This is a genomic window from Curtobacterium sp. SORGH_AS_0776 (assembly GCF_031453355.1).
GTDB lineage: Bacteria > Actinomycetota > Actinomycetes > Actinomycetales > Microbacteriaceae > Curtobacterium.
This window is the reverse complement of the sequence record NZ_JAVIYU010000001.1, coordinates 398,627-512,620: the sequence shown is the minus strand read 5'-3', so window position 1 is coordinate 512,620 and position 113,994 is coordinate 398,627. Positions and strand designations below refer to the sequence as shown.

Below are 113,994 nucleotides of genomic sequence, written 5' to 3'. Positions count from 1 at the left end.
TCCTTCGCGCAGTCGACCGTCCCGTTGCAGGGGTCACGAGCAGCGACGATGCAGCTGACGATCCAGAGCCCGAGCATCCCCTCGGTCCCGGACTGGACCGCACGCCTCTCGCAGCTCCGTGGCTACGTCGACTCGACGATCACGTCGGTCGCGCTCGAGGAGGACACGGGGCAGTACTCGGCGACCATCCAGGCGCACCTCGGCGCGAAGGCGTTCGACGGCAAGTACACGAAGGACGGATCGAAGTGAACAAGAACCGTCTCTCCCTCATCATCGCGTTGGCCGCGACGCTGGCCGTCCTCGCGGGCGGGTGGTTCCTCGGCGCACAGCCGCAGCTCGCACAGGCGTCCGACAACAGCGCCCAGCAGGCCGACATCGATGCGACGAACGCCCGGAACCGCGCCGAACTCCACCGCCTCGAGGAGGCGTACACGTCGCTCGACGCGACGAAGGCCGAGCTGGCTGCCCTGCGGGCCTCGGTCCCGTCCTCGACCGACACCGCCTCGCTGCTGAACCAGCTGAACGGCGCCGGCGCTGCCAGTGGCGTCACGGTCACGTCGATCACCATCGGCGACCCCAAGGCGTACGCCCCAGTGGCCGCGGCGGAACCGGCCCCGTCCGCGAGTGCGTCACCGTCGTCGACGGCGTCCGCGTCGGCAGCGCCGACAGCCGCAGCGACGCCCGAGGCGCCGGCCCCGCACAGTGACGCCCAGATCACGAGCGCGAACTTCGTGGTCGTGCCCGTGACGGCGGCCGTCAAGGGGTCGTACGACCAGGCACTCGCCTTCACGAAGAACGTGCAGAACGGTCAGCGGCTGTTCCTCGTGAACGGGGTCGCGGCGACGAGTTCCGACTCGGGAGGCGACCCGATGGCCGACCAGTCGTGGTCGCTCTCCGGGTACGTCTACGTGCTCGCGGACCCCGCCACGAACGGCTGACCCGACCCCCACCAACTGGGGTCCGACGCGCCACGCCGCACCCTCTTCCGCACGGCCTCCCGCTGTGCTTACGATGCTCCTGAGCCCGCGCTCGCGGCTGCTCGTCCCTCTCTCGAACGGTCGCTCGAAACGGCCGTTCCTCGTCGTGCCCGGAGTCGCGCGTGTTGGCTGGAATCGTGGAGTTCCTCGGTTGGTTCGGAGCAGTAACCGTCCTTGCTGGTTACCTGCTCTTCTCGATGGGCAAGCTCCCGAACGGCCCGGTGTACCAGCTGTTCAACCTCGTGGGCGGGCTCGCCGTGGCGATCAACGTCGCGGCGCACCACGCCGTCCCGTCGACGATCGTGAACGGCATCTGGGCGATCGTCGCGGTCGTCGTGCTCGTCAAGATGGCGAGGGCCCGTCGTGCGGCGAAGCGGGGTGCCCCGTCGACCGAGACGCCGGTCCTCCGCGCCGAGCCGCCGGCGACCACGGCGGTCCTGCCGATCGTCGGACCGGCGCTGCGCGACCACGAGGCGGAGGCGACGCCCACCGCGGCACCCGCGCCGCGCCTCCAGGGCCCGGACGCCGACGGCGACGCGACCGACGCAACGCACACGACCGACGCGACGCACACGCCCGACGCGACGCACACGCCCGACGCGACGCACGCGACCGACGCGACGCACGCGACCGACGCGACCGACGCCCCGACCGCAGCCGCGCCGATGACCGAGTCCATCCCGGTGATCACGGCCACGATCGCCCTCGCGCTCGTCGCCGCAGCGCAGGAGCACGCCGACCAGGCGACGCACACCGACGAGCCGCAGCGCGCAGACGCCACCCCCGCCTGAGCCCCGCCAGCGATACGATCACCGCATGTCCCGGTGGTTGATCGCGACGATGACGTCGATCCTGTTCATCGCGCTCGTCATCGCGGTGACCGGCTTCGAGGCCCTCCTCGCCGACGTCGAGGTCATCTCCCAGCCCGACGCCACCCCGTACCTCGGCCCCGCGATGGTGCTCGGCGGTGCCGTGGTGGTGTTCCTCGCGACCGCGGTCGGCTCCCGCGAGGGCAACCCCGGCGTCACCGGCCTCGTCGCCGCGGCGACCTGCTACCTGGTGATGCTCGGCGTCGGGGCGGTCGGCTACAGCCTGGTCCGCAGCGACCTCACCGAGCTGCTCGTGTTCCCGGCCGGCTACGCACTCGGCCCGTTCGTCGTCGGTTCGGTGGTCGTGGCACTCCTGTGCGTCGTCGGCGGGATCGCCGCGGCACGGCACCAGTCGCGCGCGTCGGGGGTGCGCCCGGAGCCCGGCGATGACGGTGCCCGCCGGTAGTCTTCCTGCAGCACCACAGGACGACGGGGGACCGATGACCGACCAGCACCAGGCCGACGGATGGGGATCCGTCCCGGCCGTGGACTCGATCCGCGGCACGCGGGACGCACCACCGGCGGGGGCGTCCGGACCGCAGCCCCGGCCCCGTCGTCGACTCGGTCGCGGTCGGCTCGTCAGCATCGTCGCGGGTGGCGCGGCCGTCGTGCTGCTCCTGGTCGCGGGCGTGGTCGGCTACTCGGTCGGCACCTCGACGCACGCTGCCGATCGTCCGGTCCGTGCCTTCCTCGACGACCTCACGGCGGGTCGGGTGGGCGCCGCGCTCGACGTGGCGGGCATCGAGCACGACGAACGCGACCTGCTCCTCACCAAGGCCGCCTACGCGAAGGCGAAGGACCGCGTCACGGGGTACCGGATCGCCGCCACGCGTACGGACGGCGACACCGCCACGGTCACGGCGTACCTGCGGCAGGCGGGGCGCGACGTCTCGTCCACCTTCACCCTCGACAAGACGGGCACCGACTGGGGCGTGTTCCCGGTCTGGCAGCTCGAGGCACCGCGGCTCGGTGCGGTGGACGTCAGCCTGCGCGGCCCCACGGGCACGAAGGTGTCGGTGGCCGGGCAGTCCGTGGTCACGTCGAAGGACGGCACGGCGACGCTCACGGCCCTCCCCGGCACGTACGACGTCGCGGTGGACGGTGGCGAGTGGTACTCCGCCAAGGCCGCGACGGCGACGGTCACCGGCTTCGGGGGCACCGCCTCGAGTCCCGTCTCGATGGCGACGGAGCTCACCGCAGCGGGCAAGCGGTCCGCCCAGGCGGCGGTGGACGCGTGGGTCGACGGCTGCATCGCCTCGACCGAGGCGGCACCGGCCGGGTGCAGCTTCTATGCCTACGGTCAGGACGCCGCCTACACGTACACGAACCAGAAGTGGACGCTGGACACCCGCCCAACCGTGTCGATCGGCGGGTGGGTGTCGAACGGCTGGCTCGTCACGACGACGTCCTTCGGGCGTGCCACGTTCACGGCGGACATCTCCGGCCCGGGCGGGGTGGGCACGGCGTCCGCCGGGCCGATGAACGTCAACGCCAGCGGGTACGTCACGGAGTTCACGGACGCGGGGGCGACGTTCCGCTCGGCGGTGGGCAACGGCTCGTCCGACACGGGCTCCTGACGCCGCGCACGACGGCGCCCCGGTGCGTCCAGGAGGCACGGTGCCGGCCCGCCACGTCCCTCCGGCGGCCGTGGGTCCGGTCCACCGCGCCAGGCCGGCGGCCGTGGGTCCGGTCCACCGCGCCCGGCCGGGCGGAGCGCCCCGCGCCCCGCGTGACCACCCACGCGACGCCTGTTCGCCCAGGGCACTCGTCACGCGCCTCCAGGGCGACGCGCCCGGATTGATTTCGCCGGGTTACGCGGGTAATCTCTTCCGGGTGTGCGCCTTCGGGCGTGCCCGAAAAGTCCGGTCCGACCAACGGTCGGCAGGAACACTCCGTCCCCCACTCGTCATCCGCCGTCAGGCGGTGATCAGCGTGGGACGAGGAAGTCGGCGGACCGCGCCGGCCGGAGAACACGAGCGAAGAACCAGGAGAACAGTTGCCTACTATTCAGCAGCTGGTTCGCAAGGGTCGTACGCCGAAGGTCACCAAGACCAAGGCGCCCGCCCTGAAGGCGAACCCCCAGCAGCGTGGTGTGTGCACCCGCGTCTACACCACCACCCCGAAGAAGCCGAACTCGGCACTGCGCAAGGTCGCTCGTGTCAAGCTCTCGAACGGCACCGAGGTCACGGCCTACATCCCCGGTGAGGGCCACAACCTCCAGGAGCACTCGATGGTGCTCGTGCGCGGCGGTCGTGTGAAGGACCTCCCCGGTGTCCGCTACAAGATCATCCGCGGTGCGCTCGACACGCAGGCCGTGAAGAACCGTAAGCAGGCACGTAGCCGCTACGGCGCGAAGAAGGGTTGAGCCAATGCCTCGTAAGGGTCCCGCCCCCAAGCGTCCCGTCGTCGCAGACCCGGTCTACGGCGCACCGATCGTCTCGCAGCTCGTGAACAAGATCCTGCTCGACGGCAAGAAGGGCCTCGCAGAGCGCATCGTCTACGGTGCCCTCGAAGGCGTTTCCGCCAAGAACCAGCAGGACGCCGTCGCGACGCTCAAGAAGGCGCTCGACAACGTCCGTCCCACCCTCGAGGTCCGTAGCCGCCGCGTCGGTGGCTCGACCTACCAGGTCCCGGTCGAGGTCAAGCCGCACCGCGCGAACACCCTCGCGCTCCGCTGGCTGACCTCGTACGCCAAGGCCCGTCGCGAGAAGACGATGACCGAGCGTCTCATGAACGAGATCCTCGACGCGTCGAACGGTCTCGGTGCCGCGGTCAAGCGCCGTGAGGACACGCACAAGATGGCCGAGTCGAACAAGGCCTTCGCCCACTACCGCTGGTAGTCCCGGCACCGTCCGGGCGCCGGTGGTCATGAACCCCGGCGCCCGTACGGACGCCAACCTCTCCTACAACTCTTCCGGAGGAACCCTGTGGCACAGGACGTGCTCACCGACCTGAACAAGGTCCGCAACATCGGCATCATGGCGCACATCGATGCCGGCAAGACCACGACGACCGAGCGCATCCTGTTCTACACGGGCATCACGCACAAGATCGGTGAGGTCCACGACGGCGCTGCCACGATGGACTGGATGGCGCAGGAGCAGGAGCGCGGCATCACGATCACGTCGGCCGCGACGACCTGCTTCTGGGACAACAACCAGATCAATATCATCGACACCCCCGGTCACGTGGACTTCACGGTCGAGGTGGAGCGTTCGCTCCGCGTGCTCGACGGTGCGGTCGCCGTCTTCGACGGCAAGGAGGGCGTCGAGCCCCAGTCCGAGACCGTCTGGCGTCAGGCCGACAAGTACGACGTCCCGCGCATCTGCTTCGTCAACAAGATGGACAAGCTGGGCGCCGACTTCTACTTCACGGTCGACACCATCATCAACCGCCTCGGCGCGGAGCCCCTCGTGCTCCAGCTTCCGATCGGCGCCGAGAACGACTTCGTCGGGATCGTCGACCTCATCGAGATGCACGCCAAGGTCTGGCCGGGCGACGCCAAGGGTGATGTCACCATGGGCGCCCAGTACGAGGTCCAGGAGATTCCCGCGGACCTCAAGGACCGTGCGGACGAGTACCGCGCCAAGCTGATCGAGCGCGTCGCCGAGACCGACGACGCCCTGCTCGAGAAGTACTTCGGCGGCGAGGAGCTCACCAAGGACGAGATCAAGGCTGCGATCCGCAAGCTCACGATCGCGTCCGAGGTCTACCCCGTCCTGTGCGGCTCGGCCTTCAAGAACCGCGGTGTCCAGCCGATGCTCGACGCCGTCATCGACTACCTCCCGTCCCCGCTCGACGTGCCGCCGATGATCGGCCACGACGTCAAGGACGAGGAGAAGGAGATCATCCGCAAGCCCGACGCGTCGGAGCCGTTCTCGGCCCTCGCGTTCAAGGTCGCGGTGCACCCCTTCTTCGGTCGTCTCACCTACGTCCGCGTCTACTCGGGCTCGATCGAGTCGGGTGCCCAGGTCATCAACTCGACCAAGGGCAAGAAGGAGCGCATCGGGAAGATCTTCCAGATGCACTCCAACAAGGAGAACCCGGTCGACAACGTGACCGCCGGCCACATCTACGCGGTCATCGGTCTCAAGGACACCACCACCGGTGACACCCTGTGCGACCCGACCAACCAGGTCGTCCTCGAGTCGATGACGTTCCCGGAGCCGGTCATCGAGGTCGCCATCGAGCCGAACACGAAGGCCGACCAGGAGAAGCTCTCCACGGCCATCCAGAAGCTCGCCGAAGAGGACCCGACGTTCCGCGTCGAGCTCAACGCCGAGACCGGTCAGACGACGATCAAGGGCATGGGCGAGCTCCATCTCGACATCCTCGTCGACCGCATGAAGCGCGAGTTCAAGGTCGAGGCGTCGGTCGGCAAGCCCCAGGTGGCCTACCGCGAGACCCTGACCAAGGTCGTCGAGCGCTACGACTACACGCACAAGAAGCAGACCGGTGGTTCCGGCCAGTTCGCGAAGGTGCAGATCGCCCTCGAGCCGATGGAAGTCACGGCCGAGAAGGTCTACGAGTTCGAGAACGCCGTCACCGGTGGTCGCGTCCCGCGTGAGTACATCCCGTCGGTCGACGCCGGTATCCAGGACGCCATGCAGGTCGGCATCCTGGCCGGGTACCCGACCGTCGGCGTGAAGGCCATCCTCAAGGACGGCGCGGCGCACGACGTCGACTCGTCCGAGATGGCGTTCAAGATCGCCGGTTCGATCGCCTACAAGGAAGCGGCCCGCAAGGCCGGTCCGGCGATCCTCGAGCCGATCATGGCCGTCGAGGTCCGTACTCCGGAGGAGTACATGGGCGACGTCATCGGTGACCTGAACTCCCGTCGTGGCCAGATCGCCTCGATGGAGGACGCCTCGGGCGTCAAGGTGGTCCGCGCGAGCGTGCCGCTGTCCGAGATGTTCGGCTACGTCGGCGACCTGCGGTCGAAGACCTCTGGTCGTGCGGTCTACTCGATGACCTTCGAGACCTACAGCCAGGTCCCGGCCAAGGTCGCCGAGGAGATCATCGCGAAGAACGCGGGGGAGTGACGCTCCAGCGTCTCTCCACAGGCGGGGGTGCCCGGCGACGGGCCCCTCGCCACCAAGTACAGTAAAGACACACACTGCACGCCAACGGTTCACGAACCGGGGGCATGCTCTCCGAGTCCTGAGGAGGACCCACAGTGGCCAAGGCCAAGTTCGAGCGGACCAAGCCGCACGTCAACATCGGAACCATCGGTCACGTCGACCACGGCAAGACCACGCTCACGGCGGCGATCACCAAGGTTCTGCACGACCAGTACCCGGACCTCAACGAGGCCCGTGACTTCGCTCAGATCGACAACGCTCCCGAGGAGCGCGAGCGCGGCATCACGATCAACATCTCGCACGTCGAGTACCAGACCGAGAAGCGCCACTACGCGCACGTCGACGCTCCTGGTCACGCTGACTACGTGAAGAACATGATCACGGGTGCGGCGCAGATGGACGGCGCGATCCTCGTGGTCGCCGCCACCGACGGTCCGATGCCCCAGACGCGTGAGCACGTGCTGCTCGCCCGCCAGGTCGGCGTCCCCTACATCGTCGTCGCGCTGAACAAGTCCGACATGGTGGACGACGAGGAGATCCTGGAGCTCGTCGAGCTCGAGGTCCGTGAACTCCTCGGCTCGCAGGAGTTCGACGAGGACGCCCCCGTCGTGCAGGTCTCGGCGCTCAAGGCGCTCGAGGGCGATGAGAAGTGGGTCAAGTCCGTCCAGGACCTCATGGCCCAGGTCGACGAGCACGTGCCGGACCCGGTGCGCGCCACCGACCAGCCGTTCCTGATGCCGATCGAGGACGTCTTCACGATCACCGGTCGTGGCACGGTCGTCACCGGTCGTGTCGAGCGTGGCACGCTCGACCTCAACTCCGAGGTCGAGATCGTCGGCATCCGCCCGACGCAGAAGACCACGGTCACGGGCATCGAGATGTTCCGCAAGCTGCTCGACAAGGCCGAGGCTGGTGACAACACCGGTCTGCTCATCCGTGGCCTCAAGCGCGAGGACGTGGAGCGCGGCCAGGTCGTCGTGAAGCCGGGTTCGGTCACGCCGCACACCGAGTTCAAGGCGAACGCCTACATCCTGACCAAGGAAGAGGGCGGGCGTCACAACCCGTTCTACGCGAACTACCGTCCGCAGTTCTACTTCCGCACCACGGACGTCACCGGCGTCATCACGCTGCCCGAGGGCACCGAGATGGTCATGCCCGGCGACACCGTGTCGATGGCCGTCGAGCTGATCCAGCCGATCGCCATGGAGCCGGGTCTCCGTTTCGCCATCCGTGAGGGTGGTCGTACGGTCGGCGCCGGTACGGTCGAGGAGATCGTCAAGTAACTCCGGTTACCACGCGTCAGCGGGGTCGGACCTTCGGGTCCGGCCCCGCTTTCCGTTTCTCGGGAGTTCGCTCGCGTTCGGCGGACAGATCGCGGGGATCGGAGCACGATGTGGGCCAAGCGGCCGGATCGACCGGCCATCGAGCGGCCGGGTCACCTCCGGCCGGCAGGGAGGCAGCATGGCCGGCTTCGACGACATCCAGAAGAACGTCTCCGCCAAGGCGGAGGAGGTCACCGACCGCGCGAAGGCGTTCGTGGACGAGAACAAGGACAAGATCGAGGACGCGCTGCGGAGCGACAAGGCGGAGGACGTCTCCGACAAGATCATCCACGGCCTGGCCGACGGCATCAAGAAGGTCACGGGCGGGAAGTTCGACGAGCAGATCGACAAGACCGCGCAGGACCTGGACGACAAGATCGGCAACAACGGCGAGTAGGTCCGACGCCGACGGCGAACTGGAGGCGCTGCGCACGACGTGCGCAGCGCCTCCAGTGCCGTCTCGGGCCCGGTTCGATCGTCAGGCCGGTTCGACCGTCGTGGTGACGACCCAGCGGTGCTTGCCGATCGCGCGCTGGCGCGCGAACCCGAACCGCTCGAACGTCGAGAGCGCGCCGTGGAAGAGGAAGCCGGCCGGCACCGTCCCGGCGGGTTCCGGGTAGCCCTCGACGGTCCCGCCGCCGGCGGCGGCGATGAGGGCGAGCGCACCGCCGAGCGCCTCGGTGGCGACCCCCTGTCGGCGGTACCCGGCGCGGACGTAGGTGCAACCGATGCGCCAGGCGGGATCCGGACCGACCTGCGACCGGTCGTACACGCGACGGTTCTTGATGCGGACGACCTCGGAGACCGGCCCGTACTGGCACCAGCCGACGCACCGCTCCCCGTCGAGGACGAGCGCGGCGTGGGTGGTGCCGGCGAGGACGCGCTCGTACTTGCGCTCCCGGTTGCAAGCGGCGTCCCGTGTCGGCCCCTCGTCGTGGAAGCCGATGCAGAAGCAGCCGCTCGGGAAGCCGTCGCTCGTGCGGCAGAGCTCGTCGAAGGCGTCCCACGTGGACGCGTCGAGAGGACGTACGGTGTACGACGCCATGGCGGCAGCGTAGACGCGCCGTCGGCGTTCCGGAAGCCGGCGCAGTTGTCCCCACAAGATGGGACGCGATGTACCCCGCTCGGGGTGTTGTTGCGGTTTCCCGCGACTCGATACCGTGGAGTCGCGGGACCGCACCGGTCACGCGTGGTGACCCGAACACCCGCCGTCTCCCGACGCAGGGCCCTGCCTGCGCGGACACTGTCGCGCGCGCTCTGCGGGTCGCCGATCCTCGACCCGAAGGACAAGCGTGTCTGCACTGCACCGTGCCCCCGTGCGCCGCCGCCCCGCCCGACTGCTCGCAGGAGCTGCCGTCACCGCGCTGGTCGCGGGGAGCGCAGTCCTCCTGACGCCGCAGCTGGCATCGGCCGCGTCCCCGTTCCCGACGACGCAGCTCTACGCGACCGTCTCGGGCTCGTCCACGGTGTACGCCGTGGACCGGGCGAGCGGCGCTGCGACCCCCGCCGTGACGGCGCCGAACAACGCGACCGGTCTCAACCAGATCGGCATCTCGGGCGACGGTGACAAGCTGTTCATGACGAACAGCACGACCGTGTTCGAGTACACCGCGTCGACGGAGACGTGGGAGACCGCCACCCGTCCGAACTCGCCGTCGGTCGCGAACCAGATGGGCGGCGTCGACCCAAAGAGCGGCAAGTTCTTCTTCGGTGGTCTCTCGAGCGGCTCGACGTTCACCTTCACGTCGTACGACCCGGACACGAACACCGTCTCGTCGAACGTCACCTCGGTGACGGCGCCGAACCCGCCCGGCACCAACGGCGACCTCGCCTTCGACCGGCAGGGCAACCTGTACTTCATCTCGAGCAGTGCGAGCACGGCGCAGCTGTACCGCGTCAACGCCGAGGACCTCGGTGGGGGCGCCACCACCGCGACCGCGGTCGGCCCGGCCATCACGCCGGCGGCCGCGCTGACGTCGCTGGCGTTCGGCGACGACGGCTACATCTACATCGCCGGCTCGTCGGCCAACACGTTCCTGCAGGTGAACCCGGTCACCGGTGGCACCGTCGCCAAGCGCAGCGTCAACCAGGGTGGCACCGCGCTGAACGTCACGGACCTCGGCTCGCGCGCGGTGCCGTCGACCGGTTCCGCGTCGGGCGGCTTCACCGACGGGAAGGCCAAGCCCGGCGACCAGCTGACGATCGGTGTCGGCGGCGGCGACGTGCCGAAGCCGGCGACCGCCACCACGTCCGACGGCAACGACACCGTCACCGCGGGCCCGATCATCCTGCTGCCGGGCCAGTCCTACACCGTCACGCAGTCGCCCGGGAACCAGGCGACGAACCCCGGTGACTACGACACGTCGTACGTCTGCACCGACCTCACGAGCAACGCCGTCGTGTCCTCCGGCAAGGGGACCTCGGCACCGTTCACGGTCCCGACGGCCGGCGGAGACGTGAGCTGCGCGTTCTCGAACCCGCTGAAGCCGAAGGTCGAGAACAGCTCCTCCACCGCGAACACCCCCGGCCAGCCCGCGACCGTCGACGTGCTGCAGGGCGCGACGGGTGACATCGACGCCACCACCGTGCAGCTGACGGCTCCCGACGTCGCCGGCGCCACGGTGACCGACGGCGGCAAGACCCTCACCGTCCCCGGTCAGGGCGTCTGGACCGTCGACCGGAGCAGCGGTGCCGTGACCTTCACCCCCGAGTCCGGCTTCACCCGGAACCCGACCCCGGTCACCTACACCGTCGAGGACACCCGCGGGAACCAGACCCAGGGGCAGGTGTCCGTCAGCTACCGGGGCACGGCGCAGGACGACGCGGCGACCACGGACCAGGGCGAGGCGGTCACCATCGACGTCCTCCGCAACGACGAGGGCGGGACGGTCGCTGCGTCGGTCGTATTCCCGTCCGCGGGGCAGCCGTCCGGCGCGGCCGTCTCCGACGATGGTCGGACGCTGACGGTGCCCGGAACGGGCGTCTACACCGTGGACGCGACGACGGGTGCGGTCACGTTCACCCCTGAGCCGACGTTCCGCGGAGACGCGTCGCCGGTGACCTACCGTGTGGCGGACGCCGACGGCAGCACGTCCACGGCGCAGATCGTGGTCACCGCGAAGCCCATGGGCCCGAAGGCGGGCGACGACACCGCGACCACGCAGCAGAACACCCCGGTCACGGTCGACGTCGCCGGTGGCACCGCTGCCGGCGTCGACCGCGGCACGCCGATCGACCCGACGTCCGTGGTGTTCCCGCGGTCCGGCCAGCCCGACGGCGCGATCGTGTCGGACGACGGCAAGCAGATCACCGTGCCCGGACAGGGCGTCTCCACGATCGACCCGGACAGCGGGAAGGTGACCTTCACGCCCGCGCAGGGGTACACCGGCACCACCACGCCGGTGACCTACCAGGTCGGCGACACCGGCGGCGAATCGGGCACCGGCACCATCGTGGTGACCGTCACCCCGGTCTCCCCGAAGGCGAACCCGGACACCGCGAAGGTGGCGCAGGGCGAACCGACCACCATCGACGTCCTCGGTGACGACACCGCGGGCAACGCGGGCACGCCCTTCGACCCCGCCACCGTGGTGTTCCCGACCGCCGGCCAGCCGAACGGCTCGACGGTCTCGGAGGACGGCCGGAAGGTCACCGTCCCCGGTGAGGGTGCCTACGTCGTCGACCCGGACAGCGGGAAGGTGACGTTCACCCCGGAGCCGACGTTCCGCGGAGTCGGCTCGGCGGTGACCTACCAGGTCGCCGACGTCGACGGGACAACGACCTCGTCCACGATCACGATCACCGTCGCACCGGTCGGCCCGGTCGCGGAGGACGACGTCACCACCACCGGGCAGAACACCCCCGTGTCGATCGCCGTCCCGGCGAACGACCGGCCCGGGATCCGAGGCGGGACCCCGATCGACCCGACGACGGTCGTGTTCCCGACCACCGGCCAGCCCACGGGCGCGGTCGTGTCCGAGGACGGTCGCACCCTAACCGTCGCCGGCCAGGGCGTCTACACCGCCGACCCGACGACCGGTTCGGTGCTCTTCGCCCCGGCGCAGGGCTGGTCCGGTACCGCGTCGACCGTCACGTACCAGATCGGTGACACGGGTGAGGTGGCGGCGACCGCGACCATCACCGTCACCGTCATCCCGGTGGCGCCCACCGCTGCTCCGGACACCGCCCGGACCGCTCAGGACACCCCCGTGACGACCCCGGTGCTCGGCAACGACACGGCCGGCAACGCCCGCACGTCGATCGCGCCCGGGTCGGTCCGGCTCCTGGGCGCTGACGGCGAACCGGTCACGACGCGCACGGTGCCCGGGAAGGGCGTCTTCACGGTCGACACCACGACCGGTGCGGTCACCTTCACCCCGGCGAAGGGCTTCACGGGAACGCTCGAGGTGCCGTACGCGATCGCCGACGTCGACGGCGGGACGGCCTCCTCCACGGTCACCGTGACCGTCGGTGCAGCGCCGACGGCAGCGAACGACACCCGGACCGGTACCCCCGGCGAGCCGCTGACCGTCGACGTGCTCGGCAACGACGCGGCCGGCTCGACCCCGATCGACCCCGAGTCCGTGCGCCTGGTCGACCCGGAGACCGGCGAGCTCGTCACCACCGTGACGATCCCGGAGCAGGGCACGTTCACGGTGGGCCCCGACGGGACGATCACGTTCACGCCGGTTCCCGGCTTAAGCGGCACGGTGACGGTCCCGTACTCGGTCGCGGGTGACGACGGGAGCCGCACCACCGCGACCCTGACGATCACGTACCCGGCCGCGCCGGCGGTCGCAGCCGACCCCGCAGCGGGGGCCGGTGTGGTCGCGACGGGCCCGGGTACCGGCCAGCTCGCGTTCACCGGCACCGACATCGCGTGGAAGGGGTCCATCGCGGCGCTCCTGCTCCTCGCGGCCGGCGGCACGATCCTGTTCCTGCGTCGCCGGAAGCAGGCGAACGGGTAGTCCGGTCGGATCCGACCCATCGGCGGACGGGAGGCGCGGTGTCGGCTGGCACCGTCCCTCCCGTCTCGGCCGTCACCCCGCTGGCGCGGTGCGCCGGAACCGGCGGGTGGGGCCCACCTCCAGTCCGTCGCCGGGCCGGGTCACAGGCGGTGGCGAGTTGCATCGAGAGCGTGACCCGTCTCCGCCGCTCCGCGACCAACGGTCGCGGCTACCACCGCGTCCGCAGCGGACGTGGCTTCTCCTACCGCGACCCGGACGGCACCACCGTCACCGACGCCGCGGTCCGGCAGCGTCTCGAGGACCTCGTCATCCCGCCCGCGTGGGACGACGTCTGGATCTCCCCGTACGAGAACGGCCACATCCTGGCGACCGGCATCGACGGCGCCGGCCGTCGGCAGTACATGTACCACCCGTCCTGGCGCGAGCGGATGGACCGCATCAAGTACGACCGTGCGCTGGCGCTCGCTGAATCCCTGCCGGTCGCACGACGCGGGGTCACCATGGACCTCCGGCGGCCGGAGCCCGACCGGCAGCGTGCCCTCGCGGCGGCCTTCCGGATGCTCGACCAGGGGTCCCTGCGGGTCGGGTCGGAGCGGTACGCCACCGAGCACGGCAGCCGCGGCCTGTCCACCCTGCTGTGCGCGCACGCCCACGTCTCCGGCGACGACATCGAGCTCGACTTCCCGGGCAAGAGCGGCCAGGAGTGGTCGTCCTCGATCCACGACCCGGACCTCGCGATCGTCATCGCGGGCATGAAGCGGCGTGGACCGAACGCCCGGCTGCTCTCGTTCCGTGCACGCCGCGGCGCCGAGTGGGAGCCCCTCTCAGCCGAGGACATCAACGAGTACGTGAAGGAACGTGCCGGTGACGAGTTCACCGCGAAGGACTTCCGCACCCTGCACGGCACCGTCGCCGCCGCGGTCGACCTCGCGGCGACCGGACCGCAGTCGTCCGTGACGAAACGGAAGAAGGCGGTGTCGCACGCGGTGAAGGTCGCGAGCGAGGAACTCGGCAACACCCCGACGGTGTGCCGGCAGAGCTACATCGACCCGCGCCTGCTCGACGCCTACGACCACGGCGAGACCATCGACCCCGACCGCATGCACGCGGCCGAGTCGGAGGTCCGCGCACTGCTCTACCGACAGTGACCGGGAAGGGGCCGGGATGACGTACCGTTGGACCTCGTGCCCGAACACCCCCACCCGGGCACGGAAGGACCCCACCAGTCGTGACTGACGAGTGCATCCACGGATTCCCCACCGAACTCTGCGACATCTGCGCGCCACGGCAGCGCGAGGCCGCAGAACTCCCCACCACCCCGACCCCGCGCCGCACCCGGATCACCACCTCGCTCCGGACCGTCCCCGGCCAGGCGGCGACCCCGGCGTCCTCGCTGCGGTCCCCGGTGCCCGACCTGCCCGAGGCGCGTGACTTCGCCTCGCTCCGCGCGCACCACGTGACGCACGTGGACAACCTCGACGACATCGTGGGGTCCGGTGCGATCCTTGCGTCGGACGCCGTGACGCCGGTCGTCGACGTCGCCTCCGCCGCTGCCCGGGCCGCCCGCGCCGAGGCACACGCCCCCGACGGCTCCCCGGTCGCCGCGCACGTGCCGTTCACGCTGTCGCCCGACGCGACCCGCTGGGACGAGCTGCGCACCGGCGCCGAGGGCGAGCGGTGGTCCGACGCGGCCCGCCGGACCCGGGCGACGGAGTACATCATGCTCGTCGTGCCGGTGTCGGCCTTCGGGGCGTCGGTCATCGTCGCCGACCAGGACGCCGACGCCGAGGACGTCCGGTTCGCGGTCGGGCCCGAGGCCGCGACGAACCTCATCCGTCGCACCGACTTCACCGACCCGGAGATGCTCGGCCTCGAGCTGCTCGCCGGGCCGAGCGTGCCGTTCTCGGCCGTCGCGGTCATCGGCGTCCCCAACGACCGCGTCCGCCAGACGGTCAAGGCCGTGCTCAAGGACCACGGCGGACACGCTCCCCGGGTCGCGGTCTTCCCCCCGTGGTTCGTCCCCCCGGTCGTCGCGGAGTAGTCCCGACCGACCCCTGCGACGTGCCCTCCGGACCGGCTCCGGAGGGCACGTCGCGCGTCGGGGGCGACCCGCGCCTCCTGGCCCTCGATCCGCGTGTATCCGGGGAAGCGGGCCGATCCCGACACGCCCGTGATTCGCGACACGCCCGGGTTGCACGGATGCCGTGCCTATGCGAGACTTGTCCGGTTCCGAAATTCCGCGCGCGTTCGCGTGCGCAGGATCACTGCTCTGGCAGTGCACAACCCCCCTGTCCAGCAGGGCTGGGTTGGGCCGCAGGCAGCAGAACACGATCGACTCCCCACCAAGCGTGACGGGCACTGCTGTGCCCAGAGCGTGCGGGAGACGACATGCCCACGCTGAACGGCCCAGGTCGCTCCGCGCGGTTGACACGAGAACAGCGGTCATCCCCAGCGGATGCGGCCGGTTGGTTCACAGAAAACAGCCAAGCCCTGCAGGAATGCACGGTGGCGGCGGCGTCAGGCGGCCCGAGGGTGCGCGGCGCAGAGAGGACAAAGAGACACATGGCGGGACAGAAGATCCGCATCCGGCTCAAGTCGTACGACCACGAGGTCATCGACACGTCGGCCCGGAAGATCGTCGACACGGTGACCCGTGCCGGTGCGACCGTGGTCGGCCCGGTGCCGCTCCCCACCGAGAAGAACGTGGTCACCGTGATCCGTTCTCCTCACAAGTACAAGGACTCGCGCGAGCACTTCGAGAAGCGCACGCACAAGCGGGTCATCGACATCGTCGACCCGACGCCGAAGGCCGTCGACTCGCTCATGCGACTCGACCTCCCGGCCGACGTCAACATCGAGATCAAGCTGTAAGGGGGCTGGACTGATGGCGAACTCAACCAAGACCGTCAAGGGCCTCCTCGGCAAGAAGCTCGGGATGACCCAGGTGTGGGACGAGAACAACAAGTTCATCCCCGTCACCGTGATCGAGGTCGGCCCGAACGTGGTCACCCAGATCCGCAACGTCGAGCGCGACGGCTACGAGGCGATCCAGATCGCCGCCGGCGCCATCGACCCGCGCAAGGTCAACAAGCCGGCCGCCGGCCACTTCGAGGCAGCCGGGGTCACCCCGCGCCGCACCCTCACGGAGATCCGCACCAACGACTCCGCTGAGTACACGCTCGGCCAGGAGCTCACCGTCGACACGTTCGAGGCGGGCCAGAAGGTCGACGTCGTCGGCACCTCCAAGGGCAAGGGCTTCGCCGGTGTCATGAAGCGCCACGGCTTCGCCGGTGTGTCCGCTTCGCACGGTGCCCACCGCAACCACCGCAAGCCCGGTTCGATCGGTGCTTCGTCGACCCCGTCGCGTGTCTTCAAGGGCATGCGCATGGCGGGTCGCATGGGTGGCGAGCGTGTGACCGTCCTCAACCTCACGGTGCACGCCGTCGACGCCGAGAAGGGTCTGCTGCTCGTCAAGGGCGCGATCCCCGGTGCTCGCGGTCGCTCCGTCTTCGTCCGCACCGCCGTGAAGGGTAAGTGATCATGGCCACCACGACCGCAACCACGATCGACGTCCTCGACGCATCGGGCGTCAAGTCCGGCACCGTCGAGCTCCCCGCCGAGCTCTTCGACGTCGAGACCAACGTCCCGCTGATCCACCAGGTCGTCACCGCGCAGCTCGCAGCCGCGCGTCAGGGCACCCACAAGACCAAGAACCGCGGCGAGGTCCGCGGTGCTGGTCGCAAGCCGTTCAAGCAGAAGGGCACCGGCCGCTCCCGTCAGGGTTCGGTCCGCGCTCCGGAGCACACCGGCGGTGGCGTCGTCCACGGACCGACCCCGCGCGACTACTCGCAGCGCACCCCGAAGAAGATGATCGCCGCTGCTCTGCTCGGCTCGCTCTCGGACCGCGCCCGCGGTGGCCGCATCTCCGCTGTGGAGGGCTTCGTCGCGGCCGAGGTGCCGTCGACCAAGACCGCCCGCACGCTCATCGAGAAGGTCGCGCCCGTCAAGCACGTGCTCGTCGTGCTCGAGCAGGACGACGAGCTCACGCTCAAGTCGATCCGCAACCTGCCGAACGTCCACGCGCTCTCGTACGGCCAGCTCAACGCCTACGACGTGCTCAAGGCCGACGCGCTCGTCTTCAGCAAGAGCGCACTCGACGCCTTCATCGCGTCGAAGACCGCGAAGGAGATCTCCGCATGAGCGGCTTCAACAAGGACCCGCGCGACATCATCATCTCGCCGGTCGTCTCGGAGAAGAGCTACGGCCTGATCGACCAGGGCAAGTACACGTTCATCGTGGACCCCCGTTCGAACAAGACCGAGATCAAGCTCGCCATCGAGAAGATCTTCGACGTCAAGGTCGCGAGCATCAACACGCTGAACCGTCCGGGCAAGACCCGTCGCACGCGCTTCGGCATGGGCAAGCGCAAGGACACCAAGCGTGCCATCGTGACGCTCAAGTCCGGTTCGATCGACATCTTCACGGCTGTCGGCTGAGGACCAGAGGGATAAATCATGGCTATTCGTAACTACAAGCCGACGACCCCCGGTCGTCGCGGCTCGTCGGTCGCCGACTTCGCTGAGATCACCCGTTCGACGCCGGAGAAGTCGCTGCTTCGTCCGCTGCCGAAGACCGGTGGCCGCAACAGCTCCGGCCGCATCACCACCCGTCACATCGGTGGTGGCCACAAGCGTCAGTACCGCGTGATCGACTTCCGTCGTCACGACAAGGACGGCATCGACGCCAAGGTCGCGCACATCGAGTACGACCCGAACCGCACGGCGCGCATCGCGCTCCTGCACTACGTGGACGGCACGAAGCGCTACATCATCGCGCCGAACAAGCTCAAGCAGGGCGACGTCATCGAGCAGGGCGCCGGCGCGGACATCAAGCCGGGCAACAACCTGCCGCTGCGCAACATCCCCGTGGGTACCGTCGTGCACGCGATCGAGCTCCGCCCCGGTGGCGGCGCCAAGCTCGCGCGTTCGGCCGGCGCCTCGGTGCGTCTCGTCGCCAAGGACGGCCCCTACGCGCAGCTCCGTCTGCCGTCGGGCGAGGTCCGCAACGTCGACGCACGCTGCCGCGCCACGATCGGCGAGGTCGGCAACGCCGAGCAGTCGAACATCAACTGGGGCAAGGCCGGCCGCATGCGCTGGAAGGGCGTCCGCCCGACCGTGCGTGGTGTCGCGATGAACCCGGTCGACCACCCGCACGGTGGTGGCGAGGGCAAGACCTCCGGTGGCCGTCACCCGGTCAGCCCGTGGGGTCAGGCCGAGGGCCGCACGCGCAAGCCGAACAAGCCGAGCGACAAGCTCATCGTCCGTCGCCGTAACGCCGGCAAGAAGCGCAAGTAGGAGTTCAGAAGATGCCACGCAGTCTGAAGAAGGGCCCCTTCGTCGACGAGCACCTGCTCCGCAAGGTCGTCACGCAGAACGAGGCCAACACCAAGAACGTGATCCGCACCTGGTCGCGTCGCTCGATGATCATCCCGAACATGCTCGGGCACACGATCGCCGTGCACGACGGCCGCAAGCACATCCCGGTGTTCGTCACCGAGTCGATGGTCGGTCACAAGCTCGGCGAGTTCGCGCCGACCCGCACCTTCCGTGGTCACGTGAAGGACGACAAGAAGGGCCGTCGCCGCTAAGGCGGCGACGCAGAGGAGGAACGAAATGGTGGAGTCGATCGCACGCGTGCGACACATCCGCGTCACGCCTCAGAAGGCCCGTCGCGTCATCGAGCTGATCCGCGGCAAGCAGGCCCACGAGGCCCTCGCCATCCTGAAGTTCGCCCCCCAGGGCGCTTCGGAGCCCGTGTACAAGCTGGTCGCCTCGGCGATCGCGAACGCACGGGTCAAGGCGGACTCGACGAACAGCTTCCTCGACGAGCGCGACCTCTACGTGAGCCGCGTCTTCGTCGACGAAGGTACGACCCTGAAGCGGTTCCAGCCGCGCGCCCAGGGCCGCGCCTTCCGCATCAACAAGCGCACCAGCCACATCACGGTCGTCCTCGCGACGCCGGATGAGGTCGAGGCTGCCGCGACGAGCAAGAAGGCGAGCAAGTAATGGGCCAGAAGGTCAACCCGTACGGCTTCCGTCTCGGGATCACGACGGACCACGTCTCGCACTGGTTCACCGACAGCACGAAGCCGGGTCAGCGCTACGCCGACTACGTGGCCGAGGACATCAAGGTGCGCGAGTACCTGAAGAAGACCCTCGACCGCGCCGGCGTCGCCCGCATCGAGCTCGAGCGCACCCGTGACCGCGTCCGCGTGGACATCCACACCGCGCGTCCGGGCATCGTCATCGGGCGCCGTGGCGCCGAGGCGGAGCGCGTCCGTGGCGAGCTCGAGAAGCTCACCAAGAAGCAGATCCAGCTCAACATCCTCGAGGTCAAGAACCCCGAGACCGAGGCCCAGCTCGTCGCGCAGGGCATCGCCGAGCAGCTCTCCGCTCGTGTCGCGTTCCGTCGCGCCATGCGCAAGGGCCTGCAGGGTGCACAGCGCGCCGGCGCCAAGGGTGTCCGCATCCAGGTGTCGGGTCGTCTCGGCGGCGCCGAGATGTCGCGCTCGGAGTTCTACCGCGAGGGCCGCGTGCCCCTGCACACGCTCCGCGCGAACATCGACTACGGCTTCTACGAGGCCCGGACCACGTTCGGCCGCATCGGCGTGAAGGTCTGGATCTACAAGGGCGACATCACGAACAAGGAGCTCGCTCGCGAGCAGGCGAACCAGCGTTCGTCGCGCCCGGAGCGTCGTGGCGGCCCCCGTGGCGAGCGCGGCGACCGCCGTGGCGGCGACCGTGGCGGCCGTCAGCAGCAGGCCCCGCAGGACGCGCCGGCCGGCGCAGGAGTTGAGGCGTAACCATGCTTATTCCCCGTCGAGTCAAGCACCGCAAGCAGCACCACCCGAAGCGTTCGGGCCAGGCCACCGGCGGCACCAAGGTGTCGTTCGGTGACTACGGCATCCAGGCGCTGACGCCCGCTTACGTGACCAACCGTCAGATCGAGTCCGCTCGTATCGCCATGACGCGTCACATCAAGCGTGGCGGCAAGGTGTGGATCAACATCTACCCGGACCGTCCGCTCACGAAGAAGCCCGCCGAGACCCGCATGGGTTCCGGTAAGGGTTCCCCCGAGTGGTGGGTCGCCAACGTCAAGCCGGGCCGTGTGCTCTTCGAGCTCTCCGGCGTCAACGAGGACATCGCCCGTGAGGCGCTGACCCGTGCAATCCACAAGCTGCCCCTCAAGGCACGCATCATCAAGCGCGAGGAGGGCGACGCATAATGGCGATCGGTTCCAAGGAGCTCCGTCCGACGGAGCTCGACACGTTCGAGAACGAGCGTCTTGCTGACGAACTGAAGAAGGCCAAGGAGGAGCTCTTCAACCTCCGCTTCCAGTCGGCCACCGGCCAGCTGGAGAGCCACGGTCGTCTCCGTGCCGTCAAGCGCGACATCGCTCGCATCTACACCGTCCTCCGCGAGCGCGAGCTCGGCATCCGTGCCACTCCCGCGCCCGTCGAGACCGCCCCCAAGGCCAAGAAGACGACCAAGAAGGCTGAGAAGCCGGCTGAGTCGGCCGAGGCCGAGACCGCCGAGGAGAAGTAATGGCGAACGAAGAGAAGACCTCCGCCGCCTCCGCTCGCGGCTACCGCAAGACGCGTCGTGGCTACGTCACGAGCGACAAGATGGACAAGACCATCGTGGTCGAGGTCGAGGACCGCGTGAAGCACGCGCTCTACGGCAAGATCATCCGTCGCACGTCCAAGGTGAAGGCCCACGACGAGCTCGGCACCGCTGGTGTCGGCGACCTCGTCGTGATCAGCGAGACCCGTCCCCTCAGCGCTTCCAAGCGCTGGCGCCTGGTCGAGATCCTCGAGAAGGCCAAGTAGGCCCCGGCCTGCTTCGGAATAGGAGACAGCAGTGATTCAGCAGGAATCCCGCCTCAAGGTCGCCGACAACACGGGTGCCAAGGAGATCTTGACCATCCGCGTGCTCGGTGGCTCGGGTCGTCGCTACGCCGGTCTCGGTGACGTCATCGTCGCCACGGTGAAGGACGCCATCCCCGGCGGCAACGTGAAGAAGGGTGACGTCGTCAAGGCGGTCATCGTTCGCACCAAGAAGGAGACCCGTCGTCAGGACGGCTCCTACATCAAGTTCGACGAGAACGCGGCAGTGATCCTCAAGGCTGACGGCGACCCGCGCGGCACGCGCATCTTCGGTCCGGTCGGTCGCGAGCTCCGTGACAAGAAGTTCATGAAGATCATCTCGCTCGCGCCGGAGGTGCTGTAAGCCATGGCGAACATCAAGAAGGGTGACCTGGTCCAGGTCATCACGGGTGCCAAGCAGGAGCGCGGCGGTGACCGTGGCAAGCAGGGCAAGGTCATCGAGGTCCTCAAGGACAAGAACCGCGTCGTCGTCGAGGGCGTGAACTTCGTCACGAAGCACGTCCGCGTCGGCCAGACGCAGCGCGGCTCGAAGACCGGTGGCATCGAGCAGCACGAGGCTCCGATCCACGTGTCGAACGTCGCCATCGTCGACCCGAAGACCAAGAAGCCGACCCGCGTCGGTTTCCGCAACGAAGAGGTGGAGAAGGACGGCGTCAAGAAGACCGTCCGAGTCCGCTACGCCAAGAAGTCGGGTGAGAAGCTCTGATGACCGACACGACTGCCGCGCCGGCGACCAAGGTCGAGCCGCGCCTCAAGCAGAAGTACAAGAACGAGATCAAGGCTGCCCTCACCGAGCAGTTCGGGTACGCGAACGTCAACCAGGTCCCCGGCCTGGTCAAGGTCGTCGTGAACACCGGTGTCGGTGAGGCCGCTCGCGACTCGAAGATCATCGAGGGGGCCATCAAGGACCTCACGGCGATCACGGGTCAGAAGCCCCAGGTCACGAAGGCCCGCAAGTCCATCGCGCAGTTCAAGCTGCGTGAGGGCCAGGCCATCGGCGCGCACGTCACCCTCCGTGGTGACCGCGCGTGGGAGTTCATCGACCGTCTCGTGACCCTCGCACTGCCCCGCATCCGCGACTTCCGCGGTCTCAGCGACAAGCAGTTCGACGGCAACGGCAACTACACGTTCGGTCTCACGGAGCAGTCCGTGTTCCACGAGATCGACCAGGACCGCATCGACCGCGTGCGTGGCTTCGACATCACCGTCGTGACCACCGCGAAGTCGGACGACGAGGGCCGCGCGCTGCTCCGCCAGCTCGGGTTCCCGTTCCGTTCTGCCGAGCAGACGGTCTAAGATACTTCGGGCGGTGCGGGCCGGAGGATTCACGTCCTCCGGCCCGCACGCACGAACACACCGATCCAGGGGAATCGCCCCGGGATCACCCGATCGCTCAGGTCGGCATTCGTGGAACGGGTGTCGAAACCAGGCGAAGAATGGACGACCATCATGACGATGACCGATCCGGTCGCAGACATGCTGACCAGATTGCGGAACGCGAACTCGGCGCACCACGACGCCGTCTCGCTTCCCAGCTCCAAGCTGAAGAAGAACATCGCTGAGATCCTCAAGCGCGAGGGTTACATCAGCGAGTGGAAGATCGAGGACGCCCGCGTGGGCGAGACCCTCACGATCGACCTGAAGTACGGCCCCGAGCGCGAGCGTTCGATCGCCGGCATCAAGCGCGTCTCGAAGCCCGGTCTCCGGGTCTACGCGAAGTCGACGGAGATCCCCCAGGTCCTCGGTGGCCTCGGCGTGGCGATCCTCTCGACCTCGTCGGGACTGCTCACCGACCGTGAAGCCGAGCAGAAGGGCGTGGGTGGGGAAGTCCTCGCCTACGTGTGGTGATCGACAATGTCTCGTATCGGACGTCTTCCCATTGACATCCCCGCTGGCGTGACCGTCTCCATCGATGGTCAGAACGTCGCGGTCAAGGGCCCGAAGGGCGAGCTCGCGCTCGTCGTCGCGGAGCCCATCCAGGCCAAGGTCGAGGAGAACCAGGTCCTCGTCACCCGTCCGGACGACGAGCGCAGCTCGCGTGCGCTGCACGGCCTGACCCGCACCCTCATCGCGAACAACATCGTCGGCGTGACCCAGGGCTACTCCAAGGGCCTCGAGGTCGTCGGCACCGGTTACCGCGTACAGGCAAAGGGCAACAACGTCGAGTTCGCGCTCGGCTACTCCCACCCGATCACGGTCGAGCCGCCCGCGGGCATCAGCTTCGCCGTCGAGGGCAACAACAAGCTGACCGTCAACGGCATCGACAAGCAGTCCGTCGGCGAGGTCGCTGCAAACATCCGCAAGCTGCGCAAGCCCGAGCCCTACAAGGGCAAGGGTGTCCGCTACGCCGGCGAGATCGTGCGCCGCAAGGCCGGAAAGTCAGGTAAGTGATCATGGGTCTCCTCAAGACACGAGGCAAGAGCAAGTCGGCCGCCAAGGCGCGCCGTCACAACCGCCTCCGCAAGAAGATCACCGGCACCGAGGCCCGTCCGCGTCTCGCTGTCACCCGTTCGGCGCGTCACGTGTTCGTCCAGGTCATCGACGACGCCAAGGGCCACACGCTGGCCAGCGCGTCGACGATGGAGGCCGACCTCCGTACGTTCGACGGCGACAAGACCGCCAAGGCCCGTCGTGTCGGCGAACTCCTCGCCGAGCGCGCGAAGGCCGCTGGCGTCGAGGCCGTGGTCTTCGACCGCGGTGGTAGCAAGTACGCCGGTCGCGTCGCCGCGATCGCCGATGGTGCCCGTGAAGGAGGGCTGAACCTGTGAGCGACATCGCGAACACGAACGAAGACGCCAACGTCGAAACGACCGAGGCCGCTGAGGCGACCGAGGCCGAGGCCACGAGCACCACGGCCCCCGCGGCCAAGGAGCCCGAGGTCCCCGTCGTCGAGCGCCCCGTCGAGACCGCAGCCGGTTCGGCATCGAACAACCGCGACTCCGCCGACAACCGTGGCCGCCGTGGTGGCGGTCGCGACCGTCAGCAGGGTGGCGGCCGTGGCAACGACCGCAACGGTCGGGGTGGCGACAGCCAGTTCCTCGAGCGCGTCGTGACCATCAACCGCGTCTCCAAGGTCGTCAAGGGTGGTCGTCGCTTCAGCTTCACCGCGCTCGTCGTCGTCGGTGACGGCAACGGTCTCGTGGGTGTCGGCTACGGCAAGGCCCGCGAGGTCCCGACCGCCATCTCGAAGGGTGTCGAGGAAGCGAAGAAGAACTTCTTCCGCGTCCCGCGCGTCGGCAACACGATCCCGCACCCGGTGCAGGGCGAGGCCGCTGCTGGCGTCGTGCTCCTCCGTCCGGCCGCTGCCGGTACCGGTGTCATCGCCGGTGGTCCGGTCCGTGCCGTCCTCGAGTGCGCCGGTATCCACGACGTCCTGAGCAAGTCGCTCGGTTCGTCGAACACCATCAACATCGTGCACGCGACCGTCACGGCGCTGCAGCAGCTCGAGGAGCCCCGTGCGGTCGCAAGCCGTCGCGGTCTCCCCGTCGACCGGGTCGTCCCGGACCGTCTGCTCCAGGCCGAGGCCGCTGCTCTGCGTGCCGCGTCCGAGAAGGCAGGTGCGTGATGGCGATGCTGAAGATCACGCAGACGAAGTCCGTTATCAGCGAGAAGCAGTACCAGCGCGACACGCTCCGCAGCCTGGGTCTCAAGCGCATCGGCCGTACGGTCCTGCGTGAGGACAACGCCCAGAACCGCGGGTACGTCGCAACGGTCGCGCACCTCGTGAAGGTCGAGGAGGTCGACGCATGAGCGACGAGAAGAACGAGCGCGTGCAGGTCCTGAAGCTGCACCACCTCCGTCCGGCAGAGGGCGCCAAGAAGGCTCGCACCCGCGTCGGTCGTGGTGAGGGCTCCAAGGGCAAGACCGCCGGCCGTGGTACCAAGGGCCAGAAGGCTCGTTACCAGGTCAAGGTCGGCTTCGAGGGTGGGCAGATGCCGCTGCACATGCGCACCCCGAAGCTCCGCGGGTTCAAGAACCCGTTCCGCGTCGAGTACCAGGTCGTGAACCTGGACAAGATCGCGGAGCTCTACCCCAACGGTGGCGACGTCACCGTCGCGGACCTGGTCGCCAAGGGCGCCGTCCGCAAGAACGAGAAGGTCAAGGTTCTCGGTCAGGGTGACATCAGCGTGAAGCTCACGGTCTCGGTCGACAAGGTCTCGGCGTCCGCCGCCGAGAAGATCGCGGCTGCTGGCGGCACCGTCTCCCAGTAACCCCGTCGGCGGCCCGTGCGTTTGCGCACGGGCCGCCGTTACGGTTTCCTTGACAGTGGTCGGCGTCCGCCGGCCAGGTCGGTCCTGCCGACCACACCGGTGACGGCCCCTCGACGGGCCGCCGGTCCCAGAAGTTCGGAGTCCTCGTGTTCAGAGCGGTCGCGCGCATCATGCGCACCCCAGATCTTCGCAAGAAGATCGGCTTCACCCTCGCGATCATCGCGCTGTTCCGCCTGGGGTCGTACATCCCCGCGCCGTTCGTCGACTACGCATCCGTGCAGACCTGTCTCGCCAGCGCTTCGTCGCAGCAGGGTCTGTACGACCTGATCAACCTCTTCTCCGGCGGCGCGCTGCTGAAGCTCTCGGTCTTCGCGCTCGGCATCATGCCGTACATCACGTCGTCGATCATCGTGCAGCTGCTCCGCGTGGTCATCCCGCACTTCGACGCCCTCTACAAGGAGGGGCAGTCCGGTCAGGCGAAGCTGACGCAGTACACGCGCTACCTCACCATCGCGCTCGGCGTGCTGCAGTCCACCACCCTGATCACGGTCGCCCGCTCCGGCGCCCTGTTCGGTACCAACGCCTCGGCCTCCTGCTCGTCGATCATCTCGAACGACAGCTGGTACGCGATCATGCTCATGGTCGTCACCCTGACCGCCGGTACCGGCCTCATCATGTGGATGGGCGAGCTCGTCACCGAGCGCGGCATCGGCAACGGCATGTCGCTCCTCATCTTCACGTCCATCGCGGCGCAGTTCCCGTCGGCGCTCTGGGCGATCGAGCAGTCGAACGGCTTCGAGCTGTTCCTGTTCGTCATCCTCGTCGGACTGGTCATCATGATGGCCGTCGTGTTCGTCGAGCAATCGCAGCGGCGGATCCCCGTGCAGTACGCCAAGCGCATGGTCGGTCGCCGCACGTACGGCGGCAACAACACGTACATCCCGATCAAGGTGAACATGGCCGGCGTCGTGCCCGTCATCTTCGCCTCGTCGTTGCTGTACCTGCCGGCCCTGGTCGCGCAGTTCAACCAGCCCTCCGACGGCAGCGAGCCGGCGGCGTGGGTGACCTGGATCCAGAACAACCTGACCTCGGGTGACAACTGGTTCTACATGGTCCTGTACTTCCTGCTCATCGTCGGCTTCACGTACTTCTACGTCGCGATCACCTTCAACCCAGAAGAGGTCGCCGACAACATGAAGAAGTACGGCGGCTTCATCCCGGGCATCCGGGCCGGTCGTCCGACGGCCGAGTACCTCGACTACGTTCTCACCCGGGTGACGTTGCCCGGCTCCCTGTACCTCGGTCTCATCGCCCTGATCCCGCTGGCGGCGCTGGCGTTCTTCGGTGCGAACCAGAACTTCCCGTTCGGCGGCGCGAGCATCCTCATCATCGTGGGTGTCGGCCTCGAGACCGTGAAGCAGATCGACTCGCAGCTGCAGCAGCGTCACTACGAAGGGCTTCTCCGTTGAGCGCACGTCTCATCATCGTCGGACCTCCCGGAGCCGGGAAGGGCACCCAGGCCGGTCGCATCGCCGACGCGTTCGGGATCCCCGCCGTCTCGACGGGTGACATCTTCCGCAAGAACGTCGCAGAGGGCACCCCGCTCGGCGTCCAGGCGAAGGCGATCATGGACGCGGGCGACTACGTTCCCGACTCGCTCACGAACGAGCTCGTGAAGTCCCGCCTGCACGAGGCCGACGCCGAGAACGGCTTCCTGCTCGACGGCTACCCCCGCACGGTCGGGCAGGTCGAGTACCTCGACGCGCTCCTCGCCGAGCAGGGCACCGGCATCGACGCGGTCGTGCAGCTCGTCGCCGACCAGGACGAGCTCGTCGGCCGCCTCCTGAAGCGCGCCGAGGAACAGGGCCGCAGCGACGACAACGAGGAGACCATCCGTCGTCGGCAGCAGGTCTACACCGAGCAGACCGCTCCGATCGTCGCGGCGTACGGCGAGCGTGGGCTCGTCGTCGATGTCGACGGCCTCGGTGGCATCGACGAGGTCGGCGACCGGATCCAGGCCGCGCTGTCCTCGCGTGGGCTGACCGCGGGCGTCTGACGCCAGCGTGGTGCGGTTCCGCAAGCCCTCGATCTACAAGACGCCGGACGAACTCCGCGCCATGGTGCGTCCGGGTCTGCTGACCCACGACGCCCTGACGGCGGTCCGCGACGCGATCCGTCCGGGCATCACCACGGGCGAGCTCGACGCCATCGCCGAGCGGGTCATCCGTGACGGCGGCGGCATCCCGAACTTCCAGCTCGTCCCGGGCTACCGGCACACGCTCTGCGTGTCGGTGAACGACGAGATCGTGCACGGGATCCCAGGGGAGCGTGTGCTCCAGCCCGGTGACGTCGTGTCGGTCGACGCCGGTGCCGAGGTCGACGGCTGGAACGGTGACAGTGCCTTCACGGTCGTCGTCCCGGGTGGTGACGCCGGTGTCAGTGCGGCCCGGCAGATGCTCTCGGACACCACCGAGCGCGCGCTCTGGCACGGCATCGCCGCGCTCGCGCACGCGAAGCACCTGCACGAGGTCGGCGCCGTCATCGAGGACGCCATCGACGAGACCGGCGCGTGGGGCATCGTCGAGGACTACACCGGCCACGGCATCGGCCGCTCGATGCACGAGGACCCGCCCGTCTTCAACTACCGCGTCCGCGGCGCCGGTCCGGCGGTCAAGCCCGGACTCGTGGTCGCGATCGAGCCGATGGTCACGGCCGGCACGATCGACAGCTCGACGGACGACGACGAGTGGACCGTCCGCACGCTCGACGGTTCCGACGCGGCGCACTGGGAGCACAGCATCGCGGTGCACGCCGACGGCATCTGGGTGCTGACGGCGGCCGACGGCGGCGCCGCGGGCCTGGCCCCGCTGGGTGTGACGCCGGTCCCGATCCCGTAGGGCGCGCCTCCCGTCGGTCGCATCTCCCGCAGGCGGCACTGCCTGGCCGGGCGCGTGCGCGCCGTCGCGTCCGGACCCGTCGGACGGCCAGGAGGCGCGGTGCGGCCCCGCCACGCGCCTCCGGTCCGAACCTGCGCACGTCCACGACGTCTGCACCGTGTGGACCACGTGCACTCGTCGTCAGGGTGCGCACCCGCGCGCGACGCACAACGGGCACCGCGCGACGGGCGCCGCGCGCCGGCCTCAGTCGTTGCCGACTGAGCAGGTCTCCTCGGACGCGCTCTGTCCGGTGATCGACGAGGGCAGCGGCGTCGCCGAACCGGTCGCGGCGCTCGTGGCGGTGCCGGACGCCGATCCGGACGCCGTGCCGGTGCCGCTGCCGGCCGCGGTACCCGAGGACGTCCCGGCCGAGGACCCACCGGCCGACGACGTCCCGGTCGAGGTCCCCGTGGACGGGGTAGCGGTCGCCGTCCCGCTCGAGCCGGAGGACTCCTCCGACGCGCGCCCCGTGCTCGAGTCGCTCAGCGAGGTCTTCTGGTCGTTCTGCAGCGCGACGTTGAGGGTGTGGGCGGCGTCCTGGTCGACGATCACGCGCGCGCTGTCCTCGGGGTCGTCCGCGACCGGGTACTGCACGAACAGCATGTTCGCCGTGCTCATCCCGCGCAGGGCCCCGGCCAGTCCGACGAGCGTGCGCGCCTGGGCGAGGCCGTCGGACAGCGTCATGTTCGACAGCGCGGCGCCGGCGAGCTTGTAGAGCGTGATCGGGTTCGAGAGCGTCCCGTCCGAGGTGACCTTGCGCAGCAGGGCCGACAGGAACACCTGCTGCGAGCTGATGCGCGCGAGGTCGCTCCCGTCGCCGACACCGTGCCGGGTGCGGAGGAACGCGAGCGCGTCCGTGCCCTCGAGCTTGTGCGAGCCGGCCGTCAGGTGCAGGTTCGTGTAGGAGTCGTTGATCGGGTCCGCGACGCACACGTCCACGCCGCCGAGGGCGTTCGACATCTCGATGACGCCGTCGAACGTGATGAGCCCGGCGTACGGGATGCTCAGGCCGGTGAGGTTCTCGACGGTGTCGACGACGCACGAGACCCCGCCGTTCCCGAGTGCCGTGTTGAACTGTGCGGACGTGGCCGCCGGGTACGTGGTCCCGCTCTCGGGGTTCGTGCACGCCGGGATCGGCACCATGAGGTCGCGCGGGAAGCTCACCGCGGTCAGCTGGGTGTGGTCCTGCGAGATGTGGATGAGCATCGTGACGTCGTTGCGGGCCCCCTCGACGTCCTCGTCCGAGTCGAACTGCCCGATGCGGGTGTCGCTGCCGATGAGCAGGATGTTCGCGCCGCCCTTGATGGCGGTGATGTCGGCCGTCTGCGCGGTGCTCTGGTCGTCCGTGCTGAGCTTGACGGTCCTCGGCGCCGTGGCGAGCTGCGCACCCGCGATGGCGGCGACGCTCGTCCCGCTCACGAGGACGACGGCGAGGGTGGACGCCACGATCGACGCGAGCGTACCCCATCCGCGGCGGCGCGGGAGGCGGCCGTGGCGGGCGAACGGGCGTCGGGTGGCGTCGGGCACGTGGTCTCCGTTCGGTGGTCCGTGCGGCGCGGTCTGCACGGGCGGGGGCGACGGCCACGCTAGGGGTCGGTGGCCAACGGGACCCCGGAGCGCGCCGTCAAACCACTGTGGAACGCTCAGACAGCGCTGTGAAGCCCCAGACGTGGGGACTTCGCCGTCTCCACTTGGCAATCCTGGGTTTACCACATAGGATCGATCTTTGGTGTGTCATGCCTACTGGGCGTGGCGCCCGACCCGCAGACCGGCTCGGGGATCACACCGGTAATCCAACCAAGCGACAGTGAGGCTATGGCCAAGAAAGACGGCGTCATCGAGATCGAGGGCTCGGTGCTCGAAGCTCTGCCCAACGCGATGTTCCGCGTTGAGCTGACCAACGGACACAAGGTCCTTGCGCACATCTCCGGGAAGATGCGCCAGCACTACATCCGCATCCTCCCCGAGGACCGCGTGATCGTGGAGCTGAGCCCGTACGACCTGACCCGCGGCCGGATCGTCTACCGCTACAAGTGATCCGCGAGCTGGAAAGGAACGGCCCGGCAACCCTGCCGAGCACGAAGCCAGCGAGCACGAGGAAAGAACAATGAAGGTCAACCCCAGCGTCAAGCCCATCTGCGAGCACTGCCGTGTCATTCGCCGCAAGGGCCGCGTCATGGTGATCTGCAAGAGCAACCCGCGTCACAAGCAGCGCCAGGGCTAGTCCCGGCTGCCTGACGCGATCGCCCTCGGGCGGCTGCGAGCAGGATCCACAACTCAACATCGAACGCAGTACCAAGATCCGCGCGAGCGGGGACACCTCGGGTCGGAGGCCCGAGCACCGGTACTGCTCCACACCTCCATCGACAACAGGAGCAGCCATCACATGGCACGTCTAGCAGGCGTCGACATCCCGCGCGAGAAGCGCGTGGAGATCGCACTCACGTACATCTACGGCGTCGGCCGTACCCGCGCGGTCCAGGCACTCGCCGAGACCGGTATCTCCGGTGACATCCGCGTCAAGGACCTGACCGACGACCAGCTCGTCGCCCTCCGTGACTTCATCGAGGGCAACTTCAAGGTGGAGGGTGACCTCCGCCGTGAGGTCGCAGCCGACATCCGCCGCAAGGTCGAGATCGGTAGCTACGAGGGTCTTCGCCACCGTCGTGGTCTCCCGGTGCGCGGTCAGCGCACCAAGACCAACGCGCGTACCCGCAAGGGACCGAAGCGCACCGTGGCAGGCAAGAAGAAGGCTCGATAGGAGACCCCGATGGCTACCCCCAAGACTGCCGCGCGCAAGCCGCGCCGCAAGGAGAAGAAGAACGTCGCCGTGGGCCAGGCCCACATCAAGAGCACGTTCAACAACACGATCGTCAGCATCACCGACCCGTCGGGTGCCGTCCTCAGCTGGGCGTCCTCGGGTGCCGTGGGCTTCAAGGGTTCGCGCAAGTCGACGCCGTTCGCGGCGCAGCTCGCCGCCGAGTCCGCTGCGCGTCAGGCGCAGGAGCACGGCGTCAAGAAGGTCGACGTCTTCGTGAAGGGTCCGGGTTCGGGCCGCGAGACCGCGATCCGCTCGCTCCAGGCCGCTGGCCTCGAGGTGGGTTCGATCAACGACGTCACGCCGCAGGCGCACAACGGGTGCCGCCCGCCCAAGCGCCGTCGCGTCTGACGCGAGGAGCAACCGGCCGCGCCCTGCTCGTCCCCTGACGGGAGCGAGCAGGGCCCGCGGCCATTCCTGGTCGTTCGATCGCGCAGGCCGTGCCGTCCTGGCAAGCGCGTGCGCGTGATCACAACTCAACAGACCCGTCGGGGCCCGGTCGGCCCCGTCGTACCGCCGAGTGTCATATAGCGGACACTCCGCCGAAAGGAATCCCACAGTGCTCATTGCACAGCGCCCCACCCTGACCGAGGAGACGATCTCCGAGTTCCGCTCGCGCTTCGTCATCGAGCCGCTCGAGCCGGGCTTCGGTTACACCCTCGGCAACTCGCTGCGCCGCACGCTCCTCTCCTCGATCCCCGGCGCGGCTGTCACCAGCATCCGCATCGACGGCGTCCTCCACGAGTTCAGCACCGTTCCCGGTGTCAAGGAAGACGTCACCGAGATCATCCTCAACATCAAGAGCCTGGTCGTCTCCAGCGAGCACGACGAGCCGATCACGGCGTACCTGCGCAAGCAGGGTGCCGGTCAGGTCACCGCAGCGGACATCTCCGCTCCGGCCGGCGTCGAGATCCACAACCCGGACCTCGTCATCGCGACCCTGAACGACACCGCGCGCTTCGAGCTCGAGCTGACGATCGAGCGTGGCCGTGGCTACGTCTCGGCGACGCAGAACCGTTCGGAGTTCAGCGAGGCCGGTCAGATCCCGATCGACTCGATCTACTCGCCGGTCCTCAAGGTCACCTACCGCGTCGAGGCGACGCGTGCCGGTGAGCGCACGGACTTCGACCGCCTGGTCGTCGACGTCGAGTCGAAGCCGGCCATCACGCCGCGCGACGCCATCGCGTCGGCCGGTCGGACGCTCGTCGAGCTGTTCGGGCTCGCCCGCGAGCTCAACACCGCGGCCGAGGGCATCGAGATCGGCCCCGCGCCGGTCGACGCCGTGCTCTCGAACGAGCTGCAGACCCCGATCGAGGACCTGGACCTGTCGGTCCGCAGCTACAACTGCCTCAAGCGGGAGGGCATCAACACGGTGTCCGAGCTCGTCGCCCTGTCGGAGACGCAGCTCATGAACATCCGCAACTTCGGTCAGAAGTCGGTGGACGAGGTCAAGGACAAGCTCACCGAGCTCGGCCTGTCCCTCAAGGACACCGTCCCCGGATTCGACGGCGCCCACTTCTACAGCGGGTACGACGAGGACGAGTCCAACAACTGACCTCGCGCTGACGCGCACGCGCGCCGCTGACGCAGCGCGCAACACTTTCACCACTGGAGAACTGACATGCCGAAGCCCACCAAGGGCCCCCGCCTCGGTGGCGGCCCCGCCCACGAGCGCCTGCTCCTGAGCAACCTCGCCAACGCCCTCTTCACGCACGGTCGCATCACGACCACCGAGACGAAGGCCAAGCGCCTCCGTCCCGTCGCCGAGCGTCTCATCACGTTCGCGAAGCGTGGCGACCTGCACGCGCGTCGTCGCGTGATCAGCATCCTGCGCGACAAGTCCGTCGTGCACACGCTGTTCACCGAGATCGCCCCGCAGGTCGAGGACCGTCAGGGCGGCTACACCCGCATCACGAAGCTCGGTTTCCGCAAGGGCGACAACGCTCCCCTCGCGTCGATCGAGCTCGTCCTCGAGCCGGTGTCGAGCACGCCGGCCCCGGTCAAGCGCGACGCGGCCCCGGCCGCGGCTGCTCCGGTCGAGGAGCCCGCCGCCGAGGACACCACCGACGAGGCCCCGGTCGAGGAGACCGAGACCACCGAGGAGTCCGCTCCCGTCGCCGAGGAGACCGAGACCGAGGCAGCTGCCGAGGTCGAGGCCGACGCCGCCGAGAAGTCGGACGACAAGTAGTCACAGCCCCACCACGACGAAGCCCCCGCAACACGCGTTGCGGGGGCTTCGTCGCGTCCTGGGGGTGACCGGACGGCGGCCTGGAGGCGCGGTGCGGGCCCGCCCCGTTCCTCCTGGCCCACAGGCGGCAGAGCCGCAGAACGCGGACCCGCTCCGTCTCACAGGCGCGGCACCGTATCGTGACCGGCCGACACGACGAGAGGGACCGATGCAGTTCGAGCACATCGCGGGTGTGGGGAGCCGGGTCTGGCGGTGGAGCCGTACCTCCGGGACGCAACCGCGCCTGCTCCACGCCGCGAAGGCCGCCGTCGCGGCGGTCCTCGCGTGGTTCATCGCGCGACACATGCCCGGGGTCGCGGCGGAGTACCCGTACTACGCACCGCTCGGCGCCGTCGTGGCGATGCAGACGACGGTGTTCGCGGGCATCCGGAGCGGGGTCCAGACGCTCGTCGGCATCGCGCTCGGCATCGTCATCGCCGGGTTCACGATGTGGGTCGGCGACCCGGGCTTCTTGGCGATCGCGCTGGCGGTCGGCATCGGGGTGCTCGTGGGCGGGTTCCGCGTCCTCGGCGAGGGCAGCTCCTGGGTGTCCACCGCCGCGCTGTTCGTCCTGCTCGTCGGTGGCGCCCACGCCGAGGGGTACTCGCTCGGGTACCTCGTGCAGATGGCCGTCGGGGTCGTGGTTGGCCTCCTGGTGAACTTCCTCGTCTTCCCGCCCCTGCGCTTCTGGGACGCCGAGCACCGGATCGACGCCGTGAACGGGGTCCTCGCGGACCACCTGGACGGGCTCGCGGCGGTCCTCGAGGAGGGCGAGCGGGACGAGAAGGCGTGGGATCGGCAGCAGGACCGGCTCGACCGTGCCATCGCCGACGTCCGCTCCCGGGTGTCGATCGCGCACGAGAGCCGTCGGCTGAACCCGCGCGGAGCACTCCGTGGGTCCCGGGCACGGCTCGAGCAGGACGGTGCCCGCTTCCGTGCCCTCGAGCGGGTCGCCTGGTACACGACGGACCTCACCGAGCTCGTCGCCCGGTCGGGTCCGGTGTCGGAGGGGCTCGGGCGACCGGACCCCGAGTTCGCCGAGCCGCTCGCGAAGGCCCTCCGCGAGCTCGCGTGCATGGTCCGCGGCGAGTGCCCCGAAGAGGCGGGCGACGACGCGATCGCCGAGGTCGAGCGCGCGCTGGACGCGTCGCGCGAGAACCCGTCGCACGTCGCGGTCACGTCCGCCGCACTCGTGGCGATGCGCGGCATCGTGGAGTCCGAGCGCCGGGCGACGAACGACCTGGACACCCGCACGGGGCCGTCCGCCTTCCGGAGCGCCCGCGGCTGACGCCCGACGCTCGACCTAGACTCGGCACGTGCCCGTCCACTCTCGCGTCGCCGTCCTCGGGCCGGTCGAGGTCGAGGACCAGCAGGGGCGCCCGACCGCCGTCCCCGGGGCTCTGGCACGCGGGTTCCTCGTCGCGCTGGTGCTCGCGCGCGGACACGCCGTGACGACCGAGGCGCTCATCGACGAGCTCTGGGGCGACGACCAGCCGCGGGGTGCCCGGGCAGCGCTGCAGACCCTCGTCTCCCGGCTCCGGCGCAGCACGGCCGACGGCGTCGTCGTGTCGACCAGCACCGGGTACGCACTCGGGGTCGACCCCGGCTCGGTCGACCTGACGGCCGCCGAGCGCGCGGCTGCCAGCGAGGACGTCGCGGTGGTCCGGGCAGCACTCGACGGCTGGCGGGGCGACCCCGGCGCGGACGTCGACGGGGACCTCGGCGCCGCGCTCGCCGACCGCGCGGCCACTGCCCGCCGTGCGCTCCGACGCCGGCTGGGCGAACTCCTCCTCGACCGCGGGGACGCGGCCGAAGCGGCCGCGCTGTGGCTCGCCGAGTCCGAGGCGAACCCGTTCGACGAGGTCGCCGTCGCCGGGTGCATGCGCGCGCTGGTCGCCGCCGGCCGGAACGCCGAGGCGCTCGCCGCGTTCGCGACGCACCGCGACCGCCTCGCCGACGAGCTCGGCGCGGACCCCTCGGCCGACCTGGTGCGGCTGAACGCCGACCTGCTCCGCCGGTCCGCCGCCGACTCCGGTCGTGCTCGTCGGGTCGGGCTGCGGGCCGCGCCGAACACGCTCGTCGGGCGGCACGAGGACCTCGCCGCCGTCACGGACCTCCTGTCCCGCAACCGGCTGGTCACGATCCTCGGTGCGGGTGGGCTCGGCAAGACCCGCCTCGCGCAGGCGGTCGCCGCCGGTGTGCCGCCGACCACCGGCGTGGTGGTGTTCGAGCTCGCACCGATCGCCACCGCCGAGGACGTCGTCCCCGCGCTCGGTGCCCTGCTCGGGGTGGCCGAGCTCCGCTCCGCCCGGGCGCTGCGGGAGGTCGTCGTCGCCGACCTGCGAGCGCGTGTGGGGCGGGCGCTCGGAGAAGCCCCGACGGTCCTCGTCCTGGACAACTGCGAGCACCTCGTCGGCGACGTCGCCGGGTTCGCCGCCGACCTGCTCGCGAGCATCCCCGACCTCCGGATCCTCACGACCTCGCGCGCACCGCTCGCGATCGCCGGCGAGGTAGTGGCGCCCCTCGCGCCCCTCCCGGTCGAGGCCGACGGCGCCGCGGTCCGGCTGTTCACCGAGCGCGCCCGGGCGGCCCGACCCGGGGCCGTGCTGCCCGTGGACACCGTCCGCCGCATCTGCACGCGGCTCGACGGGTCGCCGCTCGCGATCGAGCTCGCCGCGGCGCGGATCCGGGGGATGAGCGTCGACGAGATCGAGCGCCGGCTCGACGACCGGTTCGCCCTGCTCCGCGGCGGCGACCGCAGCGCCCCGGAGCGGCACCGTACGCTCCTGGCGGTCATCGAGTGGAGCTGGCGCCTGCTCGACGCGGGCGCGCAGGACCTCCTGACCCGCCTGGCACTGTTCCCGGACGGCCTGGCGGTCGACGCCGTCGAGGCCGTGGCCGCGCCGGACCGCCGGGACGACGCGCTCGACGACCTCGCCGAACTCGTCGAGCAGTCCCTCGTGCAGCTCGTCGAGGTCGAGGGGGAGCCGGTCCGCTACCGCCTGCTCGAGACCGTCCGCGAGTTCGGGGCCGCACGGCTCGACGAACGTGGTGCCACCGAGGCCGTGCGCACGGCGATGATCCACTGGGGGCGTGACTTCGCCGCCGCCAGGAACCTCTTCACGCTCACCGGCCCGGAGCAGCTCGACCGCTTCCACGAGGTCCAGCGCGAGGCCGACAACCTCGTGACCCTGCTCCGCTGGAGCCTCCGCGCCGACGACGCCTCGGCGACCGCGCACGTCTTCGCCGCCCTCGGGGCCTACTGGACGCTCCGGGGTGCCCACGGCGAGGTCACCGCGATCGCGTCCGACGTGGTCGCGGTGCTGCGCTCGGGTCCGCCCGCGCCCGAGGACGTCGCCGCGGTGCACGTCGGACTCGTCGTCGCCGGGGCCTCCTCGGCGTTCGACGACCGCCGGACCGCCGCGTGGGCGATCTCCACGCTCCGGCGCCTCCGCCGCGTCGGGACGACGGGGTTCCCGGTGCTCGACGCACAGGCGGCCCTGCTCCTGACGCTCGGGCGTCCGGCGGCGGGCACCGCGCTCCTCGCGCGCCTCCGCGACGACCCCGACGAGGGCGTGGCCGGCACCGCCAACATGCTCAGCGCGCCACTCGCCGAGAACGACGGCGAGTTCGCGGCGGCCCTCCGGTACGCCACCCGGGCGCAGACGCTCGCGGAGCGCACCGCCGACGCGTGGACGATCGGCACCGTGGCCGTCACCATGACGCAGCTCCTCGCCCAGACCGGCCGGTACGCGGACGCCCTCGCGAACGCCGACCGCGCCCGTGAGCAGCTCGAGCGCTTCGGCGCCGAGGACGACCTGTACGAGATCGGCTGGACCGTCGGGCTCTGCTCGGCCGCGACCGGCGCCGTGGACACCGCCCGGTCGATCGCCGCCGAGCTGCAGCACCGACCGGTCTCGGGGCGCGGCGGCTTCGACGGCGACCGCTCCCAGATCGGCGTGCTGGCCGTCGCGATCGGCGCGGAGTGCCTCCGGTTCGAGGGCGACCTCGACGCCGCTGCCGCGCAGTACACGGCCGCGTGGGACTGGGTGCTGCCGCACCGGAAGGCGACACCGCACTGGACCGTGATGGCGGGCGCGGCGCGGATCGCAGCGGTCGACGAGGCGGCGCTCGGCGCGCCCGACGGAGCCGCACCGCGCCTCCAGGCCGACGAACGCGCGGTCGCTCGCCGCATCCGGAAGGCCGCACTCGTGATGATCCGCGTCCACCCGTGGTGGCTCGACCTGCCCGTCATCGGTACGACGCTGGCGGGACTCGCGGTCGCGGCGGCGCGCAGCGACCGTCCGGCCGAGGCGGCCCGGTGCTGGGGTGCCGCGATGCGGTTCGGCACCCGGCAGGACTTCGCGGTGCTCGCCCACGGACGGCTCCGACCGCTCCTCGTCGACGCGCTCGGCGCGGCCCGCGTCGCGGACGCCGAGACGGCCTCGGCCGGATGGGACCGGACCGAGGCCGTCGCGCGGGCCAGGACGCTGCTGGAGGACCTCCGTTACGCCTTCCGCATGTAGGCGCGGACCGTCAGCGGCGCGAACACGGCGACCACCACGGCGGCACCGAGCAGGCTGATCCAGAGGTCACCGGTGACGGCGCCGTGGTTGATCAGCTCGCGGACGGCGGTGATGAGGTGCGAGATCGGGTTGACCTCGGTGAACCAGCGCAACCAGCCGGGCAGGGTGTCCGTGGGGACGAACGCGTTCGACAGGAACGTCAGCGGGAAGAGCACCAGGTTGGCGATGCCCGAGACGCTCGACGCGGTGCGGGCGATCACGCCGAAGTAGGCGAAGATCCAGCTGATCGACCAGGCGACCACGATCACGAGCACGCCGGCCAGCACGACTGCCGCGGCACCGCCCTCGGGACGGAGGCCCATGATGATGCCGACCGTGAACGTGATGGCGGTGGCGATCGCGTACCGGACCGTGTCGGCGAGCAACGCACCGGCGAGCGGCGCGATGCGGGCGATCGGCAGGGACTTGAAGCGGTCGAACACGCCCTTGTCCATGTCCTCGCGGAGCTGGACGCCGGTGACGATCGAGGACGTGATGTTCGTCTGCACGAGGATGCCGGGGATGATGACGGGCAGGTAGCTGGACACGTCGCCGGCGATCGCGCCGCCGAAGATGTACGTGAACATCACGGTGAAGACGATCGGCATGAGCGTCACGTCGAACAGCTGCTCGGGCGTGCGACGGACCTTCACCAGGCCGCGGTACGCCATCGTGAAGGACTGCCGGACGGTCGCGCCGAGTCCGGAGCCGCCGATGCCGGGGCGTGGGGCGACCCGCGGCGCCGAGGTAGGGGTGGGGGCGATGGTGGTCATGCGATGCTCCCTTCGAGCTCGCGCGTGGTGTCGTCGTCGGTGGTGGCCGGGGCACCCGTGATGGTCAGGAACACTTCGTCGAGCGTGGGCTTCTGCACGCTCATCTCGGCGAGGGAGATGCCGGCGTCGCGGAACGACACGAGCAGGTCGGTCACGCGGTCCGGGTCGGACATCGGCGCGGTGAGGCGCGAGCCCTCGGGGCTGGCCACCGCGTCGACGCCGAGGCTGTTCCGCACGATGGTGCGGGCGGCGTCGAGCCGGAGCGGGTCGGCCAGCCGGAGCTGGAGCGAGCTCGACCCGATGGACGCCTTCAGCTCGTCGCCCGTGCCCTCGGCGACGACGCGGCCGTGGTCGATCACGGCGATACGGTCGGCCAGCTGGTCGGCCTCGTCGAGGTACTGCGTCGTCAGCAGGACGGTGGAGCCGGTCGCGACGAGCTCCCGGATCGTGTCCCACATCTGGGCGCGGGTGCGGGGGTCGAGACCCGTCGTCGGCTCGTCGAGGAACAGCAGCGGCGGCTGTGCGATGAGGCTCGCGGCGAGGTCGAGACGCCGACGCATGCCCCCGGAGAAGTTCTTCAACGGACGCGACGCAGCCTCGGTCAGCCCGAAGCGCTCGAGCAGCTCGGCGGCCTTCCGCTTCGACTCGGCGCGGCCCAGGCCGAGCAGGCGCGAGAAGATGACGAGGTTCTCGGTCGCGCTGAGCGTCTCGTCGACGCTGGCGTACTGGCCGGTCACGCCGATGAGGGAGCGGACGGCCTGCGCCTCACGGCGGACGTCCCGTCCGAAGATGCGGGCCTCGCCGGCGTCCGCCTTGAGCAGCGTCGCGAGCATCGAGATGGTGGTGGTCTTGCCGGCGCCGTTGGGGCCGAGCACGCCGTAGACCGTGCCGGCCTCCACGCGGAGGTCGACACCGTCCACTGCGCGGTTCGTCCCGAAGGTCTTCACGAGGCCGGTGGCCTCGACCGCGAGCGGTGTGGTGGTCATTCGCGCAGGTCCTTTCGTGGTGACTCGACGTGGTTCGTCGATGTCGAGGACGATGGTGCCGCGGCCCGCTCACGCGGCACTGACGTGGCACTGACACCGGGGCGGGGCGCGTGTGAGCACGGGGGCCAGGAGGCGCGGCGCGGCCCCGGTACGGTGGCCTGGTGGACGAGACGGCGGGCCCGCAGGGCGGCGGTGGCGGGGGCAGCGTGCGGCTGCGGTTGGACATCGCGTACGACGGTGCCGCGTTCTCCGGGTGGGCTCGGCAGCCGGGTCTCCGGACCGTGCAGGGCGCGCTCGAGGCCGCGCTCGCCACGGTCTTCACCCGGTGGGGCGAGCCGCCGCTGCTCACCGTGGCCGGGCGCACCGACGCGGGCGTGCACGCCACCGGGCAGGTCGCCCACCTCGACCTCACGCCGGCGCAGTGGGACGCGCTGGCCGCCAAGCGGGGGTCGGGGCGCTCGCCGCTGGACGGGCTCGTCAAGCGCGTGAACGGCATCGCGGCGCCGGAGGGGGACGTCGTCGTCACCCGGGCCTCGGTCGCGCCGGAGGGGTTCGACGCCCGGTTCTCGCCGCTGTGGCGCCGGTACTCGTACCGGATCGCGGACGCCGACGCCCCGCGCGATCCACGTCGACGGGGGCACACGGTCTGGCACCCGACGCGGTTGGACCCGGCGGCGATGGAGCGCGGTGCGCTGCGGCTGCTGGGGCTGCACGACTTCGCGACGTTCTGCAAGCCGCGCGAGGGGGCGACGACCATCCGGACGTTGCAGGAGTTCCGCTGGGACCGCGAGCCGGACGGCGTGCTGGTGGCGCGCCTCCAGGCCGACGCCTTCTGCCACTCGATGGTGCGCGCGATGGTGGGGGCGACGATCGCCGTCGGCGAGGGCCGGTTCGGTGCCGACCGGCTCGAGGAGCTGCGGGTCGCCGAGGCCCGGACGAGCGAGTTCAAGGTCGCGCCGGCCAAGGGCCTCACCCTGACCGAGGTCGGGTACCCGGCGGACGACGAGCTCGCGGCGCGGGCGTCGCAGACCCGGGCGCGACGCGGAGCGCCCGACGACGGCGGTACCGTCGGGGGATGACCTCCCGCGAACCCCGCTCCGTCGTGTCCGTCGCACCCGGGGTGGTGTTCGTCGAGGGGCCCGTCTCGAACTGGGTGGTCCTCGCCGAGGAGGACGGTGTCGCACTGATCGACGCCGGCTACCCGGCCGACACCGACCTCGTGCTCGACACCGTGCGCTACGCCGGCCACGAGCTCGACGACCTGCGCCGGGTGTACGTCACGCACGGGCACGTCGACCACGTCGGCGGCATCCCCGGCATCCTCGAGCGGTACCCGCACGTCGAGGTGCTCGCCCACGCCGACGAGCTCGACAACGTGCGCGGACCCGCGCGGCAGCAGGTGACGCCGGCCGAGATCGGTGGACGACTGGCCGCGCCCCGGGTCCTCCGGTGGCTCGCCCGCGCAGTGCGCTCCGACGCGCTGCGACCCACCGCGGTGCCGACCGCCCGCGCGTTCACGGGTGCGGACTTCGTCGGCCGGGCGATCGCGCCGCTGCCGGCCACCGGGCACACCGACGGGTCCACGGCCTACCTGCTGCCCGCCGCGAACGCGATCGTCACCGGGGACGCCGTCGTCAGCCGGCACGACACGCAGCCGTCGTCGTGGGAGCCGCGGCCGCGCATGATCACGTCGTTCTTCACGGCCGACCAGGAACGAGCGCTCGAGTCCGCGCGGGCGCTGCCGATCCCGGACGTCCTGCTCCCCGGACACGGGCCGGCCGTGCACCGCGTCGGGTCCGCCTGGCGGCCGATCGGGTCCTGATCCCCGGGCATCCCGCACCACCGTCGGCTGCACCCCGATCAGGGGTGGAACGGATCGTTCACCCGCCGGAAACCTGAGGGGCCCCGCTGGTCGGTAGCGTGCGACCATGCACAGATCCGTCGGGCGCACTCTGCTGTGCGCCACCGCTGCAGCCGCGCTCGTCGCCGCTCCGCTCGTCTCCGTCTCCTCGGCCAGCGCGAACCCCCAGGGCACCGGGCTCGTCATCGCCGAGGCCTACCTCAAGGGCGGCAGCGCGAACCAGCCCTTCACGAACAAGTTCGTCGAACTCGGCAACCCCACCGACAGCCCCGTCAGCGTCGACGGCTGGTCGGTGCAGTACCGCGCGGCGACCGGTACCGGAGCGCCCTCGGTCGGCAAGCTCGCCGGCTCCGTGCCCGCGCACGGCACCTACCTCGTGCAGATGGGCTCGAACGGCACGAACGGCGAGGCGCTGCCCGAGCCGGACGCCGTCACCGGGCTGAACCCCTCCGGGTCGACCGGCACCCTCGTCCTCGCCGACCAGGCGACGGCGCTGACGCTCCCCGCCGGCGCCGTGACGACGGGCGCCCCCGGCGTCATCGACCTGCTCGGCTACGGCACGTCGAACACCTTCGAGACCGCGGTCGCACCGACCGGCACGGCGAACGCCGTCCCGGACGCGCTCACCCGTCAGGGCACGACCGACACCGACTCGAACGCCGCCGACTTCCGGGTGACGACGACCGTCACGCCGGAGAACGCGGCGGGCGAGACCACGCAGCCGACGGACCCGACCGACCCCACCGACCCCGGTGACGGCGGCACGACTCCGGCCGAACGGGTCACCATCGCGCAGCTGCAGGGCACCGGCGAGGCCTCGCCGTTCGCCGGGAAGACCGTCACGACCGACGGCGTCGTCACCGCGGTGTACGCCACCGGCGGCTTCAACGGCTACACGGTCCAGACCGCCGGCACCGGCGGCGCGCTCGACCTCGGGACGCACACCGCCTCCGACGCCGTCTTCGTCTACTCGTCGGCGACGGTCGGCAGCGTGGCGATCGGGGACGCGGTGCGCCTCACCGGCACGGTGTCCGAGTTCAACGGCCTGACCGAGCTGACCGTGCCCACCGCTGCCGGCCTGACGAAGCTCCCCGCCGCGGGGGTCGTCCAGCCGGTCCCGGCCACGCTGACCTTCCCGCGCACCGACGCACAGCGCGAGTCGCTCGAGAGCATGCTCGTGGCGCCGCAGGGCGACTACACCGTCGCGGACAACTACACGACGAACCAGTACGGCGAGGTCGTACTGGCATCGGGGAAGCAGCGCCTGCTCCAGCCGACCGAGGTCGCCCGTCCGGGCAGTGCCGAGGCCGCCGCCGTCACCGCGGACAACGCGGCGCGCAAGGTCGTCCTCGACGACGGTGCGAGCACGAACTTTCTCAGCGCGGCGAACCAGTCGATCCCGGTGTCGTGGCTCACCCAGGGCCCGGTCACGGTCGGCGCCGCGGCGACCTTCCGCGAGCCGGTCGTCCTCGACTACCGCAACGACTCGTGGAAGTTCCAGCCGACGTCGCCGATCACCGGCGCCACCCCGGCTGCCGACCTGCCGGCGTCGTTCTCGGACGTCCGCACCGCAGCCCCGGAGAACGTCGGCGGTGACATCCGCCTCGCCGGGTTCAACGTCCTGAACTACTTCCCGACGACCGGCGACCAGCTCACCGGTTGCACGTACTACACCGACCGCGACGGCGACCCCGTGACCGTCCGGGGCGGCTGCGACGCCCGCGGTGCCGCGAACGCCGACGACCTCGCCCGCCAGCAGGTGAAGATCGTGAAGGCGATCAACGGCCTCGGCGCCGACGTCGTCTCCCTCGAGGAGATCGAGAACTCGGCGCGCTTCGGCCAGGACCGTGACGCGGCCGTGGCGACCCTCGTGGCCGCGCTCAACGCCGCGACCGGCAAGGACACCTGGGCGTACGCGAAGTCCCCGTCGAAGCTCCCGTCGAGCGAGGACGTCATCCGCCTCGCGCTCATCTACAAGAAGGACCGCGTGCAGCCCGTCGGCTCGTCGACGATCCTCACCGACTCGACGGCGTTCACGAATGCCCGCCAGCCGCTCGCGCAGGCCTTCGCCCCGGTCGTCGCGAAGCCCGGCAAGGGCAAGGGTGCGCAGAAGCCGAGTGCGAAGGACACCTTCCTGGTCATCGCGAACCACTTCAAGTCGAAGGGCTCCGGCGAGGGCGTCGACGCCGACCAGGGCGACGGGCAGGGCGCGTCGAACCACTCGCGCGTCGAGCAGGCGAAGGCGCTCGTGACGTTCTCGACCGCGATGCAGCGCCAGGCGCGGACCGACAAGGTGTTCATGCTCGGCGACTTCAACGCCTACAGCGAGGAGGACCCGGTCGTCGCCCTCGAGGACGCCGGCTACACGGACCTCGGCCCGACCGAGGACGCGTCCGAGTGGTCGTACGTCTTCAGCGGGCTGAGCGGCTCGCTCGACCACGTGTTCGCGTCCCCCGCTGCGCTGGAGACCGTCACCGGCGTGGACATCTGGAACATCAACTCGGTCGAGTCGGTGGGCCTCGAGTACAGCCGGTACGACTACAACGTCACGGACCTGTACCGCGACGACGTGTACCGGGCGAGCGACCACGACCCGGTCGTGGTCGGCATCGACCTGCCGGGCGTCGGCACTCCCGGAGGGGGGAACCCCGGCCACGGCGGTGACCCTGGACACGGCGGGAACCCGGGCCACGGCGGTCCGGTCGCGGACGCGCTGGCGGCGCTCGCCGCGCGGCTCGCATGGCTGCGGGGCCTGTTCGGCTGACGTTCGCCGCACCGGACGGGAGGCGCGGTGCCAGCCGGCACCGCGCCTCCCGTCCGTCCTGTCTCCGTTTGACCGCCGTCACCTGCGTCGGGTAGGCTCTCACCTTGGTCTGCGCGCTCCGTGCGCCGGACAGTCAGATGAGCCCTCCACCGGGCCGTTCACCCAGGTTCTCCCGCGTGAACACCCACCGGAGCGGGATTCACGGACTCCTCACCTCGACACGAAAGCAGCACCACTGTGACTCGTACGTTCTCCCCGAAGCCGGCAGACGTCCAGCACGACTGGATCGTCATCGACGCGACCGACGTCGTCCTCGGCCGCCTCGCCACCCACGCCGCGGCGCTCCTGCGCGGCAAGCACAAGGCCACCTTCGCCCAGCACATGGACATGGGTGACTACGTCATCATCGTGAACGCCGACAAGGTCGCCCTGACCGGTTCGAAGCTCGCGAAGAAGGTCTACTACCGCCACTCGGGCTACCCGGGCGGCCTCACGGCGACCTCCTACCCGGAGATGCTCGAGAAGCACCCGACCCGCGCCGTCGAGAAGGCGATCCGCGGCATGCTCCCGAAGAACACCCTCGGTCGCGAGCAGCTCAAGAAGCTGAAGGTCTACGCCGGCGCGGAGCACCCGCACTCGGCGCAGCAGCCCAAGGCGTACACCTTCGACCAGGTCGCACAGTAGTTCCGGCCACGACGACTTCCAAGGACTAGGTAAAACTCATGGCTCAGATCGCTGACTCCCTCGACCAGACCCCGGAGAGCTTCACCACGGAGAGCGCACCCGCCGCTTCCGAGGCCGCTCCCCGTCAGATCCTCAACGTCTCGGGCGGTGCCGTCGGGCGCCGCAAGGAGGCCATCGCACGCGTCCGTCTCGTCCCGGGCTCCGGCTCGTTCGTCGTGAACGGCCGCTCGCTCGAGGACTACTTCCCGAACAAGCTGCACCAGCAGCTCATCAACGACCCGTTCAAGGTGCTCGAGCTGCTCGGCGCCTACGACGTCGTCGCCCGCATCACCGGTGGTGGCCCCTCGGGTCAGGCTGGTGCGCTCCGTCTCGCCATCGCCCGTTCGCTGAACGAGATCGACCGCGAGAACAACCGCGCCACCCTCAAGAAGGCCGGCTTCCTCACCCGCGACGCCCGCGTCATCGAGCGCAAGAAGGCCGGTCTCAAGAAGGCCCGCAAGGCTTCGCAGTTCTCGAAGCGCTAGTCGTCACCGGCTGAAGATCGCAATGCCGCGTCTGTTCGGTACCGACGGGGTTCGTGGTCTCGCCAACGGCGAGCTGACGGCCGCGCTCGCACTGGGTCTTGCCCAGGCGAGCGCGGCCGTCCTCACACACGGACACCACGCGGACGCCCGCCGGGCGTCCGGTCGACCGCGCCCTCGTGCGGTCCTCGCGCGCGACCCGCGCGTCTCCGGCGAGTTCCTCGGTGCCGCGGTCGCGGCCGGGCTCGCCTCCGCCGGCGTCGACGTGCTCGACGCCGGGGTCATCCCCACCCCCGCTGCGGCGTTCCTCGTCGCGGACATCGACGCCGACTTCGGCGTGATGATCTCCGCATCGCACAACCCCGCTCCCGACAACGGGATCAAGTTCTTCGCCACGGGCGGCCGGAAGCTCCCGGACGAGGTCGAGGACCGCATCGAAGCGGCCATGCACGACCACTCCGCACCGACCCCCACCGGTGGCGACGTCGGCCGGATCACCCGGTTCGCCGACGCCGAGGACCGCTACGTCGTCCACCTGCTCGGCACGCTGCCGCACCGGCTCGACGGCATCCACGTCGTGCTCGACTGCGCGAACGGCGCCGCCGCGGGCGTCTCGCCCGAGGTGTTCGTCAACGCCGGGGCCCGCGTGACCCTGATCGGTGCCGACCCGGACGGCATGAACATCAACGACGGTGTCGGTTCCACCCACATCGACAACCTCGCCCGTGCGGTGCTCTCGCACGGAGCGGACGTCGGCATCGCCCACGACGGTGACGCGGACCGCTGCCTCGCGGTCGACGCCGCCGGCAACGCGATCGACGGCGACCAGATCATGGCGATCCTCGCGCTGTCGCTGCAGGAGCGCGGGCGCCTGGCGTCCGACACCCTCGTCGCGACGGTGATGTCGAACCTCGGGCTGAAGCGCGCCATGGCGGACGCGGGCATCACGATGCTCGAGACCGGTGTCGGCGACCGCTACGTCCTCGAGAAGATGACCGAGGGCGGGTACTCGCTCGGTGGCGAGCAGTCCGGCCACATCATCTTCAACGAGTTCGCGACCACCGGCGACGGCATCCTCACCGGGTTGCACCTCGTCGCCGAGATGGCCCGGACGGGCAAGACGCTCGAGCAGCTCGCGTCGTGCATGACGGTGTTCCCGCAGGTGCTCGTGAACGTGCGCGGGGTGGACCGGCACGGCCTCGCCGACCAGGGCGTGCAGGACGCCGTCGCCGCTGCGACCGCCGCACTCGGCGACGCGGGACGCGTGCTGCTCCGGCCGTCCGGCACCGAGCCCGTCGTGCGGGTCATGGTCGAGGCGGCCTCCCAGGCCGATGCCGAGCGGATCGCCGAGGAGCTCGCGGCCGTGGTGCGCGAGCGCCTGGCGCTCGACGCGGCGTAGGCGCGCGGCGCGCGCTGGCGCGCGCGGCGCGCGCTCGCACAACCAAAGTCCGTCGGAACCACGCAGATGCGTGGTTCCGACGGACTTTGCTTGTGCGGCGGCAGCTCGAGCCGCCCCGCGGCGGCGGCCGAGCCGGCCGAGCCGCGTCGAACCACGGATGCGACATCGCACCAGCCCGCGCGCCCGGTTCCACGTCGGATTCGTGGTTCGGCGCAGCGGCCCGCCGCTGGCGGCGCCCCGCGGCTCGCGCCGCGCCCCCCGCGTCAGATCTTGCGGAGCAACACCGACGACACCTTGTGGTCCGCCGCCTTCTTCAACACGAGGGTCGCCCGGGAGCGCGTCGGCAACACGTTCTCGATCAGGTTCGGCTCGTTGATCGCCCGCCACACCTCGGTCGCCGTCTGCACGGCATCCGACCGGGAGAGCGAGGCGAACCGGTGGAAGAACGAGTCGGGGCTCGCGAAGGCCTCTTCCTGCAGCGCGAGGAACCGGTCGACGTACCAGGCCTCGATGTCCTTCGTCTTCGCGTCGACGTAGATCGTGAAGTCGAAGAGGTCGGACAGTGCCAGCCGCCCGTGCACCGGCGGCGCGAGCACGTTCAGGCCCTCGACGATGAGGATGTCCGGCTGTCGCACCACGATCTCGGCGTCGGGCACGATGTCGTACACGAGGTGCGAGTAGTACGGCGCACGGACCTCGGTCGCGCCGCTCTTCACCTGGCTGACGAAGCGCAGCAGGGCCCGGCGGTCGTAGGACTCCGGGAAGCCCTTGCGGTCCATGATCCCGCGCCGCTCGAGCTCGGCGTTGGAGTAGAGGAACCCGTCGGTGGTCACGAGCTCCACGCGCGGGGTGTCCGGCCAGCGCTTCGTCAGCTCGCGCAGCAGACGGGCGACGGTCGACTTGCCGACGGCGACCGACCCGGCGACACCGATCACGAACGGCGTCCGCCCGGCTCGGTCACCCAGGAAGGCCGACGTCGACGCGTGCAGGTTCCGTGCGCCCGCCGCGTAGAGCGTCAGCAGGCGGGACAGCGGCAGGTAGACCTCCTGCACCTCCTGCATGTCGAGGCGGTCGCCGAGACCGCGCAGCTGCACGATCTCGGTCTCGGTGAGGGACAGGTGCTCCTTCGGAGCGAGCTGCGACCACTCGCCACGCGGGATCTCCACGAAGGGGGTCGGGTGCGCGACGGTGGTCTCCGGAATCGGCATGGGAACGAGCGTACAGACGGGAGGCGCGGATCACGTGAGCCGGTCGGCTCGCGTGATCCGCGCCTCCCGTCCGACACCCGCGCCCACGTGCGGCGTGCGCGCTCAGGCCGGCAGGGCCGCCTCGATCGCGGCGATGACCTGCGGCGCGTCCGGCTTGGTCGTCGGGCGGAACCGCGTGACCGTGCCGTCCGGGGCGACCAGGAACTTCTCGAAGTTCCACGTGACCCGCCCGGCCTTGCCGTCGGCGTCCGGGGTCTCCTTGAGCGCCTGGTAGAGCGGGTGGGCGCTCTTGCCGTTCACCTTGACCTTCTCGGACATCGGGAAGGTGACGCCCCACGTGGTGGAGCAGTACTCGTCGATCGCCTCGGACGAGCCGAGCTCCTGCAGGAACTGGTTGCTCGGAAAGCCCAGGACCGTGAAGCCGCGGGGGCCGTACTCCTTCTGGAGCGCCTCGAGCTGCTCGTACTGCGGAGCGAGGCCGCAGCGCGACGCGACGTTCACGACGAGGACCGCCTTGTCCGCGAACGCCCCGAACGTGGTCTCCTCACCGTGCAGCGTCGTGATCGCGATGTCGTCGAAGCGTCCCATGTCCCAAACGTTATCCCCAGCCCTGCTCGTTCGCAGGGTCGTCGTCCAGCCAGACCGTAGGATCGTCCCCATGTGTGGAATCGTCGGCTACGTCGGCAGCAACAGCAGCCAGGACGTCCTCCTCGGTGGTCTCCGTCGGCTCGAGTACCGCGGCTACGACTCGGCGGGCATCGCCGTCGTGGACGGGTCGCACGAGCTAGCGTCCGCGAAGAAGGCGGGCAAGCTCCAGGCCCTCGTGGACGAGCTGGAATCGCACCCCATCGCCGACGGCGGGACGGGCATCGGCCACACCCGCTGGGCGACCCACGGTGGCCCGACCGACGGCAACGCGCACCCGCACCTGGCCGACGGCGGCAAGCTCGCCCTCATCCACAACGGCATCATCGAGAACTTCTCCGAGCTCCGTGCCGAGCTCGAGGCCGAGGGCGTCGCGTTCCTCAGCGAGACCGACTCCGAGGTCGCGGCACACCTCGTCGCCCGGTCGTTCCGCGCGACCGGTGACCTGACCGCCGCCATGCAGCAGGCCGTGCAGCGGCTCGAAGGGGCGTTCACGCTCCTCGTCGTCCACGCCGACCAGCCCGGTGTGGTCGTCGGCGCCCGTCGCAACTCCCCCCTCGTGGTCGGCCTGGGCGACGGCGAGAACTTCATGGGCTCGGACGTGGCCGCGTTCGTCGCCTACACGCAGCGTGCCCTCGCCATCGGGCAGGACGAGATCGCCACGATCCGCCCCGACGGCGTCGACGTCATCCACTTCGACGGCACCCCGGCAGCACCGAGCGAGTTCGAGGTGAACTGGGACGCCTCCGCGGCCGACAAGGGCGGCTGGACCTCGTTCATGGCGAAGGAGATCAGCGAGGAGCCCGAGGCCGTCGCGAAGACCATCCTCGGCCGCGTGCACGACGGTGCCGTGACGCTGACGGACCTCGACCCGATCGCCGACCGCCTCGCGCAGGTCGACCGGGTCATCGTCATCGCCTGCGGCACCGCGGCCTACGCCGGCATCCTCGGCAAGTACGCGATCGAGCAGTGGGCCCGCGTCCCGGTCGAGGTCGAGCTCGCGCACGAGTTCCGCTACCGCGACCCGGTGCTGGACGACCGCACGCTGGTCGTCTCGATCAGCCAGTCCGGCGAGACCATGGACACGCTCATGGCTGTGAAGTACGCCCGCGAGCAGGGCGCCCAGGTCCTGTCGATCTGCAACACCCAGGGCGCCACGATCCCGCGCGAGTCCGACGCCGTGATCTACACGCACGCCGGGCCCGAGGTCGCCGTCGCGTCGACCAAGGCGTTCATCGCGCAGGGCGTCGCGCTCTACCTGCTCGGGCTGCACCTCGCCACGCTGCGGGGCACCCTCACGGCAGAGCAGATCGCCGAGCAGGTCGCCGAGCTCGAGGGCCTCGCACCGAAGCTGCAGCAGACCATCGACGACGCGTCCGGCATCAAGGACCTCGCCCGCTGGATGGCCGACACCCGGAGCGTCCTCTTCCTCGGCCGCCACGTCGGCTACCCGATCGCGCTCGAGGGTGCCCTCAAGCTCAAGGAACTCGCCTACATCCACGCCGAGGGCTTCGCCGCCGGTGAGCTCAAGCACGGCCCGATCGCCCTGATCGAGCCGGGGCAGATCGTCTTCGTGATCGTCCCGTCGCCGCGCGACCCGCGGTCGCTGCACCCCAAGGTCGTCTCGAACATCCAGGAGATCCGCGCCCGCGGCGCCCGGGTGATCGCGATCGCGGAAGAGGGCGACGCCGCCGTGCTGCCATTCGCCGACGAGGTGCTGCGCATCCCGCTCGCGACGCCGCTGTTCGAGCCGCTGCTCGCGGTCGCACCGCTGCACATGTTCGGCATGGAGCTCGCCGCGGCCAAGGGCCTCGACGTCGACCAGCCGCGCAACCTCGCGAAGTCGGTCACCGTCGAGTAGTCGCACGATGATCATCGGCATCGGTGTCGACGTGGTCGACCTGGAACGGTTCGAGCGGGTGCTCGATCGGACGCCCGCGATGCGTACGCGCCTCTTCACCCCGTCGGAGCTCGTCCGCGACGGGGAACCCCGGCCGATCGCGTCGCTGGCCGCGCGGTTCGCGGCGAAGGAAGCGCTGATCAAGGCGTTCGGGTCGAGCGCCGGACTGAGCTGGCAGGACCTCGAGGTCGTCTCCGACGACCAGCGGAACCCGTCGCTGACGCTGCGCCAGGGGGCGCGCCAGGTGGCGGACGGGCGCGGGGTGACGAGCGTGCACCTCTCGCTCTCGCACGACGGAGGGATCGCGACGGCGTTCGTGGTCCTCGAAGGAACAGGGGAATCTGCGTGAGCGCGTTCACCGGCATCACGGTCGATCGGGAGGCGCTGATCGCCAACTACGCGACCGTCGCCGAACAGGTGGCTCCGTCCGGCGTCATCGCGGTCGTCAAGGCCAACGGCTACGGCCACGGCGCAGCGGAGTCCGCGCAGGCCTTCGTGGACGCCGGCGCGGAGTGGCTCGGCGTCGCGGACATCGACGAGGGGATCGCCCTCCGCCACGCCGGCATCGACGAGGGCGTCCGGATCCTCGCGTGGCTCCACGCCCCCGACGAGGACTTCCGTCGCGCCGCGCAGTACGGCATCACCCCGGCGGTCTCGAGCGTCGACCAGCTCTCCGCCGCCGCCGACTCCGAGGTCCCCGCGGTGCACATCTGCGTCGACACCGGCCTGAGCCGCAACGGCGCGGTGGAGTCCGAGTGGTCCGAGCTCTTCGCCACCGCCGGTCGCCTTGCCCGCAGCGGCAACCGCACCCGCATCGAGGGCCTCATGTCGCACCTGGCGAACGCCTCCCGCGCCGACGACCTCGACCAGGACGCCGCCCTCCAGCGCGCGCTCGAGGGTCTCGCTGCGAACGGCATCGTTCCCGACATGGTGCACCTCGCCGCCAGCGCCGCGAGCCTCGCCGTCGCGGAGACCCGGCACGACGTCGCCCGGGTCGGCCTCGCGCTGTACGGCCTCAGCCCGTTCCCCGACCGCACCTCGGCCGACCTCGGGCTCCGCCCCGCGATGCGCGTGACCGCCGCGGTCCTCCGGACGGTCCCGGTCCGTGCGGGCGAGGGCGTCAGCTACGGCTACACCTGGCGCGCGACGACGGACACCCGGCTCGCGGTGATCGGGCTCGGCTACGCGGACGGCTTCGACCGCGACTTCGGCAATCGCGTCTCGGTCCGGATCGGCGACCGCACCTTCCCGGTCGTCGGTCGCGTGGCGATGAACGCCATGCACGTCGACATCGGCGACGCCGACGTCCGGATCGGCGACGAGGCCGTGCTCTGGGGCGACCCGGCGAACGGCGACCCCGCGGTCGAGGACTGGGCCGCCGCAGTGGGCACGATCAACTACGAGGTGGTCGCCCGGGTCGGCCGCAACGTCGAACGGAGGACCTCGTGAACGCGCCGCTGCGCCGGGCCCGGATCGACCTCGACGCCTACCGCGCCAACCTCGACCTGGTCCGCGAGTGGATGGACCCGGTCGAGCTCATGGCGATCATGAAGGCCGACGCCTACGGGCACGGTCTCGAGCCGATCGCCCTCGCCGCGGTGGACGCGGGGATCCGGTGGATCGGCGTGCTCACGGTCCCCGCGGCCCTGCGTCTGCGGTCGATCGGCGTCGGCGAGGACGTCCACCTCTTCACGTGGCAGCACGACCCCGCGCTGGACTTCCGCGACGCGATCGACTCCGCCGTCGACCTCGGCGTCTCGAACGTGCCGGAGCTGCAGCGGGTGATCGACGCCGTCGACCAGCGTCCCGCCCGGGTGCACCTCGGCTTCGACTCCGGCCTGCACCGCGACGGTTCGACGCCGGACGACTGGCCCGCCCTCGTGACCCTCGCCCGTGACGCCCAGCGTGACGGCCGCATCGAGGTCGTGGCCGCCTACACGCACCTCGCCGAGTCCTCCGACGACGAGGACGCCTCCGCCGTGGCGCTCTTCGACGACGCGGTCGAGCAGGCCGACGACCTCGGGCTCGACATCCCGACGGAGCACGTCGCCGCCTCGCTCGCCGGGCTCGAGCGCAAAGATTTCCGCAAGGACATGGTCCGGATGGGCGCGAACCTGTTCGGCATCCCCGGTGCCGACGGCGTCTCGGCGGCCGACCTCGGCCTCGAGCCCGTGATGACCCTGACCGCCTCGGTCGCGAAGACGAAGCGCGTGCCCGTCGACACCGGTGTCTCGTACGACTACACGTACCGCACCACCGCCGAGACCACCCTCGCGCTCGTTCCGGTCGGCTACGCGGACGGCGTCCCGCGGTTGGCGCAGGGCCGCATCGAGGTCGCGATCGGCGGCACGCGCTACCCGATCGCCGGTCGCGTCGCGATGGACCAGTTCCTCGTGGACGTCGGCGACGACGACGTCCGGGTCGGCGACACCGTCGTGCTGTTCGGCACGGGCGAGCACGACGAGATGACGGTCCTCGAGTGGGGCGACGCGCTCGGCACCATCGGCGAGGAGATCGTCTGCCGGATCGGCTCCCGGGTGCCCCGCGTCTACGAAGGGCACCGGGTCGAGGGCCACGTCGCCGAGTACCTCCGGGGCGAACGGTGACCGACTCCCGGGTGCTGCTCGACACCACGGCCCGGACCACCGAGGAGATGGGTGCTCTCGGTGCCCGACTCGCGGCCGTCCTCCGTGCCGGTGACCTCGTCGTCCTGACCGGTCCGCTCGGCGCCGGCAAGACCACCCTGACGCGGGGGCTCGGCGCAGCGCTCGGCGCCCGCGGGCAGGTCTCGAGCCCGACGTTCGTCCTCGCCCGGACACACCCGACCTCGGCCGGGCCGGACCTGGTGCACGTGGACGCCTACCGACTGTCCGACCCGGTGGAGCTCGACGACCTCGACCTCGACTGGGACGCCTCGATCGTCGTCGTCGAGTGGGGGCGTGGGTTCGTCGACGGCATCTCGGACAGCGTCCTCGACGTCGAGATCGTCCGCGCGACCGGTGCCGACGACGCGGTTGCCGGTGACGACCTCGACCCGGACGACGTCCCCGACGAGCCGCGCCGCGTGGTCGTCACCGCCTCCGGCCCGCGCTGGGCGGACGCCGTCCTCTGACCCTGCGGTCCTGCTGCCGTCCAGCCGCCCTCGCGAAGATGCAGTGTGCCGACGCTCATCGTGACCGCCCACCCCGACCCCGACTCGTTGACCCACCACGTCGCGCAACGACTGCGAGGCGCGTTGCCCGAGGGGACGGCGGAGATCGCCGACCTCGCCGCCGAGGGCTTCGACCCGCGCTTCACGCTCGCCGACCGCCACACCTACCGGACCGGCGAGGACGCCCCGACGGACGTCGTCGCCGAACAGCGGCGCATCGACCGGGCCACCGACCTCGTCCTGGTGTTCCCCGTCTGGTGGTGGTCGCTGCCGGCGCTGCTGAAGGGGTGGATCGACCGCGTCTTCGTGAACGGGTGGGCGTTCGACGTCGGCGGCGACGAGGGCATGCGCCGGAACCTCGGTCGGCTCACCGTCCACCTCGTGCCCGTCGCCGGGGACGATGCCGGTGTCTACGACCGGCACGGGTACCGCGAGGCGCTGCGGACCCAGATCGAGCACGGCGTCGTCGACTTCTGCGGAGCGCGCCGCGGAGCCACCGTCTTCGTGCACGAGTCCGAACACGGGGACCCGGCGGTCCGCGAACGAGGAGTCGCCGCTGCCGTCGAGGAGGTCCGGCGTGCGGTCGTCCGGGACGACGAGCACTGAGCGGAACCGCCACCAGAGCGGCGCTCGATCGGCATCGAGCAACCGCGCCGCCGCTTACGATGGGACCGTGCTGCTCGCGATCGACACCTCCGCCGGAACCTCGGTCGCCGTCGTCGACCCGGGCAGCGGGCAGGCCCTCGCGACCCGCAGCACCGAGGACAGTCGCCGCCACGCCGAGGTCATCGGCCCGTTCCTCGCCGAGGTCCTCGACGCAGCCGGCATAACCCCCGCCGACGTCTCGGGCGTCGTCGCCGGCATGGGGCCGGGGCCGTTCACCGGCCTCCGCGTCGGCATCGCCGCAGCCCGCACCTTCGCCGCTGCACGCGGCGTCCCCGTCCTCCCGCTGGTCAGCCACGACGCGGTCGCGGCCGACCAGGACGGACCCGGTCCGTTCGTCGTCCTGACGGACGCGCGTCGGCGCGAGGTCTACTGGAGCGCCTACGACCAGACCGGCACGCGCGTCGCGGGTCCCGGACTCGCCAAACCGGCGGACCTCGACGAGGCGATCCGCGCCTCCTGGCCCGACGCCGTGGGCTGGGACCGCGTGACGGCCCTGTCCATCCCGGCCTGGAGGCTCGGTGCGCTCGCCGCAGACCGGCTCACCTCCGGCGCGCCCTTCGCCGAGGACGCGCCTCTCTACCTCCGCGATCCGGACGTCACGATGCCGGGTGCGCCCAAGCGGGTGAAGCAGTGACGCTGCCCGACGGGCTGCGCCTGCGGCGCGCCCATCCGCAGGACCTCGACGACGTGATGTGGCTGGAGCACGCGTCGTTCCCGACCGATGCCTGGTCGGCGTCGCAGATGTCCGGCGAGCTGTACTCGCCGCACGGGTACTACGTCGTCGTCGAGACGACCGAGGGCGGGGCGCCGACGATCGTCGGGTACGCCGGGCTCTCCTCGCTGGCGGGCAACCCCGTGGCGGACGTCCAGACGATCGCGGTCGCGGCAGAGCAGCGGGGGAAGGGCATCGGTCGGGTGCTCTTCACAGAGCTCCTCGACGAGGCGCGGCGGCGTGGCGTGCACGAGGTCTTCCTCGAGGTACGCGCCGACAACCCCGTGGCCCAGGCGATGTACACGGCGTTCGGGTTCGAGCGGATCGCCGTCCGCCCCCGCTACTACCAGCCCGACGGTGTGGACGCGTGGGTGATGCGGGCGGAGCTCGCGACGACTCCCGACGTCGGCCCGTCGGGCGTCGGTCCGTCCGGCGTCGGCCCCATCGGACAGGAGGCCCTCGATGGCTGAACCACTCGTGCTCGGCATCGAGACGAGCTGCGACGAGACCGGTGTCGGGATCGTGCGTGGCACCACCCTGCTCGCGAACGTCATCGCGTCGAGCATGGAGGAGCACGCGCGGTACGGCGGCGTCGTCCCCGAGGTCGCCGCACGGGCCCACCTCGAGGCGATGACCCCGACGCTGACCGCCGCGCTCGAGCAGGCCGGCGTCACCCTCGACGAGCTCGACGCCGTGGCGGTGACCGCCGGGCCGGGCCTCGCGGGGGCGCTCATGGTCGGGGTCGGCGCCGCGAAGGCCCTCGCGGTGGCGACGGGCAAGCCGTTGTACGGCGTGAACCACCTGGTCGGGCACGTCGGCGCCGACGTCCTCCGGTCGGACGGGTCCGAGATCGACCTGCCGACGGTGGCGCTCCTGGTGTCCGGCGGGCACACGTCGCTGCTGCTCGTGCGAGACCTCGTCGGCGACGTGGAACTGCTCGGCGAGACGATCGACGACGCCGCGGGCGAGGCGTTCGACAAGGTCGCGCGGCTCCTGGGACTGCCGTACCCCGGCGGCCCGCAGATCGACAAGGCCGCGGCGGACGGCGACCCCACCGCGATCCGTTTCCCCCGCGGCTTGACGCTGCCGAAGGACATGGCCGCGCACCGCTACGACTTCTCGTTCTCCGGACTGAAGACCGCCGTCGCCCGGTGGGTCGAGCGCTGCCGTGACGAGGGGCGCGAGATCCCCGTGGCCGACGTCGCCGCCAGCTTCCGCGAAGCCGTGGTCGACGTGCTCCTGACGAAGGCGCTGCGCGCGTGCGCGGACACCGGCGTGCACCGGCTCCTGCTCGGCGGCGGCGTCGTGGCGAACGCCCGGCTGCGGGCCGTCGCCGAGGAGCGCTGTGCTGCGGCCGGTGTCGAGCTCCGGATCCCGCCGTTCGACCTCTGCACGGACAACGGGGCGATGATCGCGGCTATCGGCGCCCGACTCGTCGCCGAGGGGCACGCGCCGAGCGACCTCGGGATCGCGGCGGACTCGACGCTGCCGGTGACGACCGTCCAGGTCTGACGCTCGCGGGCCGACGCCGTTCCGCGTCCGGTCTGCGCCGTGCTCGCGTCCGGCCCGCAGGGGAGTGTCTGTGGGAGGATTCACATGAGGCGCCGACGACCGTGGCGCCGAGAGGGGTGGACGGTGTCCGATCAGAACCAGTGGCCGAAGCCGGGCGAGACGCCGGACAGCACCGCATCGTCGGTGCCGTCGAGTGCGGCCCAGCCCGACTCCGGGCAGCCGCAGCAGTACGGCGCGTCCGCTCCCGAGGCACCGGCGGCAGCGCCGAACGACCCGTGGGGGCAGTCCGGACAGCAGGCGCACCCGGGCTACGGCGCCCCGCAGGGTTCGAATCCCTACGCCGCGCCGCAGAACCCGTACGCAGCGCCGCAGCAGCCGCAGAACCCGTACGCCGCGCAGCAACCGCAGAACCCCTACGGCGCGCAGCAGCAGCAGAACCCCTACGCCGCGCCGCAGAATCCGTACGCGGCCCCCGGCCAGCAGAACCCGTACGCCGCCCCGGGCCAGCAGAACCCCTACGCGGCCACGGGCTACCAGCCCTACGCACAGCGCCCGAAGACCAACACACTGGCGATCCTGTCCATCGTGTTCGGCCTCGGGGCCATCCCGCTGTTCTTCATGGCGATCCTGCTCGGCCCCGCCGGCGCGATCCTCGGCCACCTCGCCCTCGGCCGCATCAAGCAGACCGGTGAGAGCGGGCGCGCCCTGGCGCTCACCGGTGTCATCGCCGGCTGGGTGATGACCGGTGTGTGGATCCTCTGGATCATCGGGCTGTTCGCGTTCGCCTCGATGGGGAGCTCGTACTCGAACTACGACGACTACGGGTCCGGCGCCTTCATCGGCTGACCGGGACCCCGGCGACCCGCTCGCACAACGAAAGTCACCCCGAACCACGGATCGCCGCGGTTCGGGGTGACTTTCGTTGTGCACAGCGCGAGCGCGGGCGCCCGCCCGGCGCGCGCCCCCGCCCCGCGGCCTAGCCGGCCACGTCCCCCAGCCGCTCGCACAGGATCGCGGTGTGCCGTCCCTCCAGGCGGGTGAGCACGAGCGTGACGCGCCCGCGTCCGCGCAACCGCAACCGCTTCCGGAACTGCGCCGGGTCCACGTCGACCCCGCGCTTCTTGATCTCGACGGTCCCGATGTCGTCCGCTGCGAGTCGCGCGGCGAGCTGCTTCACGTCGAGCGGCATCGTGTCGAGCACCCGGAAGCCCTGCGCGAACGGTGTCGTGACGGCCCGGTCCGAGGTGATGTACGCGATGCCGTCGGAGAGCATCCGGCCGTCGAGCGACCGGGCGAGGTCGCCGATGAGCCGCGCACGGATGACCGCCCCGTCGGGCTCGTACAGGTACGCGCCGAGCGCGCCGACCTCGACGTCCGCGGCGTCGGCGTCGCCCGTGAGCTCGGCGATCCCGTGCGCCCCGATGACGGTCGCGGCACGGCGGACACCGGGACGGGCGAGGGGGCCGAACCAGAGGGCGAGCTCGACGACCTCGCGGTCCACGGAGGTCCACTGCGCCTCGGCCGTGTCCGGGATGAGGTCGCGGTCGACGCCCGGCCCGAGCTTCACGCCCGTCGGGGTCGTCGTGGCGGCAGCGAACACGGTGTCGAGCGAGGGGGACCAGTCGTCCGGGTCGGCGAGGCGCTTCGTGTTCGCGTGGCCGGAGGTCCGGCGCGCCGGGTCCATCCAGACCCCGTCGACGCGGGACAGGTCGAACGAAGCGGCGTCGCCGAGCTCCACCCGGGCGGAGTCCCAGAGTGACAGGTTGTGCGTCGCGACGGCCGCGGTGACCTCGTCACGGTCGACCGCGGTGACCTCGAGGTCGAGCGCCGCCATCGCCATCGCGTCCCCGCCGATGCCGCACCCGAGGTCGGCGACCCGGATGAGCCCCGCGGCGGCGAAGCGTCCGGCGTGCTGGGCGGCGACCTGCAGACGGGTCGCCTGCTCGAGGCCGGCCTCGGTGAAGAGCATGCGGGAGGCGAAGTCCCCGAACTTCCCACGGGCCTTCTGCCGGAGCTTCGCCTGCGTCAGGACCGCCGCGACGAGGCCCGGATCGTGTCCTTCGGAGCGCAGTCGTGAGACGACCCGGACGATCTCACCACCGTCGGACACGGCCGGGGTACGGTCGAGCAGGGCCATCCCCTCGGGGGTCAGCAACTGGGCGAGATCGGCGGCTTCCACCCGACGATCCTCCCAGGTCGCCGAGAGCCCGGTCGGACGTTGGCACTCGGATTGACCGAGTGCCAACGACGCCCTAGAGTTGGGGCGGTTGGCACTCTCCTGTGCGTAGTGCCAACACGGTTTTCATCTGTACCGAGTCAGTACCGAGAAAGAAGAGGTCACCGTGGCCGTCAGCATCAAGCCGCTCGAGGATCGCATCGTCATCCGCCAGGTCGAGGCGGAGCAGACCACCGCTTCCGGTCTGGTCATCCCGGACACCGCGAAGGAGAAGCCCCAGGAGGGCGAGGTCGTCGCCGTGGGCCCGGGTCGTATCGACGACAACGGCAACCGCGTCCCGCTGGACGTCGCCGTGGGTGACAAGGTCATCTACTCGAAGTACGGCGGCACCGAGGTCAAGTACTCGGGCGAGGACCTCCTCGTCCTCTCGGCGCGTGATGTCCTCGCGGTCATCGTGCACTGAGTCCAGTACACATCGCGAACGCCCCGTTCGGCTCCGGCCGGGCGGGGCGTTCTCGCGTTCCGCGCCGGGTCGGCGGGTCCAGGAGGCGCGGCTCGACCCCGCGCCGTCGGTGCCCGTTCCTAGGATGGTTCCGTGAGTGAACCGTCCCCGGCGCGCCCGGCCCGCAGCGAGGCATCCGTCGGCGTCGTGCAGGCGATCATCGCGTACGGGCTGTGGGGACTCATGCCGCTGCTCTTCGCGGCGATGGCCCCCGCCGGCGCGTTCGAGATCGTCGCCTGGCGGATCGTCTTCGGGCTGGTGTTCTGCGCGATCGCGATCGCCGTCACCCGCTCCTGGCTCCGGACCCGCCCCCTGATGGCCCAGCGTCGGGTGATGCTCGTGATGGGCCTCGCGGCCGTGCTCATCCTGGTGAACTGGACCGTGTACGTCGCGGCGACGACCACGGGCCACACGGTCGAGGCGGCGCTCGGGTACTTCATCAACCCGCTCGTGACGATCGCGCTCGGTGTCGTGGTGCTCCGCGAACGCCTGCGTCCGCTGCAGTGGACCGCCGTCGGCATCAGCATCGTGGCCGTCGTCGTGATCGCGGTGGGCTACGGACAGATGCCGTGGATCTCCCTCGTACTGGCGTTCTCGTTCGGCCTGTACGGGCTCGTGAAGAAGCGGGTCGGTGGAACGGTGGACGCCCTGAGCGGCCTGACGATCGAGACCGTGTGGCTGCTGCCGATCGCCGTGGTCGCCCTCGTGGTGCTCGGCGCGACCGGCCTCGGCGGCGGGGTGACGTTCACGAGCGAGGGCTGGGTGCACGTCCTCGTGACGGTGCTGACCGGGCCCGCGACGGCCGTGCCGCTGCTGCTGTTCGCGTCGTCCGCCCGCCGGGTGAGCCTGTCCACGCTCGGGCTGACGCAGTACCTCGCGCCGGTGATGCAGCTGCTCGTCGGGGTGGTCGTGCAGCACGAGCCGATGTCGGGTGCCCGGTGGTTCGGCTTCGGGATCGTGTGGCTCGCCCTGGTCATCCTGACGGCCGACTCGTTCCTGGCCGCTCGGGCATCGCGGCGCCGGGCGGTGGCGCCCACCGCGGCCGAGCCGGTCTGACGGGGCCGAGCCGCGCCTCCAGGGCCCGTGTCCTGTCCGCCTGCCTGCCCGCCCGTCGGGCCCCGAGTCTCGGCCCGGCGGACAGTTTCGCGCCGTGTCCGCCACGGAACTGTCCGCGCAGCCGAGTCTCGGCCCGCCGCCGCCGTCACCGCACGCGACAGCGCCCCGCGGCCGGGCCGCGAGGCGCTGTCGATCTGGTGCTGCCGACTACTTCTTGACCGAGCCCTGGATCGCGCTCTGGTAGACGGGCTTGTTGTCGCCGTCGAACTTGTAGATGCCGATGTAGGCGCTCGACGGGTCGTTGTTGTCGTCGAACGGACCGATGCCCGACGGACCCGTGTAGTGGATGTCCTCACCCTTGTCGAGCAGGGCGACGCAGTCCTTGAACGTCGAGCACTCCGTGCCGCCGTCGGCACCGGACACCGCGGCCATGTTGGCCTGGATGGTGCCGGAGTCCGTGCCCTTGCCCTTCACCGCGGCCAGGGCGGCGAGGACGGTGGCGTCGTACGACTCGGCCGCGTACGAGTAGTCGGCGAGGTCCTTGCCCGACGACTTCTTGTAGAAGTCGCTGAGCTGCTTCTTGAACTCGTCCTTGGGCGAGGCGCCGGGGATGGTGCCCTGCGCACCGGTGAGCGTGCCCTTGTCGAAGTCCTTCGAGTAGTCGGCGGTGTTGCCGTCGGACATGTAGATCTTCGACATGTCGGCGTCCTGCGACTTCAGCTCCGGGATGATCGACTTCGTCTCGTCGAAGGCCAGGACGACGATGGCGTCCGGCTTCGTGGCGAGCGCCGCGGTCACCTCGGAGGAGAAGGTCGTCTGGCCGGGCGGGAACTCCTGGCCCTTGCCCTTGCCGCCGTAGACGACGGATCCGCCCGAGTCCTCGATCGCCTTCTGCACGGTGTTGCGGAGGCCGGTGCCGTAGGTGTCGTTGAAGACGAGGAACGCGACCTTGGCGTTGCCGTCACCCGTGACGAGCTGGCCGAGCGCCGAACCCTGCACCGAGTCCGGCGGAGCGGTCCGGTAGTAGTACGACGAGTAGCCGGACAGGTCCGAGGCGGTGTTCGCGGGGGAGATCTCCACGATGCAGTTGCTCGTGAGCTGGTCGATGACGTTGAGCGTGACGCTGGAGGACTCGGCGCCGATCGCGACCGGGACCTTCGCGTTCACGAGCTTCGTCGCCGCCGAGCTCGACACCGTCATGTCGTTGCTGTCACCGGAGTCGGTGGCGGGGTCGATGGTGACGTCCTTGTCGAGCACACCGCCCGCCGCGTTGATGTCCTGCACCGCGAGTCCCACACCGGACTCCGCGGGCGGGTTCAGGTAGGCGAGCGAACCGGTGAGCGGGAGGATCGTGCCGATCTTCAGCGCGTCGGTGCCCGGGGTGTCGGGGGCCTTGCAGCTCGCGGCGGGGTCCTTCTTCGCGCCTCCCGACGCGGAGGAGGACGGTGAGGTGCCGCCGCTGGTGGTGGAACAGGCGGCGAGGAGGAGCGCCGCCGCTCCTGCCACTGCCAGTGCCGTGGTGGCACGGGTGGTTCTGATCATCCGTGGAGCCCTTTCTCTGCGCGGAACCTCAGGTCCCGCTGGGGATGTGAGAGAACGTAGGGTCACGGTGTTTCAGCCGCGTGACGGGGCGGTACGCAAAGTGTTTCGTTACCCAGCCGTGACGCGGGGTCTGCGGAAACCCGCGGGTCTCGAGCTGACCGCCCGGGCGCGGTCGACCGGACCCGCGCAGACCGGACACGAACGTCGGCTACCCGGGTGGGGGCTGGCCTGGGTCAGGCGTCGAGCTCGGCCTGGGACCGGAGGACGCAGAACTCGTTCCCCTCGGGGTCGGCGAACACCACCCAGCCGCCGGTCGCCGTGCGTCGGTCGGCCAGTTCGAGCGCACCGATGCCCCGCAGCCGGACGACTTCTTCGTCGCGGGTCCGGTCGGTCGGCCGCAGGTCGAAGTGGATGCGGTTCTTCACGGCCTTCGCTTCCGGCACCTGGATGAAGAGCACGTGGTGCGACCCGTCGGGAGCGACGATGATGCACTCCTCGTGCCCGGGCGCGTTCGGGTCGTCGGCGACGTCGACGTAGCCGAGGACCTGCTTCCACCACTCGGAGAGCGTGTAGGCGTCACGGCAGTCGATCGAGGTGTGGGACACGGCGCTGACCATGCCGCGACCCTACTGCCGGCCGACGACGAACGCCCCCGCTCCGTCCGGGAGCAGGGGCGTTCGAGGGTGCTGGTCGGGTCAGCGGCTGTAGTTCGGCGCCTCGACGACCATCTGCACGTCGTGCGGGTGCGACTCCTTGAGCCCGGCCGGGGTGATCCGGACGAACTTGCCGCGGGCCTTGAGCTCCGGGACGGTCCGGCCGCCGACGTAGAACATCGACTGCCGCAGGCCGCCGACGAGCTGGTAGACGACGTTCGCCACCGAGCCGCGGTACGGGACCTGGCCCTCGATGCCCTCCGGCACGAGCTTGTCGTCCGAGGGGACGTCCGCCTGGAAGTAGCGGTCCTTCGAGTACGAGGTCTTCTTGCCACGGGTCTGCAGGGCGCCGAGGGAGCCCATCCCGCGGTAGGCCTTGAACTGCTTGCCGTTGACGAACACCAGGTCACCGGGCGACTCGTCGGTACCGGCGAGGAGCGAGCCGAGCATCACGGTGTCGGCACCGGCCACGAGGGCCTTCGCGATGTCGCCCGAGTACTGCAGCCCGCCGTCGGCGATGACCGGCACGCCGGCCTCACGCGCGGCGAGGGAGGCCTCGTACACGGCGGTGACCTGCGGGACGCCGACACCCGCGACGACGCGCGTCGTGCAGATCGATCCCGGTCCGACGCCGACCTTGACGGCGTCGACACCCGCGTCGATGAGCGCCTGGGCGCCCTCGCGCGTGGCTGCCTGCCCGCCGATGACGTCCACCGCGGCGAACGCCGGGTCGGCCTTGAGTCGACGGACCATGTCGAGCACGCCGGCGCTGTGGCCGTTGGCGGTGTCGACGACAAGGACGTCCACGCCGGCCTCGCGCAGCGCGGTCGCGCGCTCCCAGGCGTCGCCGAAGAAGCCGATCGCGGCACCGACGCGCAGGCGTCCGGCGTCGTCCTTCGTGGCGTCCGGGTACTTCTCGCTCTTGTCGAAGTCCTTGACGGTGATGAGACCGCGGAGCTTGCCGTCCTCGTCGACGAGGGGGAGCTTCTCGATCTTGTGCTCGGCGAAGATCGCGACGGCGTCGTCCGGGTCGATGCCGACCGGGGCCGTGATGAGCGGGGCCTTCGTCATGACGTCGCGCACGAGCGTGGTCTGCTGCTCGAACGGCGCCACGAACCGCATGTCGCGGTTGGTGATGATGCCGACGAGGGTGCCGTCACCCTCGACCACCGGCAGGCCGGAGACGCGGAACTGTCCGCAGAGCGCGTCGACCTCGGCCACGGTGGCGTCCGGGCTGGTGGTCACCGGGTTGGTGATCATGCCCGACTCGCTGCGCTTGACCTTGTCGACCGCGGCCGCCTGGTCGGCGATCGACATGTTGCGGTGCAGGATCCCGATGCCGCCCTGTCGGGCCATGGCGATCGCCATGCGGGCCTCGGTCACGGTGTCCATCGCCGCGGAGAGCAGCGGGACGTTGACCGTGATGCGCTTGGTGAGCCGGGACGCGGTCGACGCCTCGCTCGGGATGACGTCGGTGTACCCCGGCAGGAGCATGACGTCGTCGTACGTGAGTCCGATGAATCCGAACGGATCCGGCTGGTCCATGGGTCCCCTTCGTGGGCGAGGTGAAGTGGTCGAGACACCGGGAACGCTGCGGCGGGTTCCGGATAGACCATGGTAACGCGCAGGCGCTCTTCCGCATTCCGCCCTGTGGACACCCGTGGGCGGCCAGGAGGCGCGGTGCGGCCCCGTCCCGGGACCTCCGTCCGCCCTTCCTCCACAACGTCACAGTTGCGGCACGAATCACACAGGGAACGTGATGGAAACACGGGTGTCACACAATCCCCCTAGCGTCCTCGTCATCCGAACGAGAGGCTCTTCCGTGGGATCCATCACTCCGCCGGGACCTGCACTGCTGCGCAGGTTCCGCCTCCGCCCTGGACGAAAGCGACCGGTCATCATGGCCGTCCTCGTGCTCGCGTTCCTGGCGACCTTCCTGATCGACTGGGCGGTGACGCTGCCGGCGATCGGCGCCACCTCGGCCCCGACCGCGAGCGCATCGGCGTCCGCGAGCACCGCACCCGCCAGCACCCAGCCGTGCACGGTCAGCCCGACGAACGGCTGCATCCAGGGCACGATCACCGACTCGGACCGCGAACCGGTCCCGGGCGTCGACGTCGACGTCGCCGGGCCGGGTGGCTTCGCGCAGACCGCGACGACGTCCGACGCCGGGCGCTGGTCGGTGAGCGTGACCGAGGCGGGCAGCTACACCGTGAGCGTCGACCAGGACACGCTGCCCAAGGGCCAGTACCTGACGAACGCGGCGGACGCGAAGCGCACCGTGTCGGCGAGCCTCAACGCGAACGTCGGGCAGATCTTCCAGCTGTCCGACCAGCAGGGCGTCGTCACGAACGACGACGCGACGAGCGTCACGCCCCAGCGCGCCTGGCAGCAGTTCGCGTCCGGCATCCGGCTCGGGCTCCTCATCGCGCTGGCGTCGGTGGGCCTCTCGCTCATCTACGGCACGACCGGCCTGTCGAGCTTCTCGCACGGTGAGCAGGTCACCCTCGGCGGGTTGCTCGCCTACCTCTTCGCGAACCAGCTCGGGTGGAACATCTGGCTGACGGGGGTGGTGGTCACGCTGCTGTGCGCGGCGACCGGGTACCTGCAGGACGCCGGCATCTGGCGGCCGTTGCGGCGCAAGCGCATCAGCCTGACGCAGCTCATGATCGTGACGATCGGGTTGTCGATCGCCGCGCAGTACGCGTTCCAGTACTTCTTCGGCGCCTCGACCGTCCGCATCCAGCAGGGCAACCCCGAGACGGTCCGCTTCGCCGGGGTCACGCTCACGGTGCAGTCGTACGTGGCGATGGGCATCGCGCTCGTCGTCCTCGTCGCGACCGGTCTGTTCCTCGCGAAGACGCGCTTCGGCCGTGCGACCCGCGCGGTGTCGGACAACCCGGCACTGGCCAGCGCGTCCGGCATCGACGTCGACCGGGTCATCCGGTTCGTGTGGACGCTCGCCGCCGGCCTCGCGGGGCTCTCCGGCGTCATGCTCGGCCTCGTGCTCAACGGCGTGAACTGGCAGACCGGCCTGCAGCTGCTGCTGCTCATGTTCGCCTCGGTCACGCTCGGTGGCCTCGGGACCGCCTACGGCGCACTCGTCGGCTCGATGATCATCGGCGTCGTCGTGGAGCTCACGAACCTCGTGCTGCCCGGTGACTTCAAGTACGCCACCGCCCTCGTGATCCTCATCCTCATCCTGCTGTTCCGGCCGCAGGGCATCTTCGGCCGCGCCGAGCGGATCGGCTAAGGAGCGCCGCCATGGACTACATCCTCAACCTGCTGTCCTCCCTCACGCAGGAGGCACTCGCCCCGACCACGGCGGCGTTCGCGCTCGCCGCGATCGGCCTCAACGTCCACTTCGGACTCACCGGCCTGGTGAACATGGGCCAGGCGGCGTTCCTGCTGCTCGGCGCCTACGGCTTCGCGATCTCGATCACCAACGGGCTGCCGTTCGTGATGGCCGTCCTGGTCGCGTTGCTCGTGTCGATCGTGTTCGCGATCATCCTCGGCATCCCGACCCTGCGGCTCCGCGGCGACTACCTCGCGATCGTGACGATCTCCGGCGCCGAGATCATCCGCATGGTGGGACGGTCGAGCCTGCTCACCACGACGACCGGCGGCTCGAACGGCATCACCGGGTCGAGCTACCGCGACCCGTTCAACGCCCTCAGCCCGCTCCCCGACGGCACCACCACGATCCTGTGGTTCACGTACTCGAACAACGGCGTCAACGGCTGGTGGATCCGGATCGCGGCGTGGGGGCTCGTCGCCCTGTTCACGCTCGTGCTGTTCCTGCTCATGCGGAGCCCGTGGGGTCGTGTCGTGAAGGCCATCCGCGAGGACGAGGACGCCGTCCGCTCCCTCGGCAAGAACGTCTACTCGTACAAGATGCAGGCGCTCGTGTTCGGCGGTGCGCTCGGGGCCCTGGCCGGGATCATCTACGTCCTGCCGAGTTCGGTGCAACCGGACGCGATGGGCCGCTCGATGACGTTCTTCATCTGGACGGCGCTCATCCTCGGCGGTGCGGCGACGGTGTTCGGACCGGTGCTCGGCGCCGTGCTCTTCTTCGTCGTCCGACTCGCGATCCGCACCCTCGCCGGTGACTTCATCCCGAACTCGATCATGAACGCGCAGCAGGCCGAGCAGTTCTCCTACGTGCTCGTCGGCGTCGCGCTCATGCTCCTCATCGTGTTCCGTCCACAGGGCCTCCTGGGCAACAAGAAGGAGTTGACGTTCAGTGTCTGAGTCGTACGCCCACCCCAAGAACGACCCGATCCTGGTCGTCGACGACGTCACCCGTCGCTTCGGCGGCATGACCGCGGTCGACGTCGACCACCTCGAGGTCCAGCGCGGCTCGATCACCGCCCTCATCGGCCCGAACGGCGCCGGCAAGACGACGTTCTTCAACCTGCTCACCGGGTTCGACAAGCCGAGCCCCGGCGCGACGACCCGGTTCGACGGCAACACCCTGCAGAAGACCAGCGCCACCCACATCGCGAACAAGGGCATGGTCCGCACGTTCCAGCTCACGAAGGCGCTCAGCCGCCTCACCGTGATGCAGAACATGCTCCTCGGCGCCCGCGACCAGCCCGGCGAGAACTTCTTCGTCGGCCTCGTCCCGGCGCTCTGGCGGAAGCGGGAGCGCGAGATCACGGCGAAGGCCGAGGACCTCCTCGCCCGCTTCAAGCTCGACACGAAGGCCGACGACTACGCGGGGTCGCTGTCCGGCGGGCAGCGCAAGCTCCTCGAGATGGCCCGGGCGCTCATGTCCGACCCGACGATGATCATGCTCGACGAGCCGATGGCCGGCGTGAACCCGGCGCTGACCCAGTCGCTGCTCGGGCACATCCAGTCCCTGCGCGACGACGGCATGACCGTGCTCTTCGTCGAGCACGACATGCACATGGTCCGGCACATCTCCGACTGGGTCGTCGTGATGGCCGAGGGCAAGGTCGTCGCCGAGGGCCCGGCCGACACGGTGATGGACGACCGTGCGGTCATCGACGCGTACCTCGGTGCGCACCACGACACCGACCTCGGTGACGACTCGCTCCTCAACGAGGAGACCTACGAGGAACTCGCCGAGGAAGTAGCGGAAGAAGACGAGCAGGAGGCGACCCGATGACCGACGCAAGCGAGCCCACGAACGCGAGCAGCGCCTCCAGTCCGTCGCCGGCGACCGCCGCCCCGGCGGCCACGCTGGAACGCGAGCCCGTGCTCAGCGCGAAGAACCTCGTCGCCGGCTACCTGCCGGGGGTGAACATCCTGAACGGCTGCGACCTCGACTGCTACCCGGGCGAGCTCATCGGCATCATCGGCCCGAACGGCGCCGGCAAGTCGACGCTCCTCAAGGCCCTGTTCGGCCTCGTTTCCATCCGCGAGGGCTCCGTCACCCTGCAGGGCGAGGACATCACCAACCTCAAGGCGAACAAGCTCGTGCAGGCCGGCGTGGGCTTCGTCCCGCAGACGAACAACGTCTTCCCCTCGCTCTCGATCGAGGAGAACCTGCAGATGGGCCTGTACCTGCGGCCCCGGAAGTTCGCCGAGCGGCTCGAGGTCATCTACGACCTGTTCCCCGTCCTGGGCCAGCGGAAGGGCCAGCGCGCCGGATCGCTGTCCGGCGGTGAGCGGCAGTCCGTCGCGATGGCCCGGGCGCTCATGATGGACCCGAAGGTGCTGCTGCTCGACGAACCCTCCGCGGGGCTGTCGCCCGTGCGCCAGGACGAGACGTTCATCCGCACCCGCCGGATCAACAAGGCCGGTGTGTCGATCGTCATGGTGGAGCAGAACGCGCGACGCTGTCTGCAGATCTGCGATCGTGGGTACGTGCTCGACCAGGGGAGGAACGCGTACTCGGGCACCGGGAAGGAGCTCGCCGACGACCCGAAGGTCATCGAGCTGTACCTGGGGACGCTCGCCAAGGACGTCGACTCCGCGCGCTGAGCGAGCGGTGTCGACCGTGGGTGCCGCTGTGGGGGCGGTACCCGCACCGAGTGGGGTCGTGCGTGGACGCTCAGCGCCGCACGGCCCCGCTCCTCATGCGGACCGGTGCGCGGCCCACGTCGCGGGGACGGCGCGTCGCCGGCCAGGAGGCGCGACCCGCCTCCGCCGGGTCGCTATCGTCGGTCGCGTGCGGACTCCCGGCCCCCTCGTGCTCGACGCCCTCGTGTGGCTGGTGTTCGCCGTGCTCTTCGTCGGGGCGGCGCTGCTCGTGAAGGTCGCCGCGGCGCTGGTCGGCGTGCTGGTGGTGCTGGCGCTGCTGCTCGGGCTCGTCCTGCGGACGCTCCGCAGGCGCCGCGCACGCCGGACGCGCTGACCTCCGCCGCGCGCCCTGCCCGTCGCGCCCGTGTCACCCGGGGGACACGACCGCTAGGCTTGCCGGGTGAGTGAAGTCGAGATCGGTGCTGGCAAGCGCGGACGTCGGGCGTACGCGTTCGACGACATCGCGGTGGTCCCCTCGCGGCGCACGCGTGACCCGCGTGACGTGAGCGTGCAGTGGTCGATCGACGCGTTCACGTTCGAGTCGCCGATCCTCTCGGCCCCGATGGACTCCGTCGCCTCGCCCGCGACGGTCATCCAGATGGGCCGGCTCGGCATGCTCGGCGTCCTCGACCTCGAGGGCCTCTGGACCCGCTACGAGGACCCGACGCCCTACTTCGACGAGATCAAGGCGCTCACCGACGGCAACGTCACGAAGCGCATGCAGGAGATCTACTCCGAGCCGGTCAAGGCCGAGCTGATCACCGCGCGCCTGGCCGAGATCCGCGCCGCCGGTGTCCCCGTCGCCGGGTCGCTCAGCCCCCAGCGCACGCAGGAGTTCTCGCAGACCGTCGTCGACGCCGGTGTCGACCTGTTCGTCATCCGCGGCACGACGGTCTCGGCCGAGCACGTCTCGCAGAACACCGAGCCGCTCAACCTCAAGAAGTTCATCTACGAGCTCGACGTCCCGGTGATCGTGGGCGGCGCCTCGACCTACACGGCGGCCCTGCACCTCATGCGTACCGGTGCCGCTGGTGTGCTCGTCGGCTTCGGCGGCGGCGCGGCATCGACCACGCGGGCCGCCCTCGGCATCCACGCCCCGATGGCCACGGCCGTCGCGGACATCGCCGGCGCTCGCCGTGACTACATGGACGAGTCCGGTGGCCGCTACGTGCACGTCATCGCCGACGGCGGGCTCGACACCGCCGGCGACGTCGTCAAGGCCATCGCGATGGGCGCCGACGCCGTGATGCTCGGCACCGCACTGGCCCGCGCGACCGAGGCCCCCGGCGGTGGGTTCCACTGGGGTGCCGAGGCGCACCACCCGGAGCTGCCGCGCGGCCGCCGGGTCGAGGTCGGCACGATCGCCCCGCTCGAGAACGTCCTGAACGGCCCCACCCCGACGTGGGACGGCCGCGCGAACATCGTCGGCGCCCTGCGTCGATCGATGGCCACGACCGGATACTCCGACGTCAAGGAGTTCCAGCGAGTAGAAGTGGTCGTGGCGCCGTACCACCGGAACTGACGGTGGCACCCGCACTCCGGCGCGGGTGACGCCCGGCGTCACCGTGACACGGAGGCGACGATGGCGAAGACCAGCACGAGCACGTCCAGCGCGACCCGGCCCGCCCGGCCCGAGACCGCCGCCCCGGGGGTGGGGTTCGACCCGTCGGTGAAGCTCGGTCCCGACGAACGCGCGGCCGCCATCGAGACCCTGAAGACCAAGGAGCTCGACGTCCTGGTCGTCGGCGGTGGCATCGTCGGTGGCGGCAGCGCACTCGACGCCGTCACCCGTGGCCTCAGCGTCGGCATCGTCGAAGCCCGCGACTGGGGCTCGGGGACCTCGAGCCGGTCGTCGAAGCTCGTCCACGGCGGCATCCGCTACCTCGAGCAGCTGAACTTCGCGCTCGTCCGCGAGGCACTGATCGAACGCGGCCTCCTGCTGCAGCGCATCGCCCCGCACCTCGTGAAGCCCGTCCGCTTCCTCTACCCGCTCAACCACCGCGTGTGGGAGCGCTTCTACATCGGCATCGGCATGGCGATGTACGACGTCTTCAGCTGGTCCGGTGGTCGGCCGCCGGGGGTCCCGCACCACCGGCACCTCAGCCGGACCCAGGTCCTCAAGAACATGCCCGGCCTCAAGAAGGACGCCTTCGTCGGCGGCATGACGTACTACGACGCCCAGGTCGACGACGCGCGCTACGTGGCCTCGCTCGTCCGCACCGCTGCGTCGTACGGGGCACACGCCGCGAGCCGCGTCCGCATCGAGGGCTTCATCAAGGTCGGGGAGCGGGTCGTGGGCGCGCACGCGCACGACATCCAGACGGGCGAGAAGTTCGACATCCGGGCGAAGCAGGTCGTCAACGCGACGGGCGTCTGGACCGACGACACCCAGGCGATGGTCGGGACCCGTGGGCAGTTCAAGGTGCGGGCGTCGAAGGGCGTGCACCTGGTCATCCCGCGCGACCGCTTCCAGTCGAACACGGGCATGATCCTCCGCACCGAGAAGAGCGTGCTCTTCGTGATCCCGTGGGGCCGGCACTGGCTGGTCGGCACGACGGACACCGACTGGTACCTCGACAAGGCGCACCCGGCGGCGACCGCGGCGGACATCGACTACATCCTCGAGCACGTGAACAAGGTCCTCGCGGTCCCGCTCACGCGTGAGGACGTCGAGGGCGTGTACGCCGGACTCCGGCCGCTGCTCGCGGGGGAGTCCGACCAGACGTCGAAGCTCAGCCGCGAGCACGTCGTCGCGCACACGGTCCCCGGGCTCGTGGTCGTCGCCGGCGGCAAGTGGACCACGTACCGCGTGATGGGCAAGGACGCCATCGACGAGGCCGTCGCGGCGATGGACGGGAAGATCCCGGGCTCGACGACCGAGGACATCCCACTGCTCGGTGCCGAGGGCTACCCGGCCGCCTGGAACCGACGCGGCCGCACCGCGCGGAGCTTCGGCGTGCACAAGGTCCGCATCGAGCACCTGCTGAACCGCTACGGCACGCTCGCGACCGAGGTGCTCCGGCTCGTGAAGCAGGACCCGTCCCTCGCCGAGCCGCTCCCCGGTGCCGACGACTACATCGGCGCCGAGGTCGTCTACGCGGCCTCGCACGAGGGCGCCCTGCACCTCGAGGACGTCCTCGCCCGCCGGACCCGCATCTCGATCGAGGCGTGGGACCGCGGTGAGTCGGCGGCCCCCGTCGCCGCGAAGCTCATGGCGGACGTGCTCGGCTGGGACCAGGAGACCACCGAGAACGAGGTGTCGAACTACCTCAAGCGCGTCGCCGCGGAACGCGAGTCGCAGCTGCAGCCCGACGACGCCTCGGCGGACCGCGTGCGGCTCGAGGCGCCGGACATCGCGTTCGGCTTCGACGAGGACGACGTGGTGGTCGGCGGTGGCCGGTCGAGCGGCGCGGAGGGCGCCAAGGCCTCCGACGAGCAGGTGGTCGGCGAGAAGACGAGCGAGCCCGAGTAGGACGCGCCCCGTGCCTCCTGGCTCTCGACTGCCTGGAGGCGCGGGTCGGCTCCGTCAGGCAGCGCGCGACCGGTGCGTGGTCCGGCGGACACTGACCGCCTGGCCGATCACGAGGACGAACGGGACCGCGGCCAGCGCGATCGCGCTGGTGATGAGGAGGACACCGGCCGAGGCGGTGTGCGCTCCACCGCCGACGCCGTACGCGTCGGCGACGTCCATGCCGAGCCAGAAGCCGCTCCACCAGGTCATCGGACCGCCGAGCGCGACCACCCCGAGCAGGACCGCGGCGGTGACGTACGGCCGTGCACGGGTGACGACGAGCGAGGTGCCGAGGCCGATCGCCAGGGCGACGCCGACGACGGCGATCCCGACGACGACGGCGATGTCGGTGCCGACCGCGAAGCCCTGGCGCTCGAGTTCCGCGTGGATCGCGCCGAGCGTGGCGCCCGGCACCGCGGCGAGCGGATCGAGCACGAGTGCCTGGACGGCGAGCAGTGCGGCGTAGAGTGCCGCCACCGCGATCCCGGTGCCGGCCATCCAGCCGGTTGGTCCTGTCCTGCTCGTCCACAGCGTTCCCCCTGTCGTCCCCGTCCACCGGACTGTAGCGGAACGGAATGGACGGACCATCGCGGTGGTTATCATCGGGGTACTCGAAAAGGGAGCCATCATGGTCGACGTCCATCGCGTCAAACTCCCCGGAGTCGGCGTGCTGCACAGCTTCTACACCGACGACGGTGGCAAGTGCGGTGTCATCACGCACCGGTCGGGTCACTCAGACCTCATCTCCTTCGCCGACGTCTCGGACGGCGCCGACAAGTCGGAGAAGGTGTCGCTGCGACTCAGTGAGGACGAGGCGCACACGCTCGCCGAACTCCTCGGCGGCACGCGCATCACCGAGGGCCTCGACAAGCTCGACGAGATCCCGGGCCTCAGCATCGACTGGTTCTCGGTCGACTACGACGACGCCATCGCCGGCAAGCCCCTCGGCGACCTGCACGACTCGGGCTTCATCGGCCTGACCGTCGTGGCGGTCGTCCGTGGTGACAGCGCCAACCCGGCCCCGTCGTCCGACTTCGTCGTGTTCCCGGGCGACACCATCGTCGTCGCCGGTGCACCCGAGAAGGTCGCGAAGGCGTTCTCGTTCTACCGCAGCGGAGAGCTTGCGGCCGCTGCGGCCGAGGCCCCGCCGAGGAGCTAGCCCGTGCACCTGGGTGGTGAGCTCCTCACCATCGGCATCCTCTTCATCATCGCCTACGTCCTCGGACGACTCGGCAAGACGATCGGGTTGCCCGCGATCCCGATCTACATGGTCGTGGGGCTCATCGCGAGTCCCCACACCCCGTGGATCGGGCTGAACGTCGAGTCGCACACGATCGAGCTGATCGCGACGTTCGGGCTCATCCTGCTGCTGTTCAACCTCGGGTTGGAGTTCGACCAGGAAGAGTTCTACGGCAACGCCGGCAAGCTCCTGGTGTCCGGTGGCACGTACGTCGCCATCAACATGGGCGTCGGGTTCGCCTTCGGGTTCTCGCTCGGGTGGGGCACGCGCGAAGCCCTCATCATCGCCGGCATGACGGCGACCTCGTCGAGCGCGATCGTGACGAAGCTCCTCATCGAGCTCCGTCGCCTGGCGAACGACGAGACCCCGATGATCCTCGGCGTCACCGTGATCGAGGACGTCTTCATCGCGATCTACCTCGCGATCGTCTCGGTGGTCCTCTCCGGCGACACGAACGTGTGGGGTGTCGTCGGCAAGCTCGCGCTCGCGTTCGGGTTCCTCATCGTGATGTTCACGCTGGCCCGGTTCGCCGGCAAGTGGGTGTCCCGGATCTTCGCGACCCGTGACGACGAGCTGTTCACCGTGCTGTTCTTCGGCCTCGCGGTCATGTTCGGCGGCATCGGCGACCTGCTCGGCGTCACGGACGCGATCGGTGCGTTCGTGATCGGCCTGCTCTGCGGCGCCACGCGCTACCGCGACCGCATCGAACAGCTCGCCCTGCCGATGCGCGACGTGTTCGCGGCGTTCTTCTTCGTGAACTTCGGGCTCGGGCTCGACCTGTCGACCTTCGGCGAGGTGCTCTGGCCGGTGCTCGGTGCGATCGGCATGACCGTCGCGCTGAACGCCATCGCGGGACAGCTCGTCGCGCGCATGAACGGCTTCAATATCCAGCAGGGGATCAACACCGCCGTCATCCTGGTGAACCGCGGCGAGTTCGCGCTGATCCTCGCGACGCTCTCGGCCGCTGCCGGGCTCGAAGCCCGCATCACCGCCTTCGCGGGTCTGTACGTCCTCGTCATGGCGATCCTCGGGCCGTTGCTCGCGGTCAACTCGGACCGCATCGGTCGGCTCGTGATCCGCCCAGCTCGTCTGGCACGCCTGCGGACGCGTCTCGGTGGCCGTCGAGCGGTCGCAGCGGCTGCCGCGGCCGAGGCGGCAGAGGCCGAGTCGGACGCCGCCGCTGCCGCTCGTCGGGCAGAGCGGGACCGCCAGTTCGCCGAGGAGTTCGCCCTGGTGGAGGCCGCTGGCAGCCAAGAGCGGGAGAATGAGTCTCCGGAGACGGTGTCCGAGCCCCGGACGTCGTCGGTCGAGACCCCCACCGAGCGCCCCGAGCGCCCGGTCCGCCAGCGCGATCCGGAGTACTGATACAGATGTGGGCCGTAGCCCGACGACCGAGGTGGATCGCGCTGCTGTTGCTGGCGCTCGTGCTCGCGGCGGTGTTCGCCGGGCTGGGCAAGTGGCAGCTCGAGCGGAGCATCGCCAACGGCACCCCCCTCCCCGCGACGACCGAGAACCGGAAGAGCCTCGACGCCGTGACCGGGCCGATGCAGCCCGCGACCGAGAAGATGGCCGGGCAGAAGGTGACGGTCACGGGGACGTTCGTCGCCGGTGACACCACCGTCCTGACCGGCCGGACCGGTGGCGGGACGTACCAGACCGTCGGACACCTGGTGGACGACACGAGCGGCGCGAGCCTCCCGGTGGTGATCGGGTGGTCCGACGAGCGGTCCGCGGCCGTCGCCGGTGGTGACCGTCTGGCGGACGGCACGCGGCTCACGGTCGAGGGGCGCTACTACCCGGCCGAGTCGCCCGACCAGGACACCTACGACAAGGGCGAGTACTCGGCGGTCGCGCCGGCCCGGTTCGTGAACACGTGGAAGGCGTTCGACGACCGGATGTACCTCGGGTACGTCGTCGCCGACGGCACCACGGCGAAGGCGGCGGACCTCGGCACCATCGCCGACCGTGCGCCCTCGCGCGAGGTCCAGTTCGACTGGCTCAACCTGTTCTACGCGATCGAGTGGGTCGTGTTCGCCGGGTTCGCCGTCTTCCTCTGGTACCGGTTCGTGAAGGACGCCTGGGAGCGTGAGGAAGAAGAGCGGCGTGAGGCCGCACTCAGCGTCGACGGTGCCCTCGTCGACCGACGGTAGGATGGCCGATATGGCTCTGACCGTCCGTACCCGCGACATCCCGAAGATCCCGGGCGCGGTGAAGTGGTACCGCGTCTCGGCGTACATCACCGGCGTGCTGCTGCTCGCCCTGGTGGTCGAGATGGTCATCAAGTACACGCCGCTGCACCTCGAGATGCAGCTCGGCGGCGGTGCGTTCTTCGTGCCGGAGGGCACGGCGGGCAAGGAGTCCGGCACCTTCAACCTGTCGATCGGCATCCTCATCGCCCACGGCTGGCTGTACGTGCTCTACCTCTTCACCGACTTCCGTCTGTGGAGCATCATGCGCTGGAAGCCGATCCGCTTCCTGCTCATCGCCCTCGGGGGCATCATCCCGTTCATGTCGTTCGTGGTCGAGCACCGCATGCAGAAGATCGCCATGGACACCTACCACGAGCTGACCGCTGCCCAGCAGCGTGAGAAGGAGGCCGCTCGGTGAGCGAGACCGAACAGCGTCCCGTCCTCGTCGTCGACTTCGGTGCCCAGTACGCGCAGCTCATCGCGCGTCGGGTCCGTGAAGCGAACGTCTACAGCGAGATCGTCCCGCACTCGATCACAGCGGACGAGGTCCGTGCGAAGGACCCCGCGGCCATCGTGCTGTCCGGCGGTCCGTCGTCCGTGTACGAGACCGGTGCGCCCGCGCTCGACGGCGACATCCTCGACCTCGGCGTCCCCGTGCTCGGCATCTGCTACGGCTTCCAGGCGATGGCGACCGCGCTCGGTGGCGAGGTGGCGAACACCGGGCTGCGCGAGTACGGCGCGACCGACGTCACGCTCTCGCCCGGCACGAGCACGCTCCTCGGCGACCAGCCGGAGTCGCAGGTGACCTGGATGTCCCACGGCGACTCCGTGGCGAAGGCACCCGAGGGCTTCGAGGTCCTCGCGTCCAGCGCCTCGACCCCCGTCGCCGCGTTCGCCTCCGACGAGCGCAAGCTCTACGGCGTGCAGTGGCACCCCGAGGTCAAGCACTCGGTGTACGGCCAGGCCGTGCTCGAGAACTTCCTGCACCGTGCTGCAGGGCTCCCCGGTGACTGGAACTCCGCGAACGTGATCGAGGAGCAGGTCGAACGCATCCGCGCACAGGTCGGTTCGGCTCGGGTCATCGCCGGACTCTCCGGTGGCGTCGACTCCGCCGTCGCCGCGGCCCTGGTGCACAAGGCCGTCGGCGACCAGCTCACGTGCGTCTTCGTCGACCACGGGCTCCTCCGCGCCGACGAGCGCAAGCAGGTGGAAGAGGACTACGTCGCCTCCACCGGTGTGCGGCTCATCACGATCGACGCCGAGCAGCAGTTCCTCGACGCCCTCGCCGGCGTGAGCGACCCGGAGCAGAAGCGCAAGATCATCGGGCGCGAGTTCATCCGCACGTTCGAGGCCGCGGCCGAGGCCCTCGTGCTCGAGGCCCGCGCTGAGTCGGCCGAGGGATCGGACGCCGGCGAGGTCGAGTTCCTCGTGCAGGGCACGCTCTACCCCGACGTCGTCGAGTCCGGCGGTGGCTCGGGAACAGCGAACATCAAGTCGCACCACAACGTCGGCGGTCTCCCCGACGACATGACGTTCGAGCTCGTCGAGCCGCTCCGCACCCTGTTCAAGGACGAGGTCCGCGCGGTCGGTCGCGAGCTCGGTCTGCCCGAGGTCATCGTCGGTCGCCAGCCGTTCCCCGGTCCGGGCCTCGGCATCCGCATCGTCGGTGAGGTCACGAAGGACCGTCTCGAGCTGCTCCGCGCGGCCGACAAGATCGCCCGCGAAGAGCTCACCGCGGCCGGCCTCGACGAGGAGATCTGGCAGTGCCCGGTCGTCCTGCTCGCCGATGTCCGTTCCGTGGGCGTCCAGGGCGACGGTCGCACGTACGGCCACCCCATCGTGCTCCGTCCGGTCTCGTCCGAAGACGCGATGACCGCCGACTGGACGCGCCTGCCGTACGACACCCTCGCGAAGATCTCGAACCGCATCACGAACGAGGTGCCCGACGTGAACCGGGTCGTGCTCGACGTCACGTCGAAGCCGCCGGGGACGATCGAGTGGGAGTAGTCCTCCCGCGCTGACGGCCCGGCACGCGTCCTGCGTGCCGGGCCGTCCTGCGTCCGGAGGCCGGTCGGCGAGCTCGTGCGTGCGGCGAGCTCGTGCGTGCGGCGAGGTCGCACGATCTGCCGCTCGCAGCGAGGTTGTGCGGCACGTTGTGCGACCTCGGCGATGCACGTGCGGCATGTCGTGCGATCTCGTCGTGGGAGGCTCGTCGGCCACCCCCGACCCGGGGACGACGAAGGGCCCCGGCGTGTTCGCCGGGGCCCTTCGGGTCGTGCCGAGTACTAGTTGCGCTGGCTGCTCGCGACGATGGCGAGGATGCGCAGGATCTCGAGGTACAGCCACACGATCGTGACGATGAGCCCGAACGCCGCCGTCCACGCGTAGATCCGGGGAGCGCCACGACGGACGCCGGTCTGGATCTGGTCGAAGTCGAGGATCAGCGAGTACGCCGCCATGACCACGACGAGGATGCCGATGATCACGCCGAGCGGGATGCCGAAGATCTCGAACCCGAGGGCGCCGAACGCGGTCTGCGTCACGCCGGTCCACATGAGGACCAGGTTGATGAGCGAGAACACCAGGTACCCGACCATCGCGACGAGGAAGAAGCGCGTGGCCTTCGGCGTCGCGCGGACCTTGCCGGAGGCGAACAGCGCGAGCGTCACGGCGAAGACACCGAGCGTGCCGAACACGGCCTGCACGACGATGCCGCCGAACGCGTTCTGGTAGTAGTGCGAGATGCCACCGACGAAGAGTCCCTGGGCGAAGGAGTACGCCAGGACGAGCCCGGGCGACGGCTTCTTCTTGAACATGTTGACGAGCGCCAGCACGAAGCCGGCGACGGCGCCGATGATCCAGACGATCATCGGTGCGTTCCAGCCGGCCACGGCACCCACGACGAGCACGCCGAACGCGAGCAGCGTCTTGACGATGGTGTCCTCGTACGACATGCGGTCCGTGTCGACCGTGCTGGCAGCCGGACGGTCGTACATGTACTGCAGCTGCTCGGGGGTCATCCCGCCCTGTGCCTGCTGCGGGGTCTGTCCCCAGCCGGCCTGCTGCTGACCAGCGCCGCGCCCACCCCAGGTGTTGGGCCCCTGGTTGTTGAAGGCGGGGGACTGGTCGAAACCGGGCTTGAAGGCCATGGTGTCCTCTTCCTTGGAGATTCGAGTCCTCTCAGCCTAGGTGGGCTCGATCGCGGAAGGCTGAGGATTCGCGGCGAGCGGAAGCGGCCCCGTGGGGACCCGACGAGCGCAGCCTACGGTCGCGCGCTGCGTGCACGCCCCGAAGCGGCCCGGAGCCCGCCGACCGCTCACGGCGAGGTTCGGGGCGGACCGGCACCGCGCCTCCTGGATCAGCAGTGCGCGCGCAGCGCGATCTCGGTGCCGGTGGTCTCCGACCACAGCCGCGCGCCCTGCGTGTACACGACCCGCACCGGTCCCACCGTGCCGCCGTCGCGCGCATCGCGGCGGACGTGCACGACGAGGTCGGCGGCATCGCCCGCGGCGACCGACGCGCCGAGCGCCGGTTCCGGCTCGCCCCAGTGCGCGGGGACCGGCCACTCGTCCGTCCCGTACCGGACCGGGTCCGACGCACCGTGCGGGTACCGGACCACGAACGCGTCGACGATGCGCACGCCGTCCCCCGGTGCGGACACCGCGCTGACGACGATCGGGTCGCCCGTCGGGTGGTCGAGCATCGCGATGCCGACGGTGGCGTCCGTGCGACCCTCCATGCAGACCTCGCCCCCGCCCTCGGCGAGGTGCAGGGGTGCCGATCCGGAGGCCGGCACGACCCACGCCGCGACGCCGACCAGCACCGTCGCCGCGGCGACGCTGCTCCGCTTCCACCCCTGGGCGAGCCCCATGCCGTGAACCTACCGGCCCGGGGACGCCGCGCGCCGGATGTGGCCGTAGTGTCGCAGGCATGACCCTGGTGATCGCCCACCGCGGCGCGTCCGGTTACCGTCCCGAGCACTCGCGGAGCGCCTACGAGCTCGCGATCGAACTCGGTGCCGACGCGATCGAGCCGGACCTCGTGCCCACGAAGGACGGCGTGCTGGTGCTGCGGCACGAGAACGAGGTCTCCGGCACGACCGACGTCGCCGACCACCCCGAGTTCCGGCACCTGCGCACGACGAAGACGGTCGACGGGCAGAAGACGACGGGCTGGTTCACCGAGGACTTCACGTGGGCCGAGCTGCGGACGCTGGGGACCCGTGAGCGCCTCCCCGCCCTGCGACCGGGGTCGGCGGAGCACGACGGCGAGGAGCCGGTCCTCCGCCTCGAGGACCTGCTCGCGATCCTCGACGCGGCTCCCCGGCCGGTCGGACTCGTCGCGGAGGTCAAGCACGCCGACTTCTTCGACCGAGCGGGCTTCCCGATGGGGCAGCTCCTCGACGGGGTCCTCGCCGAGACCGGGTGGCGCGGGGACGAGCGCCTCACCATCGAGAGCTTCGAGAAGGGCGTGCTGCGGGACCTCCGGGAGCGCGGGACCGGCGGGCGGCTCGTCTACCTCCAGGAGGCGCGGGGCAGCGCGGCGGACGAGGTCGCGTCCCACGGGTCGCTGGCTCCCACGTACGCGGCCGAGCGGTCCGACGACGCGCTCACGGCGCTCGCGACGGAGTTCCACGGCATCAGCGTCGACCTGGGGACACTGATGGCCGGGGTGGACAGCGTCGCGCTCGAGGATCCGGCACCCGTGCGGAGCGCCATCGTCGACCGCGCGCACGAGGCCGGGCTCGCCGTGTACACGTGGACGCTGCGACCGGAGAACCGCTTCCTGCCGGCGCCGTTGCGTCGCGGCGGCGAGGTCGCGGCGTTCGGCGACTGGGAGCGGTGGTTCACCTCGGTCGTCCGCACCGGCGTCGACGGGGTGTTCGCCGACCACACCGACCTGGCCGTGCTCGCCCGCTCGGCTGTCGGAGGCCCGGCCTAGACTGTCCCGGACATGACGATCGTGCTCGACCCCTTCGACTCGACGCCCGGCCGTGCTGACGGTTCCGGCGCCGGTGACCGCGCCTACGACGACCCCTTCACCGCGGGTCTGAACCCCCAGCAGAAGGAAGCCGTCGAGTACCGCGGCGAGTCCCTGCTCATCGTGGCGGGCGCGGGCTCCGGCAAGACGAGCGTGCTGACCCGCCGCATCGCGCTGCTGCTCGCCAACCGAGAAGCCTGGCCGTCGCAGATCCTGGCGATCACCTTCACGAACAAGGCCGCGGCCGAGATGCGCGAGCGCGTGCGGGCGCTGGTCGGGCAGGCATCCGAGGGGATGTGGATCTCCACCTTCCACTCGGCGTGCGTGCGGATCCTCCGGCGCGAGGCCGAGCGCTTCGGGTTCGCGCAGTCGTTCACGATCTACGACTCCGCCGACTCGAAGGCCCTGCTCAAGCGGATCATCAAGGAGCTCGAGGCGGACTCGCTCGGGCTGACCGTCGGCGCTGCGGCCTCGAAGATCTCGAAGCTCAAGAACGAGCTGCAGGACATCGACTCCTACGCCCGGAACATCAACGCGAACGACCCGCAAGAGGTCATGTTCACCGAGGTCTTCCGGCGGTACACGAACGAGCTGCGCCGGGCGAACGCGTTCGACTTCGACGACCTCATCGGCCAGACGGTGTTCCTCTTCCGCGCCTTCCCCGAGGTCGCCGCGCTCTACCAGCGCCGGTTCCGGTTCATCCTCGTCGACGAGTACCAGGACACCAACCACGCGCAGTACGCCCTCATCCGCGAGCTCACGCGGCCGGTGCCGGTCGAGCAGGTGGACAAACTCGAGGACGCCGGGCAGCACGTGGCCCGCATGCGCGAGGCCGACGGGTCGATCGCCCCGGCGTCGCTGACCGTCGTCGGCGACTCCGACCAGTCCATCTACGCCTTCCGCGGGGCGGACATCCGCAACATCGTCGAGTTCGAGCGGGACTTCCCGAACTCGAAGGTCGTCCTGCTCGAGCAGAACTACCGGTCGACGCAGAACATCCTCGACGCCGCGAACGCCGTCATCGCGAACAACTTCGACCGGCAGGCGAAGAACCTGTTCACGGACGTCGGCGCCGGCGACAAGATCGTCGGGTTCACGGGCTACACCGGGCACGACGAGGCCCAGTTCGTCGCCGACGAGATCCAGCGCCTGCACGAGGACGGCATGTCCTACCGCGACATGGCCGTCTTCTACCGGACGAACTCGCAGACCCGTGCGCTCGAGGAGATCTTCATCCGTGCGGCGATCCCGTACCGGGTCCTCGGCGGCACGAAGTTCTACGAGCGCGCCGAGATCAAGGACGCCATGGCGTACCTGATCACCGTCGCCAACCCGGCCGACCCGATGGCACTCCGACGGGTCCTCAACGTCCCGAAGCGCGGCATCGGCGCGGTCACCGAGACCACCCTGCAGCGCTACGCCGACGAGCACGAGACGACGATGCGGGACGCCCTCCGGCACGCCGACGAACTCGGTTTCGGGCCGAAGGTGCGCAACGCGATCACGGCGTTCGCCGCCCTGCTCGACGACGTCTCGTCCCGCGCCGGTACCCAGCCGGTCGTGGACACCCTCACGCAGCTGCTCGACGGCTCGGGGCTGCTCGAGAACCTCCGGAAGTCGCCCGACGCGCAGGACGCCGCCCGTGCGGACAACATCGACGAGCTCGTCGCGGTGACGCGGGAGTTCCAGAAGAACAACCCCGAGGGCACGCTGTCCGACTTCCTGACCGAGGTCTCCCTCGTCGCCGCGGCGGACGAGCTCGACGACTCGTCGGGAACGGTGTCGCTCATGACCCTGCACACGGCGAAGGGGCTCGAGTACGACGCGGTGTTCCTCACCGGCGTCGAGGAAGACCTGCTGCCGCACCGGATGTCGGCGAACGAGCCGGGTGGCCCGTCCGAGGAACGCCGGCTCTTCTACGTGGGGATCACCCGCGCCAAGAAGTCCCTCTTCCTGTCGCTCGCGATGACCCGCGCGCAGTTCGGTGACGTCAACGTGGCGATGCCGTCCCGCTTCCTGCAGGAGATCCCCGAGGGGCTCATCGAGTGGAAGCAGTCTCCCGGCATGGCGAACAGCCGCGGCGGGACGGAGCCCCGGGCCCTCAACGCACGACGGGGCGGCGGGATCGGTGGCTCGGGCGCCGGCGCCGGCGGCGGGTACCGCGGCGGTGGCGGCTGGGGCGGTGGCTCGTACGACCGGGCGGCCGCAGCGCAGAAGACCCGTCCGAAGACCGAGTGGGCGAACCGCGTGTCCGGACAGGTCCGCGACAACGGCGACATGGAGCTCGTGGCCGGCGACCGCATCAAGCACGTCGATTTCGGCGAAGGGACGGTCTCGGCCGTGACCGGCATCGGCGCCAAGCGCATCGCCGAGATCGCGTTCGACTCCGCGGGCCGCAAGAAGCTCCTCATCAAGATCGCGCCGATCGAGAAGCTCTGAGGCGCTGAGTCCCTGACGCCGACGCGCCCGGCCATGTCGGGGGCGTGCTGCCGCGCGTGACAATCGCGCTGAGGTGAGGTTAGCCTTACCTAACGTGACAGCCCTCATCGAATTGTTGACCTCTGCCAACGCCGAGCGCTACCGGACCACCGTCACCACGACGGTCGACCGGCTCGCGGACCGCATCTCCGACATCGGCCGACCGACGACCGACACCGCCGCGGACGAACTCCGGGCCTGCGTCGCCGCCGTCGACCTCGACGCTGAACCCCTCGGGACGGACCGGGCGCTCGCCGAGCTCGACGACCTGTTCGTCCGCGAAGCCGTCTGGTTCCACGACCCGGCGTACCTCGCCCACCTCAACTGCCCGGTCGCGCTGCCCGCGGTCGCGGCGGAGTCGGTGCTCGCCGCCGTGAACACCTCGGTCGACACCTGGGACCAGTCGCGGATCGGGACCGACATCGAGCGGCACGTGGTGGCGTGGCTCGCCGGGCGCATCGGGTTCGCGAGCGGTGACGGGGTGTTCACCTCGGGCGGGTCCCAGTCGAACCTGCAGGCACTGCTGCTGGCGCGAGAGGCAGCGACAGCAGCGGCAGCAGCGACGGCTTCGGCTGCCCCGACGCTCACCGTCTTCGCCACCGCCGAGTCCCACTTCAGCGTCCGCAAGTCCGCCCGGCTCCTCGGCCTCCCCGACGACGCCGTCGTCGACGTCCCCACCGACCAGGCCGGCCGGATGCGTCCCGCGGCCCTCGCCGAGGCGATCGCCGCGGCCCGCGCGGCCGGCCGCACCCCGATGGCCGTCGTCGCCACGGCGGGCACCACCGACCGCGGCGTGATCGACCCGCTCGAGCCGATCGCCGACGTGTGCGACCTCGAGGACGTCTGGCTCCACGTCGACGCCGCGTACGGCTGCGGCCTGCTCGTGTCCCCGACCCGTCGGCACCTGCTCGACGGGATCGAGCGTGCGCGGAGCGTGACCGCCGACCTGCACAAGTCGTTCTTCCAGCCGGTGTCGTCGAGCGCCCTGGTCGTCCGCGACCCCGCCGACCTCCGCCGCACGGCCTGGTACGCGGACTACCTCAACCCCGAGGACGCCGCCGAGCCGAACCAGGTCGACAAGTCCCTGCAGACCACCAGGCGGTTCGACGCGCTGAAGCTCTGGGCGACCCTCCGAGCGTCCGGCGCCGAGGCCGTCGGGCGGGCGTTCGACGCGGTGATCGACCTCGCGGCGGCGACGCACGCGATCGTCGACGAGCACCCGGACCTCGTGCTCGTCGCGCCGACGCAGCTCAGCACCGTGCTGTTCCGGTGGCAGCCCGCCGGCGTGACCGACGCGGACGCCGACGCACTGGTGGCCCCGATCCGGGCGGCCCTCCTCGCCGAGGGGCGGGTGCTCATCGCGAAGACCGTGATCGACGGGCGCCCCTGCAACAAGCTGACGCTGCTCAACCCGGAGACGACCCCGACGCAGATGCGCGCCTCGCTCGACCACGTCGCGGCGACGGCAGCGCGCGTCCGCGCGACCACCTCCGCCCCGGAAGGAGCGACGCGATGACCACCGCCGACGACCTCCGGACCGCCGACCGGACCGCCGACGAGACCGCCGACCGCCCCGTCCACGACCTGATCGGCATCGGCATCGGGCCGTTCAACCTCGGCCTCGCCTGCCTCACCGACCCGCTCGACGACCTCGACGCGGTGTTCCTCGACGCCGCCGACGGCTTCGCCTGGCACCACGGCATGATGCTCGACGACGCCACGATCCAGGTGCCGTTCATGGCGGACCTCGTGACGATGGCGGACCCGACCTCGCCGTTCTCGTTCCTGGCGTGGCTCAAGGAGACCGGCCGGCTCTACCCGTTCTACATCCGCGAGGACTTCCACCCCCTCCGCAGCGAGTACGACGCGTACTGCCGGTGGGCCGCCGACCGGCTCGACACCCTCCGCTGGGGTCGCCGGGTCACGGCCGTCGAGCACGACGTGACGACCGACCTGTTCACGGTGCACGCCGAGACCGATCAGGGTCCCGAGACGTACCGCGCACGCCACGTCGTCGTCGGCATCGGCACGGAGCCGTCCGTCCCCGCACCCCTGCGGGGCATCGAGGGGCCGGCGATCCACTCCGCCGAGTTCCTGCCGAACCGTGACGCCCTTCGCCGTGCCGGGTCGATCGCGGTGATCGGCAGCGGCCAGTCCGCCGCCGAGGTCTACCGCGAGCTGCTCGAGGACGTCCGGCAGGACGGCTACCGCCTCGACTGGATCACCCGCTCGCCGCGGTTCTTCCCGATGGAGGACACCAAGCTCACGCTCGAGATGACGAGCCCGGAGTACACGGACCACTTCCACGCCCTGCCCGAGGACGTCCGCGACCACCTCGGTCGCGAGCAGCGCGGGCTGTACAAGGGCATCAGCGCGGACCTCGTCGACGCGCTGTACGACCAGCTGTACCGGCTCAGCGCGCCGGGACCGGTCCCGACGACGCTCCGCACCGAGACGAGCGTGGTCGACGCCGTCTGGCTGGCGGACCGGGGGACGTACCGGCTGACCCTCCGGCACGAGCAGCTCGGCGAGACGTACGAGCACGAGGTCGAGCGGCTGGTCCTGGCGACCGGGTACCGACCGCGGTCCGCGGCGTTCCTCGCACCGGTCGAGCACCTCGTCGCCCGCGACTCCCGGGGGCGCCTGGCGGTCGCACGCGACCACCACGTCGACCGACTCGGCGGCCGCATCTGGGTGCAGAACGCCGAGGAGCACACGCACGGTCTCACCGCACCCGACCTCGGCATGGGGGCGTGGCGGAACGCGTCGATCATCCGCTCCGTCACGGGTCGGCCCGTCTACGGCCTGGAGGCGCGGATCGCCTTCCAGGAGTTCGGCCTGCCCGCCTCGGCCCGCTCCACGGCACGTGGCAGCACCGCGGACGGCGCGCCGCCCCGGCACGCGACCGAGCGCGCGGAGGTCTCCGCATGACCGTCGACGCGACCACCCTGCCGGACGTGACCCAGGTCGGCGGCGCCGAGGCGCGCCTCCTGGCCGTCGAACCCGTGGACCCGGATCGTGACGCCGCCCTCGTGCATTCGTGGCTCGCGCACCCCGCGTCGTCGTGGTGGGGCATGGGACACCTCGACGTCGACGCGGTGCGGACGTACCTCGCGGACGTGCAGGCGGATCCCGCGCAGGCCGCGTGGCTCGGCCGTCGTGACGGCGTCCCGGTGTTCCTCGCGGAGACGTACGACCCGGCACGGGTCCTGCTCACCGACGTGTTCGCCGCCGAACCCGGCGACGTCGGCATGCACCTGCTCGTCGCGCCGCCGCCCGCCGACGGACGGGTGCACGGACTGACGAGTGCCGTCATGCGCACCGTCGTCGAGCACTGCCGCGAGGTCCTCGGAGCACGCCGCGTCGTCGTCGAGCCCGACGTCCGGAACACCGCCGTGCACGCGAAGAACGCCGAGGTCGGGTTCCGCGTGCTGCGCGAGGTCGACGTCGACGGCAAGCGCGCCCTGTTGTCCGTGCTCGACACCGACCGGATCGGGCTGCCCGAGGGCGACGGGCCCGCGGCGCACCTCCGGCCGGAGCACCTCGAACCGGCCCAGCGGCACCTCGTGGCGAAGGCGATCGCCGAGTTCACGCACGAGCGCCTCGTGGAACCGCAGTCGGACGGCGACGGCTGGCGGCTCGACGCGGGGGAGTCGACCTACCGGTTCCGCGCCCGCCGGCACGTGCTCGAGCACTGGTCGATCGACGAGGCGTCGCTGACCCGCACCCGCGCCGGTGTGGCGGCCCCGCTCAGCGCGCAGGACCTCGTCCTCGAGCTGCGCGACGTGCTCGGGATCCCCGACGCGCTGCTCGGCACGTACCTCGAGGAGATCGCCTCCACCCTCGCCAGCGCCGCCGCGAAGCACCGTCGCGGTGGGCCGTCCGCCGCGCAGCTCGCACGGGGGCGCACGGAGGGGACCGACCGCGTCGTCGCGTCGTTCCAGGACGTCGAGTCGGCGATGACCGAGGGGCACCCGGCGTTCGTGGCGGCGAACGGGCGGATCGGGTTCGGGCTGGACGAGTACCGCGCCTACGCTCCCGAGGCCGGCGGTCGGTTCCGCTACCGCTGGCTCGCCGCACGCCGGGCCTGCACGCACCTCGCGCTCGCCGCGGACCGCACCGAGCGCGACCACTGGGCGGCCGAGCTCGACCCGGAGACCACCGCCGGGTTCCGGGCCGTGCTCGTGTCCCGGGGACTCGACCCCGACGACTACGTCTGGATCCCCGTGCACCCGTGGCAGTGGCAGCACCGGATCGCCGTGACGTTCGCGCCGGACCTCGGGCGGCAGGACCTGGTCGACCTCGGCGAGGGGCCGGACGAGTACCAGCCGCAGCAGTCGATCCGGACGGCGTTCGACCGCTCCCACCCGGAGCGCTCGTACGTCAAGACGGCGCTCGCCGTGCAGAACATGGGGTTCCTGCGGGGGATGTCGCCCGCGTACATGCGGAACACCCCGGCGGTGAACGACTGGGTCGCGGCGCTCGTGTCCGCGGACGAGACGCTGGCCGGCGCCGGGTTCTCGGTGCTCCGGGAGCACGCGGCGATCGGGTACACCGGGGACGCCTACCACCGGGTCGACGTGTCCTCACCGCAGCGGAAGATGCTCGCGGCGCTGTGGCGGGAGAGCCCGCTGCCGCGGGTGACGGACGGCGAGCGACTGCTGACGATGGCCGCCTTGCTGCACCGGGACGCCTCGGGTGACGCCGTCGTGTCGGCGCTGATCGAGGCATCGGGGCTGCCGGCCGACGAGTGGGTGCGGCGCTGGCTCGACGCGTACCTGCTGCCCGTGGTGCACTGCCTGACCGTGCACGACCTGGTGTTCATGCCGCACGGCGAGAACCTCGTGCTCGTCGTCCGTGACGGGGTCGTGGTGCGCACGGTGATGAAGGACATCGGAGAAGAGGTCGCGGTGCTCGGGCGGCACGCCGACCGCCCGGTGCCCGCCGACATCGAGCGCATCGTGCACCCGGTGGACGACGACGAAGCGGCGCTCGCCGTGTTCACCGACGTGTTCGACGGGGTGCTGCGCTTCGTCGCGGCGATCCTCGACGACGACGGGGTCCTGCCGGAGTCGCGGTTCTGGCAGGTGGTGGGGGAGTGCGTCGACGCGCACGCCGCGTCCCACCCGGAGCGCCGGCGGCCGCTGGACCTGCGGGTGCCGGCGTTCGAGCACTCGTGCCTCAACCGGCTGCAGCTGCGGAACACGCTGTCGATGGTGGACCTGGCGGACCAGTCGTCGTCGCTCATCCGGGCGGGGGCGATGCCGAACCCGATCGCGCGGTAGCGCGGGCGCGGCGCGGCGCGGCGCGGCCGCGCCCCGCCCCGCGCGGCACCGCGGCGGCTGGGTCGGTTCGCGTTCGCACAACCAAAGTGCGCTCGAGCCACGGGATTGCGTGGTTCGAGCGCGCTTTGGTTGTGCGGCAGGCCAGGCGGCCGCCCGCCGCCCGCGCCGCGCTACGGCTGCAGCCGCGCCGCCGACCACGCACCGTCGGCGAGCACGTACTGCAACCGCCGGTGCATCCGGTCGCGGCTGCCGTGCCAGAACTCGACGCGGTCCGGCTCGAGTCGCCACGCCACCCAGCCCTCCGGGCGGGGCACGTCGTCCTCGGACTCGTCGAGCAGCGCGTTCGCGTCGTCGATGAGGTCCTGCAGCGTCCGGGGCTCGAGCACCGAGGACTGGTCGGCGATCGCGGTGGCAGCGCGGGACTTCGGCGACCGGTCGGCGAACAGCGCGTCGGACTCGGTGTCGGAGAGCTGCACGGCCCGGCCCTCGAACCGCAGCTGCTGCATGGTCTCCCGCCAGTACACCTGGAGCGCGGCGAACGGGTTGTCGTCGAGCTGCCGGCCCGTCGGGCTGAGCGTCGAGGTCCCGAACACGAGCCCGCGGTCGTCGAGCCGCTTCACGTCCACGGTCCGCGCCGAGACCCGGCCGTCGGACCCCGCGGTGGCGAGCGTCATCGACATCGGCTCGGACACATCGCCGTCCCGCGCCTCGTCGAACCAGGTGCGGGCGACGTCGAACGGTGATGCTGGCGGGTCGGTGTACTCCGGGAACGCGAACGAGGTGTCACCGGACAGCGGAGCGGAGGGCATGCCCCCACCCAACCGCGATCAGCCCGCCCACGTCCAGGTTGCCGGGGGACGACCGCCACGGACCGCGGCCGTGGCCGACGCGTCGGCCCGGACGAGCGCCGGGTTGGTCCGCAGCGCCCGGTTCGTGTTGCCCGGGTCCGGCTGCACGCCCGTCAGCGCGGTCTGCAGCGCGGAGGCGTCGGAGGTGGTGAACACCTCGCCGAGCAACGCGCGCGTGAGCGGCAGATCGCGCCAGATCCGGGTGCGGACGTGGTCGATGGCGGCTCGGATGATCGCGTCGTGGTCGAACGGGAGGCGCGGGTCGTCTCCCCCGGGCACGCGCCAGACCGCGGGTCCGGCGGCCGCGGGCGGGGCCACCACAGCGGCCGCCGCGGCCGGCGTCGGGGTCGTCACCGCCGGTGCCACGACGGCCAGGAAGGCGACGCTGATCGCGGCGCTCCGCGGGTCGCGGTCGGGTCCGTCGAACGCGCCGACCTGCGCGAGGTGCCGGACCGTCGCCGCGTCGATCCCGGTCTTGGTCCGCAGTGCGCGTCGTGCACCGTCGGCGAGGAGTTCCGCACCCTCCAGGAGCACGCCGGGGAGCGCCTCCTGGCCCGCGTACGGCGCGTACTGCCGACGCGCGGTGGCGACCCGCAACCCGTCGCTCGTCGTGAACGACATCGGGACGACGTCGATCGCGATGAGCGGCTGGTCGCGGGCAGCCGAGGTGGCGTCGGTCACGCCGTCGCCCGACGGGCCGCGCGGTCGGCGCGCTCGGTGCGTTCGCGGCGGAGGGTCTCCCGCACGTCCGCGAACGACTGCAGGACCCGGAACCGGCCGTCGACCCACACGGGCTGGAGCAGGCTCGTCGCCTCGTCCTCGGTGGTGGCCTGGTCGGTCTGGCGGATCTCGCCGGTTTCGTCGCGGTGCAGGGCGATCCGGCCCTTCGCGCTCTTCTTGCCGCTGCCCGTCTTCGGGTCCTTCTGGATGTCGACGGGCTCGCCGTCCACCAGCGCCCAGGTGGCCTTGACCGCGCTGCCGAGGTTGTCGCGGGTCATGTACTGGTACGTGTACGAGCCGATGCCGAGCACGATGTTGTCGCTCGCGTAGCCCTTGGCGGCGAGCCGCTCGTAGATGCGGCGGGCGCGGTCGAGGGTGATGCTGTCGCCGTAGATCACGCCGATGTGCTGGTCGAGGACCTTGAAGCCCTGGTCGTTCACGGTGTGCCCGAAGATCTCGTCGAGGAGCTCCACGACACCCTTCTCCTCGTGGCTGCGGGCCGGGTCGGTCAGGGCCGCGGCATCGACCCCGTGGACGGTGCCGGTGACGATGTCCACCGGGTCGCCCGAGTCCGGGCGGATGACGAGCTTGCCGTCGCGACCCGTGATGCGGTCCTTGAGCTGCGGGAGCGTCTCGGTGATCACCTTGAAGAGGTCGAACCCGTCGCTCACGGCCGACACGATGCCCGTCGGGTACACGTCGAGGATCTGCTCGAAGGTCGCCAGCTCGCCCTCGGCGCCGCGCACGCACATCACGCTGTGCTCGGTGGCCGGGACGCTCGCGGCCACCCAGCCGTTGTCACCCGGGTAGTAGCGGTCGATGAAGTCGAGCGACGGCATCGAGTCGGTGCCGAGGAACGAGAGGAGGTGCCCGGCGCCACCGGCCGCGGCCGACTCGATGCTCGACTGCCCCCGGAAGGAGAAGTCGTGCGCGGCGAAGTCGATGCTGGCCGGGTCGGCGCCGGTGCGGGCGGCCCAGTCCTCCATGAGGTCGCGGTACTCGAGCGCCTTCGTGGCGACGGTTGACGGGTGCCAGATCGAGGCCGACAGGGCCGTCTCGATGTAGTTCGGCAGCCAGAAGAACTCGTCGACGGTGTTCTCGACGGTGAGGGTCGCGACACCGATCGGGGCGAGGGTGCCCTCGGGGAGCGCGCGGATCTCGAGCGGGAGGTACCCGAGGCGGTGGAGTGCCCGGACGTGGTCGGTGCCGATGTGGTTCGGGCCGAAGTACCCCTGCAGTGCCTGCTCGAACAGGTCGGCGACCTCGTCCTCGTCCGCGGCGAAGAACGGCGCCCACGCCTCGACGAGCGAGCGCTGGATGAACGCCTGCAGGCCGAACACGACGGCGTGCGTCGACTCGGGCATGTGCGCGTTCGAACGGTTCGTCCAGTTGATGAGGATCCGGGTGGTGCCGGCGGGGTAGACCTGCCGGTGCGAGTGCTTGTAGCCGTCGACGGCGAGGAGCGGGGCGATCGGGCTCGGGCCGGTGAGGCGGGGCGCGATGCCGGTGGTGCCGGTCGTGGTGGTGTCGGTCTGCGTCATCGGATCTGCTCCGTCAGGTAAGGGGTGAGTTCGATCGTGCGCAGGCCCTCGATGGCGTTCTGCGCGGGGTAGGAGTCCGTCGTGACGATCTCCCCGAAGTGCTCGGCGAGCTGCGGGGCCCGGCCGGAGAAGACGCCGTGGGAGACCCACAGGCCGAGGCGGTCCTTCGTCAGCCCTGTCGCGGTCGCGAGGCCCATGAACGTGCCGCCCCCGTCGCAGATGTCGTCGACGACGAGCAGGCGACCGGTGTCCGGCAGCGGCTCGCACGTGAAGCCGTCGAGCTTGCCGGTGTCCGGGTTGCGGTGCTTCTCGGCGCGGAACACCGGCAACCCGCAGGCGTCGGCGACGGCGGAGGCCCGCGCGACCGCGCCCTTGTCGGGGGCGATGATCCCGCTGTAGTCCGAGCCGGCGACGACCTGGTCGCGGACGACGGTCTCGCTGGTGACCACGGTCAGGCGCTCCACCAGGTCGACGATCACCGGCGAGTGCGGGTCGAACGCGATCACCTGGTCGATCCCGAAGCCGTTGACGACGTCCGCGTAGACCTTCGCGCCGAAGGGGAGGCCGCGGTCCTGCCGGGCGCCGGGCAGGTACGGGACGAGGGCGACGGACCGCGATCCGCGCTGCCGGACGGCGTCCGCCCACATGCCGAGCATGAGGAGGTCGTCGCCGTTCGTGCCGCGCAGGGTCGCGATCTCGATGAGGTCCCCCGCGTCGGCGTCGTGTGCGACCTTGACGTGTGCTTCACCGGCGGGGAACCGCATGGTGGAGAACGTCGGTGTCGCCTGGGTGCCCCGGGTGGTCCGGGTGCTGAGTTCGACTGCCATGACCCGACCGTACCACGGTATTTGTCAGTACGACAAGAACTGTGGTGCGATCAGGGGACCGGAACCTGCACCGACACCAGTTCGCCGTCGCCGAGGTGCACCAGCGCGGAGCCGACCTGCACCCGTTCGACGATGCTGCTGCGCGGCAGGCGCATGCCGAGCAGGTCGCCCTCGGTGATCGCCTGCGGGCTGAGGAGCGCGCCCGACCGACGTCGCTTCATGTCCACCTGCCAGCCCGTGAACCCGACGCCGAACTCGGCCGTCAACCCCGCCGCGACGATGGCCTGCCCGTTGTCCGCCGCGCTCTTCACGAAGCCCTGCAGCCAGCTCTTCGCCGGTGCGTCCTTGACGAGCTCGGCATCGTCGATGACGAGGACCCGGCGGCCGGGGTTGCCCGTCGAACAGCGGCGCGAGGTCGGCCTCGGTGACGTCGACGCCCTCGTGCGCGCCGAGGACGCCGGGCTCGGACGCGAGGGCGCGCAGGGGCGACTGCCGTGGGGTGACGAGCACGATCTCGCCCCCCTCGCGCAACACCGACCGTGCGATCGACAGCAGGACGGAGCTCCGACCGGACTTCGCGGGACCGCCCACGACGAACGAGCCCGCGGCCGCGAGGTCCGGCCCGATGGCGGTGAGGTCGTCCCCGCCGATGCCGACGAGGCCGAACAGGGCGGCGTCGTCGTCGCGCATCTCCCACGCCCGGTCGAACGGCACCGGCCCGGACAGCTGGTCGACGCGGAACGGCCGACGCGCACGCTCGACCGCGCGGTCGCGCTCGGTCGCGAAGGTCGCGAGGGCGGTGATCGCCGCGGCCTGCGACTGGCCGGTGCCGGCGGCGGCGAGCAGGGCGATCTGCGTCTCGGTGGCGGACTCCGACGCGAACGCCCGTCCGTCCGGGACCTGCTCGGGCAGCTTGCGGGGGTTGAGCGACGCGAGGCCGTAGTCACCGCGGTCGGAGAGCCGGAGGACGAGCTTGTCCTCGACCAGGGTCGCCATCCGACTCGACAGGAGTTGACGGTCCCCGGTGACCACCAGGTGGATGCCGACGCTCGCCCCTTCGCGCAGGAGGGTCATCACCTGGTCGGTCGGTGCACCGTGGTCGAGTTCGCCGAGCGAGCCGACGAACCCTTCCCACCGGTCGAGCATGAACACGATGTGGGGGAGACGGTCGGCAGGCACGACCGCCGCCGCGCGCTGCTCGACGATGCTCGCGAACCCGCCGTCGGCGAGGACCTGCTGCCGGCGGGCGAGCTCCTGGGTGAGCTTCGTGAGGAGCCGTTGCGCGCGTTCGGTCTGCACGCGCTGCACGACGGCGCCGGCGTGCGGGAGGGCCTGGATCGGCAGCAGCGCCCCGTTGCCGCAGTCGAGCGCGTACACGTGGACGTCGGCTGCCGAGGTGTTCCGGGCGACCGCGGCGGCGATCGTGCGGAGCACCTGCGACCGACCGCTCCGCGGAGCACCGACCACGTAGAGGTGTCCGTCCGAGTCGAGGTCGAGGCTCCGGACCCGCTGCGCCTGCTCGGCCGGGAAGTCCTGCAGCGCGAAGGGCAGCGGACCGACCCGGGCATCGGTCGTGCTGCTGTCGTCGAGCTCCCAGGCCCGGTCGTTCAGGTCGGTGAAGAGCAGCGTCTCCGGCAGGGCGTCGAGCCACGGACGGTAGGGAGCCGGTCCACCGAGCTCGGTCGCCGCCTCGGCCACCGCACCGACGAGCTCCTGCAGGTCGGTGCGTTCCTCTGCCTGCAGCTCCTTCGACTTCGGTGGTGCCGGCGGTGTGGTGCCCAGCGACGACCACGAGACGGCTCCTGCCCAGACCTGCTTGCGTCCGGTCGACAGCCCCGGACGCCGGCCACCCACCCGACCGGCCTGGAACGGCAGCAGCGCGCCGGCCCCGAGACGGATGTACCCGCGGCCGGGCGTGCTCTTCTGGATCTGCGCCGCGTCGCCGGCGTCGATGACGTCGGTGCTCTCGCTCGAGTCCGTGACCCGGAGCGCGATCCGGAGGTTCGTGTTGGCGCGGATGTCGTTCGACACGACACCCGTTGGACGCTGCGTGGCGAGGATGAGGTGGATGCCGAGTGACCGTCCCCGCTGTGCGATGTTGACCAGGCCCGTGACGAAGTCCGGGAGCTCGCGCACGAGACTGGCGAACTCGTCGATGACGATGAGCAGACGCGGCATCGGCGGCAGCGGCTCACCGCGGACGAGGCGGTCGACGTAGTCCTCGATGTCCTTCGCGGCGGCGTCGGCCAGCAGGTGCTCGCGGCGACGGAGCTCGGCGCCGAGCGACTCGAGGGCGCGTTCCACCAGGTGCGTGTCGAGGTCCGTCACCATGCCGACCGTGTGCGGCAGCGGCGCGAAGTCGCGGAACGCGGCACCGCCCTTGTAGTCGATGAGGACGAAGTTCATGCCCTCCGGGGTGTTCGTCGCCGCCAGGGACGCGACGATCGTCTGCAGGAGCTCGGATTTGCCCGACCCGGTCGTGCCGGCGACCAGGCCGTGCGGGCCGTCCCTGCGGAGGTCGAACGCGAACGGGCCGTCGAGGCTCTCGCCCACGACCACCTCGGTGGTGCGCGCACGCACGTTCCACTTGCCCGTGATCGCCCGCGCCGTCGGCGGTTCCAGCAGCATCACGTCGAGCAGTCGCGACGACGACGGCAGCCCACCGGCATCGCTCTCGTCGTCGGCGTCGACCATCGGCGCCACCGCCCGGGCGACGGTCTCGAACCAGCCGTCCGGGATGCGGTCCGGTCGGACGTCGGTGACCGTCGCCTGACGCTGGGCGGCGACACGGATGCGCTCCGGACCCACCGTGACGACGACCGAGCACTCCTCGGGCAGCAGGCGTGCCTCTTCCTCGATGCAGATCGCCCGGACACCGACCGCAGGCCCTTCCTTGAGGATGCGGATCAGGCCCGGCAGTGCGCGCAGCCGTCGAGCGCCGTCGAGCACCACGACCACGTCGGGACCGGGGATCCCCCGCACGTTCGACTCGCGCATCGCCCGCTGCCGTGCGTCGATGAGCTGCCCGATCTCGGCGACCCGCGCGCCCAGCGTCTCGGCGTCGTTGCCGATCGCGATGACGGCGTCCTGCCCGAAGCCCGGTCGCGCCTGCGGCACCCATCGCAGCCACGCCCACTCGTCGGCGGACTGCGCGTCGGTGAGCACCACGAACTGGGTGTCCCGCGGGCTCTGCAGCACCGCGAGCTGCGCCACGAGCCACGAAGTGAGGTGCCTGGTGTGCTCGTCGCGCCCGGCGACACCGACCACGCCGTGCTCGCCGAGGTCGACCACGACCGGCACGTCCTCGGCCAGCTTGTCGACCGCCCGCCGGTGCTCCAGCGCTGCCGGGTCCTCGAGCACGACGCCCGACGGCACGTCCGCCGTGCCGACGCGCAGCGTGAGGTAGTCGGGGTCGGTCCGCCGACGCTCCCAGAGCCGGGCGCGACGGCGCAGGGCGATGTCGAGCACCGTCGCCGGGTCGGGCGCGCTGGTGCGTGACTCGCGTTGGTACCGGACCACTGCCTCCAGGGCGTCCGCCTCGACCGCCTTCTTCGTCTCCTCGTACTCGGCCACCCGCTGCCGGTGCGTCTTCTTGCCGTTGCGGCGGTCCCACCAGGCGTTGCCGAACATGATGATCGGCGACATGAGGCCGAAGGCCAGGTACGCGACGTTGTGGAAGATCGAGATCATCACGGCCGCCATGCCGAGCGGCGCGAGCGCCGCGATGATCGGGATGGAGCGGCGCGACTGCTGCCCCGGCGCGGCCGGCAGCTTGAAGACCGTCGGGGTCTCCTCCGGCAGCAGGCGCGGCGGCCGGGTGTAGTCGAGCGTCCCGCCACCTGGCGTCAGCGTGATCGCCGCCCGGTCGGCGTCGGGGACCGCGACCGACAGCAGCGTGTCGCCGATCGTGACGACGCTGCCGGGCTCGACGGGCGTCTCCTCGTCGAGCTCCGTACGGTCGAGGAGGACCCGCGAACCGCGCGTCGGGATGATCGAGAACCGCCGGTTGAGGTCGAGGCGCAGGATCGCCGCGTACTCCGGGGCGGTGCGGTCCGGCAGGTGCACCGTGGCGTCCGGAGCGGAGCCGACGTGTGCGATGCCCGCATCGAGCACCACGACCGTGCCGGCTCCGGGCCCGCCCACGATGCGGACGCTCGGCAGGTCGGCCGGCAGCGGGAGGACCGGCGCGGGGGCGCCGAAGGTCAGGCGGGACCCCTCGAGCAGGACGCCGTCACCGAGCCGGGCGTGCGGGGTCGTGGGGACGGCGTCGACCGCGACCTCGACGATGGACTCGGCGCTCAGGCCGAAGCGACGGGCGACGATCTCGACGACCTCGCCGAGGACGGTGTCCTCGTCGCACTCGACCACGAAGTCCGCGGTGGCGTCGGTCGGCAGGTGGGTCGCGGTGAACGTCAGGCGCACGCGGCACCTGCCACGTCGTGGGTCCTGGTCGTCGCGGAGCACCCCGTCGAGGCCCCCCGCAGCGTCGTGCTGCCGCTCATGGGTCGATTCTCGCAGGTTCCTGCGCCGCGCAGGCCGGGTTGCGTCCGGCTTGTGGATGAGCGGTCGGACTGGAGGCGCGGTGCGGGGGAGCGGGTCGGCTCACCTGCGACGCGTCCAGCCCCAGCGCTCACCTCGCGTTGTGGATGCGTCGGACGAACGCCTCCAGGGACGTCTCAGCGGCAGTGAAGGCCGCAGCGTGATCGCCGAGACCGGTGACCGTGATGGTCAGGGTGCCGGATCGGAAACGCCAGCAGCGCGCGACCACGGCTCCCGTCGCATCGATGAACGGCCACGTCTCCGCTGTCTGCTCCCACACCGTCTGGGCGCCGGCGCGGAGGCCCTCGAAGGGCGGGATGCCGGTACCGCCCAGTCTGTCCCCGGTGGCGGCGACGGAGACGGTCGTCGTGTCCGTCGGGGATGTGATTTGCGGGCGGAAGAACGCGAACCGGAGGTCGGGCGCGCTCATCCTGCAGTGCTGCTCGAGCGACCCAGCGGTCAAGATGACCTCCACGGTCTTGAACGGTCGCACGTACCAGGGGAAGAGCCGGTAGGTAGTCGAGTTCGCCCAACGCTTCGGCTTGCCCCGGACGCCCTCCGGCAGCGGGACGACCAACCAGTCCGCGCCGGCGAGGCCCTCGAGGTCGGGGAGGCCGACGGGCGTCGGGTCCGCGGCGCCGCTCATGACGTCTCCCGGAGTTCGAGGCTGAGCGCGAGCCGGTCCACGTGCGGCAGCGCGAGATCGACGTTGCTCTCGTGCGCGATCACCGATGTGAGCACGGCCGTGCGGGAGAGCGATTCGTCGGAGAACCGCTGCACCCATCGGACCGAGGTCTTGACGGATCGTCTCCGGAGGAACCTGCTCGGTTCCGAAGTGTGTCTGAGCAGGATCCGTGTGGCGGTGCCCAGCGCGGTGCGTGTCGTCGTGATCTCGGGGTCAGCAGTGAGCGATCCATCGCGGCGCTCCGCCCAGGAGTCGTCGATCACGAAGTCGGCCGCTCCGTCTCCGACGAGGTAGTGCACCGCGGTGTGCGCGATGACGTGCACCGACGGTCTGTTCGTGGTGAGGACGGCGAAGTCCGGCGCCTCGAACGTGTCGCGGTACCGAGCAAGGTCGCTGAACTCGCGCACGAGGCGGGCACGGTCCCTCGACGACACGGCCGTCTCCGCGAAGCTCACCGCGCGAGTGGCAGCGGCCGTCCCGACTTCATCCGGCGCCCCGGGCTCGATGAACGTCCAGGCGTCGATCGGCCGGAAGTGCAGGTTCTTCATGGTTCCTCTCCTCGTGATGCGCCGCTGAGCCACCACCGGTGGAGCGCCAGTGGGCCGCTCCCGTTGATCAGTGCTCGACGCCGGTACGCCACCCAAGCGAGACCGGGGAGGGCCATCGCGAGCAAGACGGCTGCGACGACGAGGTCCCAGCGCTGGGCCGGAACGGTCCAGAGCAGGGTCAGCAGCGAAGCCAGCACGACGATCGTCAGCGCTGCGGACCGTCCGCTCATCCGGTTGGGCTTGTCGACCGCGACTCTCGTCGGGTCGCCGACGCGCACAGACGTCTCCGTCCAGCCCAGCCAGCAGGTGAGGCCGACGTTCGTCGCAGCGAGCGCGAGGCACAGTGCACCGGCCCAGGGCAGTCCCGCGGCGAACGACGTCGCAGAACCCAGGACCGGCAACACGGTTGCGACGAGGACCGGCGTCACCCGTGCGACCCCGAGCTCGTTGCAGGACGACAGCGATCCCTTCGCGATGTCCAGGCTGGATCGGGTGTCGAGGCGCTGCGCCGGAGAAGACCGCACGTCCGGTTGATGCGCCGTCAGGATGCCGGATGCGTTGAAGAACGCCGTCAGCTGGTCGGGTCCGTCCGGGTACCAGGTCGCTGCATCCAGTTCTGCGCGAACGGTACCGGTGCCGTCGACCAGCAGAGCAGTGCGACGAGCGTGGTCGGTGAACACCACACGGCTGACCGCCATCGGGGACAGCGTCGAACTGGGAGTCTCCAGACGGCGCCACATGCCCTGGCCGTCCGTGAGCTCCAGCTGCTGACCACCGTTGACCGACAGCGATGCCGTACTCGTGAACCAAGCTGGTCCGTGTGGTCGGACCGCGTCAGTCGGTTCCCTCGTGATCCGTCGCCTGCCGATGATCACCGAGAAGGCAGCGACGACGACAGCGATCGATGCCGCGATCTGTGGGAGGCTCCACAACTCCCAGAGCAGTCGATACGCCGTCGCTGCCACGACGAGGGCGGAGGCGACGGAGAGCGGGATGAGCGCACCACCCCCGAGGACCGCCACGCGCACGAGGAGCTCGGCACGGGTGAAGAACGCCGGTGGCCGAGGAAGGATGACCGTGGGACGTGGGGTTCCGTTGAGCGTTGCCGATGCTCCGTACCGCTGGATCAGCAACGCGAGACCGCTCGAATCGAGTGCGGTGGACAAGAGCGTCGGGCTCGACGGCGTGATCCACCAGTCGTCGATCGGCACGATGAACTCGCGTCCGTGCTCGTCGCGGATCGCGACGGCTCCGTTGCCGGGACTCGCGACGATCGAGCGCGGGACGTCCGACCAGTCGAGGGCCCAAGCGGCCACGATCCGCCCTGTGAGCGCGAGGTGGCCCGTCGACCGCACGCCGTACAAGCGGTCGTCCACGACAGCGAGTGACTCCACCTGACCCCGCGCGGCGCGTCGGTCGCTCAGCACGGCCGCGTGGGCGACCGTCTCCGCCCCGCCGATGACGCTCACCCCCAGTCGATGCGCAGGTCGCGGAGGAGCTCATCGAGCATGGGCCGAGCGAGGGCGCTGTCGTTCTCGTCCGGGACGAAGAAGGACACGACCACCGTGAGCTCGTTCAAGCCGTCGACGATGGGGATGATCACACGAACGACCTGCATCACCGGCCGCCCCCGGCCGCCGGTGCTGCGTTCCCGCATCTCCACGAGCGTTGCACGGCCGACGGGCAGGTCGAGTGTCCCGACACTGGCGTCGCCGATGCCGGACGCCCGCGTTGCACGAGCGTCGTCGATGAAGGTGTCCGCGCGGTCGACACCGGCGACGGTGTGCACGACCGTGTACGCGATCGCTCGGACCGTCGGCGCCGTGGTCGAGAGCACGAAGCAGGTCTCCGCCTTCGCCGCGGTCTGGAAGGCGGCGATGTCACGCACGACCGTTCGGAGCACCGTGCGTTCTCGACGCTTCGGCCGCTGCTTCGCCTGCGCGAGCGCATGCTCCACCGCTGCGTCGGTGACCTCGTCGACCTCACCCTCGTCGTCGAGCAGCGTCCAGGCGCGGTTGTAGTTCCACAGCAGGCGAGTCATTCGTCTCCTCTCGGGGCTCCGATCACGATCCACCGTCCGAGCCCGACCGGTGCCTTTCCCCGCTCTGCGCGACGGCGACGGAACGTCAGCCACGAGACCAGTGGGACGGCGAGCACCAGGAGCAGGATGCTGGTCGCAGAGAAGATGTTGCCCTGCTCGAAGTACCAGACGGCGACAGCTGCTCCGATGAGCGGGATGCCCACAGCGACGAGGTGGCGTCGGGTGAGCGCTGGCTGGTCCGGACGTCCGTGCTGTTCCGGACGGATGCGAGCGACGGGGAGGCGCGAACTCGATTCGACGACGAAGACCGCGGCGACCGTTGCGACCGCGATGGCAGCGAACAGCGCCGTGACGATCGTCGCGGTATCCCCGGAGCCCGCCGACCGAGCCCCGGCGAGCACGACCGTCGTGAAGGCCGACGATGCGAGGAACGGGTACGCGGGTACGGCGCCCAGGACGTTCGGCAGCATCAGCGACGACGGGCCGACGCGGCTGCTGCGCATCTCGTCAAGCGCGAGCGCGGGCTGGTTGCGCAGATCGTCGGATGCGACGGTAAGGACACCGAGACGCTGCAGGAACTCTCGGAGGACGAGTGCCTCGTCCGGCGACGGCGCCCACAGTCGCAGCGGCAACTGCGCGCGGACGGTGTCCGTTCCGTCGATGAGCAGCACTCGAGGATCCTCGTCGTGCACGAACGCCGCGCGCACCACGGCATCCGGCCCGAGATGCCGATCCGGTGTTGCCAACCGTTGCGCGATGCCCTGCCCGTCGACGAGGACGAGACCCTGGTCGTCCGCGCTGATCGACGCCGCGTTGAGGAACCAGGAGGGGCCGGCCACGGGCCGGAGTGCCGGCGCGTCGGCGCTCCTGGGCCGACGCCTGCGCCCTGCGGCGACGACCAGCACCACCAATGCGTTGGCGGCGGCTGCACCGGCCGAGATCCATCCGAAGGCCGGGGCGTCGGGGGTGCGGGTCATCGCCAGCACGATCGGGCCGAATGCATCCGTCAGGAATGCGCCGAGTCCGAGCAGGATGACGACGACCAGGATCTTCTGACTCCTGCGGCGTCGCCGCTCATCCGTGGATGTCAGGACGTGGGCCGAGGCGAAGTGGCCGGGCGGTGGATCATCGGTGCCGAAACGATCGAGCAACGCGGAGAGACCGCTCGAGCGGAGTGCGAGTTCCTTCGGCACGATGGAGACGGGAGCCATCCACCAATCGTCGATCGGAACGAGGTTGAGGCTGCCGCTCACGTCCTCGATCAGCACGGCGCCGTTGCTGGCTGTGGGCGCGAGGTGCCTCGGGAGGACGTCGCCGTTCAGGAACCAGGCGCGGGCGACGGTGTCCGTCGTCGTTCGTTCACCGCCCTGGTCGAGGACGACGAGCCGATCTCGTTCGTCGATGACGAGCCGCATGGCACTGGTCGCAGCGGCCGTCCGGTCGCTCGATGCGGCAGGGCGGGCAAGGGTTTCAAGCATCGATGACGATCTTCGCAGCGAGGGCGTCGATGCGTGCGATCAACAGCTCGGCGAGTGCGGGTTCGGCGCTGCTCGATGAGAGGACGACGAGCTCGTCCCCCACGACCCAGGACCACGATGCTTGGACCACGACGAAGGCTGCGCCGTCCGGCCGTTCCAGCGCGAGGCGTTGGACCAGTCGCAGCGCGTCGCCGCTGCTCGTGGGGAGCATCGATTCCTCGATCGGCCCGATCGGATCAGGCGCACGGAGGCCAGCCCGGGCGACCCCGGAGGGACGGCCGTCGAGCGGGGCCGTGCGGACGGCGACCCAGCCGACCTCGTGCGAGTCCTCGAGGACCGTCCAGGCTGCTGCTGCATCCGTTTCGTTGAGGAGTCTGATGATCGTCGGCGCACTCGAGGGATCACGACGATGCGCTTCGAGGTCGAGTGGACGGAGCGTGTCGGTCGGTGGCCATGTGAACTTCATCGCCCGCCGTCCCAGGCGAAGCCGGTCATCAGGATGTCGAAGTGTGCAACGCGCTCGTCCACGAACGGATCGCCCGCGCACTGGAACGAGATCAGCGCGAAGGAGCCGTGCTCCTGCGGCACCGGCAGGAAGTAGTCCACGCGAGTCGTCCTCGCTGGCCCGCCTGATCCCGATGCAGCGAGGAACGCCGCGGCGATGTCACCGGGGAGCGACGCCGGCAGCGATCGTCCTCCGTCGATCTCTCCTTCGGACCGCGCCCGGAGTGCTTCCCCCACGGGCAACTCCGTGAGCGTCGTCGATGCACCGAGCACCGGAGCGACCGCAGGGAGTTCGAGATCGGCGATCGTCGGTCTGAGGTAGACCACACCGACCGTGAACAACATGTTCATCGGCACTCCGCCGAACTGGCCGTCGAAGAAGTACAGATCTGTCGTCCCTGCGTTCGCCATCGTGCTGAAGGCGGAGCGGATGTCGTCGCGCGCGCGGCGCCGTGCCTCCACAGCCGTTGGGTCGTCCCCACCGCGGAGGACCAGGTGACGATCGGCGAACGCTCGCGAAGCGCGCTTCGGATCGCCGTCGACCGGGTACCGGTACCACCCGTCGGGCAAGAGGACTCGGTACTGCGTCACAGGGAACCGACGTGGATCTCGCTCTTCGACTTCCAGTACCCGTTCCAGTCCGTGGCGGCGGAGACGACGTTCACCACGGGTTCCGGCAGATCCGGGAGACCGGGAAGTCCGGAGCCGGCGACGACACCGTTGGCCAGCGCTGCGCGCGTCGCTGCCTCGCGTGCGAGGGCGGAATCCGGCGCGAGCTTGAGGACCTGAGCGGTCTCCATCAGACCGCCGGTCACGTACGTGTCGAGCAACGCCGTGAGGGGCTTTCGTCCGACCGCTTCTGCCTCCCGGATGCCGGCATCGCCACCCCGGAGGAACGCACTCAGCTCGCCGCCCACTCCGGCGTTCGCGTTTCGCGCCGCAGCGGCAGCCGATGCTGCACGTGTCTCTCCCACTGCGCCCCGCAGCAGCCCCATCGCGGAGCTGGCGTACTTGGCGGCACCGAACCCGACCCCGGCCAATGCGAAGCCGAGGGCGTCCTTGCCGACGTCCCCCGCGCTCGCGTCACCCGCCACCGCCTGCGTTGCCCTGATCAGCAGCTTCGCGCCGGCCACAGCGAGCCCGATGGCGGCGATCACCGGGAGCGCCACGGGGAAGAAGATGGCCGCGACCACGGTGACGACCAGAAGGACGGCGCCGACGGCGTCGAGCGCATCCTTGATGACGTTGAGCACGCCCCGCGCCCCGTGGATCGCCTGCTTCACGTGGTCGAACCAGCCGTCCTTCAGCCCGTCGTCCGCGCCCTGTCGGATGCGATCTGCGACCCGACCGGCCAGCTCCCCGTACTCGCCCTCTTCGCCGAAGGGCCCGGCGAGCCGGTGGATGATCGCCTTCGCCGCGTCGATGTCGCCCTGCGCCGCACTCAGCGCCCGGTCCTGCGCGTCGACCTGGTCCTGGTGCTCCGGACTGTCGGCCTCGGCCGTGATGGTCTGGTTCGCCGCAGCGCGGTGTGCGTCCCGCGCGTCCTGCGCCTGCAGCAGGGCTGCGTCGGCCTCGCGCTGGAGCCCCTCGAGCCCGTCCGCCCACTGGTCGAGCGCGGCGGCGAGCTCGGTGTAGCGGCCCTTGGCCTTCTCGATGGCGCCGGCGAGGTCACCGGCGGAGTCGCGGAACTTCGTCCCCGACTCGCTCTCCCAGCCCTCGCCGTCCTTGAGGCTGTTGAGGCGGTTGACCTGCTCGGTGATGGCCTGCTCGATCGAACGGGCACCGGAGGCGGACTGCCGGATCTCGGCCGGGTCGCCGGGCACCGGGTCGAGCTGCATGTCGACGGCGCTCCAGTCGCTGGGCCGTGCCATCAGCTGTCCTTCCCGAGGATCTTGTTCGCGAGCTCGACCTCGGTCTGGGTGAAGCCGTCGTGCGCGCTCTCGGCCATCTCGGCCACGGCCTTGATCGACTCCTGGAGGCGCCCGCGCCGGATGTCCCAGTTGCCGGCGAAGTCGTCGATCGCACTGCCGACCGTCATCGAGCCGATGCCGGTCTTGTAGTCGGATGCGGCAGAGGCGACGTGTTGGAAGTCGCCGTGCAGCCTCGAGAGGTCGGATGCGAGATTCCCGATCAGGTCGAGATCGAGCTTGATGGTGCCGGCCACGGTTCCCCCGGTGGATTCCTACTGCTGCTGGTCGTTCGACGCCGCCCCTGCGGCGAGAGCGGTGGCCGGCACCCCCAGGCGCCGGCCACCGTCGTGCTGGTCCTGACTAGCCGATGCTCGAAGCGAGCTGCTCGTCCGTCGACTCGAGCGTGTTGGCCGCGCTCTCGAGGAACCCGGCCATGCCGTCGATCGCCTGGATCGTCTGCGTCGCGCCGGAGTTGAACTCCGAGTACGTCGCGTCGAACGCCTTGGACGACTTGTCGGTGACGTAGCCCGACGACACGAGGTTGTCGATCTGGCTCTTGAGCTGGCTCAGCTGGTCCTCGATGGACTTCTGGCCGTTGCGCAGCTGCGAAGCCTGGTTGCGGAGATCGTCGTAGGTGACGTTGACGTTTGCCATGTGCATACCCTCCCGATGCGGTATTTGATGTACCGGGAGCCCCCCGGCGGTTCGACGATACTTGATTCCGTTGCATCTCGCACCAGGTGGGGACAAGAACCAGAACGAGGGGTACACCGTGGCACGACGTCGCAAGGACGATGGGACACCGGAGCGTCCGGTCGTCACCCACGCCGAGGTCGAGCGCGATCGACAGGCCGGTCACCTGTCGCGGGCGTGGGTGCTGCCGAGCGCACCGGTGTCCGACCGCGAGCCGGACGCCGTGGTGCACACCGACCAGCCGCTGCCCACGATCGGCGTGGTGCCGCGGCTCGTGCTCGAGGTCGCACCGGGCAACGTGGTGCCGCTCGACCAGCCGGTGGTCCTGGGGCGCAAGGTCCAGACGGCGCCTGGGCGGCGTGCGGTGCTGCTCGACGACCCGGGTCGTTCGGTGTCGCGCGAGCACGCGGCGATCCGGCCGACGGGCGACGGCGGGCTCGTGGTCGAGGACCTCGGCTCCGCGAACGGCACGGTGGTGGTCCGGGCGTCCGGGGCGCAGGAGCCGAGCGTCGGTGGCGCGCAGGTCGTGGCCCGACCCGGTGACGTGGTGATGGTCGGCGACTACGCCGTCCGGGTCCTCGCCGGCTGACCCCCGGCCGCGTGCCGCCGCATCGCCCGCAGGAGCAGCGGCCCCGGCAGCCGCAGCAGCCACCCGGGCAGGATCGCCCGTGCGACCCGCACCCGGCGCACGGTCCGCCGGAAGCGCCGCTGTTCGCGTGGCCCCCACGCGAAGCCGTACTGCGACCGGAGGGCGTCCGGGAGCATCCCGACGGTGACGATCCGCACGAGCGGCATCGCGACCCGCACCCACAGCGGCGCGAGCCGGGGGTGCAGCAGGTCGCGCACGACGCCGCGGGCGTCCTCGGTGACGCGGAGCCCGGCGAGCGTGCGGGTCCAGTACCGGTCGAAGTCCGGCACCGTCGCCGGCCACCGGTCCGCGGGCACGCGCAGCGCCGTGCCGATCGGGGCGTAGGCGTCGAGCACGCGTCCGGCGAGCGCGGGTTCCGCGGGCGTACCGAACAGCTCGTGGGCGCGCATCGCGGAGTCGTACAGGGTCGCGGCCACCCAGAGTTGCCGGTCCACGTCGTCGGCTCCGGCGACCGGCCGGTGGGCGCGGTCCACGAAACCGGCCGCGACGGCAGCGTCGGCGTCGGTGCCGACCACCACCGCGTACACGAACGTGAGGGTGTGGGCGAGCCGTTGCTGCGGCCGTCGAGCGAAGTCCGAGTGCCGCCGGACCCCCGCTGCGACCACGGGGTCGGCGATCTGGAGCAGGATGGCGCGGCCTCCGGCGGCCACGGGCGTGCTGTCGGCGAGGAACCGACGCAGGTCGCGTTCCGGGACCCCGCCCACGGGCGGACTGGAGGGACGGTGCGGGCGCGGCCCCGTTCCTCCCGTCGGGCGACCGCTCACGGTCGTGGCCCGCGCCGTCCGGCGCGGAGGCGGGGGAGCACGTCGATCAGGATGGCAGCGATGAGCGCGAGCGTCCCCGCCCACCAGGGCGGCGACGAGGAACGCCGCGCTCCCGACCTGCCCCGTCGCGGCGGCGACCAGGACGGCGACCAGCCAGATCGCCGGGAGCGGCCAGAGGTGACTCGGCGATCCGGCGACCACCGCGAGCAGCACCCCGGCGACGACCAGCGGCACCCAGAGCACGTTCGTGCCGCACGGTGGTCCGTACGTACCCGGACCGCAGTCGGTCACACCGGACCGGACACCCGTGTGCGCCGCGGCCGCGACGAGCAGGAGCGATGCGAGGGCCAGCAGCCGAGCCACGGCGGGCATGCTGCGGACACTGTCCTGGACGCGACGGAGCACGGCCCGATCGTACTGGGCCGTGCTCCGTGGGGGCCGTCGGTCAGAGGGGCTTCGTGCCGAGGTCGTTCCCGAGGTCGGGGCGGTCCTCGTCCTCGTCGTGCTCCCACAGGTCGGGGGAACCCTCGCGCGGCGAGCCACCGGTCGGGCCGTCGTCGGTACCGTCACCGGGCTGCGGCTCGACGGTCTCGCCGGCGACGGCATCGTTCGTGACGGTCTCGAGGGACTCTTCGGACTCGTCCACCTCGTACGGGCCGACGTGCTCGCGGTCGACGTCGTCGTCGCGACGCTGCTGGGCCTCGAAGTCGTCGACGGGGCTGATGCCGGGATCGCTCATGGTGGTTCCTTTCCGTTGCGGGCTTCCTGCCTACCCGTCAGGGCTCGACGGGCGTCCGGTTTCGTGTCGTGTTCACCCGGGGGACACCTGCCGGTCACGCCGCCGGGGCAACATCGCGGGTGCTCGGGGGAGTGGAGCGCGGTCGCCGACGGGTGGTCGAGCGACCGCGCCTTCCCCGCCCGGGCGATCCCGGCGGGTCAGAGCCGTTCGAGCAGGTCGTGCCGCTCGATGTCGGCCAGCGCGAGCGTGCGGTAGCCGGCGGACTCGAAGAACACCGTGATGCGGTCCTCCTCCGTGCTCATCACGACACCGGTGCCCCACTCGGCGTGCTCGACCCGGGCGTCCGGCGGCCAGGCCGTGTCGTTGGCGCCGTCGGCGACGTGTGCGGCGGCGTCGTAGGCAGTCCCCGACGAACAGGTGTCGCAGTTCCCGCACGGTTCCGGCAGCTCGTCCCCGAAGTAGCCGAGCAGGAACTGCCGGCGGCACCCGGTCGTCTCGGCGAGCTGGCGCATCATCGCGATCCGGGACTCCTCGACCCGCTCCCGCTCGGCGGCGCGGTCCGCGGCGGCACGGGCCGCACGGTCGGCGTCCCGCGGACCGTCCGGCACCCGGCCGATCCCGTCCACGTCCTCGCGCAGGGCCCGGGCGTCGAGCAGGGCGTTGAGCGCGCGGCCCGCGGTCCGGCTCGAGAGGCCCGAGGCCTCCACGACCGCCGACCGGAGCGACGAGCCGGTGGCCGGGACGGCGTCGAACACGGCGCGGACCGAGGCGGGTCGCGGCGACCCGGACGCGAAGAACGTGCGCAGGCCGAAGTCCTCGGCGCGGTAGTGCAGGGTGGCGCCAGCGGGTTCGGCGTCCCGTCCTGCACGCCCGATCTCCTGGTAGTAGGCGTCGATCGACTCGGGCACGTCGGCGTGCACGACGTACCGGACGTCCGGCTTGTCGATGCCCATGCCGAACGCGCTGGTCGCCACCACGACGTCGACGTCGCCGTCCAGGAACCCGGTGTGCACGGCCTCCCGCTCGCGGATCGGCATGCCGGCGTGGTACGGCTGGGCCCGACGACCCCGGGCGGCGAGCGAGTCCGCGTACTCCGTGGTCGCCGCACGGGTGGCGACGTAGACCACGGTGGCGCCGTCGAGCTCGGCCACCTGCTCGACCACGGCCGCGCGCTTCTCGGCGTCCTCGGCGTGCCGGACGACCTCGAGCCGGATGCCGGGCCGGTCGAAGCCCGACGCGAGCACGAACGGGTCGCGCATGCCGAGCCGTTCGACGATGTCGTCCCGCACCGGAGCGGAGCCGGTCGCGGTCAGTGCGAGCACGGGCGGACGGCCGAGACGCTCCGCGACCTCGCCGAGCGCCAGGTAGTCCGGGCGGAAGTCGTGGCCCCAGGACGAGATGCAGTGGGCCTCGTCGACGGCGAGCAGCACGACGCCGGCGTCGCGGAGTCGCTCGAGCACGTCGTCCTTCGCGAGCTGTTCGGGCGCCAGGAACACGTAGCCGACCGCACCGGCGGCGACGGCGTCCCAGGCCTCGGCGACGGCGCGGGCCTTCCTCGTGGCGTTCATCGCGACGGCGCGGGGAGCGCCCTCGTGGTGCTCGAGTCCGACGACCTGGTCCTCCTGCAGCGCGACGAGGGGCGAGACCACGACGACGACGCCGTCCAGCTCGATGCCGGCGACCTGGTAGATCGCGGACTTCCCCGATCCGGTCGGCATCACGGCGAGCGCGTCGCGTCCGTCGAGCACGGCGTCGATGACGGATTCCTGGTCGGGGCGGAGGTGCCAGCCGAACACGTCGGCGGCGCGGGTACGGAGGGCGTCGTTCACCGTTCCACAGTGCCGGGCGGACGCTGGGGGACCGTTCGACGGGTGCGCCCAGCGGATCGGGCGGGGCGGAGGTGATCCGCGCCTCCCGACCGACGGGTGCGCGCACGACGTGACGGGCGCGCACCGCGCGTCCACCTGCCGGCGCTAGGCTGGCTCCCGGCCGTTGTCTCGACATCGAGCGACCCTCGATGGTGAGTGTGGCGACCGGGTAACCGATGCCGATCGCACGGAACGTGCGGGAAGAAGAACAGCGTGGATCTTTTCGAGTACCAGGCCAGGGACCTCTTCGAGTCCTACGGCGTCCCCGTGTTGCAGGGGATCATCGCCGACACCCCGGACGAGGCGAGGGCGGCGGCCGAGAAGATCGGCGGAGTCGTCGTCGTCAAGGCGCAGGTGAAGGTCGGCGGTCGCGGCAAGGCCGGCGGCGTCAAGGTCGCGAAGACCCCGGACGAGGCCTACGAGCACGCCCAGGCGATCCTCGGCCTCGACATCAAGGGCCACACGGTCAAGCGGGTCATGATCGCCCAGGGCGCGGACATCGCCGAGGAGTTCTACTTCTCCGTGCTGCTCGACCGGGCGAACCGCTCGTACCTCTCGCTCACGAGCGTCGAGGGCGGCATGGAGATCGAGCAGCTCGCCGTCGAGAAGCCCGAGGCCCTCGCCCGCGTCGAGGTCAACCCGCTCACCGGGATCAACGACTCGGCGGCGAAGGACATCGCACGCCAGGCCGGGTTCCCCGACGAGTTGGTGGACCAGGTCGCCGCGGTGTTCGTGAAGCTCTACGACGTGTTCGCCGGCGAGGACGCCACCCTCGTCGAGGTCAACCCGCTCGTCCGCACGGGCGACGGCCAGATCCTCGCGCTCGACGGCAAGGTCTCGCTCGACGAGAACGCCGACTTCCGGCACGAGGGCCATAAGGACCTCGAAGACACCGCGAGCGAGGACCCGCTCGAGGCCAAGGCGAAGGCCCACGGTCTCAACTACGTCAAGCTCGACGGCCAAGTCGGCGTGATCGGCAACGGTGCGGGGCTCGTCATGTCGACGCTCGACGTCGTCGCCTACGCCGGTGAGCGCCACGGCGGCGTGAAGCCCGCCAACTTCCTCGACATCGGCGGCGGCGCCTCGGCCGAGGTCATGGCCAACGGCCTCGACGTCATCCTCGGCGACCCCCAGGTGAAGAGCGTCTTCGTGAACGTCTTCGGCGGCATCACCGCCTGCGACGCCGTCGCGAACGGCATCGTCGCCGCCCTCGGCATCCTCGGCGACGCGGCCACCAAACCGCTCGTCGTGCGCCTCGACGGCAACAACGTGGAAGAGGGTCGCCGGATCCTGGCGGAGGCAGCGCACCCGCTCGTCACCGTCGCCGCGACCATGGACGACGCGGCCGAGCAGGCCGCCGAACTCGCCGCCGCAGCGGCCTGAAGGGACTGACCATGTCGATCTTCCTCAACAAGGACTCCAAGGTCATCGTCCAGGGCATCACCGGCGGCGAGGGCACCAAGCACACCGCGCTCATGCTCAAGGCCGGCACGAACGTCGTCGGCGGCGTCAACGCCCGCAAGGCCGGCACCACCGTGACCCACGGCGACGTCGAGCTGCCGGTGTTCGGCTCGGTGCGCGAGGCCATCGACACCACCGGTGCCGACGTCTCCATCGTCTTCGTGCCGCCGGCGTTCGCGAAGGACGCCGTGATGGAGGCCATCGACGCCGAGATCCCGCTCGTCGTCGTCATCACCGAGGGCATCCCCGTGCAGGACTCCGCGGAGTTCTGGGCACACGCCAAGGCCCTCGGCGGCAAGACCCGCATCATCGGCCCGAACTGCCCCGGCATCATCACCCCCGGGGAGTCGCTCGTCGGCATCACCCCGGCGACGATCACCGGCAAGGGCCCGATCGGTCTCGTCTCGAAGTCGGGCACGCTGACCTACCAGATGATGTACGAACTGCGTGACCTGGGCTTCTCGACCGCCATCGGCATCGGCGGCGACCCGGTCATCGGCACCACGCACATCGACGCGCTCGCGGCGTTCGAGGCCGACCCCGAGACCGAGGCGATCGTCATGATCGGCGAGATCGGCGGCGACGCCGAGGAGCGTGCGGCCGACTACATCAAGGCGCACGTCACCAAGCCGGTCGTCGGTTACGTCGCGGGCTTCACCGCGCCGGAGGGCAAGACGATGGGTCACGCCGGCGCGATCGTGTCCGGCTCCGCCGGGACGGCCGAGGCGAAGAAGCAGGCGCTCGAGGCCGCTGGCGTCAAGGTCGGTAAGACGCCGTCGGAGACGGCGGCGCTGCTGCGCGAGGTGGTCGCGAGCAAGTAGCGCTCGCGGGTCCGGATGGTCGGACGGGAGGCGCGGTGCCGGCTGGCACCGCGCCTCCCGTCCGTCAGGCGGGCACGTTCAGCGGCTCACCGCCGGTTCGGTTGTCATCGCTCGCAGGACATCCGAAGTCCACGCCGAACGGACCTGATGGTCGTTGCCGGCCTCGTCGACGTTGGTCGAGGCCAACGTCGGCCCGTTCCCGATCGGCATGTGCAGGATCTGTCGATGGTCGTAGATGCCCACTGACTTCGGACTCGTCCCGGTCTCGACGGCCACGCGGTGCAGCCAGATGTCGTCGGCCCTCGGCGCGCTCTTGCGGAACTCAGAGCGACGGTCGCGCAGCGCCTCGAGCATCTTCGGCACCATGACGTGTCCCCAGCCTCCGGTTGCCAGGTGTCGTGCTGATGGTGGTCCGGCGGCGATCCGCTTCCAGTCGATGTACGGGGCGACGATGCCGCCGTGCATCTCGATACGCCGCGCGCGGTGCGTCGTGTTCGTCGACTGATCGGTTCGGTGCACGGACATCAGCGTCTCCAGCCACCGTCGCGGGAAGAGCCAGTCGTCGTCTGCGGTCACCAGCGGCACGCGGTGGACCGGGATCGACTGCACGTAGGGGTAGTACTTCTTGTGCGGGCCGTCATCCTCGGTGTGGAGGACTTCCGCTCCGCGTGCGATGAGCCGTTGCAGGCCCGGCGTCGGGTTCGCCACCGTCGAGGCGTCGTCGAGCCACAGGATCAGCCGGCTCGGGCGGGCGGTCCCTCGGGCGATGCTCTCGAGCGCGAGGTGCGCGGTGGCTATGCGCTCGCCGAAGCTCGTCATGCTCACCACGGGGCCACCGGGACGCGTCACCTGTTCCGCGGAGGTCATGTTTCGTGCTTGCAGGGTGAGGAGGCGCTGTCGGGTGCGGGCAACGAGTGCTGGATTGCGCATACATCCAGTATGAAATACAAAATGTTGGATAGCAATGAGTCGACGCTGTCACGAGCCACGCCTCGCGCATGAGCGTTGGCTTGCGCCGAGCCGCCGCGCGGCTGACACGGGATCGCGGCGACGGCACGTATCCTCGCTGCGATGAACCGCCTGGGAACCGCAGTGCTCGCCGCGATCGAGGCGGTCGTGACGGTCGGCGTCGGCATCGGGATCGCCCTCGTGCCGCTGACCCTCCTGTGGGGCTTCGAGTACGGACTCCAGGTCGACTGGGACGTGTTCTGGAAGGCCACGGGGAGCGTGTGGCTCGTCGGGCACGGGGTCGACGTGTCGTTCGTGCTCGGCTCGGCGCTCGCGAGGTCGTCCGGCGTGAGCGGCGCCACCGACCCGATCCACGTGACGCTCCCGGCGCTCGGGTTCGCCCTCGTGACCGCCTGGCTCGCCGGACGTGCCGGGCGCCGGTTCGCCGAGACCGAGCACCGCACGACCGGGCTCCTCGTCGGTACCGGCGTCGTCGCCGTCCTCGGGCTCCTCGTCGCACTGTCCTCCCGGTCCGCGGCGACCGTGCCGACGCTCTGGCAGGCGATCGTCCTCCCGGCGCTCTGGTTCGGGATCCCCGCACTCGTCACGAGCGAGGTGTGCCGACGGCGACGGGGGCTCCCGGCCGACCCGGTCACCGGGCGCGTGCTCGACCAGCTCGACCGTGTCCCGACCGCCTGGCGTGCGATCGCGGCGTTCGGCCTCCGTGCCGGCACCGCCGCGACGGCTGCGGTCGTCGCCGTCGCCGGGGTCGTCGTCGCCTTCCTGCTCTTCGCCTCCTTCGCCGAGGTCATCTCCCTGTACGAGCGGTCGCACGCCGGCGTGGTCGGGGGGATCGCCCTGACGGTCGGCCAGCTCGCGTTCCTGCCGGACTTCGTCGGCTGGGCGACGTCGTGGCTCGTCGGGCCCGGCTTCGCGATCGGGACCGGGTCCAGCGTGTCGCCGATCGGCACGACGCTCGGGCCGATCCCCGGCCTGCCGGTGTTCGGCGCGCTCCCGGCGTCCGGGCACACGTTCGGCCTGGTCTGGGTCCTCGTGCCGGTCGTGGCCGGGTTCGCGGCCGGCGGCCTCCTGCGCCCCCGGCTCGTGCAGGCCCTCGGCAGTGCGAACTCCGCCCTGCACCGGGCGCTCGGCGGCGTCGCTGCGGGGATCGTCGCCGGTGTGCTGACCGGGCTCGTGGCCTGGCTCTCGGCGGGGTCGTTCGGCCCGGGCCGCCTGGCCGACGTCGGTCCGCACGCGCTGGTCGTCGGGGCGTTCGCGGCCCTCGAGGTCGGTGTGCCCGCCGTGGTGGCGCTCGCGGCCGGCAGCGACCTCGTCCGGATGCCCGAGCGCGGGTGGGCCCGGGAACAGTGGCACGAGACGGACGACGGCCCTGCGGACGCCGACACCGAGGCCGCTGCCGACGGCTCGCTGCTCGCCGCACTCGACCGCGCCGGCGCCGGTCGGACCACCGACGTGCACCGCTTCGTGGTCGAGGAGACGCACGGCGGCACCACGGCCGACCCCGCACGCGCCGACCCCGCACGCGCCGACGACGCCCATGCCGACGGCGGCCACGCCGACGGTGCCCACGGCGGCGACGCCCGGGGTCTGCCGGGGCGCGGCGGACCCGAGCAGGGCGATCGGGCACGCGTCGCCGCCACGCGGTACGACCGCGACGATGCGACCGTGGGCCGCGTCCCGGGCAGTGGCCCGCAGGGGTCGGGGAACGGCACCGAGGGCGGGAACGGTCCGGGGACCGGGGCTGACCGCAGCGCGCGGACCGAGCCGACCCGCACCGAGACCGAGGCGGGCAGTCCGGGGGAGTCGAGCCGCGCCTCCCGAACCGCATCCGACCCCGCACCGGACCGCGACCCGGACGCTGACGTCGCACTGCCGGACTGGGCCCGCACTGACGCCGTCGCCGCCGACCGGGTGCCCGCCGACCGCGTCACCGATCGCCCGCGTGCCACCGGCCGCGGGGGAGTCGGCCCGATCCGCGACCGCCTGCGCGGAGCGGCCGACGGCGTCCGCGAGCGCGCCGGCGACCTGCGCGACCGGGTCACCGGAGCCGACGTCGACCGCGAGCCGGACGAGGCCGCCACCGCCGTGC

General features: G+C 70.7%; 115 protein-coding genes (2 of these 115 only partly in view). 83 read left to right on the top strand and 32 right to left on the bottom strand.

Annotation, left to right across the window (positions count from 1 at the left end):
- The 10 genes from QE359_RS02560 to QE359_RS02515 all read left to right on the top strand — a co-directional run.
- A protein-coding gene (locus QE359_RS02560) for a hypothetical protein (RefSeq protein WP_083295164.1) crosses the window boundary here: on the top strand, nt 1–249 show its 3' portion. It extends 489 nt beyond the left edge of the window; only the last 249 of its 738 coding nucleotides appear in the window; its start codon lies off the left edge, out of view; it ends in the stop codon at nt 247–249.
- Nucleotides 246–938, top strand: a complete 693-nt coding sequence (pilO, locus tag QE359_RS02555) for a type 4a pilus biogenesis protein PilO (RefSeq protein WP_071295206.1) — start codon at nt 246–248, stop codon at nt 936–938. Before QE359_RS02560 ends, pilO begins: the two co-directional genes overlap by 4 nt.
- Before the next feature lie 176 nt (nt 939–1,114).
- Complete coding sequence (locus QE359_RS02550; RefSeq protein ID WP_309777381.1) at nt 1,115–1,768, top strand: hypothetical protein; 654 nt, start codon at nt 1,115–1,117, stop codon at nt 1,766–1,768.
- A 25-nt stretch (nt 1,769–1,793) separates the two neighbouring features.
- The gene (locus QE359_RS02545; RefSeq protein WP_070417675.1) at nt 1,794–2,252 is read left to right on the top strand and encodes a DUF6121 family protein; all 459 of its coding nucleotides are present in this window, start codon (nt 1,794–1,796) and stop codon (nt 2,250–2,252) included.
- A gap of 34 nt (nt 2,253–2,286) precedes the next feature.
- Nucleotides 2,287–3,423, top strand: a complete 1,137-nt coding sequence (locus tag QE359_RS02540; protein WP_309777380.1) for a hypothetical protein — start codon at nt 2,287–2,289, stop codon at nt 3,421–3,423.
- A 419-nt stretch (nt 3,424–3,842) separates the two neighbouring features.
- Nucleotides 3,843–4,211 (top strand): 30S ribosomal protein S12, encoded by a 369-nt coding sequence (gene rpsL, locus QE359_RS02535; protein WP_017885540.1) that lies wholly within the window; start codon nt 3,843–3,845, stop codon nt 4,209–4,211.
- A 4-nt stretch (nt 4,212–4,215) separates the two neighbouring features.
- On the top strand, nt 4,216–4,686 hold the full coding sequence (gene rpsG / locus QE359_RS02530; RefSeq protein WP_022903294.1) for a 30S ribosomal protein S7: 471 nt from the start codon (nt 4,216–4,218) through the stop codon (nt 4,684–4,686).
- Between the two features lie 87 nt (nt 4,687–4,773).
- A complete protein-coding gene (gene fusA, locus QE359_RS02525; protein ID WP_309777375.1) occupies nt 4,774–6,888 on the top strand; it encodes an elongation factor G in 2,115 nt (704 codons plus the stop codon).
- Nucleotides 6,889–7,022: 134 nt separating this feature from the next.
- Nucleotides 7,023–8,210, top strand: coding sequence for an elongation factor Tu (gene tuf, locus QE359_RS02520; protein ID WP_070417678.1), 1,188 nt, complete (start codon nt 7,023–7,025; stop codon nt 8,208–8,210).
- 178 nt (nt 8,211–8,388) lie between these two features.
- Nucleotides 8,389–8,646, top strand: coding sequence for an Rv0909 family putative TA system antitoxin (locus tag QE359_RS02515; protein ID WP_309777373.1), 258 nt, complete (start codon nt 8,389–8,391; stop codon nt 8,644–8,646).
- Between the two features lie 81 nt (nt 8,647–8,727).
- Here the strand turns inward: QE359_RS02515 and QE359_RS02510 are convergent, their stop codons facing one another.
- On the bottom strand, nt 8,728–9,294 hold the full coding sequence (locus QE359_RS02510; protein ID WP_309777372.1) for a GNAT family N-acetyltransferase: 567 nt from the start codon (nt 9,292–9,294) through the stop codon (nt 8,728–8,730).
- Between the two features lie 247 nt (nt 9,295–9,541).
- Here QE359_RS02510 and QE359_RS02505 point away from each other — a divergent pair, with 247 nt between their 5' ends.
- The 26 genes from QE359_RS02505 to map all read left to right on the top strand — a co-directional run bounded on the left by QE359_RS02505 (nt 9,542) and on the right by map (nt 28,269).
- Entirely contained in the window at nt 9,542–13,216 is a 3,675-nt protein-coding gene (locus QE359_RS02505) for an Ig-like domain-containing protein (protein WP_309777370.1), read from the top strand.
- A gap of 170 nt (nt 13,217–13,386) precedes the next feature.
- Nucleotides 13,387–14,364: a DNA topoisomerase IB gene (locus tag QE359_RS02500; RefSeq protein WP_309777369.1), complete on the top strand. Its 978-nt coding sequence runs from the start codon at nt 13,387–13,389 to the stop codon at nt 14,362–14,364.
- Nucleotides 14,365–14,444: 80 nt separating this feature from the next.
- Nucleotides 14,445–15,257, top strand: coding sequence for a DarT ssDNA thymidine ADP-ribosyltransferase family protein (locus tag QE359_RS02495; RefSeq protein WP_070417683.1), 813 nt, complete (start codon nt 14,445–14,447; stop codon nt 15,255–15,257).
- Between the two features lie 521 nt (nt 15,258–15,778).
- Nucleotides 15,779–16,087, top strand: a complete 309-nt coding sequence (rpsJ, locus tag QE359_RS02490) for a 30S ribosomal protein S10 (RefSeq protein ID WP_022903286.1) — start codon at nt 15,779–15,781, stop codon at nt 16,085–16,087.
- Nucleotides 16,088–16,100: 13 nt separating this feature from the next.
- On the top strand, nt 16,101–16,754 hold the full coding sequence (rplC, locus tag QE359_RS02485; RefSeq protein WP_070417684.1) for a 50S ribosomal protein L3: 654 nt from the start codon (nt 16,101–16,103) through the stop codon (nt 16,752–16,754).
- A 2-nt stretch (nt 16,755–16,756) separates the two neighbouring features.
- A complete protein-coding gene (gene rplD, locus QE359_RS02480; RefSeq protein WP_070417685.1) occupies nt 16,757–17,416 on the top strand; it encodes a 50S ribosomal protein L4 in 660 nt (219 codons plus the stop codon).
- Entirely contained in the window at nt 17,413–17,712 is a 300-nt protein-coding gene (gene rplW / locus QE359_RS02475; protein ID WP_022903283.1) for a 50S ribosomal protein L23, read from the top strand. Before rplD ends, rplW begins: the two co-directional genes overlap by 4 nt.
- 18 nt (nt 17,713–17,730) lie before the next feature.
- Nucleotides 17,731–18,570 (top strand): 50S ribosomal protein L2, encoded by an 840-nt coding sequence (rplB, locus tag QE359_RS02470; protein WP_070417686.1) that lies wholly within the window; start codon nt 17,731–17,733, stop codon nt 18,568–18,570.
- Nucleotides 18,571–18,581: 11 nt separating this feature from the next.
- Nucleotides 18,582–18,863: a 30S ribosomal protein S19 gene (rpsS, locus tag QE359_RS02465; protein ID WP_022906343.1), complete on the top strand. Its 282-nt coding sequence runs from the start codon at nt 18,582–18,584 to the stop codon at nt 18,861–18,863.
- Nucleotides 18,864–18,888: 25 nt separating this feature from the next.
- Nucleotides 18,889–19,281 (top strand): 50S ribosomal protein L22, encoded by a 393-nt coding sequence (gene rplV / locus QE359_RS02460; RefSeq protein ID WP_022906344.1) that lies wholly within the window; start codon nt 18,889–18,891, stop codon nt 19,279–19,281.
- A complete protein-coding gene (rpsC, locus tag QE359_RS02455) occupies nt 19,281–20,078 on the top strand; it encodes a 30S ribosomal protein S3 (protein ID WP_022906345.1) in 798 nt (265 codons plus the stop codon). The genes rplV and rpsC overlap by 1 nt, the downstream gene beginning before the upstream one ends.
- Nucleotides 20,079–20,080: 2 nt before the next feature.
- On the top strand, nt 20,081–20,500 hold the full coding sequence (rplP, locus tag QE359_RS02450) for a 50S ribosomal protein L16 (RefSeq protein ID WP_022906346.1): 420 nt from the start codon (nt 20,081–20,083) through the stop codon (nt 20,498–20,500).
- On the top strand, nt 20,500–20,820 hold the full coding sequence (gene rpmC / locus QE359_RS02445) for a 50S ribosomal protein L29 (protein ID WP_022906347.1): 321 nt from the start codon (nt 20,500–20,502) through the stop codon (nt 20,818–20,820). The genes rplP and rpmC overlap by 1 nt, the downstream gene beginning before the upstream one ends.
- Nucleotides 20,820–21,104 carry a 30S ribosomal protein S17 gene (gene rpsQ, locus QE359_RS02440; protein WP_022906348.1) on the top strand — a complete coding sequence of 95 codons (285 nt, stop codon included), beginning with the start codon at nt 20,820–20,822 and terminating at the stop codon, nt 21,102–21,104. The genes rpmC and rpsQ overlap by 1 nt, the downstream gene beginning before the upstream one ends.
- Nucleotides 21,105–21,135: 31 nt before the next feature.
- Complete coding sequence (gene rplN / locus QE359_RS02435) at nt 21,136–21,504, top strand: 50S ribosomal protein L14 (protein WP_017885523.1); 369 nt, start codon at nt 21,136–21,138, stop codon at nt 21,502–21,504.
- Nucleotides 21,505–21,507: 3 nt separating this feature from the next.
- Complete coding sequence (rplX, locus tag QE359_RS02430; RefSeq protein ID WP_022906349.1) at nt 21,508–21,867, top strand: 50S ribosomal protein L24; 360 nt, start codon at nt 21,508–21,510, stop codon at nt 21,865–21,867.
- Nucleotides 21,867–22,457 carry a 50S ribosomal protein L5 gene (gene rplE, locus QE359_RS02425; RefSeq protein ID WP_022906350.1) on the top strand — a complete coding sequence of 197 codons (591 nt, stop codon included), beginning with the start codon at nt 21,867–21,869 and terminating at the stop codon, nt 22,455–22,457. Before rplX ends, rplE begins: the two co-directional genes overlap by 1 nt.
- 153 nt (nt 22,458–22,610) lie before the next feature.
- Nucleotides 22,611–23,009, top strand: a complete 399-nt coding sequence (gene rpsH / locus QE359_RS02420; protein ID WP_022906351.1) for a 30S ribosomal protein S8 — start codon at nt 22,611–22,613, stop codon at nt 23,007–23,009.
- A gap of 6 nt (nt 23,010–23,015) precedes the next feature.
- A complete protein-coding gene (gene rplF / locus QE359_RS02415; RefSeq protein ID WP_031261772.1) occupies nt 23,016–23,552 on the top strand; it encodes a 50S ribosomal protein L6 in 537 nt (178 codons plus the stop codon).
- Between the two features lie 2 nt (nt 23,553–23,554).
- A complete protein-coding gene (rplR, locus tag QE359_RS02410; protein ID WP_031261773.1) occupies nt 23,555–23,929 on the top strand; it encodes a 50S ribosomal protein L18 in 375 nt (124 codons plus the stop codon).
- Nucleotides 23,926–24,726 (top strand): 30S ribosomal protein S5, encoded by an 801-nt coding sequence (rpsE, locus tag QE359_RS02405; RefSeq protein ID WP_070417687.1) that lies wholly within the window; start codon nt 23,926–23,928, stop codon nt 24,724–24,726. The genes rplR and rpsE overlap by 4 nt, the downstream gene beginning before the upstream one ends.
- Nucleotides 24,726–24,911, top strand: coding sequence for a 50S ribosomal protein L30 (gene rpmD / locus QE359_RS02400; protein WP_022906355.1), 186 nt, complete (start codon nt 24,726–24,728; stop codon nt 24,909–24,911). The genes rpsE and rpmD overlap by 1 nt, the downstream gene beginning before the upstream one ends.
- Complete coding sequence (gene rplO / locus QE359_RS02395; RefSeq protein ID WP_022906356.1) at nt 24,908–25,372, top strand: 50S ribosomal protein L15; 465 nt, start codon at nt 24,908–24,910, stop codon at nt 25,370–25,372. Before rpmD ends, rplO begins: the two co-directional genes overlap by 4 nt.
- A gap of 146 nt (nt 25,373–25,518) precedes the next feature.
- Nucleotides 25,519–26,841, top strand: coding sequence for a preprotein translocase subunit SecY (gene secY / locus QE359_RS02390; protein ID WP_022906357.1), 1,323 nt, complete (start codon nt 25,519–25,521; stop codon nt 26,839–26,841).
- Entirely contained in the window at nt 26,838–27,428 is a 591-nt protein-coding gene (locus QE359_RS02385) for an adenylate kinase (protein WP_070417689.1), read from the top strand. Before secY ends, QE359_RS02385 begins: the two co-directional genes overlap by 4 nt.
- 61 nt (nt 27,429–27,489) lie before the next feature.
- The gene (gene map, locus QE359_RS02380) at nt 27,490–28,269 is read left to right on the top strand and encodes a type I methionyl aminopeptidase (RefSeq protein ID WP_396127748.1); all 780 of its coding nucleotides are present in this window, start codon (nt 27,490–27,492) and stop codon (nt 28,267–28,269) included.
- A 243-nt stretch (nt 28,270–28,512) separates the two neighbouring features.
- Here map and QE359_RS02375 read toward each other — a convergent pair whose 3' ends face one another.
- Entirely contained in the window at nt 28,513–29,754 is a 1,242-nt protein-coding gene (locus tag QE359_RS02375; protein WP_309777352.1) for an LCP family protein, read from the bottom strand.
- Nucleotides 29,755–30,123: 369 nt separating this feature from the next.
- On the opposite strand from QE359_RS02375, the gene infA reads away from it, so the two are divergent.
- The 8 genes from infA (at nt 30,124) to QE359_RS02335 (ending at nt 37,879) form a co-directional block, all read left to right on the top strand.
- Nucleotides 30,124–30,345: a translation initiation factor IF-1 gene (gene infA / locus QE359_RS02370; protein WP_017885509.1), complete on the top strand. Its 222-nt coding sequence runs from the start codon at nt 30,124–30,126 to the stop codon at nt 30,343–30,345.
- Between the two features lie 70 nt (nt 30,346–30,415).
- Entirely contained in the window at nt 30,416–30,532 is a 117-nt protein-coding gene (rpmJ, locus tag QE359_RS02365) for a 50S ribosomal protein L36 (protein ID WP_022903266.1), read from the top strand.
- 162 nt (nt 30,533–30,694) lie between these two features.
- Nucleotides 30,695–31,069, top strand: a complete 375-nt coding sequence (gene rpsM, locus QE359_RS02360; RefSeq protein WP_058728274.1) for a 30S ribosomal protein S13 — start codon at nt 30,695–30,697, stop codon at nt 31,067–31,069.
- Nucleotides 31,070–31,078: 9 nt separating this feature from the next.
- Nucleotides 31,079–31,477, top strand: coding sequence for a 30S ribosomal protein S11 (gene rpsK / locus QE359_RS02355; RefSeq protein WP_017885507.1), 399 nt, complete (start codon nt 31,079–31,081; stop codon nt 31,475–31,477).
- 208 nt (nt 31,478–31,685) lie between these two features.
- Nucleotides 31,686–32,681: a DNA-directed RNA polymerase subunit alpha gene (locus QE359_RS02350; RefSeq protein ID WP_022906362.1), complete on the top strand. Its 996-nt coding sequence runs from the start codon at nt 31,686–31,688 to the stop codon at nt 32,679–32,681.
- Nucleotides 32,682–32,747: 66 nt separating this feature from the next.
- Complete coding sequence (rplQ, locus tag QE359_RS02345) at nt 32,748–33,314, top strand: 50S ribosomal protein L17 (protein ID WP_070417691.1); 567 nt, start codon at nt 32,748–32,750, stop codon at nt 33,312–33,314.
- A gap of 208 nt (nt 33,315–33,522) precedes the next feature.
- Nucleotides 33,523–34,641, top strand: coding sequence for an aromatic acid exporter family protein (locus tag QE359_RS02340; RefSeq protein WP_309777320.1), 1,119 nt, complete (start codon nt 33,523–33,525; stop codon nt 34,639–34,641).
- A gap of 28 nt (nt 34,642–34,669) precedes the next feature.
- Nucleotides 34,670–37,879 carry a BTAD domain-containing putative transcriptional regulator gene (locus tag QE359_RS02335; protein WP_309777317.1) on the top strand — a complete coding sequence of 1,070 codons (3,210 nt, stop codon included), beginning with the start codon at nt 34,670–34,672 and terminating at the stop codon, nt 37,877–37,879.
- Here QE359_RS02335 and QE359_RS02330 read toward each other — a convergent pair.
- Together QE359_RS02330 and QE359_RS02325 are read right to left on the bottom strand one after the other, a co-directional pair.
- A complete protein-coding gene (locus QE359_RS02330) occupies nt 37,861–38,691 on the bottom strand; it encodes an ABC transporter permease (protein WP_092385277.1) in 831 nt (276 codons plus the stop codon). The genes QE359_RS02335 and QE359_RS02330 overlap by 19 nt on opposite strands.
- Nucleotides 38,688–39,677, bottom strand: coding sequence for an ATP-binding cassette domain-containing protein (locus QE359_RS02325; protein WP_071295214.1), 990 nt, complete (start codon nt 39,675–39,677; stop codon nt 38,688–38,690). Before QE359_RS02325 ends, QE359_RS02330 begins: the two co-directional genes overlap by 4 nt.
- 161 nt (nt 39,678–39,838) lie before the next feature.
- Between QE359_RS02325 and QE359_RS02320 the strand changes: the two genes are divergently transcribed.
- The 6 genes from QE359_RS02320 to glmM all read left to right on the top strand — a co-directional run bounded on the left by QE359_RS02320 (nt 39,839) and on the right by glmM (nt 46,906).
- Complete coding sequence (locus QE359_RS02320) at nt 39,839–40,756, top strand: tRNA pseudouridine synthase A (RefSeq protein ID WP_309777314.1); 918 nt, start codon at nt 39,839–39,841, stop codon at nt 40,754–40,756.
- A complete protein-coding gene (locus tag QE359_RS02315; protein ID WP_092385265.1) occupies nt 40,753–41,499 on the top strand; it encodes an MBL fold metallo-hydrolase in 747 nt (248 codons plus the stop codon). Before QE359_RS02320 ends, QE359_RS02315 begins: the two co-directional genes overlap by 4 nt.
- 106 nt (nt 41,500–41,605) lie before the next feature.
- Complete coding sequence (locus QE359_RS02310) at nt 41,606–44,302, top strand: ExeM/NucH family extracellular endonuclease (RefSeq protein ID WP_309777310.1); 2,697 nt, start codon at nt 41,606–41,608, stop codon at nt 44,300–44,302.
- 237 nt (nt 44,303–44,539) lie between these two features.
- Nucleotides 44,540–44,986, top strand: coding sequence for a 50S ribosomal protein L13 (gene rplM / locus QE359_RS02305; protein WP_022906970.1), 447 nt, complete (start codon nt 44,540–44,542; stop codon nt 44,984–44,986).
- Nucleotides 44,987–45,024: 38 nt separating this feature from the next.
- Nucleotides 45,025–45,510, top strand: coding sequence for a 30S ribosomal protein S9 (gene rpsI, locus QE359_RS02300; protein ID WP_022906971.1), 486 nt, complete (start codon nt 45,025–45,027; stop codon nt 45,508–45,510).
- A gap of 22 nt (nt 45,511–45,532) precedes the next feature.
- A complete protein-coding gene (gene glmM, locus QE359_RS02295) occupies nt 45,533–46,906 on the top strand; it encodes a phosphoglucosamine mutase (protein WP_070417698.1) in 1,374 nt (457 codons plus the stop codon).
- Between the two features lie 263 nt (nt 46,907–47,169).
- Here the strand turns inward: glmM and coaA are convergent, their stop codons facing one another.
- Together coaA and QE359_RS02285 are read right to left on the bottom strand one after the other, a co-directional pair.
- Complete coding sequence (coaA, locus tag QE359_RS02290) at nt 47,170–48,114, bottom strand: type I pantothenate kinase (RefSeq protein WP_071295218.1); 945 nt, start codon at nt 48,112–48,114, stop codon at nt 47,170–47,172.
- Nucleotides 48,115–48,216: 102 nt separating this feature from the next.
- Complete coding sequence (locus QE359_RS02285; RefSeq protein WP_309777304.1) at nt 48,217–48,702, bottom strand: glutathione peroxidase; 486 nt, start codon at nt 48,700–48,702, stop codon at nt 48,217–48,219.
- A gap of 70 nt (nt 48,703–48,772) precedes the next feature.
- On the opposite strand from QE359_RS02285, the gene glmS reads away from it, so the two are divergent.
- The 10 genes from glmS to QE359_RS02235 all read left to right on the top strand — a co-directional run bounded on the left by glmS (nt 48,773) and on the right by QE359_RS02235 (nt 57,546).
- Nucleotides 48,773–50,620 (top strand): glutamine--fructose-6-phosphate transaminase (isomerizing), encoded by a 1,848-nt coding sequence (gene glmS, locus QE359_RS02280; RefSeq protein WP_309777303.1) that lies wholly within the window; start codon nt 48,773–48,775, stop codon nt 50,618–50,620.
- A gap of 7 nt (nt 50,621–50,627) precedes the next feature.
- Complete coding sequence (locus tag QE359_RS02275) at nt 50,628–51,008, top strand: holo-ACP synthase (protein ID WP_229085749.1); 381 nt, start codon at nt 50,628–50,630, stop codon at nt 51,006–51,008.
- Entirely contained in the window at nt 51,005–52,108 is a 1,104-nt protein-coding gene (gene alr / locus QE359_RS02270) for an alanine racemase (RefSeq protein WP_309777302.1), read from the top strand. Before QE359_RS02275 ends, alr (QE359_RS02270) begins: the two co-directional genes overlap by 4 nt.
- Nucleotides 52,105–53,265, top strand: a complete 1,161-nt coding sequence (alr, locus tag QE359_RS02265) for an alanine racemase (RefSeq protein WP_309777300.1) — start codon at nt 52,105–52,107, stop codon at nt 53,263–53,265. The genes alr (QE359_RS02270) and alr (QE359_RS02265) overlap by 4 nt, the downstream gene beginning before the upstream one ends.
- The gene (tsaE, locus tag QE359_RS02260) at nt 53,262–53,771 is read left to right on the top strand and encodes a tRNA (adenosine(37)-N6)-threonylcarbamoyltransferase complex ATPase subunit type 1 TsaE (RefSeq protein WP_396127714.1); all 510 of its coding nucleotides are present in this window, start codon (nt 53,262–53,264) and stop codon (nt 53,769–53,771) included. The genes alr (QE359_RS02265) and tsaE overlap by 4 nt, the downstream gene beginning before the upstream one ends.
- Before the next feature lie 45 nt (nt 53,772–53,816).
- Nucleotides 53,817–54,416 carry an NAD(P)H-dependent oxidoreductase gene (locus QE359_RS02255; RefSeq protein ID WP_309777298.1) on the top strand — a complete coding sequence of 200 codons (600 nt, stop codon included), beginning with the start codon at nt 53,817–53,819 and terminating at the stop codon, nt 54,414–54,416.
- Between the two features lie 67 nt (nt 54,417–54,483).
- The gene (gene tsaB / locus QE359_RS02250) at nt 54,484–55,110 is read left to right on the top strand and encodes a tRNA (adenosine(37)-N6)-threonylcarbamoyltransferase complex dimerization subunit type 1 TsaB (RefSeq protein ID WP_309777297.1); all 627 of its coding nucleotides are present in this window, start codon (nt 54,484–54,486) and stop codon (nt 55,108–55,110) included.
- Nucleotides 55,107–55,658, top strand: coding sequence for a ribosomal protein S18-alanine N-acetyltransferase (gene rimI, locus QE359_RS02245; RefSeq protein ID WP_309777295.1), 552 nt, complete (start codon nt 55,107–55,109; stop codon nt 55,656–55,658). The genes tsaB and rimI overlap by 4 nt, the downstream gene beginning before the upstream one ends.
- Nucleotides 55,651–56,700 carry a tRNA (adenosine(37)-N6)-threonylcarbamoyltransferase complex transferase subunit TsaD gene (gene tsaD / locus QE359_RS02240; protein ID WP_309777293.1) on the top strand — a complete coding sequence of 350 codons (1,050 nt, stop codon included), beginning with the start codon at nt 55,651–55,653 and terminating at the stop codon, nt 56,698–56,700. The genes rimI and tsaD overlap by 8 nt, the downstream gene beginning before the upstream one ends.
- Before the next feature lie 123 nt (nt 56,701–56,823).
- The gene (locus QE359_RS02235; protein WP_309777292.1) at nt 56,824–57,546 is read left to right on the top strand and encodes a DUF4190 domain-containing protein; all 723 of its coding nucleotides are present in this window, start codon (nt 56,824–56,826) and stop codon (nt 57,544–57,546) included.
- Between the two features lie 130 nt (nt 57,547–57,676).
- Here the strand turns inward: QE359_RS02235 and QE359_RS02230 are convergent, their stop codons facing one another.
- Nucleotides 57,677–58,879, bottom strand: a complete 1,203-nt coding sequence (locus QE359_RS02230) for a THUMP-like domain-containing protein (protein WP_309777291.1) — start codon at nt 58,877–58,879, stop codon at nt 57,677–57,679.
- A 163-nt stretch (nt 58,880–59,042) separates the two neighbouring features.
- On the opposite strand from QE359_RS02230, the gene groES reads away from it, so the two are divergent.
- The gene (groES, locus tag QE359_RS02225) at nt 59,043–59,339 is read left to right on the top strand and encodes a co-chaperone GroES (RefSeq protein ID WP_017885484.1); all 297 of its coding nucleotides are present in this window, start codon (nt 59,043–59,045) and stop codon (nt 59,337–59,339) included.
- 132 nt (nt 59,340–59,471) lie between these two features.
- The gene (gene rarD / locus QE359_RS02220; RefSeq protein ID WP_309777277.1) at nt 59,472–60,434 is read left to right on the top strand and encodes an EamA family transporter RarD; all 963 of its coding nucleotides are present in this window, start codon (nt 59,472–59,474) and stop codon (nt 60,432–60,434) included.
- Between the two features lie 207 nt (nt 60,435–60,641).
- On the opposite strand, the gene QE359_RS02215 is transcribed toward rarD, so the two are convergent.
- From QE359_RS02215 to guaB, 3 genes are all read right to left on the bottom strand, one after another.
- A complete protein-coding gene (locus QE359_RS02215; RefSeq protein ID WP_309777275.1) occupies nt 60,642–61,976 on the bottom strand; it encodes an ABC transporter substrate-binding protein in 1,335 nt (444 codons plus the stop codon).
- 233 nt (nt 61,977–62,209) lie between these two features.
- Nucleotides 62,210–62,593: a VOC family protein gene (locus QE359_RS02210; RefSeq protein ID WP_309777274.1), complete on the bottom strand. Its 384-nt coding sequence runs from the start codon at nt 62,591–62,593 to the stop codon at nt 62,210–62,212.
- 78 nt (nt 62,594–62,671) lie between these two features.
- Nucleotides 62,672–64,174 (bottom strand): IMP dehydrogenase, encoded by a 1,503-nt coding sequence (guaB, locus tag QE359_RS02205; protein ID WP_070417711.1) that lies wholly within the window; start codon nt 64,172–64,174, stop codon nt 62,672–62,674.
- 355 nt (nt 64,175–64,529) lie between these two features.
- Here guaB and QE359_RS02200 point away from each other — a divergent pair, with 355 nt between their 5' ends.
- The 7 genes from QE359_RS02200 (at nt 64,530) to QE359_RS02170 (ending at nt 72,089) form a co-directional block, all read left to right on the top strand.
- Nucleotides 64,530–65,882 (top strand): branched-chain amino acid ABC transporter permease, encoded by a 1,353-nt coding sequence (locus QE359_RS02200; protein ID WP_071294793.1) that lies wholly within the window; start codon nt 64,530–64,532, stop codon nt 65,880–65,882.
- 11 nt (nt 65,883–65,893) lie between these two features.
- The gene (locus tag QE359_RS02195; RefSeq protein ID WP_070417713.1) at nt 65,894–66,880 is read left to right on the top strand and encodes a branched-chain amino acid ABC transporter permease; all 987 of its coding nucleotides are present in this window, start codon (nt 65,894–65,896) and stop codon (nt 66,878–66,880) included.
- Entirely contained in the window at nt 66,873–67,760 is an 888-nt protein-coding gene (locus QE359_RS02190) for an ABC transporter ATP-binding protein (protein WP_070417714.1), read from the top strand. Before QE359_RS02195 ends, QE359_RS02190 begins: the two co-directional genes overlap by 8 nt.
- Nucleotides 67,757–68,578, top strand: a complete 822-nt coding sequence (locus tag QE359_RS02185) for an ABC transporter ATP-binding protein (RefSeq protein WP_309777270.1) — start codon at nt 67,757–67,759, stop codon at nt 68,576–68,578. Before QE359_RS02190 ends, QE359_RS02185 begins: the two co-directional genes overlap by 4 nt.
- Before the next feature lie 187 nt (nt 68,579–68,765).
- Entirely contained in the window at nt 68,766–68,951 is a 186-nt protein-coding gene (locus tag QE359_RS02180) for a hypothetical protein (protein ID WP_139199221.1), read from the top strand.
- A gap of 66 nt (nt 68,952–69,017) precedes the next feature.
- Nucleotides 69,018–70,139 carry a GuaB3 family IMP dehydrogenase-related protein gene (locus QE359_RS02175; protein ID WP_071294790.1) on the top strand — a complete coding sequence of 374 codons (1,122 nt, stop codon included), beginning with the start codon at nt 69,018–69,020 and terminating at the stop codon, nt 70,137–70,139.
- A 60-nt stretch (nt 70,140–70,199) separates the two neighbouring features.
- Nucleotides 70,200–72,089 (top strand): glycerol-3-phosphate dehydrogenase/oxidase, encoded by a 1,890-nt coding sequence (locus QE359_RS02170; protein ID WP_309777267.1) that lies wholly within the window; start codon nt 70,200–70,202, stop codon nt 72,087–72,089.
- Between the two features lie 54 nt (nt 72,090–72,143).
- Here the strand turns inward: QE359_RS02170 and QE359_RS02165 are convergent, their stop codons facing one another.
- On the bottom strand, nt 72,144–72,626 hold the full coding sequence (locus QE359_RS02165) for a hypothetical protein (protein ID WP_309777265.1): 483 nt from the start codon (nt 72,624–72,626) through the stop codon (nt 72,144–72,146).
- Nucleotides 72,627–72,756: 130 nt separating this feature from the next.
- Between QE359_RS02165 and QE359_RS02160 the strand changes: the two genes are divergently transcribed.
- From QE359_RS02160 to guaA, 5 genes are read left to right on the top strand one after another with little or no spacing between them, the layout of a single operon-like run.
- The gene (locus tag QE359_RS02160; protein ID WP_022906983.1) at nt 72,757–73,287 is read left to right on the top strand and encodes a cation:proton antiporter regulatory subunit; all 531 of its coding nucleotides are present in this window, start codon (nt 72,757–72,759) and stop codon (nt 73,285–73,287) included.
- A 3-nt stretch (nt 73,288–73,290) separates the two neighbouring features.
- Complete coding sequence (locus tag QE359_RS02155; protein WP_309777263.1) at nt 73,291–74,733, top strand: cation:proton antiporter; 1,443 nt, start codon at nt 73,291–73,293, stop codon at nt 74,731–74,733.
- A gap of 5 nt (nt 74,734–74,738) precedes the next feature.
- Nucleotides 74,739–75,518 (top strand): SURF1 family cytochrome oxidase biogenesis protein, encoded by a 780-nt coding sequence (locus tag QE359_RS02150; protein WP_309777261.1) that lies wholly within the window; start codon nt 74,739–74,741, stop codon nt 75,516–75,518.
- A 10-nt stretch (nt 75,519–75,528) separates the two neighbouring features.
- Nucleotides 75,529–75,975 carry a DUF3817 domain-containing protein gene (locus tag QE359_RS02145; protein WP_309777260.1) on the top strand — a complete coding sequence of 149 codons (447 nt, stop codon included), beginning with the start codon at nt 75,529–75,531 and terminating at the stop codon, nt 75,973–75,975.
- Entirely contained in the window at nt 75,972–77,564 is a 1,593-nt protein-coding gene (gene guaA / locus QE359_RS02140; protein WP_309777258.1) for a glutamine-hydrolyzing GMP synthase, read from the top strand. Before QE359_RS02145 ends, guaA begins: the two co-directional genes overlap by 4 nt.
- Nucleotides 77,565–77,842: 278 nt before the next feature.
- Here the strand turns inward: guaA and QE359_RS02135 are convergent, their stop codons facing one another.
- Together QE359_RS02135 and QE359_RS02130 are read right to left on the bottom strand one after the other, a co-directional pair.
- The gene (locus tag QE359_RS02135; protein WP_070417722.1) at nt 77,843–78,706 is read right to left on the bottom strand and encodes a Bax inhibitor-1/YccA family protein; all 864 of its coding nucleotides are present in this window, start codon (nt 78,704–78,706) and stop codon (nt 77,843–77,845) included.
- Between the two features lie 209 nt (nt 78,707–78,915).
- Complete coding sequence (locus tag QE359_RS02130; protein ID WP_309777256.1) at nt 78,916–79,428, bottom strand: hypothetical protein; 513 nt, start codon at nt 79,426–79,428, stop codon at nt 78,916–78,918.
- A 59-nt stretch (nt 79,429–79,487) separates the two neighbouring features.
- Between QE359_RS02130 and QE359_RS02125 the strand changes: the two genes are divergently transcribed.
- The 5 genes from QE359_RS02125 to QE359_RS02105 all read left to right on the top strand — a co-directional run bounded on the left by QE359_RS02125 (nt 79,488) and on the right by QE359_RS02105 (nt 88,300).
- A complete protein-coding gene (locus tag QE359_RS02125) occupies nt 79,488–80,498 on the top strand; it encodes a glycerophosphodiester phosphodiesterase family protein (protein ID WP_309777254.1) in 1,011 nt (336 codons plus the stop codon).
- Nucleotides 80,499–80,510: 12 nt separating this feature from the next.
- On the top strand, nt 80,511–82,976 hold the full coding sequence (locus QE359_RS02120) for a UvrD-helicase domain-containing protein (RefSeq protein WP_309777252.1): 2,466 nt from the start codon (nt 80,511–80,513) through the stop codon (nt 82,974–82,976).
- A gap of 94 nt (nt 82,977–83,070) precedes the next feature.
- On the top strand, nt 83,071–84,531 hold the full coding sequence (locus QE359_RS02115; RefSeq protein WP_309777251.1) for a pyridoxal-dependent decarboxylase: 1,461 nt from the start codon (nt 83,071–83,073) through the stop codon (nt 84,529–84,531).
- Entirely contained in the window at nt 84,528–85,946 is a 1,419-nt protein-coding gene (locus tag QE359_RS02110; protein WP_309777249.1) for a SidA/IucD/PvdA family monooxygenase, read from the top strand. Before QE359_RS02115 ends, QE359_RS02110 begins: the two co-directional genes overlap by 4 nt.
- Nucleotides 85,943–88,300, top strand: coding sequence for a GNAT family N-acetyltransferase (locus tag QE359_RS02105; RefSeq protein WP_309777247.1), 2,358 nt, complete (start codon nt 85,943–85,945; stop codon nt 88,298–88,300). Before QE359_RS02110 ends, QE359_RS02105 begins: the two co-directional genes overlap by 4 nt.
- 170 nt (nt 88,301–88,470) lie before the next feature.
- Here QE359_RS02105 and QE359_RS02100 read toward each other — a convergent pair whose 3' ends face one another.
- From QE359_RS02100 to QE359_RS02030, 15 genes are all read right to left on the bottom strand, one after another.
- Nucleotides 88,471–89,109 (bottom strand): pyridoxal 5'-phosphate synthase, encoded by a 639-nt coding sequence (locus QE359_RS02100; RefSeq protein ID WP_309777245.1) that lies wholly within the window; start codon nt 89,107–89,109, stop codon nt 88,471–88,473.
- An 18-nt stretch (nt 89,110–89,127) separates the two neighbouring features.
- On the bottom strand, nt 89,128–89,829 hold the full coding sequence (locus tag QE359_RS02095) for an NUDIX domain-containing protein (protein ID WP_309777244.1): 702 nt from the start codon (nt 89,827–89,829) through the stop codon (nt 89,128–89,130).
- Nucleotides 89,826–91,409 (bottom strand): nicotinate phosphoribosyltransferase, encoded by a 1,584-nt coding sequence (locus tag QE359_RS02090; RefSeq protein ID WP_309777242.1) that lies wholly within the window; start codon nt 91,407–91,409, stop codon nt 89,826–89,828. Before QE359_RS02090 ends, QE359_RS02095 begins: the two co-directional genes overlap by 4 nt.
- Entirely contained in the window at nt 91,406–92,236 is an 831-nt protein-coding gene (locus QE359_RS02085; RefSeq protein ID WP_071294777.1) for a phosphoribosyltransferase family protein, read from the bottom strand. Before QE359_RS02085 ends, QE359_RS02090 begins: the two co-directional genes overlap by 4 nt.
- A gap of 24 nt (nt 92,237–92,260) precedes the next feature.
- Complete coding sequence (locus tag QE359_RS02080) at nt 92,261–96,658, bottom strand: FtsK/SpoIIIE domain-containing protein (RefSeq protein WP_309777240.1); 4,398 nt, start codon at nt 96,656–96,658, stop codon at nt 92,261–92,263.
- Nucleotides 96,659–96,866: 208 nt separating this feature from the next.
- Nucleotides 96,867–97,421, bottom strand: coding sequence for a hypothetical protein (locus tag QE359_RS02075; protein ID WP_309777239.1), 555 nt, complete (start codon nt 97,419–97,421; stop codon nt 96,867–96,869).
- On the bottom strand, nt 97,418–98,008 hold the full coding sequence (locus QE359_RS02070; protein ID WP_309777236.1) for a hypothetical protein: 591 nt from the start codon (nt 98,006–98,008) through the stop codon (nt 97,418–97,420). The genes QE359_RS02075 and QE359_RS02070 overlap by 4 nt, the downstream gene beginning before the upstream one ends.
- Nucleotides 98,005–99,477, bottom strand: a complete 1,473-nt coding sequence (locus tag QE359_RS02065) for a hypothetical protein (RefSeq protein ID WP_309777234.1) — start codon at nt 99,475–99,477, stop codon at nt 98,005–98,007. Before QE359_RS02065 ends, QE359_RS02070 begins: the two co-directional genes overlap by 4 nt.
- A complete protein-coding gene (locus QE359_RS02060; RefSeq protein WP_309777232.1) occupies nt 99,474–100,049 on the bottom strand; it encodes a hypothetical protein in 576 nt (191 codons plus the stop codon). Before QE359_RS02060 ends, QE359_RS02065 begins: the two co-directional genes overlap by 4 nt.
- A complete protein-coding gene (locus tag QE359_RS02055) occupies nt 100,046–101,527 on the bottom strand; it encodes a hypothetical protein (protein WP_309777231.1) in 1,482 nt (493 codons plus the stop codon). Before QE359_RS02055 ends, QE359_RS02060 begins: the two co-directional genes overlap by 4 nt.
- A complete protein-coding gene (locus tag QE359_RS02050; protein ID WP_309777230.1) occupies nt 101,520–101,993 on the bottom strand; it encodes a hypothetical protein in 474 nt (157 codons plus the stop codon). Before QE359_RS02050 ends, QE359_RS02055 begins: the two co-directional genes overlap by 8 nt.
- On the bottom strand, nt 101,990–102,133 hold the full coding sequence (locus QE359_RS02045; RefSeq protein ID WP_309777229.1) for a hypothetical protein: 144 nt from the start codon (nt 102,131–102,133) through the stop codon (nt 101,990–101,992). Before QE359_RS02045 ends, QE359_RS02050 begins: the two co-directional genes overlap by 4 nt.
- A 485-nt stretch (nt 102,134–102,618) precedes the next feature.
- Complete coding sequence (locus QE359_RS02040; protein WP_309777227.1) at nt 102,619–103,902, bottom strand: WXG100 family type VII secretion target; 1,284 nt, start codon at nt 103,900–103,902, stop codon at nt 102,619–102,621.
- Nucleotides 103,902–104,195 carry a hypothetical protein gene (locus QE359_RS02035; RefSeq protein WP_070417741.1) on the bottom strand — a complete coding sequence of 98 codons (294 nt, stop codon included), beginning with the start codon at nt 104,193–104,195 and terminating at the stop codon, nt 103,902–103,904. Before QE359_RS02035 ends, QE359_RS02040 begins: the two co-directional genes overlap by 1 nt.
- A 106-nt stretch (nt 104,196–104,301) precedes the next feature.
- A complete protein-coding gene (locus tag QE359_RS02030; RefSeq protein WP_070417742.1) occupies nt 104,302–104,595 on the bottom strand; it encodes a WXG100 family type VII secretion target in 294 nt (97 codons plus the stop codon).
- 118 nt (nt 104,596–104,713) lie between these two features.
- Between QE359_RS02030 and QE359_RS02025 the strand changes: the two genes are divergently transcribed.
- Nucleotides 104,714–105,223 (top strand): FHA domain-containing protein, encoded by a 510-nt coding sequence (locus tag QE359_RS02025; RefSeq protein ID WP_309777226.1) that lies wholly within the window; start codon nt 104,714–104,716, stop codon nt 105,221–105,223.
- Here the strand turns inward: QE359_RS02025 and QE359_RS02020 are convergent.
- The 3 genes from QE359_RS02020 to QE359_RS02010 all read right to left on the bottom strand — a co-directional run bounded on the left by QE359_RS02020 (nt 105,196) and on the right by QE359_RS02010 (nt 108,615).
- Entirely contained in the window at nt 105,196–106,452 is a 1,257-nt protein-coding gene (locus tag QE359_RS02020; RefSeq protein ID WP_309777224.1) for an oxygenase MpaB family protein, read from the bottom strand. The two genes, QE359_RS02025 and QE359_RS02020, sit on opposite strands and share 28 nt — an antisense overlap.
- Before the next feature lie 40 nt (nt 106,453–106,492).
- Nucleotides 106,493–106,786: a hypothetical protein gene (locus QE359_RS02015; RefSeq protein ID WP_309777223.1), complete on the bottom strand. Its 294-nt coding sequence runs from the start codon at nt 106,784–106,786 to the stop codon at nt 106,493–106,495.
- Between the two features lie 197 nt (nt 106,787–106,983).
- Complete coding sequence (locus QE359_RS02010; RefSeq protein WP_309777221.1) at nt 106,984–108,615, bottom strand: RecQ family ATP-dependent DNA helicase; 1,632 nt, start codon at nt 108,613–108,615, stop codon at nt 106,984–106,986.
- 252 nt (nt 108,616–108,867) lie between these two features.
- Between QE359_RS02010 and sucC the strand changes: the two genes are divergently transcribed.
- Together sucC and sucD are read left to right on the top strand one after the other, a co-directional pair.
- Nucleotides 108,868–110,037 (top strand): ADP-forming succinate--CoA ligase subunit beta, encoded by a 1,170-nt coding sequence (gene sucC, locus QE359_RS02005; RefSeq protein ID WP_309777219.1) that lies wholly within the window; start codon nt 108,868–108,870, stop codon nt 110,035–110,037.
- Nucleotides 110,038–110,048: 11 nt separating this feature from the next.
- Nucleotides 110,049–110,936 carry a succinate--CoA ligase subunit alpha gene (gene sucD, locus QE359_RS02000; RefSeq protein WP_305739736.1) on the top strand — a complete coding sequence of 296 codons (888 nt, stop codon included), beginning with the start codon at nt 110,049–110,051 and terminating at the stop codon, nt 110,934–110,936.
- 78 nt (nt 110,937–111,014) lie between these two features.
- Here sucD and QE359_RS01995 read toward each other — a convergent pair whose 3' ends face one another.
- Entirely contained in the window at nt 111,015–111,803 is a 789-nt protein-coding gene (locus QE359_RS01995) for a hypothetical protein (RefSeq protein ID WP_309777218.1), read from the bottom strand.
- 204 nt (nt 111,804–112,007) lie between these two features.
- Here QE359_RS01995 and QE359_RS01990 point away from each other — a divergent pair, with 204 nt between their 5' ends.
- Nucleotides 112,008–113,994 carry the 5' portion of a DUF6350 family protein gene (locus QE359_RS01990; protein WP_309777216.1) on the top strand. Its footprint extends 218 nt past the window's final position, so only the first 1,987 of its 2,205 coding nucleotides appear in the window; it begins with the start codon at nt 112,008–112,010; its stop codon lies beyond the right edge, outside the window.

Bases quoted from the DNA above. Each gene is read 5' to 3' on its own strand.
- QE359_RS02545 (WP_070417675.1), top strand. From the start codon at position 1,794: ATGTCCCGGTGGTTGATCGCGACGATGACGTCGATCCTGTTCATCGCG.
- QE359_RS02540 (WP_309777380.1), top strand. From the start codon at position 2,287: ATGACCGACCAGCACCAGGCCGACGGATGGGGATCCGTCCCGGCCGTG.
- rpsG (WP_022903294.1), top strand. From the start codon at position 4,216: ATGCCTCGTAAGGGTCCCGCCCCCAAGCGTCCCGTCGTCGCAGACCCG.
- QE359_RS02515 (WP_309777373.1), top strand. From the start codon at position 8,389: ATGGCCGGCTTCGACGACATCCAGAAGAACGTCTCCGCCAAGGCGGAG.
- QE359_RS02510 (WP_309777372.1), bottom strand. From the start codon at position 9,294: ATGGCGTCGTACACCGTACGTCCTCTCGACGCGTCCACGTGGGACGCC.
- rpsJ (WP_022903286.1), top strand. From the start codon at position 15,779: ATGGCGGGACAGAAGATCCGCATCCGGCTCAAGTCGTACGACCACGAG.
- rplC (WP_070417684.1), top strand. From the start codon at position 16,101: ATGGCGAACTCAACCAAGACCGTCAAGGGCCTCCTCGGCAAGAAGCTC.
- rplD (WP_070417685.1), top strand. From the start codon at position 16,757: ATGGCCACCACGACCGCAACCACGATCGACGTCCTCGACGCATCGGGC.
- rplW (WP_022903283.1), top strand. From the start codon at position 17,413: ATGAGCGGCTTCAACAAGGACCCGCGCGACATCATCATCTCGCCGGTC.
- rplB (WP_070417686.1), top strand. From the start codon at position 17,731: ATGGCTATTCGTAACTACAAGCCGACGACCCCCGGTCGTCGCGGCTCG.
- rpsS (WP_022906343.1), top strand. From the start codon at position 18,582: ATGCCACGCAGTCTGAAGAAGGGCCCCTTCGTCGACGAGCACCTGCTC.
- rplV (WP_022906344.1), top strand. From the start codon at position 18,889: ATGGTGGAGTCGATCGCACGCGTGCGACACATCCGCGTCACGCCTCAG.
- rpsC (WP_022906345.1), top strand. From the start codon at position 19,281: ATGGGCCAGAAGGTCAACCCGTACGGCTTCCGTCTCGGGATCACGACG.
- rplP (WP_022906346.1), top strand. From the start codon at position 20,081: ATGCTTATTCCCCGTCGAGTCAAGCACCGCAAGCAGCACCACCCGAAG.
- rpmC (WP_022906347.1), top strand. From the start codon at position 20,500: ATGGCGATCGGTTCCAAGGAGCTCCGTCCGACGGAGCTCGACACGTTC.
- rpsQ (WP_022906348.1), top strand. From the start codon at position 20,820: ATGGCGAACGAAGAGAAGACCTCCGCCGCCTCCGCTCGCGGCTACCGC.
- rplX (WP_022906349.1), top strand. From the start codon at position 21,508: ATGGCGAACATCAAGAAGGGTGACCTGGTCCAGGTCATCACGGGTGCC.
- rplE (WP_022906350.1), top strand. From the start codon at position 21,867: ATGACCGACACGACTGCCGCGCCGGCGACCAAGGTCGAGCCGCGCCTC.
- rpsH (WP_022906351.1), top strand. From the start codon at position 22,611: ATGACGATGACCGATCCGGTCGCAGACATGCTGACCAGATTGCGGAAC.
- rplF (WP_031261772.1), top strand. From the start codon at position 23,016: ATGTCTCGTATCGGACGTCTTCCCATTGACATCCCCGCTGGCGTGACC.
- rplR (WP_031261773.1), top strand. From the start codon at position 23,555: ATGGGTCTCCTCAAGACACGAGGCAAGAGCAAGTCGGCCGCCAAGGCG.
- rpmD (WP_022906355.1), top strand. From the start codon at position 24,726: ATGGCGATGCTGAAGATCACGCAGACGAAGTCCGTTATCAGCGAGAAG.
- rplO (WP_022906356.1), top strand. From the start codon at position 24,908: ATGAGCGACGAGAAGAACGAGCGCGTGCAGGTCCTGAAGCTGCACCAC.
- map (WP_396127748.1), top strand. From the start codon at position 27,490: ATGGTGCGTCCGGGTCTGCTGACCCACGACGCCCTGACGGCGGTCCGC.
- infA (WP_017885509.1), top strand. From the start codon at position 30,124: ATGGCCAAGAAAGACGGCGTCATCGAGATCGAGGGCTCGGTGCTCGAA.
- rpmJ (WP_022903266.1), top strand. From the start codon at position 30,416: ATGAAGGTCAACCCCAGCGTCAAGCCCATCTGCGAGCACTGCCGTGTC.
- rpsM (WP_058728274.1), top strand. From the start codon at position 30,695: ATGGCACGTCTAGCAGGCGTCGACATCCCGCGCGAGAAGCGCGTGGAG.
- rpsK (WP_017885507.1), top strand. From the start codon at position 31,079: ATGGCTACCCCCAAGACTGCCGCGCGCAAGCCGCGCCGCAAGGAGAAG.
- rplQ (WP_070417691.1), top strand. From the start codon at position 32,748: ATGCCGAAGCCCACCAAGGGCCCCCGCCTCGGTGGCGGCCCCGCCCAC.
- QE359_RS02340 (WP_309777320.1), top strand. From the start codon at position 33,523: ATGCAGTTCGAGCACATCGCGGGTGTGGGGAGCCGGGTCTGGCGGTGG.
- QE359_RS02330 (WP_092385277.1), bottom strand. From the start codon at position 38,691: ATGACCACCATCGCCCCCACCCCTACCTCGGCGCCGCGGGTCGCCCCA.
- QE359_RS02325 (WP_071295214.1), bottom strand. From the start codon at position 39,677: ATGACCACCACACCGCTCGCGGTCGAGGCCACCGGCCTCGTGAAGACC.
- QE359_RS02315 (WP_092385265.1), top strand. From the start codon at position 40,753: ATGACCTCCCGCGAACCCCGCTCCGTCGTGTCCGTCGCACCCGGGGTG.
- QE359_RS02310 (WP_309777310.1), top strand. From the start codon at position 41,606: ATGCACAGATCCGTCGGGCGCACTCTGCTGTGCGCCACCGCTGCAGCC.
- rpsI (WP_022906971.1), top strand. From the start codon at position 45,025: ATGGCTCAGATCGCTGACTCCCTCGACCAGACCCCGGAGAGCTTCACC.
- glmM (WP_070417698.1), top strand. From the start codon at position 45,533: ATGCCGCGTCTGTTCGGTACCGACGGGGTTCGTGGTCTCGCCAACGGC.
- coaA (WP_071295218.1), bottom strand. From the start codon at position 48,114: ATGCCGATTCCGGAGACCACCGTCGCGCACCCGACCCCCTTCGTGGAG.
- QE359_RS02285 (WP_309777304.1), bottom strand. From the start codon at position 48,702: ATGGGACGCTTCGACGACATCGCGATCACGACGCTGCACGGTGAGGAG.
- glmS (WP_309777303.1), top strand. From the start codon at position 48,773: ATGTGTGGAATCGTCGGCTACGTCGGCAGCAACAGCAGCCAGGACGTC.
- QE359_RS02275 (WP_229085749.1), top strand. From the start codon at position 50,628: ATGATCATCGGCATCGGTGTCGACGTGGTCGACCTGGAACGGTTCGAG.
- tsaD (WP_309777293.1), top strand. From the start codon at position 55,651: ATGGCTGAACCACTCGTGCTCGGCATCGAGACGAGCTGCGACGAGACC.
- QE359_RS02215 (WP_309777275.1), bottom strand. From the start codon at position 61,976: ATGATCAGAACCACCCGTGCCACCACGGCACTGGCAGTGGCAGGAGCG.
- QE359_RS02210 (WP_309777274.1), bottom strand. From the start codon at position 62,593: ATGGTCAGCGCCGTGTCCCACACCTCGATCGACTGCCGTGACGCCTAC.
- guaB (WP_070417711.1), bottom strand. From the start codon at position 64,174: ATGGACCAGCCGGATCCGTTCGGATTCATCGGACTCACGTACGACGAC.
- QE359_RS02200 (WP_071294793.1), top strand. From the start codon at position 64,530: ATGGCCGTCCTCGTGCTCGCGTTCCTGGCGACCTTCCTGATCGACTGG.
- QE359_RS02195 (WP_070417713.1), top strand. From the start codon at position 65,894: ATGGACTACATCCTCAACCTGCTGTCCTCCCTCACGCAGGAGGCACTC.
- QE359_RS02185 (WP_309777270.1), top strand. From the start codon at position 67,757: ATGACCGACGCAAGCGAGCCCACGAACGCGAGCAGCGCCTCCAGTCCG.
- QE359_RS02170 (WP_309777267.1), top strand. From the start codon at position 70,200: ATGGCGAAGACCAGCACGAGCACGTCCAGCGCGACCCGGCCCGCCCGG.
- QE359_RS02165 (WP_309777265.1), bottom strand. From the start codon at position 72,626: ATGGCCGGCACCGGGATCGCGGTGGCGGCACTCTACGCCGCACTGCTC.
- QE359_RS02160 (WP_022906983.1), top strand. From the start codon at position 72,757: ATGGTCGACGTCCATCGCGTCAAACTCCCCGGAGTCGGCGTGCTGCAC.
- QE359_RS02150 (WP_309777261.1), top strand. From the start codon at position 74,739: ATGTGGGCCGTAGCCCGACGACCGAGGTGGATCGCGCTGCTGTTGCTG.
- QE359_RS02145 (WP_309777260.1), top strand. From the start codon at position 75,529: ATGGCTCTGACCGTCCGTACCCGCGACATCCCGAAGATCCCGGGCGCG.
- QE359_RS02135 (WP_070417722.1), bottom strand. From the start codon at position 78,706: ATGGCCTTCAAGCCCGGTTTCGACCAGTCCCCCGCCTTCAACAACCAG.
- QE359_RS02130 (WP_309777256.1), bottom strand. From the start codon at position 79,428: ATGGGGCTCGCCCAGGGGTGGAAGCGGAGCAGCGTCGCCGCGGCGACG.
- QE359_RS02125 (WP_309777254.1), top strand. From the start codon at position 79,488: ATGACCCTGGTGATCGCCCACCGCGGCGCGTCCGGTTACCGTCCCGAG.
- QE359_RS02120 (WP_309777252.1), top strand. From the start codon at position 80,511: ATGACGATCGTGCTCGACCCCTTCGACTCGACGCCCGGCCGTGCTGAC.
- QE359_RS02110 (WP_309777249.1), top strand. From the start codon at position 84,528: ATGACCACCGCCGACGACCTCCGGACCGCCGACCGGACCGCCGACGAG.
- QE359_RS02105 (WP_309777247.1), top strand. From the start codon at position 85,943: ATGACCGTCGACGCGACCACCCTGCCGGACGTGACCCAGGTCGGCGGC.
- QE359_RS02100 (WP_309777245.1), bottom strand. From the start codon at position 89,109: ATGCCCTCCGCTCCGCTGTCCGGTGACACCTCGTTCGCGTTCCCGGAG.
- QE359_RS02090 (WP_309777242.1), bottom strand. From the start codon at position 91,409: ATGACGCAGACCGACACCACCACGACCGGCACCACCGGCATCGCGCCC.
- QE359_RS02085 (WP_071294777.1), bottom strand. From the start codon at position 92,236: ATGGCAGTCGAACTCAGCACCCGGACCACCCGGGGCACCCAGGCGACA.
- QE359_RS02075 (WP_309777239.1), bottom strand. From the start codon at position 97,421: ATGAGCGGCGCCGCGGACCCGACGCCCGTCGGCCTCCCCGACCTCGAG.
- QE359_RS02070 (WP_309777236.1), bottom strand. From the start codon at position 98,008: ATGAAGAACCTGCACTTCCGGCCGATCGACGCCTGGACGTTCATCGAG.
- QE359_RS02060 (WP_309777232.1), bottom strand. From the start codon at position 100,049: ATGACTCGCCTGCTGTGGAACTACAACCGCGCCTGGACGCTGCTCGAC.
- QE359_RS02055 (WP_309777231.1), bottom strand. From the start codon at position 101,527: ATGCTTGAAACCCTTGCCCGCCCTGCCGCATCGAGCGACCGGACGGCC.
- QE359_RS02050 (WP_309777230.1), bottom strand. From the start codon at position 101,993: ATGAAGTTCACATGGCCACCGACCGACACGCTCCGTCCACTCGACCTC.
- QE359_RS02040 (WP_309777227.1), bottom strand. From the start codon at position 103,902: ATGGCACGGCCCAGCGACTGGAGCGCCGTCGACATGCAGCTCGACCCG.
- QE359_RS02030 (WP_070417742.1), bottom strand. From the start codon at position 104,595: ATGGCAAACGTCAACGTCACCTACGACGATCTCCGCAACCAGGCTTCG.
- QE359_RS02015 (WP_309777223.1), bottom strand. From the start codon at position 106,786: ATGAGCGATCCCGGCATCAGCCCCGTCGACGACTTCGAGGCCCAGCAG.
- sucD (WP_305739736.1), top strand. From the start codon at position 110,049: ATGTCGATCTTCCTCAACAAGGACTCCAAGGTCATCGTCCAGGGCATC.
- QE359_RS01995 (WP_309777218.1), bottom strand. From the start codon at position 111,803: ATGACCTCCGCGGAACAGGTGACGCGTCCCGGTGGCCCCGTGGTGAGC.